General features: G+C 73.1%; 90 protein-coding genes and 1 pseudogene (1 of these 91 running past the window's edge). 42 read left to right on the top strand and 49 right to left on the bottom strand.

All coding sequences use genetic code 11. From position 1 onward, the window contains the following. The 4 genes from gcvT to ABTZ91_RS08225 all read left to right on the top strand — a co-directional run. Positions 1-410, top strand: the final stretch of a protein-coding gene (gene gcvT / locus ABTZ91_RS08240) for a glycine cleavage system aminomethyltransferase GcvT (RefSeq protein ID WP_352076314.1). It extends 715 nt beyond the left edge of the window; the window shows 410 of its 1,125 coding nt (coding positions 716-1,125); its start codon lies beyond the left edge, outside the window; it ends in the stop codon at positions 408-410. A 119-nt stretch (positions 411-529) separates the two neighbouring features. Then, positions 530-907: a glycine cleavage system protein GcvH gene (gcvH, locus tag ABTZ91_RS08235; protein WP_352076313.1), complete on the top strand. Its 378-nt coding sequence runs from the start codon at positions 530-532 to the stop codon at positions 905-907. Positions 908-931: 24 nt separating this feature from the next. Next, a complete protein-coding gene (gene glyA, locus ABTZ91_RS08230; RefSeq protein WP_345485492.1) occupies positions 932-2,191 on the top strand; it encodes a serine hydroxymethyltransferase in 1,260 nt (419 codons plus the stop codon). 152 nt (positions 2,192-2,343) lie between these two features. Beyond that, positions 2,344-3,714: an L-serine ammonia-lyase gene (locus ABTZ91_RS08225; protein ID WP_352076312.1), complete on the top strand. Its 1,371-nt coding sequence runs from the start codon at positions 2,344-2,346 to the stop codon at positions 3,712-3,714. Between the two features lie 81 nt (positions 3,715-3,795). Here ABTZ91_RS08225 and ABTZ91_RS08220 read toward each other — a convergent pair whose 3' ends face one another. After that, the gene (locus ABTZ91_RS08220) at positions 3,796-4,707 is read right to left on the bottom strand and encodes a CopD family protein (protein ID WP_352076311.1); all 912 of its coding nucleotides are present in this window, start codon (positions 4,705-4,707) and stop codon (positions 3,796-3,798) included. Between the two features lie 85 nt (positions 4,708-4,792). After that, positions 4,793-5,008, bottom strand: a complete 216-nt coding sequence (locus tag ABTZ91_RS08215; RefSeq protein ID WP_352076310.1) for an EF-hand domain-containing protein — start codon at positions 5,006-5,008, stop codon at positions 4,793-4,795. Positions 5,009-5,082: 74 nt separating this feature from the next. On the opposite strand from ABTZ91_RS08215, the gene ABTZ91_RS08210 reads away from it, so the two are divergent. Beyond that, a complete protein-coding gene (locus tag ABTZ91_RS08210; RefSeq protein ID WP_352076309.1) occupies positions 5,083-5,730 on the top strand; it encodes a GNAT family N-acetyltransferase in 648 nt (215 codons plus the stop codon). A gap of 55 nt (positions 5,731-5,785) precedes the next feature. Here the strand turns inward: ABTZ91_RS08210 and ABTZ91_RS08205 are convergent, their stop codons facing one another. The 6 genes from ABTZ91_RS08205 to ABTZ91_RS08180 all read right to left on the bottom strand — a co-directional run bounded on the left by ABTZ91_RS08205 (position 5,786) and on the right by ABTZ91_RS08180 (position 12,240). Continuing rightward, complete coding sequence (locus ABTZ91_RS08205; protein WP_352076308.1) at positions 5,786-6,976, bottom strand: hypothetical protein; 1,191 nt, start codon at positions 6,974-6,976, stop codon at positions 5,786-5,788. Continuing rightward, positions 6,976-7,731, bottom strand: coding sequence for a polysaccharide deacetylase family protein (locus ABTZ91_RS08200; RefSeq protein ID WP_407077917.1), 756 nt, complete (start codon positions 7,729-7,731; stop codon positions 6,976-6,978). Before ABTZ91_RS08200 ends, ABTZ91_RS08205 begins: the two co-directional genes overlap by 1 nt. Before the next feature lie 398 nt (positions 7,732-8,129). Next, complete coding sequence (locus ABTZ91_RS08195; protein ID WP_352076306.1) at positions 8,130-8,633, bottom strand: ATP-binding protein; 504 nt, start codon at positions 8,631-8,633, stop codon at positions 8,130-8,132. Positions 8,634-8,767: 134 nt separating this feature from the next. Then, complete coding sequence (locus tag ABTZ91_RS08190; protein ID WP_352076305.1) at positions 8,768-9,535, bottom strand: enoyl-CoA hydratase-related protein; 768 nt, start codon at positions 9,533-9,535, stop codon at positions 8,768-8,770. 82 nt (positions 9,536-9,617) lie between these two features. Continuing rightward, positions 9,618-10,853, bottom strand: coding sequence for an Ig-like domain-containing protein (locus ABTZ91_RS08185; RefSeq protein WP_352076304.1), 1,236 nt, complete (start codon positions 10,851-10,853; stop codon positions 9,618-9,620). A 163-nt stretch (positions 10,854-11,016) separates the two neighbouring features. Next, complete coding sequence (locus ABTZ91_RS08180; protein WP_352076303.1) at positions 11,017-12,240, bottom strand: Ig-like domain-containing protein; 1,224 nt, start codon at positions 12,238-12,240, stop codon at positions 11,017-11,019. A 162-nt stretch (positions 12,241-12,402) separates the two neighbouring features. On the opposite strand from ABTZ91_RS08180, the gene glgX reads away from it, so the two are divergent. Beyond that, the gene (glgX, locus tag ABTZ91_RS08175; RefSeq protein ID WP_352076302.1) at positions 12,403-14,619 is read left to right on the top strand and encodes a glycogen debranching protein GlgX; all 2,217 of its coding nucleotides are present in this window, start codon (positions 12,403-12,405) and stop codon (positions 14,617-14,619) included. Between the two features lie 7 nt (positions 14,620-14,626). On the opposite strand, the gene ABTZ91_RS08170 is transcribed toward glgX, so the two are convergent. The 6 genes from ABTZ91_RS08170 to ABTZ91_RS08145 all read right to left on the bottom strand — a co-directional run bounded on the left by ABTZ91_RS08170 (position 14,627) and on the right by ABTZ91_RS08145 (position 23,568). Further along, on the bottom strand, positions 14,627-15,883 hold the full coding sequence (locus ABTZ91_RS08170) for a hypothetical protein (RefSeq protein WP_352076301.1): 1,257 nt from the start codon (positions 15,881-15,883) through the stop codon (positions 14,627-14,629). 81 nt (positions 15,884-15,964) lie between these two features. Further along, positions 15,965-16,648, bottom strand: coding sequence for a response regulator transcription factor (locus ABTZ91_RS08165; protein WP_352076300.1), 684 nt, complete (start codon positions 16,646-16,648; stop codon positions 15,965-15,967). Continuing rightward, on the bottom strand, positions 16,641-18,041 hold the full coding sequence (locus ABTZ91_RS08160; RefSeq protein WP_352076299.1) for a sensor histidine kinase: 1,401 nt from the start codon (positions 18,039-18,041) through the stop codon (positions 16,641-16,643). The genes ABTZ91_RS08165 and ABTZ91_RS08160 overlap by 8 nt, the downstream gene beginning before the upstream one ends. Before the next feature lie 12 nt (positions 18,042-18,053). Then, entirely contained in the window at positions 18,054-18,827 is a 774-nt protein-coding gene (locus ABTZ91_RS08155; protein WP_352076298.1) for an ABC transporter permease, read from the bottom strand. Next, positions 18,824-19,726 carry an ABC transporter ATP-binding protein gene (locus ABTZ91_RS08150; protein WP_352076297.1) on the bottom strand — a complete coding sequence of 301 codons (903 nt, stop codon included), beginning with the start codon at positions 19,724-19,726 and terminating at the stop codon, positions 18,824-18,826. The genes ABTZ91_RS08155 and ABTZ91_RS08150 overlap by 4 nt, the downstream gene beginning before the upstream one ends. 272 nt (positions 19,727-19,998) lie before the next feature. Further along, positions 19,999-23,568, bottom strand: a complete 3,570-nt coding sequence (locus tag ABTZ91_RS08145; protein WP_352076296.1) for a BTAD domain-containing putative transcriptional regulator — start codon at positions 23,566-23,568, stop codon at positions 19,999-20,001. Positions 23,569-23,826: 258 nt separating this feature from the next. Between ABTZ91_RS08145 and ABTZ91_RS08140 the strand changes: the two genes are divergently transcribed. Both ABTZ91_RS08140 and ABTZ91_RS08135 read left to right on the top strand, forming a co-directional pair. Then, positions 23,827-25,380 carry an MFS transporter gene (locus ABTZ91_RS08140; protein ID WP_352076295.1) on the top strand — a complete coding sequence of 518 codons (1,554 nt, stop codon included), beginning with the start codon at positions 23,827-23,829 and terminating at the stop codon, positions 25,378-25,380. A gap of 190 nt (positions 25,381-25,570) precedes the next feature. Further along, positions 25,571-26,917 (top strand): annotated as a pseudogene (locus ABTZ91_RS08135) (MFS transporter); the annotation flags it as partial. 691 nt (positions 26,918-27,608) lie between these two features. Here ABTZ91_RS08135 and gdhA read toward each other — a convergent pair. Continuing rightward, positions 27,609-28,949, bottom strand: a complete 1,341-nt coding sequence (gene gdhA / locus ABTZ91_RS08130; protein WP_352076398.1) for an NADP-specific glutamate dehydrogenase — start codon at positions 28,947-28,949, stop codon at positions 27,609-27,611. Between the two features lie 321 nt (positions 28,950-29,270). Here gdhA and ABTZ91_RS08125 point away from each other — a divergent pair, with 321 nt between their 5' ends. From ABTZ91_RS08125 to ABTZ91_RS08115, 3 genes are all read left to right on the top strand, one after another. Continuing rightward, positions 29,271-31,145: an ABC transporter ATP-binding protein gene (locus tag ABTZ91_RS08125; protein WP_352076294.1), complete on the top strand. Its 1,875-nt coding sequence runs from the start codon at positions 29,271-29,273 to the stop codon at positions 31,143-31,145. A 47-nt stretch (positions 31,146-31,192) separates the two neighbouring features. Further along, positions 31,193-33,172 (top strand): ABC transporter ATP-binding protein, encoded by a 1,980-nt coding sequence (locus tag ABTZ91_RS08120; protein WP_352076293.1) that lies wholly within the window; start codon positions 31,193-31,195, stop codon positions 33,170-33,172. A 183-nt stretch (positions 33,173-33,355) separates the two neighbouring features. Continuing rightward, a complete protein-coding gene (locus ABTZ91_RS08115) occupies positions 33,356-36,364 on the top strand; it encodes a carbohydrate binding domain-containing protein (RefSeq protein WP_352076292.1) in 3,009 nt (1,002 codons plus the stop codon). Between the two features lie 59 nt (positions 36,365-36,423). Here ABTZ91_RS08115 and ABTZ91_RS08110 read toward each other — a convergent pair whose 3' ends face one another. Beyond that, a complete protein-coding gene (locus ABTZ91_RS08110; protein WP_352076291.1) occupies positions 36,424-37,911 on the bottom strand; it encodes an MFS transporter in 1,488 nt (495 codons plus the stop codon). A 127-nt stretch (positions 37,912-38,038) separates the two neighbouring features. On the opposite strand from ABTZ91_RS08110, the gene ABTZ91_RS08105 reads away from it, so the two are divergent. From ABTZ91_RS08105 to ABTZ91_RS08090, 4 genes are all read left to right on the top strand, one after another. Next, entirely contained in the window at positions 38,039-38,938 is a 900-nt protein-coding gene (locus ABTZ91_RS08105) for a TetR/AcrR family transcriptional regulator C-terminal domain-containing protein (protein ID WP_352076290.1), read from the top strand. 216 nt (positions 38,939-39,154) lie between these two features. Next, the gene (locus ABTZ91_RS08100; protein ID WP_352076289.1) at positions 39,155-41,188 is read left to right on the top strand and encodes a M4 family metallopeptidase; all 2,034 of its coding nucleotides are present in this window, start codon (positions 39,155-39,157) and stop codon (positions 41,186-41,188) included. A gap of 82 nt (positions 41,189-41,270) precedes the next feature. Further along, complete coding sequence (locus ABTZ91_RS08095) at positions 41,271-41,927, top strand: response regulator transcription factor (RefSeq protein ID WP_352076288.1); 657 nt, start codon at positions 41,271-41,273, stop codon at positions 41,925-41,927. Then, positions 41,920-43,479 (top strand): histidine kinase, encoded by a 1,560-nt coding sequence (locus ABTZ91_RS08090; RefSeq protein WP_352076287.1) that lies wholly within the window; start codon positions 41,920-41,922, stop codon positions 43,477-43,479. Before ABTZ91_RS08095 ends, ABTZ91_RS08090 begins: the two co-directional genes overlap by 8 nt. 256 nt (positions 43,480-43,735) lie before the next feature. Here ABTZ91_RS08090 and glgP read toward each other — a convergent pair whose 3' ends face one another. The 6 genes from glgP to ABTZ91_RS08060 all read right to left on the bottom strand — a co-directional run bounded on the left by glgP (position 43,736) and on the right by ABTZ91_RS08060 (position 53,412). Then, on the bottom strand, positions 43,736-46,291 hold the full coding sequence (gene glgP / locus ABTZ91_RS08085; protein ID WP_352076286.1) for an alpha-glucan family phosphorylase: 2,556 nt from the start codon (positions 46,289-46,291) through the stop codon (positions 43,736-43,738). Positions 46,292-46,368: 77 nt separating this feature from the next. Continuing rightward, the gene (locus ABTZ91_RS08080; protein WP_352076285.1) at positions 46,369-47,715 is read right to left on the bottom strand and encodes an FAD-dependent monooxygenase; all 1,347 of its coding nucleotides are present in this window, start codon (positions 47,713-47,715) and stop codon (positions 46,369-46,371) included. Between the two features lie 125 nt (positions 47,716-47,840). Then, on the bottom strand, positions 47,841-48,941 hold the full coding sequence (locus ABTZ91_RS08075) for a monodechloroaminopyrrolnitrin synthase PrnB family protein (protein WP_352076284.1): 1,101 nt from the start codon (positions 48,939-48,941) through the stop codon (positions 47,841-47,843). 63 nt (positions 48,942-49,004) lie between these two features. Then, positions 49,005-50,810, bottom strand: a complete 1,806-nt coding sequence (locus ABTZ91_RS08070) for an MFS transporter (protein WP_352076283.1) — start codon at positions 50,808-50,810, stop codon at positions 49,005-49,007. A 14-nt stretch (positions 50,811-50,824) separates the two neighbouring features. Further along, positions 50,825-52,237, bottom strand: a complete 1,413-nt coding sequence (locus ABTZ91_RS08065) for a 4-hydroxyphenylacetate 3-hydroxylase N-terminal domain-containing protein (protein ID WP_352076282.1) — start codon at positions 52,235-52,237, stop codon at positions 50,825-50,827. 161 nt (positions 52,238-52,398) lie between these two features. Then, positions 52,399-53,412 carry an AraC family transcriptional regulator gene (locus tag ABTZ91_RS08060; protein ID WP_352076281.1) on the bottom strand — a complete coding sequence of 338 codons (1,014 nt, stop codon included), beginning with the start codon at positions 53,410-53,412 and terminating at the stop codon, positions 52,399-52,401. A 118-nt stretch (positions 53,413-53,530) separates the two neighbouring features. Between ABTZ91_RS08060 and ABTZ91_RS08055 the strand changes: the two genes are divergently transcribed. The 5 genes from ABTZ91_RS08055 (at position 53,531) to glgB (ending at position 62,689) form a co-directional block, all read left to right on the top strand. After that, positions 53,531-54,460, top strand: a complete 930-nt coding sequence (locus ABTZ91_RS08055) for an NmrA family NAD(P)-binding protein (RefSeq protein ID WP_352076280.1) — start codon at positions 53,531-53,533, stop codon at positions 54,458-54,460. A gap of 345 nt (positions 54,461-54,805) precedes the next feature. Then, entirely contained in the window at positions 54,806-56,800 is a 1,995-nt protein-coding gene (locus ABTZ91_RS08050) for an alpha-1,4-glucan--maltose-1-phosphate maltosyltransferase (protein ID WP_352076279.1), read from the top strand. Next, entirely contained in the window at positions 56,797-58,491 is a 1,695-nt protein-coding gene (treS, locus tag ABTZ91_RS08045; RefSeq protein WP_352076278.1) for a maltose alpha-D-glucosyltransferase, read from the top strand. Before ABTZ91_RS08050 ends, treS begins: the two co-directional genes overlap by 4 nt. A gap of 244 nt (positions 58,492-58,735) precedes the next feature. After that, the gene (locus ABTZ91_RS08040) at positions 58,736-60,085 is read left to right on the top strand and encodes a maltokinase N-terminal cap-like domain-containing protein (protein ID WP_352076277.1); all 1,350 of its coding nucleotides are present in this window, start codon (positions 58,736-58,738) and stop codon (positions 60,083-60,085) included. A 315-nt stretch (positions 60,086-60,400) separates the two neighbouring features. Beyond that, positions 60,401-62,689: a 1,4-alpha-glucan branching enzyme gene (gene glgB, locus ABTZ91_RS08035; protein WP_352076276.1), complete on the top strand. Its 2,289-nt coding sequence runs from the start codon at positions 60,401-60,403 to the stop codon at positions 62,687-62,689. Between the two features lie 57 nt (positions 62,690-62,746). Here the strand turns inward: glgB and ABTZ91_RS08030 are convergent, their stop codons facing one another. After that, a complete protein-coding gene (locus tag ABTZ91_RS08030) occupies positions 62,747-64,981 on the bottom strand; it encodes a UvrD-helicase domain-containing protein (protein ID WP_352076275.1) in 2,235 nt (744 codons plus the stop codon). Positions 64,982-65,154: 173 nt separating this feature from the next. On the opposite strand from ABTZ91_RS08030, the gene ABTZ91_RS08025 reads away from it, so the two are divergent. From ABTZ91_RS08025 to thrS, 3 genes are all read left to right on the top strand, one after another. Then, positions 65,155-65,670 (top strand): DUF6817 domain-containing protein, encoded by a 516-nt coding sequence (locus tag ABTZ91_RS08025; RefSeq protein WP_352076274.1) that lies wholly within the window; start codon positions 65,155-65,157, stop codon positions 65,668-65,670. A gap of 120 nt (positions 65,671-65,790) precedes the next feature. After that, positions 65,791-66,975: a UDP-N-acetylglucosamine--N-acetylmuramyl-(pentapeptide) pyrophosphoryl-undecaprenol N-acetylglucosamine transferase gene (locus ABTZ91_RS08020; protein ID WP_352076273.1), complete on the top strand. Its 1,185-nt coding sequence runs from the start codon at positions 65,791-65,793 to the stop codon at positions 66,973-66,975. Positions 66,976-67,316: 341 nt separating this feature from the next. Further along, positions 67,317-68,549, top strand: coding sequence for a threonine--tRNA ligase (thrS, locus tag ABTZ91_RS08015; protein ID WP_352076272.1), 1,233 nt, complete (start codon positions 67,317-67,319; stop codon positions 68,547-68,549). A gap of 56 nt (positions 68,550-68,605) precedes the next feature. On the opposite strand, the gene ABTZ91_RS08010 is transcribed toward thrS, so the two are convergent. From ABTZ91_RS08010 to ABTZ91_RS08000, 3 genes are all read right to left on the bottom strand, one after another. After that, the gene (locus ABTZ91_RS08010; RefSeq protein ID WP_352076271.1) at positions 68,606-69,325 is read right to left on the bottom strand and encodes a GDSL-type esterase/lipase family protein; all 720 of its coding nucleotides are present in this window, start codon (positions 69,323-69,325) and stop codon (positions 68,606-68,608) included. Beyond that, a complete protein-coding gene (locus ABTZ91_RS08005) occupies positions 69,322-69,792 on the bottom strand; it encodes a cupin domain-containing protein (protein ID WP_352076270.1) in 471 nt (156 codons plus the stop codon). Before ABTZ91_RS08005 ends, ABTZ91_RS08010 begins: the two co-directional genes overlap by 4 nt. 82 nt (positions 69,793-69,874) lie before the next feature. Continuing rightward, the gene (locus ABTZ91_RS08000; protein ID WP_352076269.1) at positions 69,875-70,711 is read right to left on the bottom strand and encodes a helix-turn-helix domain-containing protein; all 837 of its coding nucleotides are present in this window, start codon (positions 70,709-70,711) and stop codon (positions 69,875-69,877) included. Between the two features lie 188 nt (positions 70,712-70,899). On the opposite strand from ABTZ91_RS08000, the gene ABTZ91_RS07995 reads away from it, so the two are divergent. Further along, positions 70,900-71,805, top strand: a complete 906-nt coding sequence (locus ABTZ91_RS07995; protein WP_352076268.1) for a squalene/phytoene synthase family protein — start codon at positions 70,900-70,902, stop codon at positions 71,803-71,805. 28 nt (positions 71,806-71,833) lie between these two features. On the opposite strand, the gene trxA is transcribed toward ABTZ91_RS07995, so the two are convergent. From trxA to ABTZ91_RS07975, 4 genes are all read right to left on the bottom strand, one after another. Next, positions 71,834-72,181 carry a thioredoxin gene (trxA, locus tag ABTZ91_RS07990; protein WP_352076267.1) on the bottom strand — a complete coding sequence of 116 codons (348 nt, stop codon included), beginning with the start codon at positions 72,179-72,181 and terminating at the stop codon, positions 71,834-71,836. Then, positions 72,178-72,630, bottom strand: coding sequence for a MerR family transcriptional regulator (locus ABTZ91_RS07985; protein ID WP_352076266.1), 453 nt, complete (start codon positions 72,628-72,630; stop codon positions 72,178-72,180). The genes trxA and ABTZ91_RS07985 overlap by 4 nt, the downstream gene beginning before the upstream one ends. Before the next feature lie 49 nt (positions 72,631-72,679). Then, entirely contained in the window at positions 72,680-73,585 is a 906-nt protein-coding gene (locus ABTZ91_RS07980) for a nitroreductase/quinone reductase family protein (RefSeq protein WP_352076265.1), read from the bottom strand. Positions 73,586-73,685: 100 nt separating this feature from the next. Continuing rightward, positions 73,686-74,207, bottom strand: a complete 522-nt coding sequence (locus tag ABTZ91_RS07975; RefSeq protein WP_352076264.1) for an Lrp/AsnC family transcriptional regulator — start codon at positions 74,205-74,207, stop codon at positions 73,686-73,688. 44 nt (positions 74,208-74,251) lie between these two features. On the opposite strand from ABTZ91_RS07975, the gene ABTZ91_RS07970 reads away from it, so the two are divergent. Both ABTZ91_RS07970 and ABTZ91_RS07965 read left to right on the top strand, forming a co-directional pair. Continuing rightward, positions 74,252-75,223, top strand: coding sequence for an NAD-dependent epimerase/dehydratase family protein (locus tag ABTZ91_RS07970; RefSeq protein WP_352076263.1), 972 nt, complete (start codon positions 74,252-74,254; stop codon positions 75,221-75,223). After that, on the top strand, positions 75,223-76,101 hold the full coding sequence (locus ABTZ91_RS07965; protein ID WP_352076262.1) for an aldo/keto reductase: 879 nt from the start codon (positions 75,223-75,225) through the stop codon (positions 76,099-76,101). Before ABTZ91_RS07970 ends, ABTZ91_RS07965 begins: the two co-directional genes overlap by 1 nt. A gap of 219 nt (positions 76,102-76,320) precedes the next feature. Here ABTZ91_RS07965 and ABTZ91_RS07960 read toward each other — a convergent pair whose 3' ends face one another. After that, positions 76,321-77,700, bottom strand: a complete 1,380-nt coding sequence (locus ABTZ91_RS07960) for a cation:dicarboxylate symporter family transporter (protein ID WP_352076261.1) — start codon at positions 77,698-77,700, stop codon at positions 76,321-76,323. 260 nt (positions 77,701-77,960) lie between these two features. Here ABTZ91_RS07960 and ABTZ91_RS07955 point away from each other — a divergent pair, with 260 nt between their 5' ends. Genes ABTZ91_RS07955 through ABTZ91_RS07940 form a run of 4 tightly spaced genes read left to right on the top strand, consistent with a single transcriptional unit; the run spans position 77,961 to position 82,053 of the window. Then, on the top strand, positions 77,961-79,808 hold the full coding sequence (locus ABTZ91_RS07955) for a sensor histidine kinase (protein WP_352076260.1): 1,848 nt from the start codon (positions 77,961-77,963) through the stop codon (positions 79,806-79,808). Further along, positions 79,805-80,515, top strand: a complete 711-nt coding sequence (locus ABTZ91_RS07950; protein WP_352076259.1) for a response regulator — start codon at positions 79,805-79,807, stop codon at positions 80,513-80,515. The genes ABTZ91_RS07955 and ABTZ91_RS07950 overlap by 4 nt, the downstream gene beginning before the upstream one ends. Positions 80,516-80,568: 53 nt before the next feature. Then, entirely contained in the window at positions 80,569-81,270 is a 702-nt protein-coding gene (locus tag ABTZ91_RS07945) for a helix-turn-helix transcriptional regulator (protein ID WP_352076258.1), read from the top strand. Between the two features lie 39 nt (positions 81,271-81,309). Beyond that, a complete protein-coding gene (locus tag ABTZ91_RS07940; RefSeq protein WP_352076257.1) occupies positions 81,310-82,053 on the top strand; it encodes a tyrosine-protein phosphatase in 744 nt (247 codons plus the stop codon). A gap of 18 nt (positions 82,054-82,071) precedes the next feature. Here ABTZ91_RS07940 and ABTZ91_RS07935 read toward each other — a convergent pair whose 3' ends face one another. Next, positions 82,072-83,253, bottom strand: coding sequence for a helix-turn-helix domain-containing protein (locus tag ABTZ91_RS07935; protein ID WP_352076256.1), 1,182 nt, complete (start codon positions 83,251-83,253; stop codon positions 82,072-82,074). A gap of 151 nt (positions 83,254-83,404) precedes the next feature. Beyond that, positions 83,405-84,430, bottom strand: a complete 1,026-nt coding sequence (locus ABTZ91_RS07930; RefSeq protein ID WP_352076255.1) for a 6-phosphofructokinase — start codon at positions 84,428-84,430, stop codon at positions 83,405-83,407. 291 nt (positions 84,431-84,721) lie between these two features. Between ABTZ91_RS07930 and pta the strand changes: the two genes are divergently transcribed. The 3 genes from pta to pyk all read left to right on the top strand — a co-directional run bounded on the left by pta (position 84,722) and on the right by pyk (position 89,596). Then, positions 84,722-86,851 (top strand): phosphate acetyltransferase, encoded by a 2,130-nt coding sequence (gene pta / locus ABTZ91_RS07925; RefSeq protein ID WP_352076254.1) that lies wholly within the window; start codon positions 84,722-84,724, stop codon positions 86,849-86,851. Then, positions 86,848-88,083 carry an acetate kinase gene (locus ABTZ91_RS07920; RefSeq protein ID WP_352076253.1) on the top strand — a complete coding sequence of 412 codons (1,236 nt, stop codon included), beginning with the start codon at positions 86,848-86,850 and terminating at the stop codon, positions 88,081-88,083. The genes pta and ABTZ91_RS07920 overlap by 4 nt, the downstream gene beginning before the upstream one ends. An 82-nt stretch (positions 88,084-88,165) precedes the next feature. Further along, positions 88,166-89,596, top strand: a complete 1,431-nt coding sequence (pyk, locus tag ABTZ91_RS07915) for a pyruvate kinase (protein WP_352076252.1) — start codon at positions 88,166-88,168, stop codon at positions 89,594-89,596. Positions 89,597-89,689: 93 nt separating this feature from the next. Here pyk and ABTZ91_RS07910 read toward each other — a convergent pair whose 3' ends face one another. The 4 genes from ABTZ91_RS07910 to ABTZ91_RS07895 form a co-directional block, all read right to left on the bottom strand. After that, the gene (locus ABTZ91_RS07910; RefSeq protein WP_352076251.1) at positions 89,690-90,946 is read right to left on the bottom strand and encodes a hypothetical protein; all 1,257 of its coding nucleotides are present in this window, start codon (positions 90,944-90,946) and stop codon (positions 89,690-89,692) included. Then, positions 90,936-91,541, bottom strand: coding sequence for a DUF6114 domain-containing protein (locus ABTZ91_RS07905; RefSeq protein ID WP_352076250.1), 606 nt, complete (start codon positions 91,539-91,541; stop codon positions 90,936-90,938). The genes ABTZ91_RS07910 and ABTZ91_RS07905 overlap by 11 nt, the downstream gene beginning before the upstream one ends. Positions 91,542-91,666: 125 nt before the next feature. Beyond that, positions 91,667-92,317, bottom strand: coding sequence for a DUF6230 family protein (locus ABTZ91_RS07900; RefSeq protein WP_352076249.1), 651 nt, complete (start codon positions 92,315-92,317; stop codon positions 91,667-91,669). A 589-nt stretch (positions 92,318-92,906) separates the two neighbouring features. Beyond that, positions 92,907-93,872 carry a tetratricopeptide repeat protein gene (locus tag ABTZ91_RS07895; RefSeq protein ID WP_352076248.1) on the bottom strand — a complete coding sequence of 322 codons (966 nt, stop codon included), beginning with the start codon at positions 93,870-93,872 and terminating at the stop codon, positions 92,907-92,909. A 262-nt stretch (positions 93,873-94,134) separates the two neighbouring features. Between ABTZ91_RS07895 and ABTZ91_RS07890 the strand changes: the two genes are divergently transcribed. Continuing rightward, on the top strand, positions 94,135-94,761 hold the full coding sequence (locus ABTZ91_RS07890) for a TetR/AcrR family transcriptional regulator (RefSeq protein WP_352076247.1): 627 nt from the start codon (positions 94,135-94,137) through the stop codon (positions 94,759-94,761). A gap of 136 nt (positions 94,762-94,897) precedes the next feature. Here ABTZ91_RS07890 and ABTZ91_RS07885 read toward each other — a convergent pair whose 3' ends face one another. The 3 genes from ABTZ91_RS07885 to ABTZ91_RS07875 all read right to left on the bottom strand — a co-directional run bounded on the left by ABTZ91_RS07885 (position 94,898) and on the right by ABTZ91_RS07875 (position 97,590). Beyond that, entirely contained in the window at positions 94,898-96,598 is a 1,701-nt protein-coding gene (locus ABTZ91_RS07885) for a methylmalonyl-CoA mutase family protein (RefSeq protein ID WP_352076246.1), read from the bottom strand. 84 nt (positions 96,599-96,682) lie between these two features. Continuing rightward, a complete protein-coding gene (locus ABTZ91_RS07880; RefSeq protein WP_352076245.1) occupies positions 96,683-97,015 on the bottom strand; it encodes a DUF3817 domain-containing protein in 333 nt (110 codons plus the stop codon). A 65-nt stretch (positions 97,016-97,080) separates the two neighbouring features. Further along, on the bottom strand, positions 97,081-97,590 hold the full coding sequence (locus ABTZ91_RS07875; RefSeq protein ID WP_352076244.1) for a MarR family transcriptional regulator: 510 nt from the start codon (positions 97,588-97,590) through the stop codon (positions 97,081-97,083). A gap of 225 nt (positions 97,591-97,815) precedes the next feature. On the opposite strand from ABTZ91_RS07875, the gene ABTZ91_RS07870 reads away from it, so the two are divergent. Then, positions 97,816-98,826: a glycoside hydrolase family 6 protein gene (locus ABTZ91_RS07870; RefSeq protein WP_352076243.1), complete on the top strand. Its 1,011-nt coding sequence runs from the start codon at positions 97,816-97,818 to the stop codon at positions 98,824-98,826. Between the two features lie 86 nt (positions 98,827-98,912). Here the strand turns inward: ABTZ91_RS07870 and ABTZ91_RS07865 are convergent, their stop codons facing one another. The 5 genes from ABTZ91_RS07865 to ABTZ91_RS07845 form a co-directional block, all read right to left on the bottom strand. Continuing rightward, on the bottom strand, positions 98,913-100,874 hold the full coding sequence (locus tag ABTZ91_RS07865) for a kelch motif-containing protein (protein WP_352076242.1): 1,962 nt from the start codon (positions 100,872-100,874) through the stop codon (positions 98,913-98,915). Between the two features lie 3 nt (positions 100,875-100,877). Then, positions 100,878-102,725: a glycosyltransferase family 2 protein gene (locus ABTZ91_RS07860; protein ID WP_407077916.1), complete on the bottom strand. Its 1,848-nt coding sequence runs from the start codon at positions 102,723-102,725 to the stop codon at positions 100,878-100,880. 90 nt (positions 102,726-102,815) lie between these two features. Next, on the bottom strand, positions 102,816-103,454 hold the full coding sequence (locus ABTZ91_RS07855) for a TetR/AcrR family transcriptional regulator (protein WP_352076240.1): 639 nt from the start codon (positions 103,452-103,454) through the stop codon (positions 102,816-102,818). After that, the gene (locus tag ABTZ91_RS07850) at positions 103,451-104,146 is read right to left on the bottom strand and encodes a DUF4166 domain-containing protein (RefSeq protein ID WP_352076239.1); all 696 of its coding nucleotides are present in this window, start codon (positions 104,144-104,146) and stop codon (positions 103,451-103,453) included. Before ABTZ91_RS07850 ends, ABTZ91_RS07855 begins: the two co-directional genes overlap by 4 nt. Then, positions 104,143-104,871: a hypothetical protein gene (locus ABTZ91_RS07845; protein WP_352076238.1), complete on the bottom strand. Its 729-nt coding sequence runs from the start codon at positions 104,869-104,871 to the stop codon at positions 104,143-104,145. The genes ABTZ91_RS07850 and ABTZ91_RS07845 overlap by 4 nt, the downstream gene beginning before the upstream one ends. A gap of 123 nt (positions 104,872-104,994) precedes the next feature. Between ABTZ91_RS07845 and ABTZ91_RS07840 the strand changes: the two genes are divergently transcribed. Further along, positions 104,995-105,435, top strand: coding sequence for a GNAT family N-acetyltransferase (locus ABTZ91_RS07840; RefSeq protein WP_352076237.1), 441 nt, complete (start codon positions 104,995-104,997; stop codon positions 105,433-105,435). Between the two features lie 133 nt (positions 105,436-105,568). On the opposite strand, the gene ABTZ91_RS07835 is transcribed toward ABTZ91_RS07840, so the two are convergent. Continuing rightward, on the bottom strand, positions 105,569-105,862 hold the full coding sequence (locus ABTZ91_RS07835; protein ID WP_352076236.1) for an MTH1187 family thiamine-binding protein: 294 nt from the start codon (positions 105,860-105,862) through the stop codon (positions 105,569-105,571). Beyond that, complete coding sequence (locus ABTZ91_RS07830) at positions 105,859-106,203, bottom strand: DUF3817 domain-containing protein (RefSeq protein ID WP_352076235.1); 345 nt, start codon at positions 106,201-106,203, stop codon at positions 105,859-105,861. The genes ABTZ91_RS07835 and ABTZ91_RS07830 overlap by 4 nt, the downstream gene beginning before the upstream one ends. A 107-nt stretch (positions 106,204-106,310) precedes the next feature. On the opposite strand from ABTZ91_RS07830, the gene ABTZ91_RS07825 reads away from it, so the two are divergent. The 4 genes from ABTZ91_RS07825 to ABTZ91_RS07810 all read left to right on the top strand — a co-directional run bounded on the left by ABTZ91_RS07825 (position 106,311) and on the right by ABTZ91_RS07810 (position 109,036). Further along, the gene (locus tag ABTZ91_RS07825) at positions 106,311-106,949 is read left to right on the top strand and encodes an AIM24 family protein (protein WP_352076234.1); all 639 of its coding nucleotides are present in this window, start codon (positions 106,311-106,313) and stop codon (positions 106,947-106,949) included. Positions 106,950-107,037: 88 nt separating this feature from the next. Then, the gene (locus ABTZ91_RS07820; protein WP_352076233.1) at positions 107,038-107,688 is read left to right on the top strand and encodes an AIM24 family protein; all 651 of its coding nucleotides are present in this window, start codon (positions 107,038-107,040) and stop codon (positions 107,686-107,688) included. Beyond that, complete coding sequence (locus ABTZ91_RS07815) at positions 107,685-108,479, top strand: AIM24 family protein (protein ID WP_352076232.1); 795 nt, start codon at positions 107,685-107,687, stop codon at positions 108,477-108,479. The genes ABTZ91_RS07820 and ABTZ91_RS07815 overlap by 4 nt, the downstream gene beginning before the upstream one ends. Positions 108,480-108,559: 80 nt before the next feature. After that, positions 108,560-109,036 carry a MarR family winged helix-turn-helix transcriptional regulator gene (locus tag ABTZ91_RS07810; protein WP_215073814.1) on the top strand — a complete coding sequence of 159 codons (477 nt, stop codon included), beginning with the start codon at positions 108,560-108,562 and terminating at the stop codon, positions 109,034-109,036. A gap of 84 nt (positions 109,037-109,120) precedes the next feature. Here the strand turns inward: ABTZ91_RS07810 and meaB are convergent, their stop codons facing one another. Together meaB and ABTZ91_RS07800 are read right to left on the bottom strand one after the other, a co-directional pair. Beyond that, positions 109,121-110,077, bottom strand: coding sequence for a methylmalonyl Co-A mutase-associated GTPase MeaB (gene meaB, locus ABTZ91_RS07805; RefSeq protein WP_352076231.1), 957 nt, complete (start codon positions 110,075-110,077; stop codon positions 109,121-109,123). A gap of 32 nt (positions 110,078-110,109) precedes the next feature. Next, entirely contained in the window at positions 110,110-111,312 is a 1,203-nt protein-coding gene (locus ABTZ91_RS07800; RefSeq protein ID WP_352076230.1) for an acetyl-CoA C-acetyltransferase, read from the bottom strand. A gap of 137 nt (positions 111,313-111,449) precedes the next feature. Here ABTZ91_RS07800 and mce point away from each other — a divergent pair, with 137 nt between their 5' ends. Next, on the top strand, positions 111,450-111,902 hold the full coding sequence (gene mce, locus ABTZ91_RS07795; protein ID WP_352076229.1) for a methylmalonyl-CoA epimerase: 453 nt from the start codon (positions 111,450-111,452) through the stop codon (positions 111,900-111,902). A 212-nt stretch (positions 111,903-112,114) separates the two neighbouring features. Continuing rightward, positions 112,115-115,343: polarized growth protein Scy (scy, locus tag ABTZ91_RS07790; RefSeq protein WP_352076397.1), on the top strand; the 3,229-nt coding region annotated here is incomplete at its 3' end.

Below are 115,343 nucleotides of genomic sequence, written 5' to 3'. Positions count from 1 at the left end.
GCATGCCGCTGTACGGCCACGAGCTGACCACCGCGCTCACCCCCTTCGACGCGGGCCTCGGCCGGGTCGTGAAGTTCGAGAAGACCACCAACGAGGGCCGCTTCGTCGGCCGCGAGGCGCTTGAGAAGGCCGCCGAGCGCGCCGAGACCGCCCCGCCGCGCAAGCTGGTCGGTCTGGTCGCCGAGGGCCGCCGGGTCCCGCGGGCCGGCATGTCGGTGGTGGCGAACGGCGAGGTGATCGGCGAGATCACCTCCGGCGCGCCGTCCCCGACCCTGGGCAAGCCGATCGCCATGGCCTATGTGGACGCCGCCCACGCCACGCCCGGCACCGAGGGCGTCGGGGTCGACATCCGGGGCACCCACGAGCCGTACGAGGTCGTGGCACTGCCGTTCTACAAGCGTCAGAAGTGACAGACGACTGACAGGGATGTGCCAGAAGTGACGTATCCCTCAGCGATTCGTCTCATGGTGCATCTCACCTCGCAAGACCCGCGTTCATCAGCACTCCCCCGATCCAGGAGAATCAGGTCATGAGCAACCCCCAGCAGCTGCGCTACAGCAAGGAGCACGAGTGGCTGTCGGCCGTGGAGGACGGCGTCGCCACGATCGGCATCACGGAGCACGCGGCCAACGCGCTCGGTGACGTCGTCTACGTGCAGCTTCCCGCGGTCGGCGACAAGGTCACCGCGGGCGAGTCCTGTGGCGAGCTGGAGTCCACGAAGTCCGTCAGCGACCTGTACGCCCCGGTGACCGGCGAGGTCGTCGAGGCCAACCAGGACGTCGTCGACGACCCGTCGCTGGTGAACTCCGCCCCGTTCGAGGGCGGCTGGCTGTTCAAGGTGCGCATCGAGGCCGAGCCGGAGGACCTGCTCTCCGCCGACGAGTACACCGCCTTCACCGCCGGCTAACCGAGACCCCCCAGGGATCGAAACATGTCGCTTCTGAACACCCCTCTCCATGAGCTCGACCCGGACGTCGCCGCCGCCGTCGACGCCGAGCTCCGCCGCCAGCAGTCCACCCTCGAGATGATCGCCTCGGAGAACTTCGCTCCGGTCGCGGTCATGGAGGCCCAGGGCTCCGTCCTCACCAACAAGTACGCCGAGGGCTACCCGGGCCGCCGCTACTACGGCGGCTGCGAGCACGTCGACGTGGCCGAGCAGATCGCGATCGACCGGATCAAGGACCTGTTCGGCGCCGAGTACGCCAACGTGCAGCCCCACTCCGGCGCCTCCGCCAACCAGGCCGCCCTCTTCGCGATCGCCCAGCCCGGCGACACGATCCTCGGCCTGGACCTGGCGCACGGCGGCCACCTCACCCACGGCATGCGCCTGAACTTCTCCGGCAAGCAGTTCAACGTGGTCGCCTACCACGTGGACGAGGCCGGCCTGGTCGACATGGCCGAGGTCGAGCGCCTCGCCAAGGAGCACCGCCCCAAGGTGATCATCGCGGGCTGGTCCGCCTACCCGCGCCAGCTGGACTTCGCCGAGTTCCGCCGGATCGCCGACGAGGTCGAGGCGTACCTGTGGGTCGACATGGCCCACTTCGCCGGCCTGGTCGCCGCCGGTCTGCACCCGAACCCGGTCGAGTACGCGGACGTGGTGACCTCCACCACGCACAAGACGCTCGGCGGCCCGCGCGGCGGCATCATCCTGGCGAAGAAGGAGTTCGCGAAGAAGCTGAACTCCTCGGTCTTCCCCGGCTTCCAGGGCGGCCCGCTGGAGCACGTGATCGCGGCCAAGGCCGTCTCCTTCAAGGTCGCGGCCTCGGAGGAGTTCAAGGAGCGCCAGCAGCGCACCCTGGACGGCGCCCGGATCATCGCCGAGCGCCTGGTCCAGGACGACGTCCGCGAGCACGGCGTCTCCGTGCTGTCCGGCGGCACCGACGTGCACCTGCTCCTGGTCGACCTGCGCGACAGCGAGCTGGACGGCCAGCAGGCCGAGGACCGTCTCCACGAGGTCGGCATCACGGTCAACCGGAACGCCGTTCCGAACGACCCGCGCCCGCCGATGGTCACCTCCGGCCTGCGCATCGGCACGCCGGCCCTCGCCACCCGCGGCTTCCAGGCCGAGGACTTCCGCGAGGTCGCCGACATCATCGCCGAGACCCTCAAGCCCGGCTTCGACGCCGAGGCGCTGAAGGCCCGGGTGACCGCTCTGGCGGAGAAGCACCCGCTGTACCCCGGCCTGAAGTAATTTCGTACCCTTTTGTTGGTATGAAGCTCCGGGGCACCACGCACACTGGACAGTGAGCGCGGTGCCCCACCCCTTTACCGCCCCGCCCGCTCTTCCTGCTCGTTCTGCACCACCCCGGCAGACAACGGCGTCGCCCCCACAAGGAGTCCCCCGTGGCCATCTCGGTCTTCGACCTGTTCTCGATCGGCATCGGTCCGTCGAGCTCCCACACGGTGGGCCCGATGCGTGCCGCACGCATGTTCGCCCGCCGCCTGAAGAACGAGGGCCTGCTGGCCCACACCGCCGCCATACGGGCCGAGCTGTACGGCTCGCTCGGCGCCACGGGCCACGGCCACGGCACCCCGAAGGCGGTCCTGCTCGGCCTGGAGGGCCACTCGCCGCGCACGGTGAACGTGGAGACCGCCGACGACGAGTTCGAGCGGATCAAGGAGAGCGGCCGGATCAACCTGCTCGGCGCGCACGAGATCCCGTTCTCGTTCGACGACGACCTGATCCTGCACCGCCGCAAGGCGCTGCCGTACCACGCCAACGGCATGACGGTCTTCGCGTACGACGCCGAGGGCGCGCTGGTCCTGGAGAAGACCTACTACTCGGTCGGCGGCGGCTTCGTCGTGGACGAAGACGCGGTCGCCGGCGAGAACCCGATCATCCCGGACGACACCGTCCTCACGTACCCCTTCCGCACCGGTGACGAGCTGCTCCGCCTCACCAAGGAGACCGGCCTGTCGATCTCCTCGCTGATGCTGGAGAACGAGAAGGCCTGGCGCACCGAGACGGAGATCCGCGAGGGCCTGCTGGAGATCTGGCGGGTCATGCAGGCCTGCGTCTCGCGCGGCATGTCCCGCGAGGGCATCCTGCCCGGCGGCCTGAAGGTCCGCCGCCGCGCCGCGACCTCGGCCCGCAAGCTGCGCTCCGAGGGCGACCCGCTGGCGCACGCCATGGAGTGGATCACCCTCTACGCGATGGCCGTGAACGAGGAGAACGCGGCGGGCGGCCGGGTGGTCACCGCCCCGACGAACGGCGCGGCCGGCATCATCCCCGCCGTCCTGCACTACTACATGAACTTCGTCCCGGGTGCCGACGAGGACGGCGTGGTCCGCTTCCTCCTCGCGGCCGGCGCCATCGGCATGCTCTTCAAGGAGAACGCCTCCATCTCCGGCGCCGAGGTGGGCTGCCAGGGCGAGGTCGGCTCCGCCTGCTCCATGGCGGCGGGCGCCCTCGCCGAGGTCCTGGGCGGCTCCCCCGAGCAGGTGGAGAACGCGGCCGAGATCGGCATGGAGCACAACCTGGGCCTGACCTGTGACCCGGTCGGCGGCCTGGTCCAGATCCCGTGCATCGAGCGCAACGGCATGGCCGCGGTCAAGGCCGTCACGGCGGCGAAGATGGCGATGCGCGGCGACGGCAACCACCTGGTCTCCCTGGACAAGGTCATCAAGACCATGAAGGAGACCGGCGCGGACATGAGCGTGAAGTACAAGGAGACCGCCCGCGGCGGTCTCGCGGTGAACATCATCGAGTGCTGAGGCGGTAGGCGGCGCCGCGCGTCAGGGCAGGGCCTCAAGGCGGCGCCCCTCAGGGCAGGGCCTCAAGGCGGCTGCCGCCCCTCAGGGCAGCAGCCAGTGCGGGTCCGGTACGACGGTGAGCAGCGCCGAGAGGACCATGACGGCCGCGAGGACGCCCAGCTCGACGCGGGCCGGGGGGCGGGCGTCGCCGCCGGTCAGCATGCGGCGCCGGGCGGTCAGGGCGAGGAGCGCGGCCAGGCCGAAGAGGGCGAGCTTCACCAGCAGCACCCTGCCGTAGGCGGTGGTGAGGATCCCGTCGAGCGGGAGGCGGCGCAGGGTGGAGCAGGTGCCGGTGACGGCGAGGGCCGCGAAGACCCAGGCGGCCATCTTCGCGTACCGCATCAGCACGTCCCGGCCGCCGCCGCGCAGCCACATGGTGCGCAGCACGTGCAGCAGGGTGCCGAACCAGAGGGACGCGGCCGTCAGGTGGACGACGGTGAGGCCGACGCCGATCGCCGGGCTGTAGGACTCGGGGTGGGCGCGCAGGGCCTCCGCGCCGATCGCGACGGCGAGCGGCCCGAGCGCGAGGGCCGGCCGGCGGCCGGCGGCGCACAGGGCGGCCAGGGCGAGGGCGTTGGCGGTGACGAGCAGCAGCCGGCCTTCGCGGAGCCCGTACACGGTGGTCAGCTTCAGTCCGCTGATGGCGGCGAGGAGGATCAGGAGGCCGGCGGAGGCGGCGCAGCCGACGACGGCCGCGGGGAGGGACCAGCGGCGGGGCAGCGGCCCTTCGCCGGCGATCCGGACGCCCGCGATCTCGCCGATGTGGACGGCGAGGGCGGTGACGACGAGGAGCCGCAGCAGGGTGATGGTGCCGGCGGCGGGGATCTCCAGTTCGCCGGTGCCCGTCTGGGCGAGCGAGGCGCCGAGGAGGACGACGGTGAGGACGGTGGCTGCGGCGATAACGGCTGCCGTCAGGCGGCGGGTCGGGGTGCCGAAGGGCCCTGGGAGCGTCACCTCATGATCGTCACCGGGGGCCGGACGGGCGGCAACTCAACGGCGTGCGCATGGTCGTACGCCGCCGCCCGCCCGGCTCTGCCGGTCAGGCCTTGTCGAGGTGCGCCCAGAACTCGTCCCAGGACAGGACGCCGTCACCGTTGGCGTCGCGCTGCTTGATGAGCGCCTCGGCGACGGTCTCGGTCACGTTGAAGTCGCCCAGCTGGGCCATGACGCTCTTGTACTCGGCGGCCGTGATGAAGCCGTCCCCGTCCACGTCGAACTTGTCGAATGCCGTACGTGCCGACTCGATGTCCGCCACTGTTTCCGCCCCTTCTCGGTGCTTCGATGTCGGGGGCAAGATTAGCGGGCGCGGTCATACCGGATGATGGGGGTATGAGCAGCGAGGCCATGGGAGTGGCGGACATCCTGGCGGCGGCGGCCCGTGGGGTGTTCCCTCCGCCGGACGGGTCGACGACGATCGTGCGGCAGCCGAACGCCCGGGACGCGGGGGTGCTGTCGTTCACGGCGCACTCGGTGGTGTTCCTGGACGAGGATCCCCGGTGGATACGGGCGGAGCTGGCCGGGGCGTCGACGGACCCGCTCGTGGCGAGCATGACCCCGACGTTCCTGACGGCGCTGACGGCCCGCACGGGCCGGTATGTGAACACGATCGACCTGCTGACCGTCGCGGACGCGCTGCCCGGCGCCCCGGGGATCGAGCTGCGCGAGATCGAGGACCCGGAGCACCCGCGGGTGGCGCGGGCGCTGAAGTACCGGGACGAGGTGCGGGTGTGGGCCGCGGAGGGCGGGCTGCTGATCCTGGGCCGGGGCGTGGCGGGCCGCATGGAGGCCGCGATCGAGGTGGACGAGGGGGTACGCCACCGGGGCCTGGGCCGCGCGCTGGCGACGGCGGCCCGCCATCTGACCCCGGACCCGGTGGTGTGGGCCCAGCAGTCCCCCGGCAACGCCCGCAGCGTCCGCGTCTTCCAGGCGGCGGGCTACCGCCCGGTCGGCGCGGAGGCGCTGCTGGTGGCGCGCTAGGTACCTCGGGACCGCGTGGGCGAGTGAGCGCCCGGCTGGAACCGAGCCACAAAAACTAGCGGAACACTCCGGTGTGGCCGAGGGAGTAGCGGCCCGGCTGCGGGTAGACCGCCAGGCCGTGGGGGCCGCCGCCGACGGGGATGCGGGCCAGTTGCCTGCCGGTCGTGGTGTCGATCGCGTAGACCTCGGAGTCGTAACGGCCGGAGAGCCACAGCACCTTGCCGTCGGCGGAGACGCCGCCCATGTCGGGGGATCCGCCGTCCGGGAGCCACCACTTCTTGGTGAGCTTGTTCTGCTTGAAGTCGAAGACGGAGATGGATCCCTCGCCGCGGTTGGGGACGTACATCTCGCGTGAGTCGCGGGAGACGTAGAGGCCGTGGCAGCCCTTGCCGGTGGGCAGCAGGGTCGGGGTGGTGAACTTGTCGCCGTCGAGGACCCACATGCCGTGGGCCATCATGTCGGCGACGTAGAAGGTCTTTCCGTCGGGGGAGATCTTCACGTCCTGCGGCATGGCGCCGGCCATGGGCAGTTTCTGCTGGCCGATGACCTCCATCTTCTCGGTGTCGACCTTGAGGAGTTCGCCGGAGAACTCGCAGGAGACGATGAAGTAGCGCCCGTCGGCGGAGAAGTCGGCGTGGTTGACGCCGTAGCAGGAGACGGGGACGGTCTTCCTGCGTTCCATGGTGTGCGGGTCGCGGAAGACGAGTTCGCGGTCGAGCGAGGCCATGACGACGGCGTACTTGCCGTTCGGGGTGAAGTAGAGGTTGTACGGGTCGTGGACCTCGACGGGCTTGCCGGCGGCGCCGGTGGCGGGGTCGATCGGGGTGAGGGTGTGGCCGCGGTTGTTGTTGACCCAGAGGGTCTTCAGGTCCCAGGAGGGGACGACGTGCTGCGGCTGGATGCCGACGGGGATGGTCTCGATCACCTTGTAGGTGGCGGGGTCGATGACGGAGACGGTGTTGGAGTTGGTGTTGGGGACGTAGACCCGGGAGGGGAAGTCCTTGACGACCGGGGACAGTCTGTTCGGCCGGTCGGCGGCGTAGACGTCGTTCGGGTCGAGCGGCGGCGGCATACCGGGCAGCCCGGCGGGGACGGCGGATTTCGGTACGGCGGGGAGCCCGGCGGCCTTCTTGGTGCCGCCGCCGGTCTCGGCGGGGCGGGGGCCGCCGCAGCCGGCGAGGGCGAGGAGCAGGGCGGTGGCGGTGGCGGCGAGGGCGCGCCGGGTGCGCGGGGCGAGGGTCGGCATCAGGTCAGCAGCTCCGTGGTGGTCACCGCGGAGAGGCCGCGGCGGTCGAGGTCGGCGAGGAGGAGGGGCAGCGCGGCGACCGTGTCGGGGTAGCCGAAGTGGAGGCTCACCACCGATCCGTTGCGGATCTCCCGGGTGACGTTGGCGACGACGGCCGCGGGGCCGGGTGAGGTGAAGTCGAGGGAGTCGACGTCGTACGAGAGGACGTGGGGGTATCCGGCGCGCTGGGCGGCGCGGCGGACGGCCTCGCCGGCGTGCCGGGCGCGGGAGGGCCGGAACCAGGTGCCGATGGAGCCGGTGAGGCGGCGCAGCCGCCGGGCGCAGGCCTCGATCTCCGCGTGGGCCTCGGCCTCGGTCATGGCGGTGATGTCGAGGTGGCGCTGGGTGTGGTTGCCGAGGTCGTGGCCGCCGTCGAGGACGCGCCGGGCCATGCCGGGGTGGCGGTCGAGCCAGTCGCCGACGGCGAGGACGGTGAGGCGGGCGCCGGCCCGTTCGGCGTGGTCGAGGAGGGCGCGGGCGGTGGCGGGGTCGCCCTGGCCGTGGAAGGTGAGGGCGACCCGGGGCCGGTCGCGGGGGCCGGTGGTGATCTCGGCGGGGCGGCCGGGGTAGCGGCGGGGTGCCGGGGCGGCGAGGGGCGCGGGCGCGGGGCGCTGCGGCCTCGGGGCGGGGCGGTCCGTGCCGCAGGCGGTGGCGAGGGGCCCCGCGAGGGCGGCGGCCGCGCCGGCCCGGAGGGCGGCGCGGCGGTCGGTCGGCATCACGGGCACCATTTAAAGGGCGGTTCGACCGGAAGATGACGATTGAGCCGTTTCAGGACGTTTACGGGTCGCGCTCGGCCGTCCATCATGCGGACAGGGCGAAGAAACACCCGATGAACGCCATACTTATTCATCGTTTACAAGGTGGGTGCTCTAGGTCACCAACGATTCACCGGTAAACTGTCCGCGTATGTCCAGGTCTGACCCGGTAGGGACTTTTGGCACCGAGGCCACCCGTCTGCCATAGTCGGGGACACGGCCCCCATTGACCCGGGTTCAGGTCGTCAGAGCGGCCGTGGATACCACCCCCCTGATCCACGGCGCACCACACGGAAGCCCCCAGGCGCCTCATCACGGCGGACGGGGGCTTTCGTGCGTCCGGGGCCGGCGCTCCTGGCTCAGCGGTCGCTGACCCGCATCTCGAACCAGGTGGTCTTGCCGCGCGGGGCCAGGTCGACGCCCCAGCGGTCGGAGAGCTTGTCGACCAGGAAGAGGCCCCGGCCGCTGGTGTCGAGCTCGTGCACCGGCATCAGGCAGGGCAGGCCCCGGGAGGGGTCGCGCACCTCGACGCGGATCCAGCCGCGGCGGCGGAGCATGCGCAGGGCGAAGACGCGGGCGCCGGTGTGCCGGACGGCGTTGCCGACGAGCTCGGAGACCAGCAGGACCGCGTGCTCGGAGATCTGCGGCGAGAGCTGCCACTGGCGCAGCACGACCCACTGGGTGAGCCGGCGGGCGACCGCGGCCGACTCCGGGCGGGACGGCAGCCGGACGTCCTCCTCGGCCGGGTTCCCGTACAAGTGCAGTGCTTCCGCGGCCTGTTCGTCCTCGGCGGCCGGTACCCACCGTGCGGCGGTCGCCCCGCCGTGCTGCCGCGGTTGATCCATACCCTCCAGGCCCGCCATGCCTCCCATCATGGCCGCACGGAGCCGGGCGCGGGGCCGTTCCGGGGGATTCGACCCCCCGGAACGGGCAATTCCACGGGAATGCCTCCGGCACATGCCGGTGTCAGCGGACGCATGTCCGAAGTGCGGGGAGATCAGACGAACTTGGCCTTGCCCGGGCCCTCCTCGACGAAGCTGCGCATCCCGCGCTCCCGGTCCTCGGTGGCGAACAGGCCCGCGAACCAGGTGCGCTCGATGGCGAGCCCGGTGTCGATGTCCGTCTCCAGGCCCTGGTCGATCGCCTCCTTCGCCGCGCGCAGCGCGATCGCCGGGCCCTGGGCCAGCTTCGCGGCCCAGGCGTGCGCCTGCTCGTACACCTCGGCGGCCGGGACGACCCGGTCCACCAGGCCGAGCCGGAGCGCCTCGTCCGCCTTCACCATGCGGCCGGTGAAGATGAGGTCCTTGGCGGTGGAGGAGCCGACCAGACGGGACAGGCGCTGGGTGCCGCCGGCGCCCGGGATGAGGCCGAGCAGGATCTCGGGCTGGCCGAGCTTGGCGTCGTCCGCGGCGATCCGGTAGTCGGCGCACAGCGCCAGCTCGCAGCCGCCGCCCAGGGCGTAGCCGGTGACGGCCGCGACGACCGGCTTGGGGATGCGGGCGACCGCGGTGAAGGAGTCCTGCAGGGCGCGGGACCGCCTGACCATGGCGGCGTGGTCCATGACCTGCATCTCCTTGATGTCCGCGCCGGCCGCGAACACCTTCTCCCCGCCGTACAGGATCACGGCCCGCACGTCGTCGCGGTGCGTCGCCTCCTCGGCCAGCTCGCGCAGCCGGTCCTGGGTGGCGATGTCCAGGGCGTTCATCGGGGGACGGTCGAGGCGGATCGTGCCGACGCCTTCGGCGACTTCGAGGTTCACAGTCATGGAGGGAAGGTTAGTGGGCGTTAACGACAACGGACCCGGTGCTGTTGCTCACAGCACCGGGTCCGGTCACCAGTGGGACGGACTACTTGATCCATTCCTCCCAGGACATGTTCCAGCCGTTGAGTCCGTTGTCCGGCTGGATCTGCTTGTCCTTGGAGTTCTTCACGATGATGACGTCGCCGATGAGCGAGCGGTCGTAGAACCAGGCCGCCGGCGTGGAGCTGTCGCCCGCGCCCCGCGTGTCGCGCAGACCGACGCAGCCGTGGCTGACGTTGGCCGAGCCGAACGTCGAGGCGGAGGCCCAGTAGTTGCCGTGCACGAAGGTGCCCGAGGTGGACAGGCGCATCGCGTGCGGCACGTCCTTGATGTCGTACTCGCCGCCGAAGCCGACGGTGGCCCCGTTCATGCGGGTCACCTTGTACTTCTCGCTGATGACCATCTGACCGTTGTACGTGGTCGTGGACGGCGCGCCCGCGGTGATCGGCAGGGTCTTGATGATCTTGCCGTCACGCTCGACCTTCATGGTCTTGGCGCTCGCGTCGACCGTGGAGACCTGGCGGCGGCCGATCGTGAAGGAGAAGGTCTTCTTCTGCTTGCCGTAGACGCCCGGACGGCCCTCGACCCCGTCCAGGTTGAGCTTGACGGTCACCTTGGTGCCCGCGGCCCAGTACTCCTTGGGACGGAAGTCCAGCCGGTCGTTGCCGAACCAGTGGCCCTCGACCTGCACGGCCGGCTCCGCCGTCACCGTGATGGCCTTCTCGACGGCCTCCGGGTTGGTGATGCCGCGGGTGAAGTTGATGGAGACCGGCATGCCGACGCCGACGGTCTGGCCGTTCTCCGGCGTGTAGTGGCCGATGAAGGTGTTCTTCGGGGTGAGGGTGGAGAAGGTGGTGTCCTTCGCCGACTCACGGCCCTCGGCGTCCTTGGCGATCGCGTGCACCTTGTACTGGGTGCTCGCGGCCAGGTGACCCAGCGGCTCCCAGGTGCTGCCGTCGGCGGAGATCTTTCCCTCCACCGTGTTGCCCTCGGTGTCGGAGACCGTCACCGTGGTCAGCTTGCCCTGCTGGGCCGTCACCTTCAGCGCGCCGCTGGTGGCGACCGAGTCGGCGCCGTCCTTCGGAGCGATCGTCACGACCGCCTGCGAGGCGGCGATCTCCTGCTTGCCGCCGCCGCCCGCGCCCTGGCCCCCCTTGTCGCCGCCCCCGGCGCCGCCGCCGCAGGCGGTCAGGGCGAGGAGCAGTGCTCCCGTCGCCAGCGCCCCCAGGCGGGTGCGGCGCCGCCGTCCGGCGTTGTCCCCGGATATCGGCTGCCCGTTCACTATGGTCTTCTCCCCTCGCACGACCCGGCACTGCCTGGGCCCCACCCCCGTGCGCATCCTCCCGCGCACACGGCGTTAGATAATCACACCGCCGGACACGAAAGTTCCACGCGAATGTCACCGTTCAGTCCCAGTTCGTGCGAGGTGCCCCCCGGGACCCGGCTCAGCGCAGCGCCGAGCCCGCCGTCCAGTCGGCCCAGTCCATGTTCCAGCCGCCGAGACCGTTGTCCGGAGCGACCTGCCGGTCCGCCGAGTTGACGACCTCCACCACGTCGCCGATGAGGGTCCGGTCGAAGAACCAGCCCGCCGGGGTGTCCGCACCGCCGCCCTTCACGTCGCGCAGACCCACGCAGCCGTGGCTGACGTTGGCCGAGCCGAACGTGGAGGGCGCCGCCCAGTAGTTGCCGTGCAGGAAGGTCCCCGACTCGGTCAGCCGCATCGCGTGCGGCACGTCCTTGATGTCGTACTCGCCGCCGAAGCCGACCGTCCGCCCGTCCATCCGCGTCACGTCGTACAGCTCCGTGACCACCATCTTCCCGTTGTACGTGGTGGTCTTCGGCGCCCCGGCCGTGATCGGCAGGGTGGTCAGCAGCTCGCCGTCCCTGCGGATCTCCATGGTGTGCTTCTCGGCGTCGACCAGCGAGACCTGCGAGCGGCCCACCGTGAAGCCGACCGTCTTGCGCTGGATCCCGTACACGCCGGGCGCGCCCTCGACGTCACGCAGGGCCAGGTCGACGGTGACCTTCGTGCCCGGTCGCCAGTACGCGGCGGGGCGGAAGTCGAGGCGCTCCTTGCCGAACCAGTGGCCGGCCACCTCCACCGGCGGGTCCGAGGTGACCCGGATGGCCCGCTCGACCGCCGCCCGGTTCTCGATCGGCCGGTTGAAGGAGAAGGAGACGATCATCCCAGTGCCGACCGTGGAACGGTTCTCCGGCTTGAAGTAGCCGATGAAACGGTGCTCGGGCACGACCGTGGTGAAGGTGGTGTGCCGGGCCGAGCGGCGGCCGTGCCCGTCGAGGGCGACCGCGTCCACGCTGTACTTCGCGGCGAGCGCGAGCCGGGTGCCGGCCCTCGGCCGCCAGCGCAGCCCGTCCGGGGAGATCTCCCCCGCCACCCGGGTCCGCTGCGCGTCCTCCACCTGGACCACCGTCACCCGCTCGAGCCGCCCGCTGTCGACCCGCACCTCCAGCGGCCCGTCGGCGGACACCCCGCGGCTGCCGTCCTCGGGGCTGATCCGGATGACGTCGCCGGGTGCCCGCGCCTTGCCGGGCAGGGTGAGGTCGATCCCGGGCGGCCCGTCACCGGTGCACGCCGCGAGACCCGAAAGGCCCGCCATCACCGCGGCCACCACCAGCAAAGCCCTCGCCCGCTTCAGTACAAGAGTCACGCTCAGCCCAACGACGGCCACCCTCCAGGGGAAACGTCCCCGCCTGGCATGTTGGGAGCACGGCCGTGCGGGCAGAACAGGGTGGAGGACCACGTGCGGGGAGCCGCGGCCGGGACGCCGCACCCTTCTTCCGTACGGAAGAGAGCCGCGGGAGGCCACAACGTGTCGAGCGCAGCCGAGCAGAAGGCCGTACGGGAGGACGCCCCGGCGCCGAAGGGACCGGGCCCGGTGGTGTGGCCAGGGGCGCCGACACCGCTCGGCGCCCGGTGCCGGGTCGGGCCGGACGGCGTCGCGGGCACCAACTTCGCGCTGTGGGCGGGCGGGGCGGAGGCCGTCGAACTGTGCCTGTTCGACGCGGCGGGCTCCGAGACCCGCCTGGCGCTGACCGAACTGACCCACGAGATCTGGCACGGCTTCGTGCCCGGCGTCGGCCCGGGGCAGCGCTACGGCTACCGCGTGCACGGCCGCTGGGACCCCTGGACCGGCGCCCGCTGGAACCCGGCGAAGCTGCTCCTGGACCCGTACGCGCGGGCCGTCGACGGCGACTACGCCCGCCACGGACTGCCGCCCGAGGTCTACGGGCACGTCCGCGACTGGCCGCAGCAGCACGTCGCCGACACCGTCCGCGACCAGCGGGACTCCGCCCCGTACGTCCCCAAGGGAGTCGTCGTCCAGGACGACGACGACTGGTCCGACGACCGCAGGCCCAAGACGCCGTGGCCCGACTCGGTCATCTACGAACTGCACGTCAAGGGCTTCACCGCGCTCCACCCGGGCGTCCCCGAGCACCTGCGCGGCACCTACGCGGGCCTCGCCCACCCGGCCGCCATCGACCATCTCGTACGGCTCGGGGTGACCGCGGTCGAACTGCTGCCCGTGCACCAGTTCGCCCACGAGGACCACCTGCTGCGACGGGGCCTGACCAACTACTGGGGCTACAACTCCATCGGCTACTTCGCCCCGCACGCCGGATACTCCTCCTCCGGCACCACCGGAGGGCAGGTCGGCGAGTTCAAGCGGATGGTGCGGGCCCTGCACGCGGCCGGCATCGAGGTCATCCTCGACGTCGTCTACAACCACACCGCGGAGGCCGGCGAGCTCGGCCCCACCCTGTCGCTCAAGGGCATCGACAACCGCGGCTACTACCGGCTCCAGTCCGACGCCCGCCGGTACGCCGACTACACCGGCTGCGGCAACACCCTGCACGTGGTGCAGCCGCAGGTGCTGCGGCTCATCACCGACTCCCTGCGCTACTGGGTGACCGAGATGGGCGTGGACGGCTTCCGCTTCGACCTGGCCGCGGCGCTCGCCCGCTCCTTCCACGACGTCGACATGCTCTCGCCGTTCCTCGCCGTCATCGCCCAGGACCCGGTGCTGCGCCGGGTCAAGCTGATCGCCGAGCCGTGGGACGTGGGCAACGGCGGCTACCAGGTGGGCGCCTTCCCGCCGCTGTGGACCGAGTGGAACGACCGCTACCGGGACGCCGTACGGGACTTCTGGCGCGGGGCGCTGCCCGACGTGCGCGAGATGGGCTACCGGCTGTCCGGCTCCAGCGACCTGTACGCGTGGGGCGGGCGGCGCCCGTACGCCTCCGTCAACTTCGTCACCGCCCACGACGGCTTCACCCTGCGCGACCTGGTCAGCTACGAGCACAAGCACAACGAGGACAACGGCGAGGGCAACCGGGACGGCACCGACGACAACCGGTCCTGGAACTGCGGCGCCGAGGGCGAGACCGACGACCCCGAGGTGCGGGGGCTGCGCCTGCGCCAGCTGCGCAACCTGCTCACCACGCTGCTGCTGTCGACCGGGGTGCCGATGCTGGTCGCCGGCGACGAGATGGGCCGCACCCAGGGCGGCAACAACAACGCCTACTGCCAGGACAACGAGATCAGCTGGCTGGACTGGACGCTGCCCGAGGACCCGGGCCGCGCCCAGCTCCTCGCGCTCACCCGCCGGCTGCTCGCCCTGCGCCACCGGCACCCCGTGCTGCGCCGCCGCGCCTTCTTCTCGGGCCGGCCGCAGCGCGCGGACGGGCTGCGGGACCTGGCCTGGTTCACGGCGCAGGGCACCGAGATGACCGAGGGCGACTGGTACGCGCCGGCCGCGACCCTGGGCCTGTACCTCTCGGGCCGCGACATCCCGGGCCGCGACGCCCGTGGCGACCAGGTCACCGACGACAGCTTCCTCGCGGTGCTGCACGCCGACCACCGCCCGGTCGACTACGTCCTGCCGGGCCCGCCGTGGGCGGAGTCGTACGAACTGGTCCTCGACACCTCCCGGGAGGACCAGTCCCGCGCCCCGGGGACGGTGCACCGGGGCGGGGAGACGCTGAGGGTGGCGGGGAGGTCGGTGGTGCTGCTGCGGGTGCGCGGGTGAGGGCCGGTCAGCGGCGGGAGGTGTACACGTAGCAGGCGTACGTGCCCTCGATGTCGACGTCCGGACCGGTGTAGGAGGAGCTGGAGCTCGCGGTGCCGTAGGTGTAGAACGTGTCGGCCGGACGGGCGCCCCGCACCCAGGCGCGCGGGGCCGCCGCGTACTTCGCCTCGCACCGGGCCTGCGCCTTCTTCTTGCCCACACCGGTCGGGTTGCCCTGGATGGTCTCCTTCACCTGGACCTGGCCGAAGACCCGCAGCTCCGCCGCCTTGCCGTCGCAGGGGGTGACCCGGACGAGCTCCAGGCTGCCGCCGAGGCCGGTGTCCGTGGAGCCGCAGTCGCCCGGCTCTGTCTTCGTGAGCGGGGTGAGGGCCTTCGCGGCGTCCTGGGCCTGCTTCGCGCCGGCGGGCGGTGCCGGGACGGCCGCCCTGCCGTGGTCGGACAGGCGGTACTCCGCCTTCAGCGAGGTCACGCCGATGAGGAGGCCGTCCCCGTGGAGGGTGCCGAGCACCGGGCCGAAGTCGGCGGTGGCGGCGGTCAGCCGTCCCTCCCCGTCGAGCACCACCGTCAGGGGCACCCGCGCGGTGCCCTTGTCGTCCGTCAGGGACGACCCGATCTGCGGCGGCAGCGCGGCCTCCGCGATCTGCGGCGGCAGGTCCACCCGGTAGGTACGGCTGCCGTCGGCGCCCTTGACCGGCTGCCGCGTCGGGTCGGCGAGCCGGACGACCTCGGCCAGCGTGCCGCCGTACGGGGCGGTCTCGCCCGCCCGGTGGAGGACGCCGTCGAAGAGGTCGACGGCCTCCATGGGCGCGGAGGAGGAGTAGCGCAGCCAGTCGCCCTGCCGGGTCCGGTAGGTGACGTCGTTGCCCGCGACGAGGTAGACCTCGGCGGAGGCGTCGGGCCGTCCGCCCAGTTCGGCGGTGGCGTCCGCGGGGAAGCGGCGCGGGACCTCCAGGACGCGTTCGGCGTGGGCGGTGTCCTGGGCGTAGTCCTGGGTGCCGGTCGTGCGGTCGACCGCGGTGCCGTGGGCGGAGCCGTAGCTGAGCGTCCAGGTGAAGGACGACGAACCGGCCGCCGTGGTGGCCCTGCTCGCCGCGGACAGCTGGTCGTCGAGCCGCACCTCGTAGACGGGCGTCGCCACCGGCTTCGGCGCCTTCGCCTCCCCGCCGTCGTCCCGGCCGCCGCCGGACTGGCAGGCCGCGAGGCCCGTGAGCAGCAGCGGCAGCAGGGCCGCCGTGGCGCGGCGGCGCCGCTTGTGGTCGTGCATGGTCCCCACCCTTGTCTCTCCGCACCAGGTGCCGATGGGCGGCGATCCTACGGGGCGGGCACGGCGGGGGCTCGCGGCAGGTCAGGTGGTGCGGCCGAGGATGCCCCGCTCGTAGGCGACGGCGACGGCGGCCGCCCGGTCCTTGGCGCCCAGCTTGGCGTAGATGTGGGTGAGATGGGTCTTGACGGTGGCCTCGCTGATGAAGAGCTCGGCGGCGATGGCGCGGTTGGAGGTGCCCTTGGCGACGAGTTCGATGACCTCGCGCTCGCGTGCGGAGAGGGACTCGTCGGCGGGTGCCGCCGGGGTGCGGACCCGGGTGAGGAGCCGGCCGGCGACGGCCGGGGAGAGGACGGTGCGGCCCTCGGCGGCGGCGCGGACGGCGGCGAAGAGCTCCTCGCGGGGCGCGTCCTTGAGGAGGTAGCCGGTGGCGCCCGCCTCGATGGCGGGGAGGGTGTCGGTGTCCGTGTCGTACGTGGTGAGGACGAGGACCCGGGCGCGGGCGCCGTCGCGGGTGAGCGCGGCGATGGCGTCGACGCCGCCGCCCCCGGGCATCCGCAGGTCCATCAGGACGACGTCCGGGTCGAGGGCGCGGACGAGGGCGACGCCCTGGACGCCGTCGGCGGCCTCGCCGAGGACACGGAAGCCGGGGTCGGCCTCGAACATGCCGCGCAGGCCGTCGCGGACGACGGGATGGTCGTCGACGATCACCAGGGTGACGGTCGGGGCGGTCGGCGAGGTGGGGGTGCTCGGGGCGGGCTCAGTCATGGCGGGCCAACGGTACGCGAGCGCTGATCGCGGTGCCATGCCCCGGCTCGCTCTCCAAGGCGAGGGCGCCGGCGAGGCGTTCGGCGCGGGCGCGCATGCCGGCGAGGCCGAAACCGCCGTCGCGGCCGCGGGCGGGCACGGCGGCGGGGTCGAAGCCGCGGCCGTCGTCCCGTACGTCGAGGGTGATCTCGTCGCCCATGTAGGAGAGGGTGACGCCGGCGCGGGTGGCACCGGAGTGGCGTTCGGCGTTGGCGAGGGCCTCCTGGGCGATCCGCAGCAGGCTGGCGGCGATCTCGTCGTGGAGCGGGAGCTCGGTGCCGGTGACGGTGAACCGGGCGGCGATGCCGGTGCGTTCGGACCAGGCGGCGACGGTCTTCGCCAGCGCCTCGGGCAGGGCGTCGTGCTCCAGGGCGACCGGGCTGAGGTTCTGCACGGAGCGGCGGGCCTCGCCGAGGCTCTGCCGGGCGAGGGCGGCGGCACGGCGCAGGTGCGTGTCGGCGACGGCCGGGTCGGAGGTGGCGGTGACCGCCTGGAGCTGGGCGATGACGCCGGTCAGGCCCTGGGCGATGGTGTCGTGGATCTCGGCGGCGAGCCTGCGCCGTTCGTCGGCGACGCCCGCCTCTCGGGCCTGGACGAGGAGCTGCGCCTGGAGGGCGGCGTTCTCGGCGAGGGCCTGCTCCAGGCGGGCGTTGGCGCGGGCCAGGGCGGTGGTCTTCTCGGCCTCCTTCGTGCCGAGGTGGGAGAGTCCGACGGCGAGACCGGCGTTGAGGACGAACAGGGCGGCGAAGGCGACCCACTGGAGGGTGGAGCGGGGCGGCAGTCCGCCGGCCTGGGATCCGGCCAGGGTGAGGGCGACGGCGAGGAGTCCGGCGCGGGCGAGGACGGGCCGGGGCGGCAGCAGGTGGACGGCGTCGAAGTAGCCGACGCAGGCGAAGACCGCGAAGAAGGGGTTGACCCAGGTGAGGGCGAACGCGAGGGCGGTACGGAGGAGGAAGTAGGCGACGGAGGCGGGCCCGGGGGCACCGGGGATGAGGACCACCGGCTCGGAGGCGCCGGCCGGGTCGGCGCCGTCGACGGACGGGGACGGGTACGGGGACGGGGACGGGGACGGCTGCGGGGACGGGGACGGCTGCGGGGACGGGAACGGCTGCGTCAGGCTCCGGAGGGCACGGTTCTGGTGGACGGTCCACCAGAGCTGGAGGGCCAGGACGGCGGCGCCCAGGACACCGGCCGCGGCCTTGCGGGGACCGTCCATCACCTCGTCCGCCGAGACCACGGCGAGGACGGCGGCGACGGCGAGGAGCCCGTACGGCCCCCAGCGGAAGATCTGCCGCCAGCGTTCCTCGACCGTCGTCGTGCGCGCGGTCACCGCCGCCACCCCCGTGTCCTTCACTTCCCGTCCCCCTCACTCCCAGCGGAACCAGCGAACGGCCACCCCGGTGAGCAGGACCGCCCACAGGGCCGTCACCCCGAGGGCGGACGCGTCGGGCCAGGCTCCGCCCGCGGCCGCGTCGAGGGCCCGGGAGGCGGCGCCGTACGGGCTGAACTCGACGATGCGGCGCAGCGTATCGGGCATGACCTGCACCGGGACCCACACGCCCGCCGTGAACATGGCCGGGAAGTAGACGGCGGTACCGACCGCGGTGGCGACCTTCTGGGTGCGGGAGACCGCGCAGACCGCCGCGCCGAGCGCGAGACCGCCGGCGGTGGCGAGGAGCAGGGCGAGCAGATAGGCCGGTACGTTGCCGGGCAGGGCGACGCCGTAGGCGAGCCGGCCGGTGACGACGACCAGCAGGGCGGACAGCAGCGCGCCGGCCCCGTGCAGGGTGAGCTGCGCGCCGAGGAGCGCGCCGGGGCGGACCGGGGTGGTGGACAGCCGGCGCAGGATGCCGCGTTCGCGGTACCCGGCCAGGACCGGCGGCATGGCCTGGATGCCGGCCGTGATCAGGGCCAGGAGGACGGAGACGGGGACGTAGAGGTCGATCACCCGGCGTCCGCCGAGATCGGCGGACGGCTCGCGGAAGGAGGGCACCAGCCCGAGGATCACCAGGAGCAGGGCGGGAAAGACCAGCACCCAGAACAGGGTTCCGGGTTCCCGCAGCATGAGGCGGGTCTCGGTGCGCAGCAGGGCGCGGAGGGCGGTGCCGGGGACGGCGGTGGAGGTGGGGGCGGTGGTCACTGGTCGGCTCCGGTCAGGTCGAGGTAGGCGTCGTCGAGGGTGGCGTCGGTGACGCGCAGGCCGTGGGCGGTGACGGCCCTGCGGGCGAGGAGCCGGACGAAGGCGCCGACGGTGGCCTCGGTGCCGGTGAGGACGGTGCGGCCGTCGCTGGTGTGCACTCCGGCGGCGCCGGGCAGGTCGAGCAGGTCGGCGCGGTCGAGGGGGGTGCCGGCGTCGAAGGAGACGAGGGTGGCGGCGCTGCTGCGGCCGATGAGCCCGGCCGGGGTGTCGAGCGCGGTGACCCGGCCCCGGTCGATGACCGCGAGGCGGTCGCAGAGCCGCTGGGCCTCCTCCATGAAGTGGGTGACGAGGAGGACGGTCACCCCGCCGTCCCGGATCGACTCGACGAGGGCCCAGGTGTCGCGGCGGGCGCGCGGGTCGAGGCCGGTGGTGAGCTCGTCGAGGACGACGGCGCGCGGGTCGCCGACGAGGGCGAGGGCGATCGACAGCCGCTGCTTGCGGCCGCCGGAGAGCTTGGCGTAACGGGTGTCCAACTGGTCGTCCAGCCCCAGGCGTTCGGCCAGGGCGCGCCAGTCGGCGGGGCGTTCGTGGAAGGAGGCGTACAGTTCGAGCGCCTCGCGGACGGTGAGCTTGGCCTGGAGCCGGCTCTGCTGGAGCTGGACGCCGAGGAGGCGGGTGACCTCGGTGTGCCGGGCGACGGGGTCGAGTCCGGCGACCCGTACGGTGCCGGCGTCGGGGACGCGGAGCCCGGCGACGCTCTCGACGGTGGTGGTCTTTCCGGCGCCGTTGGGGCCGAGGATGCCGAAGATCTCACCCTCCTCGACCGTGAAGGTGACGCCGTCGACGGCCTTGCGCTCGCCGTAGGCCTTGTGCAGGTCCTGAACCTCGATCATGGGCATGGCTCAAGGCTCGCCGGGGGCGGGCGGCGGCGGTATCGGCCATCGCGCTCGAAGCCGGATCATCCGATCGGTTGACGGGGCCTACGACTGTGTGAGGGCCGGGGACGGGCGCGGCGGCCGGCCTTCGGCGCCGTGGCCGACGGGCGCGGGCGGCTGACCTTCGGCGCCATGGCCAACGGGCGCGGGCAGCCGGCCTCGGGACGGGCGTGGGGGTCTTCGGCCGGCCGGGCCGCCCCGCCCCCCGTGAGCGGCGCGCTCGCGGGGGTCAGGGGTCACAGGCCCTGGAGGAGGGCCGGGTCGTGGGGGTCGAGGGCGCGGCCGGTGGTGAGTTCCTTGGTGTAGAGCTCCTCGCCGAGGGCTTCCCGTACGGCGGCGGAGATGCGGTCGACGTCACCGCTCTCCGTACGGGGCAGGGGGCGGCCGACGGACGCGCGGGCGGCGGTGGCGGCGCCGAGGAGGCGGGCGGCGTGGGCGTGCCGGCCCGTCAGGGCGCACGTGCCGGCCAGGCCCTCCAGGGCGAGGGCGAGGGCGCGGGGGTCGCCGGTCTCGCGGGCGGCGGCGTAGCCGGCGAGGTGGTGGGCGCGGGCGGTGGCGGCGTCGCCGCGCTGTTCGGCGACGAAGCCGAGCTCGGCCATGACGAGGGCGGTGCCGAGGTCTCCGTAGACGGAGCGGAGCCAGTCGAGCCACTTGGTGAGGTGGGCCTCGGCGTCGTCCAGGCGGCCCTCGCGGCGGGCGACGAGGGCGAGGCCGGTCTCGGCGAACTGCTCGCCGCGCTTGTGGGCCTGTTCGGCGGCGAGGCGCAGCCCGTGCTCGTGGAAGCGGCGGGCCTCGGCGTGGTCGCCGGTGAGCAGGGCGATGCGGCCGAGCCCGGACCACTTGTAGGAGGCGTCGGTCCACAGGCCGAGCTCCTCGGCCATGCGCAGCCCGTCGCGGTGCATGCGGGTGGCCTCGGCGTAGTCCTCGTGGATCTCGGCGAGCTGGGCGAGCAGGTCGCCCGCCCTCAACTGTCCCCACCGGTCGCCGATGTCGCGGAAGAGGGCGAGGCCGGCGCCGGCGTCGCGGGAGGCGGCGGCGAAGTCGCCCCGGATGAGGGCGTGTCCGGCGCGGACGGTGAGGGCGGCCGCGCGGCCCCACGGGTCGCCGAGTTCCTCGAAGGCGGCGAGCGCGGTGGTGGCCCGCTCGTGGTTGGAGGCGAGGTCGCCGGAGCCGTACAGGGTGAAGGAGAGCAGCCACAGGGCGTGGGCCCGGCCGCAGGGGTCGGTGATGCGGTCGACGAGGGGGAGGGCGGCGGCGGCCCGGGCGGGGCCCTCGGCGTCGCCGGAGTGGAGGGCGAGGGCCGCGCGGCGGACGGTGGCGTCGGCGTGGTGGGCGCGGCAGACGGCGGAGTCGTCGGCGGGCACGGACAGGGCCTGGTCGAAGGAGCGCAGGGCCTCGCCGAGCCGGCCGCGCAGGAACCAGTACCAGGACTGGGCGATGACCAGGCGCAGGGCGTCGTCGGCGGCGCCGGTGCGGACGCAGGTCTCCAGGGCGGCGCGGAGGTTGCCGGCCTCGGTGTCGAGGCGTTCGAGCCAGACGCGCTGGTCGCGGCCACGCAGGTGCGGGGCGGCGGTCTCGGCGAGCGCCAGGTGGTGGCGGGCGTGCCGGCGGCGTACCTCGGTGGTCTCGCCGGCGTCGTCGAGGCGTTCGAGGCCGTAGGCGGCGACGGATTCGAGGAGCCGGTAGCGGACGCCCGCCGGGGTGTCGGCGGCGACGACGAGGGACCGGTCGACCAGGCGGGCGAGGAGGTCGAGGACCTCGGTGGCGGGGAGGGCGCCGTCGGCGCAGACCGCTTCGGCGGCGTCCAGGGTGCAGCCGTCGGCGTGGACGGCGAGGCGGCGCAGGACGGTCTGCTCGCCGGCGGTGAGGAGTTCCCAGCTCCAGTCGATGACCGCGCGGAGGGTGCGCTGGCGGGCCGGGGCGTCGCGGCGGCCGGCGGCGAGGACGCGGAAGCGGTCGTCGAGGCGGGCGGCGAGTGCGCGGGCGCCGAGGGTGCGGACCCGGGTGGCGGCCAGTTCGAGGGCGAGCGGGATGCCGTCGAGGCGGCGGCAGACGGCGGCGACGGCCTCGGCGTTGTCGGCGGTGAGGGCGAAGCCGGGGTCGGCGGCCCGGGCGCGGGCGACGAACAGCCGGACGGCCTCGGCCCGGCCGAGGTGGTCGGGCCCGGTGGCGGCGGCGTCGGGCAGGGCGAGGGGGCCGACGGGGCGGAGGATCTCGCCGGCGATGCCGAGGGGTTCCTGGCTGGTGGCGAGGACCCGCAGGTGGGGGGCGCGGGCGAGAAGGGTGCCGGTGAGTTCGGCGACGGCGTCCACCACGTGCTCGCAGTTGTCCAGGAGCAGCAGGGCGCGTTTGGCGTGGAGGGCGGTGGCGAGCCGTTCGGCCGGGGTGTCGGGGCGGTCGTCGGCGCCGTCCGGGGTGGTGTCGTCGCGCATGCCGAGGGCGGCGGCGACGACGTGGGCGGTGGCGGACACGTCGCCGGAGGTGTCGGGGCGGGCGGCCGGGCCGGTGAGTTCGACGAGCCACGCGCCGTCGGGGAAGGCGTCGGCGGCCTGGGCGGCCGCTTCGAGGGCGAGGCGGGTCTTGCCGACGCCGCCGGGTCCCGTGAGGGTGACGAGCCGGCCGTGGGGGCCGGTGGTGTCGGTGAGGAGGGTCCGCAGGGCCGTCAGATCGTCGGCACGGCCGACGAGTTCGGTGAGCGGGACGGGCAGGTTGCCGCGCCGACGCGGGGCATCGGTTTCGGGGGCGACGGCCGGCGGCGGGGTGGCGGTGCCGGTAGCGACGGTCGCGGGCGGGGTGGCGGTGCCGGTAGCGACGGACGCGGCAGGAGTGGCGGCCCCGGTAGCGACGGACGCGGCAGGGGTGGCCGGGGCGTCGATGCCGGCCCCGGGCAGGGGGACGGCCCCGGTAGCGACGGACGCGGCAGGGGTGGCCGGGGCGTCGATGCCGGCCCCGGGCGGGGTGGCGGCCCCGGCGGTGACCGCCGCGGGCGGGGTGACGGCCCCCGACGCGGTGACCGGCCCGGACAGGGGGACGGCCCCCGGCGGGGTGGCGGGGGCGGCGAGGGACGGGTCCTGTCGGAGGATCGCCTGGTGGAGGGCGGTGAGTTCGGCGCCCGGGTCGAGGCCGAGCTCGTCGCGCAGGCGGGCGCGGAGGCGGGCGTAACCGTCGAGGGCGTCGTTCTGGCGGCCGGCGCGGTAGAGGGCGCGCAGGTGGAGGGCGTGGAGGCGTTCGCGCAGCGGGTGGGCGGCGACCAGGCCGGCGAGTTCGTCGGCGAGCAGGTGGTGTTCGCCGAGGGCCAGGCGGGCGGCGGCCTGCTCCTCCAGGGCGGAGACGCGCTGTTCCTCGAGGTGCTGGGCGGCAGGGCGGGCGAAGGGCTCGTTCTCGAACTCGGTGTAGGCGGGACCGCGCCACAGGGCGAGGGCGTCGGTGAGCAGCGCGACCTTGGCGTGGAGGTCCGGGGTGGCGCGGGCCCGGCCCGTCAGGAAGGCGAAGCGGCCGGCGTCGACGGCGTCGGGGGCGACGTCCAGGAGATAGCCGGGCGCGCGGGAGACGACGAGGGCCCGTCCGCCGGGCTCCGCCTGCTCCAGGGTGCGGCGCAGGTGCCAGACCTTGGTCTGGAGGGCCGCCGCGGGCTTGCCGGGAAGGTCCTCGCCCCACAGGTCGTCGAGGAGCCGGTCCGTGGAGACGGGCCGGCCGACGTGTATGAGGAGGTCGGCGAGAAGGGCGCGGACCTTGGGTTCCCCCAGGCGGACCGGTGTGCCGTCCGTGGTCCGCACCTCGAGAAGACCCAGTACCCCGAAGCGCATGGCCGCACAGTAGCCCAGCCGCGGGACGGCGGGGGGCGGTGGACGGGCGGGGCCGTGAGAGCCCGTGAGCGCGCGGGACGGCGTCCGTGAGCCGGCCGTGAGGGTGCCGAGAGAGGCGGGGGCCAGTGTGTTCCCGAAGCCGCCGCGAGGAAACGGACGGCGGCACGGCACGCAGTGACTCCTGGACGCCCGCGGCCCCCGAGGGGAGTCACGGACCGCCGGAGATCCGGACATCACGCACGAGGAATCGAGGAACCCATGTCGCGCGCATCCCGTAACAACCGACCGAGCCGGACCAAGGACGTCGGGTCGCAGGATCCGGCGGCCCGCACCGGCCGGGCTCCCGACCCAGCCCCGGACCCGGCCCCCGACCCGCGCCGCTGGCCGGCGCTCACCCTGCTGGTCGCCGCGTTCTTCATGGTGATCGTCGACTCGCAGATCGTCATGCTCGCGCTGCCCGCCATCGAGTCGGAGCTCGGCTTCGCGGCCGGCGGCGTCCAGTGGGTGATGAGCGCCTACCTGCTGAGCTTCGGCGGTTTGTTGATGTTCGGCGGGCGCACCGCCGACCTGCTCGGCGGGCGCAGGATGTTCCTCTTCGGCACGGCCCTCTTCGGCATCGCCTCGGTGCTGTGCGGTCTGGCGTGGACGGACGAGGTCCTCATCACCGCCCGTGTCGTCCAGGGTGTGGCGGCCGCCGTCATGACGCCGACCGCCATGGCCGTCCTCATGCACACCTTCGCCGAGGGCCCGGAGCGCAACAAGGCGCTGGGCATCTGGACCGGCATCGGCGCCTTCGGCGCCACCGCCGCCCTCCTCATCGGTGGCCCGATCACCGACGGCCTGGGCTGGGAGTGGATCTTCTACATCAACGTCCCGGTCGTCGCCGCGGTCCTGGTCTTCGGCCCGCGTCTGCTGAAGGAGACCCCGGTCCGTCCGGGCCGCCGCCGCTTCGACCCGGCCGGTGCCCTCACCGTCACGGCCGCCGTCGCGCTCCTGGTGTACGCGGTCTCCGAGGCCCCGGTCGTCGGCTGGGGAAGCGGTCAGACCATCTGGATGCTGATCGCTTCCGCGGTCCTCCTGGTCGTCTTCACCCTCATCGAGAGCACGTCGCAGGCCCCGCTGGTCCCGCTGCGGATCTTCCGCTCCCCCACGGTCGTCGGCGGCAACATCCTGATGATCATCGTCGCCATGGCGGTCTACGGCGGTGCGCTCATCACCTCGCTCTACGCCCAGCAGGTGCTCGGCTACAGCGCCGTCAAGTTCGGTCTGAGCACCGCGATCTACGCTCTGATGTCGATCATCGGCGCGAACGTCAGCGCCCGGCTCGTCGCCAAGGTCGGCTACAAGCCGATCGCGGTCGTCGGCATGACCCTGCTCTCCGCCGGGCTGCTCCTGCTCACGCAGATCGACCCGAACGGCGGCTACTGGAGCGACCTGTTCTTCGGCCTGGTCGTCTTCGGCTCCGGTATCGGCTCCACCAACGTGGCCGCGTCGATCGCCTCGCTGACGGGCGCGAAGCCGGAGGAGTCCGGTCTGGTCTCCGGCATCAACAACGCGGTCTTCCAGATCGGTGCCGCGCTCGGCATCGCCATCGCCTCCTCGGTGGCCTTCGCCCACACCACCGGTACGGACGCCGCCGGCCTCAACGACGGCTTCCGGGCCGGGTTCCTCGCCACGGCCGTCTTCGCTCTGGTCGGCCTGGTCACCGCGCTGCTCCTGCTGCTGAGCCGCAAGCCGGCCCAGCCGCCGGTCGCCGCCGGTGACGGCGCCTCCACCGAGGCGCCCAAGGCGCACGTGCCGGCCGGTCACTGAGCCCCGCGGGCTCGGCCCCGTACCGCCGCGCACCACCGGTCCGCGTCCGTCACGCACCACCGGTCCGCGTCCGTCACGTACCACCGGTCCGCGTCCGTCACGCACCACCCACAGGGGTGGCCCGAGCTCCGTCCGGGCTGCCCCTGCGCCGTTCCCCGGCCCGCCCGCTCTCCCCCGTCAGGAGGACCACATGCCGTCGGTCGTACGTCTCCCCGCCCGTCCCGGCCCGGCCGGGAACCGCGCCGCGACCGGCCGCCGGGACAGCGCCGGGAACGGCGCCCGCGCCGGCGGACGGACCCGCTGGTGGGCCCTGCTCGTGGTGCTCGCCGCGGTGTTCATGACGACGCTCGACTTCTTCATCGTGAACGCGGTGGCGCCGGCGACCCGGCGCGACCTGGACGCGGGGCGGACCGCCCTGCAGGCGGTGCTCGTCGGGTACGGCCTCGCGTACGCCATCGGCCTCGTCACCGCGGGACGGGTGGGCGACCTGTACGGGCCGCGGCGGGTGTTCGTGGTGGGACTCGCGCTGTTCACGGGCGCCTCGGCGGCGTGCGGGCTGGCGACCGGGCCGGGGTTCCTCGTGGCGGCGCGGATCGCGCAGGGCCTGGCCGCCGCGCTGATGGCGCCTCAGGTCCTCGCGCTGATCGGCCGCATGTTCCCCGGGGCCGACCGGGCGCGGGCCTTCGCCTGGTACGGGGCGACCGTGGGCGTCGCCGGCACCGGCGGGCAGACCGTGGGCGGGCTGGTGCTGGCGGCGGACCCGGGCGGGCTCGGGTGGCGGGCCTGTTTCCTCGTCAACGTGCCGCTCGGGCTGCTGGCGCTGGCGCTGGTGCGGTTGCTGCCGGCGGACGGGCCGGGTTCCGGTACGCCGGGCGGCCGCGGCGCGTTACGGCGGGGGCTCGACCCGCTCGGGACGGTGCTGTCCGCGACCGGGCTCGTGGCGCTGGTGCTGCCGCTGGTCGTCGGCCGCGAGTCCGGGTGGCCGGCCTGGACGTGGGTGAGCCTCGGCCTGTCCCTGCCGCTCCTCGCCGGGTTCGCCGCGCACCAGCGGCGCCGGATCACGGCGGGGCGCAGCCCCTTGCTGGACCCGGTGGTCTTCCGGGACCCCGGCTTCACCCGGGGCGTGGTCTGCGTGGCCCTGCTGTTCGGAGGGTCGGCGGGACTGACGTTCGTGCTGTCCGTCTTCCTCCAGGAGGGCCGGGGCGTGTCCCCGGTGACGGCGGGCGTGGTCGGTGTCGCGCTCAACGCCTCCTTCTTCGCGGCGTCCACGCAGACGGGCCGGCTCACCGGCCGGCTCGGCAACCGGATCGCCGTCCTCGGCGGGACGGTCCTCGCGGCGGGCTTCGCGCTGATCGGCTGGTCCGCCGCCGCCGTCGGCGCCACGGGGCTGCCCGTGGGGCTGGTCGCCGGTCTCGCCGTGACGGGCGCCGGCATGGGGCTCCTCATGGCCCCGCTGACGGCGGCCGCGCTGGCGGGCGTGCGGGCGCGCCTGACCGGCATGGCCGCCGGTGTCCTCGGCACCGCGCAGGAGACGGCGGGCGTCCTCGGCATCGCCCTGACGGGGCTCGTCTTCTTCCACCGCCTCTCCCCCGACGGCGCCGGAGCCCCGGGCGCGGGCGCGCCGGCCTGGCTGGACGCCTTCCGCGCGGTGATGACCGTCCTGGCCGTCGCGGCCCTCGCGATAGCCGCGATCACCGCTGCCGCGACCCGCCGCCGCACGGTTCCGGGCGCCACGCGGACCGGCCCTGTGGGCCCGCCGACGGCGCCCACGGCCCCGGGTGACGGCCCGGCAGCGATGAGCGCGCCGACCCCGGCCGCGGCCCCGGATGACGGTCCGACGGCGATGAGCGCGCCGACCCCGGCCGCGGCCCCGGGTGACGGTCCGACAGCGATGAGCACGCCGCACCGCGGACCGGCCGCCCCGCCCGGCGACGGTACGAGCCCGGCAAGCGCACCCCGCCTCCTCGTACCGGCGACCCCGCCCGGCGACGGTACGAACCCGGCAAGCGCACCCGGCCTTGTACCGGCCGCCCCACCCGGCGGCGGAACGGATCGGGAGCCGCCGGCCCGTCCCGTACCGGCCGCTGCGGACGCGAAACCCGCCGCCGGTAGCCACGCGCAGCCGCCGCGTGCGCCCGTACCGGCCCCGGCGGCAGGCGGCGGAGCGGAATCGGAGGCACCGCCCCGCCCCGTACCGGCCGTCGCGGTGTCGTCGTCGCCGGGGTCGGTCAGACGACGCCCTGGGCGAGCATCGCGTCGGCGACGCGTTCGAATCCGGCGATATTGGCGCCCACGACGTAGTCTCCGGGGGCCCCGTAGCGCTCCGCGGTCGCGCGGACGGTCTCGTGGATGTCGCGCATGATGCCCGCGAGGCGGGTCTCGACCTGCTCGAAGGTCCAGGACTCGCGGGCCGCGTTCTGCCGCATCTCCAGGGCGCTGGTCGCCACTCCGCCCGCGTTGGCGGCCTTGCCCGGGCCGAAGAGGACGCCGGCCTCGCGCAGGACGCGGACGGCCTCGGGGGTGGTGGGCATGTTGGCGCCCTCGGAGACCGCCTTGACGCCGTTGCGGACCAGGGTCCGGGCGGCGTCGGCGTCCAGCTCGTTCTGGGTGGCCGAGGGGAGGGCGACGTCGGCGGGGACGTCCCAGACGCTGCCGCCCGCCACGTACCGGGCCGAGGCCCCCCGGCGCTCCGCGTAGTCGCTGACGCGGCCGCGCTCGTGCTCCTTGACCTGCTTGAGCAGCGCGAGGTCGATGCCCTTCTCGTCGACGACGTAGCCGCCGGAGTCGGAGGCGGTGAGCACGTGCGCGCCGAGCGCCTGCGCCTTCTCGATCGAGTAGAGGGCGACGTTGCCGGAGCCGGAGACGGTGACCTGGCGGCCCTCCAGGTCCTCGCCCCGGGTCCGCAGCATCTCCAGGGCGAAGAGGACGTTGCCGTATCCGGTGGCCTCGGCGCGGACCAGGGAGCCGCCCCAGCCGATGCCCTTGCCGGTGAGGACGCCGGCCTCCCAGCGGTTGGTGATGCGCCGGTACTGGCCGAAGAGGTAGCCGATCTCGCGGCCGCCGACGCCGATGTCTCCGGCGGGGACGTCGGTGTGCTCGCCGAGGTGGCGGTACAGCTCGGTCATGAAGGACTGGCAGAAGCGCATGACCTCGGCGTCGGAGCGGCCGTGCGGGTCGAAGTCGCTGCCGCCCTTGCCGCCGCCGATGCCCAGGCCGGTGAGCGCGTTCTTGAAGATCTGCTCGAAGCCGAGGAACTTCACGGTGCCGAGGCCGACCGTCGGGTGGAAGCGCAGGCCGCCCTTGTAGGGGCCGAGCGCGCTGTTGAACTCGACGCGGAAGCCCCGGTTGACCTGGACGCGGCCGGCGTCGTCCTGCCACGGCACGCGGAAGATCAGCTGCCGCTCGGGCTCCACGAGCCGCTCCAGGACCCGGGCCTCGAGGAGTTCGGGGCGCGCGGTGAGCACCGGTTCCAGGGACTCCAGGACCTCGCCGAGTGCCTGGTGGAACTCGGGTTCGCCCGGGTTGCGCCGCAGGACCTCCGCGTGGAGGGGGCGGAGCAGGGCCGGCATGTCCCGGTGAACGGGCTGGGTGGAGAGCGCGGTCATCTGGTTCTTCCTGTTCGGTGGGACGGTGCGGGTCCCCGGGCGGTGCGATGTGCCTCGTACCCCGTGCACCCCCGGAGAGGGACGTGGTACGGACGGTACAAGGGCCGTGTGCGCGGCACGGAAAGCGGGTGAGGTCCCAGCACCTCACGCGGGCACCCGCCCGCCCCCGCCCCCGGCTCACCCACTCCCCCGTGTCTCCCGAGTCCCCCGGCTCCCCCAGGGCGGTCTCCCGTGGCCGGAAAACCACATGAGCGATGTCAGGGGTGAACCCTAGGCTCGAACCTGATGCCCTCAGAACCCGCCGCCCCCGCCCCTGTCCCCGTCCCCGTCCCCGTCCCCGCCGAGGCTCCCCGGGCCCGCCGCTCGGCCGTGCGCACGCTGCTGCGCCTGTGGCCCTACGTCCGGCCCGTGCGCGTACGCCTGTTCACGGCCGCGTTCGTCGCGATCGTCGCCTCCTGCCTGTCACTCGTCATCCCCCTCGTCCTGAAGTGGCTGGTCGACGGCCCGGTCACGGACGGCGACACCACCGGGGTGTGGCTCGGCGCGCTGTACCTGCTGCTGCTCGGCATCGCCGAGGCGGCCCTCTTCGGCTTCCGGCGGTGGCTGGTGGCCCGGCCGCTCGCCGGTGTCGAGGCGCGCATGCGGGCGGCCCTCTACGCACGGCTGCAGCGGCTGCCGATCGCCTTCCACGACCGGTGGGCATCGGGCCAGCTCCTGTCGCGCGGCACCACCGACCTGATGCTGGTCCGGATGTTCCTGGCCTTCCCGTTGACCTTCCTGCTGGTCAACGGCGTGACGATCCTGGCCGGTTACGCGGTGCTGCTCGCCCAGGACTGGACGCTCGGGCTCGTCCTGCTGCTGCCCGTGGTGCCGATGGTCGTGCTCTGCTCGGTCTTCGAGCGGCGGTACGCGGTGGTGGCGCGGCGCGCGCAGGACCAGGTGGGCGATCTGACGACGGTGGTCGAGGAGAGCGTGCTCGGCATCCGGATCGTCAAGGGCTTCGGCCGCCACCGCAGCCAGGCCGAGGCCTTCCGGACCCTGGCCGAGCTGCTGCGCACCACGGAGCTGGGCAAGGCCCGGCTGCTCGCGGGGATCTGGGCGCTCATCACGCTGCTGCCGGAACTGGCGGTGGGCGCGGCCCTGGTGGTCGGCACGGTGCAGGTGGCGGACGGGCAGCTCTCGGCGGGCACCCTGGTGGCGTTCCTGTCGACGGCGCTGGCGCTGCGCTGGCCGGTGGAGTCGATCGGCTTCCTGCTGGCGATGAGCCAGGAGGCGGCGACGGCGACGGAGCGGTACTTCGAGGTGATGGACGCGGCGGAGGAGTCGGAGACGGGGACGCGGACGGCGTCCGGGCGGGCCGGGCGTGCCGCGGCCGGCTCCGGCGGCGACGGCGACGGCGCCCTCGACGGGGTGCGGTTCGAGAACGTCACCTTCCGCTACCCGGACGCGCCGGAGGACGCCCCGCCGGTCCTGGACGGGATCGATCTGCACATCCGGCCCGGCGAGACGCTGGCGCTCGTCGGCGCGACCGGTTCCGGCAAGACGACCCTCACCGCCCTCGTACCACGGCTGCACGAGCCGACCGGCGGGCGGATCCTGCTCGACGGCGAGGACATCACCCTGATGCCGAGGGACCGGCTGCGGTCGCTGGTGTCGGTGGCGTTCGAGGAACCGACCCTGTTCTCGGCGAGCGTCGGCGAGAACGTCCTGATGGGGGCCGGGCCGGACGCCGCCGGGCCGGAGCTGCGGCGCGCGCTGGCCGTCGCCCAGGCCGACGACTTCGTGGACCGGCTCCCCGAGGGCGCCGCGACCGAGGTCGGCGAGCAGGGCCTGAGCCTCTCGGGCGGTCAGCGGCAGCGGCTCGCCCTGGCCCGGGCGGTCGTCGGCCGGCCCCGCTTCCTGGTCCTGGACGACCCGCTGTCGGCCCTCGACGTCCACACCGAGGCCCGCGTCGAGGCGGCGCTGCGCGAGGTGCTGCGCGACACCACCGCCCTGGTGGTCGCGCACCGCCCCTCCACGGTGCTGCTCGCCGACCGGGTCGCCCTGCTGTCGGCCGGCCGTGTCACCGCCGTCGGCACCCACCACGAACTGCTGCGCACCAGCGCCGAGTACGCCTGGCTGATGTCGGGCGAGCGGCACGAGGAGGCGACGACCCGATGACGGACGCGCACACGGAAACGGGAAGGGAAACGGGGACGGGGACCGGGATGGGTACGGGGAAGGGCCCCGGGTCCCTCCGCGAGCCAGGCCCCCGGCCCGAACCCGGCCCCAGCCCGCAGCCCGACCCCGGGCCCGGCCCGCAGCCGAGCCCGCCACCCGGCCCGCAGCCGAGCCCGCCCGCCCCCGAGCCAGGCCCCGCCTCCGACGGCGACCGCCCCGGCCCCGCCTCCGCCGGTGACCCCTTCGACCAGGACGACCTGCCCGTCGCGCCCGGCGCCACCGGGCGGCTGCTGCGGTCGCTGCTCGCGGCGCACCGGGCGCGCGTGGTGGTGGCCGCGCTGGTGCTGCTGGTGCAGCAGGCCGCGCTCCAGGCGGGGCCGTTGCTCGTGGCGTACGCGATCGACCGCGCCGTGCCGGCGTTCCGGGACGGGGACCGGGGGCCGGTGGTCGCCGTGGCGCTCGGGTACCTGGCGTGCGCGGTGGCCGGCGGGCTGCTGCAGTACGCGTTCGTCCGGATCGCCGCCCGGGTCAACCAGGACGTGCTGCTCGACCTGCGCGGGCGGATCTTCCGGCACGCGCAGGCCCTCAGTGTCGACTTCCACGAGCGCTACACCTCGGGCCGGCTGATCTCCCGCTCCACCACCGACGTGGAGTCGCTGCGCGAGCTGCTGTCCGAGGGGCTCCAGGAACTCGTCGGCGTCGTCCTGTCCTTCGTGACGATCTCGGCGATGCTGCTCTGGCTGGACCTGGGCATCGGCGCGGTCGCCGTGGCCTCCTTCGGACCGCTGTACCTCCTCGTACGGCTCTACCGGCGCCGCTCCGCCCTGGTCTTCGCGGCGCGCTCCACCGCCATCGCCTCGGTGATCGTGAAGTTCGCGGAGACGATGAACGGCATCCGGCCGGTCCGGGCGTTCCGCCGGGAGCGGGCCAACGACGCCGAGTTCGCCGCCCTGAACCACCGGCACGAACGCAGCAACGGGGACGCGCTCCTGGAGATGGCCCGCTATGTCGTCGGTTCGCGGCTCGTCGCGAACACGGCGGTGGCCGGCATGTGCCTGTGGGGTGCGTGGCGGGTCGCGGAGGGGACGCTGGAGCTGGGTGTGCTGGCGGCGGCCGTGCTGTACGTGCGGCGGCTCTACGACCCGATCGACCGGCTCGGGATGTTCCTCAACTCGTACGAGTCGGCGGCGGCCTCGCTGGCCAAGATCGCGGGCCTGCTGGCCCAGGAGCCGGGCGTCCCGGAGGCGGCGGCGCCGCGCGAGCTGCCCCCGCCGCGCACGGGCAGGCCGGGCCGGGAGGTCGTCTTCGAGGGGGTGCGGTTCGCGTACCGGACCGGTGGTGAGGTGCTGCCGCGCTTCGACCTGACGATCCCGGCCGGTCAGACGGTCGCCGTGGTGGGCGCGACGGGTGCGGGCAAGTCGACGCTGGCGAAGCTGCTCGCCCGCTTCTACGACCCGACAGAGGGCCGGGTGCTGCTCGACGGGGTCGACCTGCGTGATCTGTCGACGCCCGAACTGCGGCGGGGTGTGGTGATGGTGACGCAGGAGGCGTTCCTGTTCTCGGGGACGGTCGCGGACAACATCGCGATCGGCCGCCCGGACGCGACCCACGCGGAGATCGAGCAGGCCGCGAAGGCGATCGGCGCGCACGATTTCATCGCGGGCCTCCCGGACGGCTACGACACGGACGTCCGCAAGCGGGGCGGCCGGATCTCGGCGGGGCAGCGGCAGTTGGTCGCCTTCGCGCGGGCGCTGCTGGCGGATCCGGCGGTGCTGATCCTGGACGAGGCGACGAGTTCGCTGGACGTACCGGGCGAGCGGGCGGTGCAGCGGGCGATGGACACGGTGCTGGCGGGCCGTACGGCGGTGGTGATCGCGCACCGGCTGTCCACGGTGGAGGTCGCCGACCGGGTGCTGGTGATGGAGGCGGGCCGGGTGGTCGAGGACGGTTCGCCGGCCGAACTGGTGGGCGGTGAGGGCCGGTACGCGGGTCTGCACCGGGCCTGGCGGGACAGTCTGGTGGGCTGACCCGGACCAGCCTCGACGGACGTCCGTATGCCGGTCCTTCCGGGTCGGCATACGGACGTTTTCGTGCGCCCGCGCGCGATCTCTTTACGCCTCAACCATCCAGGGGTACGGTCCAGCCGTCGCAAGCACTTGCAGCAACTTACCGCCGATTCTTGCTTGTCGAGCTCCTCAAGGGAGTCCCCCATGGAACGAGGCCCCACCCGACGGCTGCCGCGGCTCCTGGCCGTCGCCGCCGTCGCCGCCGTCACCGGCACGCTGCTGAGCCCGCTGGGACCGGCCGCCGCGTCGGCCGGAACGACGACCGGAACGACGGCCGGAACGACATCCGGCACGACGGCCGGCAACACCGCGACCGTCTTCTACTCCACGAAGACCAGGAACTGGTCCTCGTACCACCTCCACTACGCCCCCGACGGCGGCTCCTGGACCACCGTCCCCGGCACCGCCATGGAGCCCGCCTGCGCCGACTGGGTCAAGAAGACCGTCGACCTGGGCCCGGCGAGCGGCCTGCGGGCCACCTTCAACGACGGCAACGGCACCTGGGACAACAACGGCGGCGCGAACTACGCCCTCGGCACCGGGAACATCACCGTCAAGGACGGCGTCGTCGCCCACTCCGACCCCTGCGCCGGCTCCGGCACGCCCTCCCCCGCCCCGAACTCCGCCACCGTCTACTACTCGACCGAGGCGCTCGGCTGGTCGACGGCGAACCTGCACTACGCGCCCGCCGGCGGCTCCTGGACCACCGTGCCCGGCATCGGCATGCGGGCCGCGTGCGCCGGCTGGTGGAAGCAGACCGTCGCCCTCGGCGCGGCCACCTCCCTGAAGGCCGCCTTCAACAACGGCAACGGCACCTGGGACAACAACAACGGCGCCGACTACACCCTGCCCGCGGGCACCAGCACGGTGAAGAACCGGAAGGTCACCCCGAACGCCCAGGACCCCTGCGCCGCCGCCCCGCCCGACACCACGGCCCCCACCGCCCCGGCCGGGCTCACCGCGAAGGCCGACGGCGTCTCCGTCGTCCTTGGCTGGCAGCCGTCCACCGACGACTCGGGCGTCACCGGCTACCAGGTGACCCGCACCGGCGGCAGCGGCGGCACCATCGTCACCAGCGTCGGCTCGACCGTCCTGACCGACACCGGCCTGGCCGAGCGCACCACGTACCGCTACACCGTGCGGGCCGTCGACGCGGCCGGGAACGTCTCCGCCGCCTCCGCCCCCGCCGAGGCCACCACCGGCGCGAAACCGGCCGGGCCGGCGCCCGGGAAGCCGCTGGGCACCGACCCGCGCAAGGACCCGATCTACTTCGTCCTCACCGCCCGCTTCCACGACGGCGACCCCGCCAACAACCGGGGCGGCAGCCAGCACGTGAAGTCCGGCAACGCGGCGCACGGCGACCCCATGTTCCGGGGCGACTTCAAGGGTCTGGTCGAGCGGCTCGACTACATCAAGGCGCTCGGCTTCTCGGCTGTGTGGATCACCCCGGTGGTCCTCAACCGCTCGGACTACGACTACCACGGCTACCACGGCTGGGACTTCTACCGGGTCGACCCGCGTCTGGAGTCGGCGGGCGCCTCGTACCAGGACCTCATCGACGCCGCCCACGCCAAGGGCATGAAGATCTACCAGGACGTGGTCTACAACCACTCCTCCCGCTGGGGCGCCAAGGGCCTTTTCACGCCGACGGTCTACGGCGTGCGCGACTCCCAGTGGAGCTGGTACTACGACGAGCGGCAGACCGGCTTCGAGTACGACGGCCTGACCGTCGACGCCAGGAGCGGCAAGTCGTACTACAACGGCGACCTGTGGTCCACCGCCGAGCCGGCCGGCAACACCTGCCTGAACTGGGGCAGGCCCACCGGCGGCAAGAGCCCCGAGGGCTACACGATCTACAACTGCCAGTGGCCGTCGCCGACCTCCGGCATGTTCCCGAAGGCGCTCTACCACCCGTGCTGGATCGGCAACTGGGAGGGCGAGGACTCCCGTTCCTGCTGGCTGCACGAGGACCTCGCGGACTTCGACACCGAGAGCGCGACGGTGCAGAACCATCTGATCGGGGCGTACAACAAGTACATCGACATGGGCGTGGACGGCTTCCGCGTGGACACCGCCGTCCACATCCCGCGCACGACCTGGAACCGGCGCTTCCTGCCCGCCATCCAGGAGCGGGTGGCGCAGCGCCACGGCGCCGGCGCGGCCCGGAACTTCTTCGTCTTCGGCGAGGTCGCCGCCTTCGTCAACGACAAGTGGAACCGCGGCTCGGTCAACCACTCGGCGCAGTTCTACACGTGGAAGGAGCGCAAGGAATACGACGCCGACGACGCGAAGGCGAGCCTGGAGATGTACGCGTACGAGCAGCAGCTCGGCCCGTCCGGCCAGCCCACCAGCGACAACGCCTTTCTGCGGGGCAACGCCTACCACGCGCCCGACCATGCGCGGTTCTCCGGCATGCACATCATCGACATGCGCATGCACATGAACTTCGGCGACGCGCACAACGCCTTCTGGAACGGCAAGGACTCCGACGACAGCGTCAACGACGCCACGTACAACGTGGTCTACGTCGACAGCCACGACTACGGTCCGAACAAGAGCGCCGAGCGGTACGCGGGCGGCACCGACGCGTGGGCCGAGAACATGTCGCTGATGTGGACCTTCCGCGGGATCCCGACCCTCTCTTACGGCTCGGAGATCGAGTTCCAGGCCGGGAAGAAGATCGACTGCGGGCCGAGCTGTCCGCTGGCGACGACCGGCCGCGCCTACTTCGGTGACCACCTGGCCGGCCAGGTCACCGCCGCCGGTTTCTCGAAGGTGGCCTCCGCGAGCGGGGCGGTGGCGGCGACCCTGGAGAGGCCCCTGGTGAAGCACCTCCAGCGGCTGAACGAGATCCGCCGCGCGGTCCCGGCCCTGCAGTCGGGCCAGTACTCGACGGAGGGCGTCAGCGGAGGCATGGCCTTCAAGCGCCGCTACACCGACGGCGGAACCGACAGCTTCGCCCTGGTCACGGTCAGCGGCTCGGCCACGTACAGCGGCATCCCGAACGGCACGTACGTGGACGCGGTCACCGGTGACGTCAGGACGGTCACGAACGGCAGCCTCACCGTCGCCGCGCCCGGCAAGGGCAACCTGCGGGTCTACGTGCTCGGCGGCCCCGGGAAGATCGGCGCCGACGGCCCGTACCTGAAGTGATCCTCCGGCGGTCGGGCGGTCCCGGAGGACACCGCCTTCCGGGGCCGCCCGGCCCCCGCTCACGTACGGCGGCGCAGCAGGCCGTACGCGAGTCCGGCGGCGAGCAGGCAGAGCAGGGCCGCGCCGGTCGCGGCGGCGGCGATCGCGTCGGCGAAGGCCGCGCGGGCCGCGGCCAGGACCGGCGCCGGTGCCGTCAGGGCGCCGCCCAGGGTCTCGCGGGCGGCGGCCGGGGCACCCTCGGGCATGGCGGAGGTGTAGACGGCGGCACCGACGGAGCCGAGGAGCGCCATGCCGAGGGCGCCGCCCAGCTCCTGGCCGGACTCCAGGACGGCGGCCGCCGCACCGGCCCGCTCCGGCGGGGCGGCGCCGAGGGCGAGTTCGTTGCCGAGGGTCATGACGGTGACCAGACCGGCCGCGTAGAGGGCGCAGGCGGCCAGCACGACCCACAGCGGCGTGCCGAGGCCGACGGAGGTCAGCCACGCGAAGCCGGCCGCGGCGACGAGGAAGCCGCCCGTCACCACGTACGCCCGGTCGGTCCTACGGGCGAGCGCGGCGCCCGCCGGGGCGGCGGCCAGGACGCCCACGGTGGGAACCACGCTCCACAGGGCGGCCTCGAAGGGGCTCTGGCCGAGGACGGACTGGAGGTACTGGGTGAGGAAGACCGCGAAGCCGACGGTCGCCGCCATGGCGAGCAGGTTGACCAGGACGGACCCGCCGTAGGCCGGGCGGCGCAGCAGCTCCAGGTCGACCATGGGGTGGGCGAGCCGCCGCTGGCGGCGGAGGAAGACCGCGCCGAGGCAGAGGCCCGCGACGACGGCGAGCGCGGGCTCGGCCGCGAGGCCGTCCGCGGCGAACTCCTTGACGCCGTACACGGTCGGCAGCACCGCGCCGAGCGAGAGCAGCGCGCTCGGCCGGTCGAAGCGGCCGGCACGGTCCTTCGGCGCCCGGGAGTCCGGCAGCAGGACGGGTCCGAGGAGCAGCAGCAGCGCCATGGCGGGCAGGTTGACGACGAACACCGAGCCCCACCAGAAGTGTTCGAGCAGGGCGCCGCTGAGGACCGGGCCGAGGGAGACCCCTCCGGCCATGACGGCGGTCCAGGCGGTGACGGCCTTAGCGCGCTGGGTCTCGTCCCGGAAGAGGGTGCGGATCATGGCGAGGGTGGAGGGCATGAGGCAGGCTCCGCCGGCGCCGAGGAGGGCGCGGGCGGCGATGAGGGTGCCGGGACTGTCGGCGAGTGCGGCGGCCAGCGAGGCGGCGCCGAAGAGGGCCGCGCCGGCGAGCAGGACCCGGCGGCGGCCGACCCGGTCGCCGAGGGCGCCCAGGGGGATGAGGAGTCCGGCGAGCACGAAGCCGTACATGTCGAGGATCCACAGCTGGGCGGTGGCGCCCGGGCGGAGCTCGGCGGCGATGGCCGGGATGGCGAAGTAGAGGACGGAGACGTCCATGGAGACGAGGAGCAGGGGCAGCATCAGGACGGCGAGCGCGGTCCATTCGCGGCGTCCGGCGCGGTCGGCGCCGCCGGTGCGCGGGGGCGTGGTGAGCGTCATGCGGGGAGGGAAGCAGCGGGGTGCGTACGCCGCCAGCCGCGTGCTAGTGCACCGGGTCGGGCCGAGCGGAAAAGGCCGTGTCGCGGCGATGTACGGCGTGTCGGCCGCACTAGTACACTGCCCGGCCGTGACCACGCAGCCGCCCTACCTCGCGATCGCCGCCGAGATCGGCCGCCGGATCCGCTCGGGCGAGCTCTCCCCCGGCGACCGGGTGCCCTCCACGCGGGCCATCACCCGGGAGTGGGGCGTGGCGATGGCCACGGCCACCAAGGCGCTCGCGGCGCTGCGCCAGGAGGGTCTGGTGCGCGCGGAGCCGGGCGTCGGCACGGTGGTGGTGGCGACGCCGGGGGACGGGGCGGCGGCCGGGCTCTCCCGGGACCGGATCGTGCGGGCCGCGCTCGAACTCGCGGACGCGGAGGGCCTGGAGGCGCTCACCATGCGCCGGCTCGGGACCGCCCTGTCGGTCTCGACGATGGCGCTGTACCGCCATGTGCCGGGCAAGGGCGAGCTGGTGCGGCTGATGACGGACGCGGTCTGCGGCGAGGTTCCGATGGGGCCGGTTCCGGCCGACTGGCGGGCGGGGCTCGAGCACGCGGCGCGGTGGCTGCGCGGGGTGTACGCGCGGCACCGGTGGATGGCGCCCGCGATGGCGTCGTTCACCCGGCCGGTGGCCGCGCCCAACGCGATGGCGTACACGGAGTGGGTCCTCACCGCCCTCCAGGGCACCGGGCTGACGGCGGCGCAGAAGATCTACACCCATCTGACGCTCTTCGCCTATGTCCAAGGGGTGGGACTGGCCGACGACCTGGAGGAGCGGGCCCGGCAGGATTCGGGGATCTCGGACGGCGAGTGGATGGAACGGAACGAGCCACGGTTCGACGCGATCCAGTCGGCCGGTTCGTACCCTCTGCTCACCTCTCTCACCGAGGCGGAGGGGTTCGATCTGAGCCTGGAGACGCTCTTCGAATTCGGCCTGCGCAGAACCCTGGACGGCATCGCGGCCTTGATCGGCGAAACGTCCGCTTAACGAACACCCTCCTTCGGACAGCGGACGATTTCCGGCCAAGTTGTTGACGCGGTCCTGACAGCCGGGGTCCACAACTGCCAGTCTCTCCCCGGCTCTTCGCATCGATGTTCACCGCATCACTCGCACGTGTTCATCCGTTTGTGCTCCACAGCTCTGCTTGCTCCGCCCGGACGGCCCACCCAGCCCTCCGGTACCCCCCTCGCAAAAGGAGTCTGCGTGAGATCCACGCCCAGCCGTCGCGCCACCGCGACCGGCGCCCTGATCGCCGCCGCCGCCATGGTCGCCGTGACCGTCCAGACCGGCACCGCCACGGCCGACGGCGCCTCGACCGTCGCCCCCAAGGCCCAGGCCGCCGCCCAGGCGAACCCCGGCAAGCTGCCGGCCGACCTCTCCCCGGCCCAGCGCACCGCGCTGATCCGCGCCGCCCAGGCGGACACCGCCGCCACGGCGAAGCGGCTCGGCCTCGGCGCCCAGGAGAAGCTGGTCGTCCGCGACGTCGTCCAGGACCGCGACGGCACGACCCACACGCGCTACGAGCGCACCTTCGCGGGCCTGCCCGTCCTCGGCGGTGACCTGATCGTCGCCGAGACCAGGGCCGGAGCCACCACCTCCGTCACCAAGGCCACCCGCGCCGACATCACCCGGGTGGACACCACCGCGGCGACCATCGCCCCGGCCGCCGCCGAGAAGCAGGCCGTCGGCCTCGCGAAGGCGGAGGGCTCCAAGGAGACCAAGGCCGAGCGCGCCCCGCGCAAGGTCGTGTGGGCCGCCCAGGGCACCCCCGTCCTCGCCTACGAGACGGTCGTCGCCGGCATCCAGCACGACGGCACCCCGAGCGAGCTGCACGTCGTCACCGACGCGAAGACCGGCGCGAAGCTGTACGAGTGGGAGGGTGTCCACAACGGCACCGGCAACACCCAGTACGCCGGCACCGTCACCCTCGGGACCAGCGGCACCGGGCCCTACACGCTGACCGACGCCGCCCGCGGCAACCACAAGACGTACAACCTCAACCGCGGCACGTCCGGCACCGGCACCCTCTTCTCCGGCTCCGACGACGTCTGGGGCGACGGCACCCCGCAGAACCTGGAGACCGCGGGCGCCGACGCGCACTACGGCGCCGCGCTCACCTGGGACTACTACAAGAACGTGCACGGCCGCAACGGCATCCGCGGCGACGGCGTCGCCCCGTACTCCCGGGTGCACTACGGCAACGCGTACGTCAACGCCTTCTGGTCCGACTCCTGCTTCTGCATGACGTACGGCGACGGCGCGAACAACACCAAGCCGCTCACCTCCATCGACGTCGCCGCGCACGAGATGACCCACGGCCTCACCTCCAACACCGCGGGCCTCGTCTACAGCGGCGAGTCCGGCGGCCTCAACGAGGCGACCTCCGACATCTTCGCGGCGGCCGTCGAGTTCTACGCCAACAACGCCAAGGACCCCGGCGACTACCTGGTCGGCGAGAAGATCGACATCCGCGGCAACGGCACCCCGCTGCGCTACATGGACAAGCCCAGCAAGGACGGCTCGTCCAAGGACGCCTGGTACTCCGGCATCGGCTCGATCGACGTCCACTACTCCTCGGGCCCGGCCAACCACTGGTACTACCTGCTCTCCGAGGGCAGCGGCGTCAAGACCGTCAACGGCGTCACCTACGACTCGCCGACCTCCGACGGCCTGCCCGTCACCGGCATAGGCCGGGACAAGGCCTCGCTGATCTGGTTCAAGGCGCTCACCACCAAGTTCAGCTCCAACACCAACTACGCCGGCGCCCGCACGGGCACCGTCGCCGTGGCGACCGAGCTGTACGGCGCGGGCAGCGCCGAGGTGAAGGCGGTCGAGCACGCCTGGGCCGCCGTCAACGTCGGCTCCCGCCCCGGCGGCGACCCGGGCACCGGCAAGGTCTTCACCAACGACGCCGACGTGTCCATCCCGGACAACGGCGCCGCGGTGACCTCCTCCGTGACCGTCTCCGGCGTCACCGGCAACGCGCCGAGCAACCTCGCCGTCGGCGTGGACATCGTCCACACCTACAAGGGTGACCTCGTCGTCGACCTGATCGCCCCCGACGGCTCGGTCTACAACCTGCACAACCGCTCCGGCGGCAGCGCCGACAACATCTCCCAGACCTACACGGTCAACGCCTCCACCGAGGTCGCCAACGGCACCTGGAAGCTCCGCGTCCAGGACAAGGCCTCGATCGACACCGGCTACATCAACAGCTTCAAGCTGACCTTCCCGTAGGTCGGCGTCGGACCGGCGGTCCCCGGGGTGCGCTCACCCCGGGGGCCGCCGTCGTCATGCCGGGCCGCCGTAGGCTGGCCGGATGATCAGGGTCCTCCTTGCCGACGACGAGACGATGATCAGGGCCGGGGTGCGGGCGATCCTCGCGACCGACCCGGGGATCGAGGTGGTCGCCGAGGCGGGCGACGGGCACGAGGCGGTCGAGCTCGCCCTCCTCCACCGGCCCGACGTAGTCCTCCTCGACATCCGCATGCCCCGGCTCGACGGGCTCGGGGCCGCCGAGGAGCTGCGGCGGGCGGTGCCCGGGGCGGCGGTGGTGGTGCTCACCACCTTCTCCGAGGACGCCTACATCGAGCGGGCCCTCGGCAGCGGGGTCAGCGGGTTCCTGCTGAAGTCCGGCGACCCGCGCGAACTGGTCGCCGGGGTACGGGCGGTGGCCGAGGGCGCCGCGTTCCTCTCCCCCGCCGTCGCCCGCCGGGTCATCGACACCCTCGGCGGCGCCCGCTTCGCCCGCGCCGCCGACGCGCGCGCCCGGCTCGCCCCGCTGACCGGGCGGGAGCGGGAGGTGGTGGCACTGGTCGGCGCGGGCCTGTCCAACCAGGAGATCGCCGAGCGCCTGTACGTGGTCGAGGCCACCGTCAAGGCCCATGTGAGCGCGGTCCTGGGACGGATCGGGCTGCGCAACCGGGTGCAGCTGGCGGTCCTCGCCTACGAGGCGGGGCTGGTCCCCGATGCGTGAGCGGGCCCGGCGGCGGGTCCTCGACGTCCTGCTGTGGCTGCTGCTGAGCACCCCCGTGCTGCTCACCTCCGATCCGGACGACGGCGGCTCGTGGACCCGGGTGGCCCTCGGCGTGGTCCTCGCGGCGGTGTGCGTGGCGCTCGCCCGGCGGTGGCCGGTGGCGCCGCTCGCCGTCACGGTCGCGGTCTCGCTGTCCTTCGGACCGGAGCCGTTCGCGCCCTCGTACGTCGTCGCCCTGATCGCCTTCGGGTATCTCGCGGGGCGCCGCGCGGAACGGGCCCAGCCGGCCCTGTGGCTGTTCGGGGCGGTGCCGGTGGCCGGGCTCGTCGTGGTCCTCTGGACCGGCAGGGCCCTGGTCCACTGGTTCGCGCTGCTCCTGGCCCTCGCGCTGGCCGCCATCGCCCCCTGGCTGATCGGGCGGTACGCGCGGCAGTACGACCGGCTGGTGCGCAGCGGCTGGGAGCTGGCCGACCGGATGGAACGCGAGCAGGCGGCGGTCGCCGACCGGGAGCGGCTGCGCGAACGGTCCCGGATCGCGGGCGACATGCACGACTCCCTCGGCCACGAACTGGCCCTCCTCGCCCTGCGCGCGGGCGCCCTGGAACTGGACCCGGCACTCGGACCGGCCCAGCGGGAGGCGGCGGGCGAGCTGCGCCGGGCGGCGGGGGACGCCACCGCCCGGTTGCGGGACATCATCGGGGTGCTCCGCGAGGACGGCGAGGAGCCGCCGGTGGCCCCGCCGGACGAGACGGTCGCCGGCCTGGTCGCCCGCGCCCGGGCCTCCGGCCTGTCGGTCACGCTCACCGAGTCCGGGGCCGGGGGCAGGGGCGAGTCCGAGGCCGAGGGCGGGGCCGGGGGCGACTCGGCAGGGCCCCCGGCGGAGATGGCGGCCCGCGCGCTGCACCGCGTGGTGCAGGAGGGCCTGACGAACGCGGCCCGGCACGCGCCCGGCGCGCCCGTGAGCGTCGTCGTCGAGCAGGACGCACGCTCGCTGCGGGTGCGGGTGGTCAACGGCCCCGGAGCCGCGCCCTCCAGGGCCGCCTCGGGAGGCACCGGTCTGGTCGGGCTCGACGAGCGGGTGCGGCTCGCCGGCGGCTCACTGGCGCACGGGGCCACCGGCGACGGCGGGTTCGCGCTGACGGCCGAACTGCCGCTGCGGCCGCCCGCGCCGAGGCCCGCCGCACCCCGGTCGGCGCGGGAGCTGGACCTGGCGCGCCGGCAGGTGCGGCGGGGCCTCGCGCGGGCGATCTGGATCCCGCTCGCGCTGCTCGGCGGGCTCGGGCTGCTGATGGCGGGCGTCGCCCTGTACACCCAGCACCAGTCGTATCTGGAGCCGGAGGACTACGCCCGTATCGAGGTGGGCCGGAGCCGCGCCGAGGTCGCCCCGCTGCTGCCGGACCGCCCGCTCGACGGACGGCCGCACCGCGTGCCGGCGGAGCCGCCCGGCACGGACGAGTGCGTGTACTACCGCTCGACGATGCTGGCTGCGATCCCGGTGTACCGGCTCTGCTACACCGACGGGCGACTGACCGGCAAGGCGCTGCTGCCATGAGGGCCCGGGTGCGGTGAGGACCCGGGTGCGGTGAGGACCCGGGTGTGGTGAGGACCCGGGTGCGGTGAGGACCCGGGTGCGGTGAGGAGGACCCGGCGGCCGCGAAGGCCGGCCGCCGCGAGGCCCGGTCACCGTGAGCGCCCGCGGCCGGGCCCTGACAGCGGCGGCCCCCGAGGGCTTCCGGGGTTTCGGCGCAGCCGAGGCCCCGGAAGCCCTCACCCACGTCCCCCGGCCCCCCGGGCCCGCCCGCACCGCCTCACCGCATCAGCAGTCCCGCCCCCTCCCCCGTCGTCTCCGTCGGCAGTGCCACGAGACCCAGCTCCGCCGGGTGCACCAGGGACGGGTGGGCGGGCAGCACCCGGACCGTGCAGCCGAAGGGGCCGGTGCGGTCCAGCGAGAGGGCGCCCGCGTAGGGGATGCGGCCTTCCAGGTCCGGGCCGCCCGCCGGCTTCAGGACGCTGGTCCGCGCGTCGAGGAGCCGGTCGTCGGCGTCCACCCGGCCCGTCACGGCCTGCACCTCGACGTCCTCGGGGCCGAGGTCGCCGAGCGCCACCCGGACCCGGACGGCCGGGGTCGCCCCCAGCTCCGCGTCCGCCTCCTCCAGGTCGTCACCGACCTCCACGTGGTCGACGGACACCTTCGGCCAGGCCGCGCGCACCCGGGCCTTCCAGGCGGCAAGCTCCCGGGCCGTGTCCGGGCCGAGCGCCCGCTGGTCGGCGGCCGCGGGGGCGTACAGCCGCTCCACGTACTCCCGGACCATGCGGTCGGCGAGGACCTTCGGGCCGAGGTCGGTGAGGGTGCGCCGGACCATCGCCGTCCAGCCGGCCGGCACCCCGTCGGGGCCCCGGTCGTAGAAGCGGGGCGCGACCCGGTTCTCGATCAGTTCGTACAGCGCGGCGGCCTCCAGGTCGTCCCTGCGGTCCTCGTCGAGGGCCGCGGCCCCGTCGGCGGTCGGGATGGCCCAGCCGAAGTCGGGCTCGAACCACTCGTCCCACCAGCCGTCCAGGACGGACAGGTTGAGGCAGCCGTTCAGGGCGGCCTTCATCCCGCTGGTCCCGCAGGCCTCCAGGGGCCGCAGCGGATTGTTCAGCCACACGTCACAGCCGGGGTAGAGCCCGCGGGCCATGCCCATCCCGTAGTCGGGCAGGAAGACGATCCGGTGGCGCACCCGCGGGTCGTCGGCGAACCGGACCAGCTCCCGCACCAGCTTCTTCCCGCCGTCGTCCCGGGGGTGCGCCTTGCCCGCGACGACCAGCTGGACGGGCCGCTCGGGGTGCAGCAGCAGCGCCCGCAGCCGGTCCTTGTCGCGCAGCATCAGCGTCAGCCGCTTGTACGAGGGGACCCGGCGGGCGAAGCCGATGGTGAGCACGTCGGGGTCGAGGACGGTGTCGGTCCAGCCGAGTTCGGCGGCCGCGGCACCCCGCTGCCGCCAGGACTCCCGCACCCTGCGCCGTACGTCCGTCACGAGCCGTCCCCGCAGGGTGCGGCGCAGCTCCCACAGTTCCCGGTCGCCGGCGTCCGGGCCGAGCCGGGCGACCTCGGGGGCCGTCCAGGTCGGGGCGTGGACGCCGTTGGTGATCGAGGTGAGCGGCAGCTCCTCGGGGTCGAAGCCCGGCCACAGACCGGCGAACATGGCGCGGCTGACCGCGCCATGGAGGGTGGACACGCCGTTGGCGCGCCGGGCGAGCCTGAGGCCCATGGCGGCCATGTTGAAGACGCCGGGCTCGCCGCCGAGCGCGGTCTCGTCGCCGAGGGCGAGGATCCGGCCGGTGTCGACGCCGGGCAGCGCGCCGTCCTCGCCGAGGTGGCGGGCGACCAGGGCGCGGTCGAAGCGGTCGATGCCGGCGGGCACGGGGGTGTGGGTGGTGAACACGGTGCCGGCCCGCACGAGCTCCAGGGCCGTGTCGAAGTCGAGGCCCTGGCACCCGAGTTCGCGGATGCGTTCGAGGCCGAGGAAGCCGGCGTGGCCCTCGTTGGTGTGGAAGACCTCGGGCGCCGGCGTGCCGGTGAGCCGGGTGTACGTGCGCACGGCGCGCACGCCGCCGATGCCGAGCAGCATCTCCTGGAGGAGCCGGTGCTCGCTGCCACCGCCGTAGAGCCGGTCGGTGACCTCGCGTTCGCCGGGGGCGTTCTCCTCGACGTCGGAGTCGAGCATGAGCAGCGGCACCCGGCCGACCTGCGCGGTCCAGATGTGGGCGTGCAGGCTGCGCCCGCCGGGCAGGGCGAGGGTGACCCGGGCGGGGCTGCCGTCGGGCTCGCGGAGCAGGGCGACGGGGAGCTCTCCCGGGTCGAGCACCGGATAGTGCTCCTGCTGCCAGCCGTCGCGGGAGAGGGACTGGCGGAAGTAGCCGTGGCGGTAGAGCAGACCGACGCCGACGAGCGGGACGCCGAGGTCGCTGGCGGCCTTGAGGTGGTCGCCGGCGAGGATGCCGAGGCCGCCGGAGTACTGCGGCAGGGCGGCGGTGACGCCGAACTCGGGCGAGAAGTAGGCGATGGCGGCGGGCGGCTCGCCGGGCTGCCGCTGGTACCAGCGGGGTTCGGTCAGATAGCGGTCGAGGTCCTCGGCCGCCTCCCGCAGCCTGGCCAGGAAGTCCTGGTCGGCGGCGAGCGCGGCGAGCCGCCCGGCGCCGATGGAGCCGAGCGCGCGGACGGGGTCGCCGTCGGCGGCGCGCAGCACCTCGGGATCGACGGTCTCGAAGAGTTCACGGGTGGGTTCGTGCCAGGACCAGCGCAGGTTGCGCGCCAGGTCGGCGAGGGGTCGAAGGGTGTCGGGGAGGACGGGACGCACGGTGAATCGACGGATAGCCTTCACGTGTTCCACCTTCGCAGGCCGTGACGGACCGGAGCGGAAGCACCACGCTGTGCCGCCGCCGCTGTCGTCCCGGGAGCCTAGGCGACGGGCGCGGGGCCCGCCACGGCGCGTACGGGGCGGCAGGGCGCCCCGTAGGGGGAGCCCCGGTTCACGGTGGCCGGGTCGAAGGCGCCGGTGGCGGCGTAGCGGGCGGCGATGGCGGCCAGTTCCTCGGCGGGGATGACCTCGTGGACGTCGGTGAAGCCGTGGGGCGCACGCCGGTGCGCGAGGTCGATGACGACCTCGGGGCCCTGCCGCCGGCCCGCCTCCTGGAGGGCCGTGGTGACGGGGCGTCGGTGGGCCTCGTACGCGGTGAGGGCCTCGACCGGGTCGTCGTGTACGGCCAGGGCGTGGGCGAGGGCCCGGGCCTCGATGACGGCCTGGCTGGCGCCGTTGGAGCCGACGGGGTACATGGCGTGGGCGGCGTCGCCGACGAGGGTGGTGCGGCCGTGGCTCCAGCGGTCGAGGGGGTCGCGGTCGACCATCGGGTAGGTGTGGGCGGTGTCGGCGGCCCGGAGCACGTCGGTGACGCGCAGGCCGTCGAACTCCCAGCCCTCGTAGAGGTGGAGGAAGTCGTCGACGTCGGCGCTCCGGTTCCAGTCGCCGAGGGTCCGCGCGTCGGGCGTGTCGTCGGCGGGGCGGGCCAGTGCCCAGTTGACGAGGACGTGTCCGCCGGTGGGGCGGCTCATCGGGTAGACGACGGCCTTGTGCCGGTCGTCGCCGGCGATGAGCATGAAGCGGGCCGCGGCCTCGGCGGGCATCCGGGACACCCCGCGCAGGATCACCATGCCGTTCCACGGGGGCCGGCCCTCGCCCGGGTCGAGGGCGGCGCGGACGGCGGAGCGTATGCCGTCGGCGCCGACGAGCACGTCGGGTTCGAGCGAGGCCCGGCCGCCGCGGCCGACGCCGTCGCGGTGGGCGAGCCGCAGCCGGGGCCGTCCGTCCGGCCGGACGTCCACGCCGGTGACCCGTACGCCGGTGAGGACGGCGGCGGGGCCGAGGCGTTCGCGCACGGCGTCGGCGAGGACCCGTTGGAGGTGGGCGCGGTGCAGGGAGAGCTGCGGCCAGCGGTATCCGGCGCCGAGGCCGCGCGGTTCGCGGGAGATGAGGGCGCCGGAGCGGTGGTAGTAGCGCAGTTCGCGGGTGCGCAGGGCGGCGCCGGACTCGAGGGCGGGGAGCAGGCCGAGCGCGTCGAGTTCGCGGACGGCGCCGGGCATGAGGTTGAGTCCGGCGCCGACCGGCCGGTGGTGGCGGGCGGCCTCGACGACGGTGATCCGTCCGAAGCCGGCGCCGTGCAGGGCGAGCGCGGTGGTGAGCCCGGCGATGCCGCCGCCGGCGATCACGATGTGCGGAGTGTGGGGGGTGGGGGGACGGTGGGGGGCCATGGGGTCTCCGGTCGGTCGGGGCTTCCGGTCGGTCGTGGTCTCCGGTCGGTCGGGGCTTTGGGTCGGTCGGGGCTCCCGGACGGTCGTGGTCTCCGGTCGGTCGGGGCTTCCGGACGGTCGGGGGCTCAGGCGACGGCGCGGCGCACCAGCGTCTCGTTGTCGCGGGTGAGGTCGAGGATCGTGCGGAGCAGGCTGACGGGGGCGCCGCCGCTGCCCTCGTCGTAGCGGCGCAGTTCCTCGGCGTACGCCTTGCGGGCGAGGGTCACGTGCCGGGCGCGGAAGGACTTCAGCAGGCGCAGGACGCGGGCGAGGGAGCGGGCGGAGGCGGCGAGCTCCGGGGGGAGGCGCCGGCCGCTCTCCCAGCTGACGGCGGCGGACAGCTTGCTGACGGCGGACACGCCGCCGCGGTGCCGGGCGTGGAAGGCCCGCCAGGACGGCAGGGCGTAGGGCAGCGAGTCGTCGAGGAAGGCGTCGTAGGCGGGGTCCGAGCGGTCGCACTGCCAGAGGGTGAGGTCGATCAGCCAGAGCGGTATCTGGGCGGCGGCGGGGCCGAGGTAGCTGCGCCCGTCGACGTCGATCTCCTCGAAGTAGGGGCGCAGGGTGCGGGCGAAGTACTCGGGCGTGACATGGGCGACGGTGAGGTCGATGGCGTCGACGATCGACTGGACGTGCTGGGCGGTGCGGTCGAGGGCGAGGGCGAAGCCGGGGTCGTACGGTTCGAGGCGGGCGACGCGGGCGCAGGTGTCGAGGGCGGCGACGAGGCCGGGGAACACCATCCGGACGGCTTCCTGGAGGTGGGCCTCCATGGGGTGGCCGGTGTAGGTGCGGCGGCGGGGCCCGGCCGGGTTCCAGGCCGTGTAGTGGTGGACGGTGTCGCGGGGCACCATGTCGGTGCGGCGGCCGATGAGTTCGAGGACGGGCAGGACCTCGGGGACGGCGGCGACGGGCTGTACGCCGTGACGTTTCAGCGAGCCGAGGAGGATGCCGAGGTCCCGCATGGCGGCGAGGGCGTCGACGACGCTCCACTCGGCGGCGCGGTCGAGGTCGGGGACGAGGGCGCGCAGGGCGACGGTGAGCGCCGGGGTGTCCGCGTCGGCGTTCATCGCGGGCAGGGCGGCGAGCACGGCGTCCGCGCCGAGCGGGTCGGCGGCGCGGATGTCGGCCATCCGGTAGCGCGGGTCGCTTCGTTCGTCGAGTCCGGGCACGACGAGGTCGTACAGCGTCACGGGAAGTCCCCTCGGGAGAGTGGGTGAGGTGTCGGCGAGGCGCCGGACCGCTCGGGGCAGCGGTCAGCGCGGGTCGCCCACCCGGTCCCGGCGCGGTGGCGCCGTCGCGGGGGCGGGCGGACGCGGCCGTGCGGCCAGGAACGCGGCGACGGCTGCGAAGGCCGCGCCCACGAGGAGCGCGGCGCGGAAGCCGCCGGTCTCGGCGGCGGGGGTGGGGGTGCCGGGGGTACCGGTGACGGCGGTGGCGACGGCGACGAGGACGGCGAGTCCGAGCACCGAGCCGAACTGCTGTGCGGTGTTGACGAGTCCGGAGGCGAGGCCGGTCTCCTCGGGGGCGGCGCCGGCGGTCGCGGCGACGTTGGTGGTGACCATGACGAGCGGCAGGGCGACGCCGAGGACGAGGCTGGGCGCGAGGACGGTGGAGGCGAAGCTTCCGTCGGGGGTGAGCGCGAGTCCGAGCCAGAGCGTGCCGGCGGCGAGCAGGACGAAACCGGCGGTCATGGTACGGGTGAGGCCGATCCGGGAGATCAGCCGGCCGGTCTGCGGCGCTGTGGCCACGACGACCAGCGACAGCGGCAGCAGCCCGAGCCCGCCGCCGAGCGGGCTGTGTCCGAGCACGCGCTGCAGGTAGAGGCTGACCAGGAAGAACATCGGGAACAGCGCGGTCTGCGCCAGCGCGGCCAGCAGATTGGCCCGCCGCGGCGCGGCCCTGCGCCACACCGCGGGCGGCACGAGCGGCGCCTCGGCCCGCCGTTCGACGACCAGGAAGACCGCGAGCGATCCGATGCCGCCGCCCGCGGTGGCGAGCGTCAGCGGGTGCAGCCATCCGTGCTCGCCGCCGCCGACGAGGGCGTACGCGAGCAGCCCGAGCCCGGCGGTGACGGAGAGGGCGCCTGCGACGTCGAAGCGCCGCGCACCGGAGCCGCCGACCGGGGGCCGCGGGATCCCCGGGTGCGACGCTCCCCCGCCCGGGGCCGCGCCCGGTCCGGCCCCGCGTCCGGCCGCAGGCCCCGCAGAAGCCGGACGCCCGACCGCCCCGGGCCCGGCGGACCCGTCGGTGGCCCGAGCACTCACCGAAGCCGGACTCGCGCCGGACCCGGTAGGCCCGTCGGTGGCCCGAGCACCCACGGAAGCGGGACCCGCGCCGGAGTCGGCCCCCGCGGCGGCCGGCCCGTCGGCGACGCGAGCCCTCGCGGGAGCGGGACCCGCGCCCTGCCCGGCCCCCGCGGCGTCGGGGCCCTCGCCGGCCGCGGGCCGGGTCGTGGCCGGGCGCGTGCCCGGTCCGCGCGGGGTGCCCTGCCCGGTGGTCCCGGCGGCGCCCGGCAACACCCGTACCGCCAGTGCCGCCAGGAGCGCCGCCGCGAGGACGTTCAGCCAGAAGGTGGAGCGCCAGCCCAGGAGGCCGGTGAGGGTGCCGCCGAGGGTGGTGCCGAGGACGCCGCCGAGGCCGCCCGTCGCGGCGAAGACGCCGAGGGCGCGGTGGCGGGCGGGCCCGTCGGGGAAGAGGACGAGCAGCAGCGCGAAGGCGGCGGCCGCGGCGAGGGCGGCGCCGGTGCCCTGGGCGGCGCGGGCGGTGACCAGCGCGGCCGGGGTCGGGGCGAGCCCGCCGGCCGTGGAGGCGGCGGCGAGGAGACCGAGGCCGGCGAGGAGGAGCCGCCGGTGGCCGAGCAGGTCGGCGGCGCGCCCGCCGAGCAGCAGCAGCCCGCCGAAGGTGATCAGGTAGGCGTTGGCGACCCAGGACAGGCCCGCGGATCCGGAGCCCAGTTCGGCGCCGACCGAGGGCAGGGCGACGTTGACGATCGCGGTGTCCATGATGAGCAGCAGCTGGACGGCCGCGAGCACCGGGAGCGCCCCGCGGGCCGGGCTCACCGGCGTCACCGCCGTCACCGGCTCGTCCCGAGGTCGTAGTCGTCGAGGCAGGCGCGGGCGAGCGCCTCGCAGTCGTCGGCGGCGCCCGCGCCGGTCTGCATGGCGAGGTAGACGTGCGGGGCGCCCTGGTAGAAGCGCTCGTACTGCTCGTGGCGGCCGGCGAACTCGGAGCCGAGGGCGTCCCAGGCGAGTTTGAGCAGCTTGATCCGGTCCTCGGCCGGGTCGCCGGAGGTGCGGACGTACTGCCGCAGGAGCGGCCCGAGTTCGGGGTGGAGCAGGTCGCGGCCGCTGGCGGGGAGCTGAAGGAGCGCGCCGCCGGCGAGGAGCTTGATGTCCTGGACGGCCCGGGGGTAGAGCTCGCCGGCCATGATCCGCTGGGCGAAGGAGATCTCCTGCCCGGTCCGTACGCCGCCGCGGCCGCCGTCGACCTCCTCCCAGGACGCCTCGGCGGCCAGGACGAAGGCCTTGGCCTGGGCGACCATGCCGAGGAGCCGGCCGAGGGCCTGGGTGACGGCGGGCAGCTTCTCGGTGCCGTTCGAGCGGGTGATGAGGATCGCGAGGCCGGTGAGGAACTCCAGCTTGGTCCAGAAGCGGGTCGCCGACTGGTGCGTGAAGTTGAGGTAGGCGGGGGTCCGCCACCACATGGCGGCGGTGGTGGCCGGGTCGCGGTAGGTGAGCACCCGCTCCCAGGGCACGAAGACGTCCCGGCAGACGAGGAGCGCGTCGTTCTCGTCGTAGCGCGCGGACAGCGGCTGGTCGAAGACGGAGCGGGCGCGCTGCTCGTAGGAGGTGCGGGAGATCAGGGTGAGGCCGGGGGTGTCGAGCGGCAGGGAGAAGGCGACGGCGTGCTCGGTGGCGTCGGCGGGGAGGGGTTCGATGGTGCCGACGAGGACCTCGTCGGCGAAGACGGCTCCGGTGCCGACGGTCTTGGCGCCGCGGACGACGATGCCGCCGTCGCGTTCCGCGACGACCCGGAGGGCCTCCTCGGCGGGGTCGGTCAGGGTGAAGGCGCAGTGCAGGTCGCCTTCGGCGAGCCTGCGGTGGAAGGCGAGGGCGTGGTCGGCGCCGTCGAAGTCCTCGCCGGTGAAGGCGGCGGGCAGGGCGGCGAATCCGGCCGCGCCGGAGGCCATGTGGTCGGGGGTGCGGCCGAGGAAGCCGTAACTGGCCTCGGCCGTCACCTTGTACGCGCGACGGCGGGCGACCAGGTCCTCGTACGAGCGGGGCACGGCGTACGCCCGGTGCACCCCGCCCTTGACGAGGACGGGGCGCAGCGCGGGGTCGGCGGTGAGGTCGTGGAGGCGGGCGAAGGAGGCCGCCGCGGAGCGGAAGGCGGGATGGGTGGTGACGTCCTTGACGCGTTCTCCGTCGAGCCAGATCTCGCGCCCGTCGCGTAACGCCTCCAGATACTCCTGCCCGGACCTCGTCACCGGTTCGTCGCCTCTCCTCGGGGTGCCACGGGGGTGCCGCGGGAGCGGTGCTCGCAGGGACGCCGCGGCCGTGCCGCATCGAAGCCTCCACGGGCCGGGGGCCGCGGGGCAATGAACGTCCGTCCAGGGCTTGTTAAGAACCGGCCAGGAGACCTCGGCGGTCACGCCGCGTCGGCGACCCCCGCCCGGTACTCCCCCGGTGTCATCCCGAACCACTTGCGGAAGGCGAGGTGGAAGCCGACCGCGCTCTGGTAGCCGACGCGTTCCGGGACGGAGGACTGGGGCAGCGTGGTCTCGGTGAGGAGGCGGGCGGCCTCCTGCATGCGGCGGCCGGTGAGGTGGCGGGCCGGGGACTCGCCGACGAGGGCGCGGAAGGCTGCGGTGAACGCGGAGCGGGACATGCCGACCTCGCGGGCCAGGGAGTCGATGGTCCAGGGTTCGGCGAAGCGGGTGGCGATCGCCACCAGGGCGCGGCTGATGCCGGGGTGGCGCAGGACGGGCAGGGAGTCGGGGTTGTCGGCGAGTTCGCGCAGCAGCGGGCGCAGGGCGAGGACGAGGGCCATCTCGAAGGCGCGCAGGGTGATGAGCCGGTCGCCGGGGCCGACGGGGCGGTCGGTGGCGGCGAGCAGCCGCAGGGTGTCGCGGAGCAGCGGTTCGCGGTCGACCTGGGTGCCGTCGAGGACGAGGGCCCAGGGCAGTGAGCGGTAGAGGCCGGTGGCGGCGCTGGCGTCGTAGTGGAGTCCGGCGCACAGCAGGCGGCTCTCGGCGCCGGTGCCGTCGATGCGGATCTCCCCGGAGGTTCCGGGCCGGCGTTCGGGCAGGACGGCCTTGAGCGGCAGGCCCTGGCGTTCGGGACGGTCGGAGAGCCGGTGGGCGGCTCCGGTGGGGAAGACGATGAGGTCGCCGGCGCCGAGCCGGATGGGGCTCTGGTCGGCGGCGGTGATCCAGCAGCCGCCTTCGACGATGTAGTGCAGGACGGCGCAGCCCTCCTCGGCGTCGCCCTCGATGGCCCAGGGGGCGCTGACGTGCCAGCGGCTGTCGAAGACGCCGGTGAGGCGCAGGGGGGTGAGGAGTTCGCTCAGGAGGTCGTCGCGATCGGCCTCGTTCCGGTCGGTGGGACGTTCGGTGGCGCGGCCGGTACGACGGTGAGTGCCCTGGGTTGCCACGGTGGCCATGGACGATCCCTCAACTTCCGCCCCTGTTTGTTAATTGAACCGACGAAGCCGCCGCCACGAGCCTGGAGTGCGGCCGGAACGGCAGCGGTCACAGCCTATCGAAGGGCCTCATCGACACATGTCCAGTCAGAATCCGATGCGGGTGGCGGTCGTGGGGGCGACCGGTTTCCAGGGGGGTGCCGTGGCCCGGCTGCTCGCCGAGCGCGGCCACGCGGTCCGCACCCTGACGCGCCGCCCGGAGGGCGACCGTCCGCCGTTGCGGGGGACGGAGTTCGTGGCGGGTGATCCGGCGGTCGTGCGGGACGTGCGGCGGCTGTTCGAGGGGGTGACCCACGCGTTCGTGACGATGCCGCTGGTGTACGAGGAGGAGCGGATCGGCCTGTACGCGTCGAACATCGCGCGGGCGGCGCGCGAGGCGGGCGTGGAGCGGGTGGTGTTCAACGCCAACACGCGCGTGCCGCAGGCGGTGACCTCGGTGCCGGCGTTCGAGACGCGGCGGCTGGCGGAGCGGCTGCTGCGGGAGAGCGGGGTGCCGCTGGTGGTCGTACGGCCCCCGGTGTACCTGGACAACCTGTTCTCGCCGTGGAACGGTCCGGCCCTGGTCGACGAGGGCGTGCTCGCCTATCCGCTGCCGGCGTCGGCGCCGACCGCGTGGCTCTCGCACCGGGACCTGGCCGAGGCGGCGTACGCGGCGCTGACCCGGGCGGGTCTGGAGGGCCGCGTCCTGGACATCGGCGGGGCGGTGTCGCTGACGGGCGAGGATCTGGCGGCGGCGTTCGGGCGGGGCCTGGGGCGCACGGTGCGGTACGTGCCGCTGCGGCCCGAACTGTTCGAACGGGGGGTGGCGCAGCTCCTGGGCCCGGAGACGGCGGCGGGGGTGGCGGGCATCTACCACTACATGGCGGCCGGTGGCGATCCGCTGCTGATGGCGGGGGACGACGGGGTGTCGGCGGAGGTGCTGGGGGTGTCGCCGGCTCCGGTGGAGGAGTGGGTGACCCGTCAGCCCTGGCAGGTGTGGTCGAACGAGACGGAGGGCCGGCCCGCCTGAGCCACGGCCACGTTAGGCCGAATGGAGGACCTCCCGGAACCGGAGCCACGGACCGGTCCCGGGGGGAACCGGCCCCGTCCCACAAGGACGGGGCCGGTTTCTTGTCCGGGACGTGTTCTTGTGGCGGCGGCTACGCCCTAGTAGTTAACAAAGCGCCGGATTGCCCACCCGAATTCCGGGGGAAGGCTCCTTTCCGTACCCCTCCGGACTGTCTTCAGACCCGCCATCCGAGTGAACGCGCACAGGAGCGGCGATGCCCGCAACCCGCTGGCCGTCGACGGAGCTAGAAAGAGCGCACACCACCCGCACCCTCGTGAACCGTCAGGTGATGCCGTGAATCCGCTCATGGGACGTATTCCCGTTATGGACGTCCGCCCGCTGGTCGACTGTGGCCGCCGTCCCGCGAAGGCGGTGGTGGGCGAGACCTTCGAGGTCACGGCCACCGTCTTCCGGGAGGGGCACGACGCGGTCGCCGCCAATGTCGTGCTGCGCGGCCCGTCGGGCCGGCCCGGCCCCTGGATCCCCATGCGGGAGCTGGCCCCGGGGACCGACCGGTGGGGGGCCGAGGTGACCCCCGACGCCGAGGGGCTGTGGACCTATCAGGTCGAGGCGTGGAGCGATCCGCTGACGACCTGGCGTCATGTGGCGCAGATCAAGATTCCGGCGGGGATCGACTCCGAGCTGGTCCTCGCCGAGGGCGCCGAGCTGCACGAGCGGGCCGCCAAGGGCGTGCCGAAGAAGGGCGGCGGCCGGGAGGCGGTGCTCGCCGTGGCGGACACGCTGCGCGACGAGTCCCGGCCGGCCGCGGTCCGGCTCGCGGCGGCCCTCGCGCCCCGGGTCCTCGCCGCCCTCGATCGTCATCCGCTGCGCGAACTGGTCAGCGCCTCTCCCAAGTTGCCGCTGCGGGTGGAGCGGGAGCGGGCCCTTTTCGGTTCCTGGTACGAGTTCTTCCCGCGTTCCGAGGGCGTACGGAAGGTGCGGGGGCGGACGGTTCCGGGCAATTTCCGCACGGCGGCCGAGCGGCTGCCGGCGATCGCCGCGATGGGTTTCGACGTGGTGTACCTGCCGCCGATCCACCCGATCGGCGTCACCCACCGCAAGGGCCCGAACAACTCGCTGTCGGCGAGCCCGGAGGACGTGGGCGTGCCGTGGGCGATCGGCTCGCCGGAGGGCGGCCACGACGCCGTCCACCCGGACCTGGGCACGATCGAGGACTTCGACGCCTTCGTGGCCCGGGCGCGCGAGCTGCGCCTTGAGATCGCCCTGGACTTCGCGCTGCAGTGCTCGCCGGACCACCCGTGGGTGGAGAAGCACCCGGAGTGGTTCGCCCGCCGCCCGGACGGCTCGATCGCGTACGCCGAGAACCCGCCGAAGAAGTACCAGGACATCTATCCGATCGCCTTCGACAAGGCCGCCGACAACATGGACGGCATCGTCGCGGAGACGGTGCGGGTGCTGCGGCACTGGATGAACCACGGGGTGCGGATCTTCCGGGTGGACAACCCGCACACCAAGCCGGTGGTCTTCTGGGAGCGGGTGATCGGGGAGATCAACCGCGCCGACCCGGACGTGATCTTCCTGGCGGAGGCGTTCACCCGGCCCGCGATGATGCACACCCTGGGGGCCATCGGCTTCCAGCAGTCGTACACGTACTTCACCTGGCGCAACACCAAGCAGGAGATCACGGAGTATCTGACGGAGCTCTCCGGGGAGACGGCCGCGTACATGCGTCCGAACCTCTTCGTGAACACCCCGGACATCCTGCACGCCTACCTCCAGCACGGCGGCCGGCCCGCCTTCGAGGTACGGGCGGTGCTCGCCGCGACCCTCTCCCCCACCTGGGGCGTGTACGCCGGGTACGAGCTGTGCGAGAACACCCCGCTGCGGGACGGCAGCGAGGAGTACCTCGACTCGGAGAAGTACCAACTGCGGCCGCGCGACTGGGAGTCGGCCGAGCGCTCCGGGGCGTCGATCGCGCCGCTGATCACCACGCTGAACCGGATCAGGCGCCGTCACCCGGCCCTGCGCCGGCTGCGGAACCTGACCTTCCACCAGACCGACAACGACGCCGTCATCGCGTACAGCAAGCGTTCGGGGCCGAACACCGTTCTGGTGGTCGCCAACCTCGACCCCCACCACACCCAGGAGGCCAAGGTCTCGTTGAACATGCCGGAACTCGGCCTCGCCTGGCACGAGACCGTGCCGGTGCGCGACGAGCTCACCGGCGAGACCTATCACTGGGGCAGGGCCAACTACGTGCGTCTACAGCCGGGTGTCACGCCCGCGCACGTACTCGTCCTGCGACCGTCCCCGCAGACCGGAGGGTCACCCACATCATGACTGTCAACGAGCCCGTCCCCGACACCTTCGAGGACACCCCCGCCAAGGACCGCGATCCCGAGTGGTTCAAGCGGGCGGTCTTCTACGAGGTCCTGGTCCGTTCCTTCCAGGACAGCAACGGCGACGGAGTCGGCGACCTGAAGGGCATCACGTCCCGCCTGGACTACCTCCAGTGGCTGGGCGTGGACTGCCTGTGGCTGCCGCCGTTCTTCAACTCACCGCTGCGGGACGGCGGCTACGACGTCGCCGACTACACCTCGGTGCTGCCCGAGTTCGGCGACCTGGCCGACTTCGTGGAGTTCGTGGACGCGGCCCACGCCCGCGGGATGCGCGTGATCATCGACTTCGTCATGAACCACACCAGTGACGCCCACCCGTGGTTCCAGCAGTCGCGCGCCGATCCGGACGGCCCGTACGGGGACTACTACGTCTGGGCGGACGACGACAAGCAGTTCGCGGACGCCCGGATCATCTTCGTCGACACCGAGACCTCCAACTGGACCTTCGACCCGGTCCGCAAGCAGTACTACTGGCACCGCTTCTTCTCCCACCAGCCGGACCTCAACTACGAGAACCCGGCGGTCCAGGAGGAGATCCTGTCCGCGCTGCGCTTCTGGCTGGACCTGGGCATCGACGGCTTCCGGCTCGACGCGGTGCCGTACCTGTACCAGCAGGAGGGCACCAACTGCGAGAACCTGCCCGCGACCCACGCCTTCCTCAAGCGGGTCCGCAAGGAGATCGACGCCCACTACCCGGACACGGTGCTGCTCGCCGAGGCCAACCAGTGGCCGGAGGACGTGGTCGACTACTTCGGCGACTTCCGCTCGGGCGGCGACGAGTGCCACATGGCCTTCCACTTCCCGGTGATGCCGCGGATCTTCATGGCCGTGCGGCGCGAGTCCCGCTACCCGGTCTCCGAGATCCTGGCGAAGACCCCGGAGATCCCCTCCGGCTGCCAGTGGGGCATCTTCCTGCGCAACCACGACGAGCTCACCCTCGAGATGGTCACGGACGAAGAGCGCGACTACATGTACGCCGAGTACGCCAAGGACCCGCGGATGCGGGCCAACATCGGCATCCGGCGGCGGCTCGCGCCGCTCCTCGACAACGACCGCAAGCAGATGGAGCTGTTCACCGCCCTGCTGTTCTCCCTGCCGGGCTCGCCGGTGCTGTACTACGGCGACGAGATCGGCATGGGCGACAACATCTGGCTGGGCGACCGGGACGGGGTGCGCACCCCGATGCAGTGGACCCCGGACCGCAACGCGGGCTTCTCGTCCTGTGATCCGGGGCGGCTGTACCTGCCGGCCATCATGGACCCGGTGCACGGCTACCAGGTGACGAACGTGGAGGCGGGGATGGCCTCACCGTCCTCGCTGCTGCACTGGACGAAGCGGATGATCGAGATCCGGAAGCAGAACCGGGCCTTCGGGCTCGGCACGTACACCGAACTGCCCTCGTCCAACCCGGCCGTGCTCGCCTTCCTCCGCGAGGATGCCGACGACCTGGTGCTGTGCGTGAACAACTTCTCCCGGTTCGCCCAGCCGACCGAGCTGGACCTGCGCCGTTTCGACGGGGCGAAGCCGGTGGAGCTGATCGGCGGGGTGGAGTTCCCGCCGATCGGACAGTGGCCGTATCTGCTGACGCTCGCCGGGCACGGCTTCTACTGGTTCCGCCTCAAGCAGTCCTGAAGTACCGTCGATTCAGTTCTGTCCCGTGTGGGGCGGTTTCCCCCGCCCCACCCTGGGCACTGTGTGACACAACGCTCACTCCCTGTACTTCAGGTCCATACGGGCCTTCTTGCCGGGCCCATACGGATCTTCCCCCTCGACACGTCCCGCACAGCCGGACAGCCGAAGCCGCCATCCGGGACACTCTGCGCATTTGAACACTTACGAACACCCCTTGCGCACCCCGGGGAAAGGACGCGATGCCATGCCGGAGACCGCATCCACCACCCGGGCCCCGGATGCCCTCCTACCGTCGCTCACACCCCTGCTGCACACCTGGCTGCCCCGGCAGCGCTGGTTCGCGGGCAAGGGCCGCCGGGTCACCGGGTTCACCCTGGACGCGGCCACCGAGCTGCTGCCGCTGGACGGCACCGGACCCGGTCTGCTCCATCTGCTCGTACGAGTGGAGCAACCCGGCCGGCCGGCCGGGACGCCCGCCGACTGCTACCAGGTACTCCTGGGCGTGCGCGGCCAGTTGCCGCCGCGCCTCGCCCCCGCCCTGATCGGCCGGATCCGCCAGGGCCCGCTCGCCGGACGGGCGGTCTACGAGGCCCTGCGCGACCCGCGGCTCGCCGGGCTGCTCTACGAACGGCTGCGCAGCCCCGGCCGGATCGGGCCGCTGCGCTTCCACGCCACGGCCCCGCTGCCGCCCGCGCTCGCGCCCCGGGTCCTGGACGCCGAGCAGTCCAACTCGTCCCTCGTCTATGGAGATTCGTTCATCCTCAAAATCTTCCGGCGGGTCAGTCCGGGCGCCAACCCGGACCTGGAGCTGCCGCTGGCCCTCTCCCGGGCCGGCTGCGCCCGGGTCCCGGCGCCGGTCGCCTGGTTCGAGACGGGCTCGGCGACGCTCGGGGTGCTGCAGCCCTATCTGCGGGGCTCCCGGGACGGCTGGCGCCTCGCCCTCGACGCGCTCGCCGAGGGGCGCGAGTTCACCCGGGAGGCGCACGCACTGGGCCGCGCCACCGCGGAGGTCCACCTGGCGCTCGCCACCGCCCTGCCCACCGAGCGGCTGCCGCGCGACCGGGCCGAGCACCTGGCGGCGGCGATGGACGCCCGGCTGCACAGCGCCGCCCAGGCCGTCCCCGCGCTGCTGCCGTACGTACCGGGGCTGCGGGCCGTGTTCGCGGCGGCCGGCGACTCGCTCGGCTCGGGCCGGCTCCAGCGCATCCACGGCGACCTGCACCTCGGGCAGACGCTGCGGGGTTCCGACGGGGCGTGGGCGGTGATCGACTTCGAGGGCGAGCCGGCCAAGCCGCTGGACGAGCGGCGCAGCGCGCAGCCGCCGGTCCGCGACATCGCCGGCATGCTCCGCTCCTTCGACTACGCGGCCCGCACGCACCGCCCCTGGAACGCGGAGTGGGCGGCCCGCTGCCGCGCCGCCTACTGCACCGGCTACGCGGAGGCGTCCGGCACGGACCCCCGCGACCATCCGGCGCTGCTCCGCGCCTACGAGACGGACAAGGCCGTCTACGAGGTCGTCTACGAGGCCCGCCACCGCCCGGACTGGCTCCCGGTCCCGATGGCGGCGATCGAACGCCTGGCGGGGGCGGAGTGACCCACGCCGTCGCCCGTCCCCGGTGCGGCCCCGGTTTCCGGGCTCGCACCGCCGGTGGGTGCAAGGGCCGGTGGGTGCGGGTGCCGGCGGCGCGAGGGCCCGCCACCCGTTCGGCGCAGTGGGCCCGTACCCGGAGGGTGTCCCGCCTGCGGGGGAAGGGACGGGGCCCGTTCGGCCGAGTGTCCCGAGCGGATCGCGCCGCGTTGCGCTTGCGTGGGAAGCGCGACTCCCGCTCCACCCTCCCCGCTCCACTCCCCCGCTCGACCCCCTGGTTCCCCGTTCCCCTTTCCCCTTCCCTTTTCAGGAGGCATCCCGGTGACCGCCCGATCCGCAGGCAAGACAGCCCGCAAGCCGAAGACGCCCGCGCCCCGGGCCGAGGCCAAGCCGGACGGCCAGGACGGGGCCGCCGTACGGAAGGCGCCACCGCTCGACGCGGGGGACAGGGCGCGGCTGCTCGCCGGTGAGCATCACGACCCGCACGCGCTGCTCGGCGCCCACCCGGTGCGGGGCGGGATCGCGGTGCGGGTGCTGCGCCCGTGGGCCCGGGAGGTCACCGTCCTGGCCAAGGGGAAGCGGTACGCGCTGCACGACGAGGGCGACGGCCTGTTCACGGGCGTGCTCCCGCTCCTGCGCAAGGTCCCGGAGTACGAGCTCCGGGTCCGCTACGACGGCGACGAGCTCGCGGTCGTCGACCCGTACCGCTTCCTGCCCGCCCTCGGCGAGCTGGATCTGCACCTGATCGGCGAGGGCCGCCACGAGGAGCTGTGGACGGCGCTCGGGGCCCGCGTCATGACCCACCAGGGCGTGACCGGCACCCGCTTCACGGTGTGGGCGCCGAACGCCCGCGGCGTGCGGGTCACGGGCGACTGGACGTACTGGGACGGCACCGCCCTGCCGATGCGCTCGCTCGGTTCGACGGGCGTGTGGGAGCTGTTCGTGCCGGGCATCGGCGAGGGCGCGGTCTACAAGTTCGACATCGCCCGCCCGGACGGCTCGCACACCCTGCGCGCCGACCCGATGGCCCGCCGCACCGAGTGCCCGCCGAACACCGCGTCGGTCGTGACCGCCGACCACCACGTGTGGCAGGACGACGAGTGGATGGCCCGGCGCGGGGCGCGGCCCCACCACGAGGCGCCGCTGTCCGTCTACGAGGTCCACCTGCCGTCCTGGCGGCCGGGGCTCACCTACCGGCAGCTCGCCGAGCAGCTGCCCGCGTACGTCGCCGATCTCGGTTTCACGCACGTGGAGTTCATGGCGGTCGCGGAGCACCCCTTCCACGGTTCCTGGGGCTACCAGGTCACCGGCTTCTACGCGCCGACGGCCCGCCTCGGCACCCCGGACGACTTCCGCTTCCTCGTCGACGCGCTGCACCGGGCCGGCATCGGCGTCCTGATGGACTGGGTGCCGGCGCACTTCCCGCGCGACGACTGGGCCCTCGCCGAGTTCGACGGGCGCCCGCTGTACGAGCACGAGGACCCGCGCCGTTCGGCCCACCCGGACTGGGGCACCCTGGAGTTCGACTACGGCCGCAAGGAGGTGCGGAACTTCCTCGTCGCCAACGCGGTGTACTGGTGCGAGCAGTTCCACCTCGACGGCCTGCGGGTGGACGCGGTCGCCTCCATGCTCTACCTGGACTACTCGCGCGAGCACGGCGAGTGGCTGCCGAACGAGTTCGGCGGCCGGGAGAACCTGGACGCGGTGGCCTTCCTGCAGGAGATGAACGCCACGGTGTACAAGCGCTGCCCCGGCGTGATCACCTTCGCCGAGGAGTCCACCGCCTGGGACGGCGTGACCCGGCCGACCGACCAGGTGGGTCCGGGCGGCTTCGGCGGCCTCGGCTTCGGCATGAAGTGGAACATGGGCTGGATGCACGACTCCCTCGGCTACATGGAGAAGGACCCGGTCCACCGCAAGTACCACCACCACGAGATGACCTTCTCGATGGTGTACGCGTACAGCGAGAACTACATCCTGCCGATCTCCCACGACGAGGTCGTGCACGGCAAGCGGGCCCTGGTGTCGAAGATGCCGGGCGACTGGTGGCAGCGGCGCGCCAACCACCGCGCGTACCTGGGCTTCATGTGGGCCCACCCGGGCAAGCAGCTGCTCTTCATGGGGCAGGAGTTCGCGCAGGGCGCGGAGTGGTCGGCGGAGCACGGTCCCGAGTGGTGGCTGATGGACGAGACCTACCACTCGGCCGGTGACCACCGGGGCGTACGGGACCTGGTGCGGGACCTGAACACGGTGTACACGGCGACGCCGGCGCTGTGGGAGCGGGACACCTCGCCCGAGGGCTTCCAGTGGATCGCGGGCGACGCGGCCGAGGACAACGTCTTCGTCTTCCTCCGCTTCGACGCGGCCGGCTCCCCGCTCCTCGTCGTGTGCAACTTCTCGCCGGTCGTGCGGACGGACTACCGGATCGGCGTGCCGGACAGCTTCGCCGCGTGGTCGGAGGTGCTGAACACGGACGCGGCCCGCTACGGCGGCAGCGACGTGGTGGGCACCGACCCGGTGAAGACCGAGTCGGTGCCGTGGCACGGCCGTCCGGCGAGCGTACGGATGACGCTGCCGCCGCTGGCGACGGTCTGGCTCCGGCCCGCCTGAGCAGGACCACGTGACCGGGGCCGTCCGGCCAGGCCCGTCTGACCACGTTCCACCTGGTCAGGCGGGCCTGATCACGCCCAGGCGCTGGGTGGCCCGGGTCAGTGCCACGTACAGGTCGTTGATCCCGTGCGGGGCGCCGGCCCGGATGCCGTCGGGGTCGACGACGAGGACGGTGTCGAACTCCAGGCCCTTGGCCTGGCGCGGGTCGAGCAGCACCACCGGGTTCGTCAGGTCGAGCTCGGCCCCGTAGGAGGCGTCGGGCAGTGCCGCGCGCAGCTCCGGGTGCAGGGCCTCGGGCGCGATGACGGCGAGCCGGCCCTCGGGCCGCACCTCGGCCGCCACCGCGTCGGCGGTCTCCTTGACCGGGTCCTCGACGGTGCGGTCCCAGGGCTCGACGCCCGTGGACCGCACCGAGCTCGGCGGCTCGAAGTCGGGGTCGGCCTCGCGGCGTACCTCGGCGGCGACCGCCATGATCTCCGCGGGCGTGCGGTAGTTGACGCCGAGGCGTACGAGCTCCCAGCGGTCCTGCACGTAGGGCGCGAGGATCTTCTCCCAGGCGCCGACGCCGGCCGGGTCGCCGGTCTGCGCGGGGTCGCCGACCAGGGTCATGGAGCGGGTGGGGCTGCGGCGCATGAGCAGGCGCCACAGCATCGCGGACAGCTCCTGCGCCTCGTCGACGATGATGTGCCCGAACGCCCAGGTGCGGTCGGCGGCGGCGCGTTCGGCGGCGCTGCGGTGGTCGGCCTCCTCGTGCCGTTCGGCGAAGCGCTCGGCGTCGATGATGTCGTGCGCGGACAGCACCTCGGAGGCGTCCTTGTCGAGCTCCTCCTTGTCCTCGAACTCGTAGGTGCGCGAGGCGTAGGAGACGTCGAGGACGCCCTGCGCGTACTGGATCCGCTTCTGCCGCTCGGCCTCCTCGGCGGCGCGGGCGGCGGCGTCGTCCTCGCCGAGGAGTTCGGCGGCCTCGTCGAGGAGCGGGACGTCGGCGGGGGTCCAGGGCCCGCCGTCCCGGCGGATGGCGGCGGCGTCCGCCTCGTCGAGGTGGGTGGGTTCGGCGAGGTAGTCGGCGAGGAAGTCCTGCGGGGTGAGGGGCGGCCAGAGGGTGTCGAGGGCGGCGTGCACCTCGGGGTTGGCGGCGACGCCCTTGGCGAGCAGGGCGCGGTCGTCGGGTCCGAGGAAGTTGGGGCCGCCGTAGGGGTCGGCGCCGATGCGGTCGGCGAGCTGTTCGGCGAGCGCGTCGAGGATCGCGAAGACGAAGTAGGGGCGGGCCAGGTTGTGCGGCAGGAAGGTCTCGCGGGCCCGGTGGCGGGCCTCGAGGGCCATGTCCCAGTCGATCACCAGGTCGCCGTCGTCGTGCGGGACGATCAGCGGCGCGCCGCGCTCGGGCACCTGCTGGCGGTCCCGTACGGCGTTCGCGAGCGCCTCGGCCATGGCGGCGGAGCCCTTGACGGCGGCGGCGCGGGGGGTGTCGGTGCCGGTGGCGCGGACGCCGGGGAAGAGCTCGCCGGGGGTGGCGAGGAGGACGCCGGTCTCGCCGAGGGAGGGCAGCACGTTGCCGATGTAGCCGAGGAAGGCGGGGTTGGGGCCGACGATCAGGACGGCCCGCTTGGCGAGCTGCTCGCGGTGGGCGTAGAGGAGGTAGGCGGCGCGGTGCAGGGCGACGGCGGTCTTGCCGGTGCCGGGTCCGCCCTCGACGACGAGGACCCCGCCGTGCGGGGAGCGGATGATGGCGTCCTGCTCGGCCTGGATGGTCTGCACGATGTCGTGCATGCGGCCGGTGCGGGCGGCGTCGAGGGCGGCGAGCAGCACCTCGTCGGCGTCGCGGTTCTCGTGCCCGGTGCGGGTGGTGTCGGCGAGGTCGAGGACCTCGTCGTGGAGGGAGACGACCTCGCGGCCCTGGGTGGTGATGTGGCGCCTGCGCCGCAGGCCCATCGGCTCGTAGCCGGTGGCGAGGTAGAAGGGGCGGGCGACCTCGGCGCGCCAGTCGACGACGAGCGGGGTGCGGTGGGCGTCGTCCTCGCGGATGCCGAGGCGGCCGATGTGGTGGTCGCGGCCGTCCTGGAAGACGAGCCGGCCGAAGCAGAGTCCGCTCTCGCCAGCGTTGAGGGCGGCGAGCAGCCCGGACTGCTCGGCGACGAGCACGTCCCGCTCCAGGCGCGCCTGCGCGCTGCCCGCGCCGGGCGTGGCGAGCGCGGCCGCGACGCCGGCCTCGGCCTGGTCCCTGAGGGCGTCGAGTCGGGCGTAGAGCTCGGTGATGAATTTCTGCTCGTTCCGAAATTCTTCGGTTGACAATTCGACTCCCGCCGCGATACAGTGCGTTTATTGAATACGTGAGCACGGTTCACCTTGCGCACGCAGAGCCAACCAATATAGTCGCCGAATTACCCCGCCTGTCAATTCTAGGCCGGGGTATTTTTGTGCGCCATGACGAGGCATTCGGCAGCCCATGAGCTGCTTCGCGCCCGGTGCGCGGACACGATCGCCCACCCGGGCGGCACCCTCCTGACCCATCTGAGCGGGTCGAGGCCCGGCTCGCCGGCTGGGGCGCCCGGGAAGACCTGCGCCTGGCGGGCCTGTGCCACGCCTTCTACGGCAAGCACGGCTTCGCCGCGAGCCTGCTGCCCCGGGAGCGCCGCGCGGACCTGGCGGCGGCGATCGGCCCGGCCGCGGAAGAACTGGTGTACTTCTACGCGAGCTGCGACCGGGATTTCACGCACCCGGGGCTTGCGCGTGACGACGGGCTGTTCCGCGACCGGTTCACGGGCGAGGAGTTCGTCCCGACGTCCCGGCAGCGCGCGGATTTCGCGGAGCTGACGGCGGCGAACGAGCTGGACGTGCTGGCGATGAACGCACCATTCCGGCAGCGGTACCGCGCCCCGCTGCTGCGGCTGCTCAACGGCTGGGGGCCCCTGCTGAGCGAGCCGGCCCTCGCGTCCGCCCGCGGGCTGCTGTCGATGACGGTCGACGAGCGCCGCGCCTGAGGGTGCCCCGAGAAGGGTGATGCCGGAAACGTGTAACAGCGCGATCAGGATGACCGCGACTTCTCCAGGGGGTGTGGGAGGCTGCCCTGTCGTGGTCGACAGTCAGGTGGGAGTCCTTCCGTGATCAGCGAACGCCGCCCCTCGCCCGGTTCCGATCGGGCCTTCCGCCTTCTCGTGACGGGAGGGGGTACAGGTGGCCACACCTACCCGGCCCTGACGGCCGTCCGGACCATGCGTGAGCGCCTGTCTTCCGAAGGCCGGACGCTGGAGGTTCTCTGGATCGGCACGGCCGAGGGCCTCGAGGCACGAGTCGCGCCGTCGGAGGGGATCGCCTTCGCAACGGTCGCCACGGGGAAGGTCCGTCGATCGGGCAACCCGCTCAAGATGCTGTCCGCGGCGAACGTGAAGGACATGGCGAAGGTCCCACTGGGTATCGCCCAGGCCCGGAAGCTGGTGGCGGAGTTCCGACCGGACGTGGTGCTTGCGACCGGCGGCTACGTCGCTGTTCCGGCAGGGCTTGCGGCGCGGATGTGCCGTCGCCCGCTCGTGCTGCACGAGCAGACTGTGCGCCTCGGACTGGCGAACCGACAGCTGGCGAGTTCGGCCACCCGGATCGCGGTGTCGTCGGAGTCGTCGCTGCCGCTCCTGCCCGAGGCCGTACGCGGCGTCGCGGTGGTCACCGGCAACCCGGTGCGCCCCGAGGTGCTGACCGGTCAGGCGGACAAGGCGGTCGAGACCCTGGGGTTGACGGGCTTCGACCGCCGGCTGCCGACCGTGTACGTCACGGGTGGCGCGCAGGGCGCTCAGCAGATCAACGGCGTGGTCGGTGACGCTCTTGAGTGGCTGCTGGAACGCGCCAACGTGATCCATCAGTGCGGGCCCGACAACGTCGGGGGGCTGCGTCAGCGCGCGGACGGGCTGGCGGAGGCGCTCCGCGCCCGATACCACCTGACGGGCTTCGTCGGCGCAGAGCTGCCGGACGTCCTGGCGCTCGCTGACGTCGTCGTCTCCCGCAGCGGCGCCGGGACGCTCGCGGAGTTGACCGCGCTCGGCAAGCCGGCGGTGTTCGTTCCGCTGGCTACGTCGGCCGGGAACGAGCAGGCGCACAACGCTCGGCACTTGGAGGAGTCGGGCGCCGCCGTCGCTCTGGTCGGTGACGTGACCGCGGACCGGCTCAAGCATGCCGTTGGCCCGCTGCTCGTCGATCCCGCGCGGCGGGAGGCGATGGGGCAGCGGGCCAGGGAGCACGGGCGGCCGGACGCGGCGGACAGGCTTGTCGACGTGCTGTTGTCCGCCGCGGGCTGACCCTGCCTATGACCTTCGCGGGTCGATGTGGAGGGCGGTGCCGGCCTCGATCAGCACGGCGCACTCGTTGAACGCCTGAGGTTATCCGTGGCTGCCGCAGGGTCCTCGGAAACCTCCGCCCGCCCGGCGGGTGCGGCTGGCCCCGCGCCGACAAATGCCGGGCGGAGGGCCGGGGCCGTTGCTAGCGTCGGAGGCATGAAGCGCGCTGCCGTCCGCACGACGACGCCGGAGAGTGTCCCGGCGCGCTGACAGCTGTTCTTGTCCGAAGCCCCGGGGCGAACGCCCCGGGGCTTCGTCGTGTCGGCTCCGGGGTCCGCCCCCGACCCACACGAGGAGTGACCATGAGCGAGTCAGGCAACGTCGTCGACCACCGCAGGCTCGGCCGGGAGCTGGACCTGTTCGACACCGATCCGCTGGTCGGGGCCGGGCTGCCGTACTGGCTGCCCGACGGGGCCGCCGTACGGGCCGCCCTGGAGGAGTACGTACGGGAGGCGGAGCGGCGGGCCGGGTACCGGCATGTGTACTCGCCGGTGCTCGGAAAACGCGAGCTGTACGAGATCTCCAGGCACTGGTCGCACTACAGCGACGACATGTTCCCGCCCATGGAGGTCGGCGGGGAGCAGTTCGTGCTGCGGCCCAGCCTCTGCCCGCACCACGCCCTGATCTTCCGCTCCCGGCCCCGCAGCTACCGCGACCTTCCGCTCCGGATGGCCGAGTTGGGCGGCATGTACCGCTCCGAGCTGTCCGGGGTGCTCGGCGGCCTCACCCGCGTGCGGGCCATCCAGCTGAACGACGCCCATGTCTTCTGCACCCTCGACCAGGTCGCCGCCGAGGCCGCCGGGGCCCTGGAGCTGATCCGGCGGGCGTACGCGGCGATGGGCATCGAACCGGCCCGGTACCGGCTGTCGCTGCCCGGGCCCGGCGGCAAGTACGTGGCCGCGCCCGAGAAGTGGGAACGGTCGGTCGCCCTGCTGCGCGAGGTCCTGGACGCCTCCGGTCTCCCGTACGAGGAGGGGGAGGGCGAGGCCGCGTTCTACGGGCCCAAGATCGACGTGCAGGTCGCCGACCCGGCCGGCCGCGAGTCCACCCTCTCCACCGTCCAGGTCGACTTCCACCAGCCCGAGCGGTTCGACCTGCACTACACCGGCCCGGACGGCGACCGGCACCGGCCGGTGATGGTCCACCGCTCGGTCGTCGGCAGCGTGGAACGCGCCGTCGCCCACCTCGTCGAGCACCACGCCGGCGCCTTCCCCGTCTGGCTGGCCCCGGTCCAGCTCGCCGTCCTGCCCGTCTCGGACGAGTCCCGCCCGGCCGCCGCCCGCCTCGCCGACCGGTGCGTCGAGCGTGGCCTGCGTGCCGAGGTCGTCGGCCCCGAGCACGGCACCCTGGGCGCCCGGATCCGCGCGTCCCGGCTCGTCCCGTACCAGGCGGTCATCGGCCCGAAGGAGGCCGCTGCCGACCAGGTCTCGGTCCGGCTCCGTGACGGCCGACGGCTCGCCCCGCTGCCGGCCGCGGAACTCCTCGCCCAGGTGGGGGCGGTGGTGGCGGCGCGCTCGACCGAGCTGTGGGACTGAGCCCTTGCTTCGGATCAGGGCGGACGAGGGAGCGGCTGGCCGGGCGCCGGCACCGGCTACGCGCTCCGGGCCGGCAGACCGGCGTCGATGACCTCAGCTATAAGGGTGGCGCCGCGGCTGTTCTGGTGGATGTGATCGGTCGTGAGCACGAGACCTCGCCGCCGCGAGATCGTGTCGAGGCTGCGGCGCAGCACCGCGTGCTGGAGGAGGACGCCGATGGTCGACGCGGGCGTCGCCTCCCGGTAGGGAATCGGCGGCGGGTCCGCTCGGCGCAGTTCCTCGATCTGGCGTTCGTGGAGAGGAAGGTAGGCCACCTCGTGGGCGGCGGCGACCTCGGCGATCATCCGGCTGTACGCCTGCGATGCCTGGGCCGCCGCTGCGTCGAGTTGCTGGCCGAGTACCGGTATCGACAGCAGACCGATCGTCGCGTCGGTCTCCGCTCGTAGCCGTGCGACGACGGCTTCCAGGCAGTGCTGGAACCAGTCGGCCGACGGGCGAACGGGGAGCTGTTTGCGCTTCATGACCTGCTCGACGGGGTAGCCGGCAAGGCTCGCTCGGGCGTCGTTGGTCCCGATCAGCACGGTGATCACATCGGATGGGTTCGCGACGACGGCGTCGAGGCGCTGCAACAGGTTGTAGGCGAAGTCGCCGTTGACGCCGAAACGGGCAAGCCGCACGTCACCGGAAGGGTGGCGTCGTCCGAGCAGATCCAGGTAGTCGACGCTGAACTGCGCGCGGGTGAGGCTGTCGCCGAGGCACGCGATGCGTGTCGTCACGGCGCTTCCTCCGGCCTTGGCGTGCCGACGTGTTCGATCGGGCGGGTGTCGGTCCGGGGGCGGTGGTCGGTGCCGAGGGTCGCGGTGATGGCCAGGATGGACGTCGGCCCCTCCATGTCGACCACGTGCCATACCCCGGCCGGGTTGATGGTGGCCTCGCCGGGCCCGAGCTGAACGCGCTCGGGCACCCCGTCCACATCCCGGGTGACCGTCACGGACCCGCTGAGGCAGACGACCAGTTCGTCGCCTGCGGGGTGGCGCTCCCCGTGGTCGCCGGGCCCTTCGCCGTCGAAGATCATTACCATCCGGCCCTCGGCGCCGTCTGCCGCGACCGCGGCACTGTAGGCCCGGAGTACCTCCGGGTCCCAGGTGAAGCCCTCGACGGGTTTCGCCGTCGATCCCAGTCCGAGGTGCACGGGGGTGGTCCGCAGGTCCATGGCAGTGCGTTCGTGGTGGAGGAGTCTCATGCCGACGATCGTCCACGACGGCGATCGGATGGTCTTGAAGAAAAGGGAAGAGGAGCCGACGCGCAGGACTGACGGCCTGTGGCTACCCGGATTCGAGGAGGACTTCGCCACGACGCCAGGCCGTCGGCGACCGGCCCGTGAACTCGCGCCAGTCCCGCACCAGATGGGCCTGGTCGGCGTAGCCGGAGACGGTGGCCACATCGCCCCACGGGAGCGGGTCCCGCGCCGCCGCCAGTTCGTGCGCGTGCTCGAAGCGCAAGACTCGGGCGAAGGTCTTCGGCGACAGGCCCATCTCGCCGCGAAACCGCTCGGTGAGGTACCGACGGCTCCAGCCGAGCTCCGCGGCGACCACACCGACCTGGACGCAACCCCGCGCGGCGACGAGGCGGCGCCATGCCTCGGCCACCTCGGGGCGCACCCGGCGCACCTGGTCGCCGCCGGCGCCACGGCCGACAGCTCGCAGGAGCACTTCGTCCAGCACGGTGAACCGCGCCGCCCATGTCGTCGCCGATCGGAGCCGGTCGACGAGCTCGACGGCAAGCGCTCCGAGAAGCTCGTCGAGGGGGACCAGTCGGTGGGCGAGCTCGGCGGCGGGCATGCCGTAGATGGCCCGGGCCCCGAGCGGTGTCAGCGATACCTGAACACCTTGCTGGCGTCCGTCGTGGTGAATCGCGACGGACCGGCACATCAGACCGCCGGCCACACTGCCGAATCGGGTGACCGGTGACCCGTCGTCGACGCCCGCCCCCACCTCCAAAGGATCTGACAGGCTGATCACCGCAGTGAGCGCGCGGCTCGGCGGGCCGCAGTGCACCCCCGTCGGGAGCCCGCGGAGGTCGAAGCCGACATACGAGTCGACGTACTGCCGCAGGACGGGCGCCGGACGTGCACCGATCCCGGTGGCCGCGTGGTCCTCCATTTCGTCAGTGTACGAGCGGCCCTGCCCGGGAGACTGCGAGCGCGGCGCGGTCGTAGCCTCCCGGGCAGCGCCCGTTTGAGGTGGTGCTCGAAGTAGCCGCGGCCGGCTTCGGCCTGCCGGGAGCTCATCTGGGTCTCCGGGTCGTCGTAGGCTCACAGGCCACGACGACGGCAGCACGGGAGACCGGAATGTGGAAGCGGGCCCTCGACCGGGCGGGCATCGGCGAGCCGCGGCTGCGGCGGGACTACACGGAGCAGCGGCGGGCGGTACGGCGGTTCGCGCCGGCCGAGTACGCGGCCGCGCGGCTGCTGCTGCCCGGCGCGCTGCTGCCGCACGTGGTCGCCGCCGTCGCCTTCATGCACGAGACCGACGACCGGATCGACCGCGGTCCGGCCGACGAACGGGCGGCCGCGCTCGAGGAATGGGACGGGCTCGTCCGGATTGCTTTCGCCGAGGGCGACTCGGCGCTGCCGGTGCTGCGCTGCCTGGTGCGCAGCGCCGAGCGCCACCCGGACCTGCGCACGCACGTGACGGAGTTCCTGCGGGGCTGCGCGTACGAGGTGGCGTGGCGGACGATCGCGGACGACGAGGAGCTGGAGCGGTACGTACGCGCGTACTCGCTGCCCGCGCTGATGCTGACCGCCGGTCTACTCGCCCCCGCGGAGCCGCCCGCGCGGGCGGCGTTCACCGCACGCTGCCATGTGCTCATCCGTGCCATGCAGCGCTTCGACTTCCTGGAGGACCTGGCCGAGGACGTGCGGGCGGGCCGGCCGGGCGTCCCGGCCGACGCGGTGCTGCGCCACGGCGCGGACCTCACCCGGCCCGGCCCGGAGCTCGGCCGGCTCGTGGCGGAGCAGGCGGACCGGGCCGCGGCGGACCTGGTGGCGGCGGCGCCGCTGGCGGGTCTGGTCGATCCGGCGTACCGCCCGTTCGTGCGGGCCCTGACCGGTGTGCAGCGGCTCCGGCTCGACGCGGTGCGCCGGGCGGGACCCGCGCTGGCGGTGCGGCCGTCGGGGCCGTCGGCGCTGCGGGCGGGCGTCCTGCTCCTCGGGGCGTCGGCGGCACGGGCCCGGCGCGCGCCGAGACCCGTGTGACCCGCCTGCTCCTCCACCGGTCCGGCGGTCACGCCCCGGCCGGCTCCAGGACGTCCGAAAGCTCCTCCAGGAGGCGGCGCTTGGGGCGGGCGCCGACCATCGACCGGACGGGTTCGCCGGCGCGGAACACCATCAGCGTCGGCATCGACAGGACGCCGTAGCGGGTGACCGTCTCCGGGTTGGTGTCCGCGTCGATCTGTACGACCTTCAGCCGGCCGGCCTCCTCCCGGGCGATCGCGCTCAGGACCGGGGCCAGCTGGCGGCAGGGGCCGCACCAGTCCGCGGTGAACTCCAGGAGGACCGGCAGCGCGGAGCCGAGCACCTCCGCCTCGAAGTCGGCGTCCGTGACCTCGGCCACGCCTTCCGCTCGGATCATCGTCCTCGTCCTCCTGTCGTCATGGGTCCGGGCGCGTCCTCGCGTCCGGTGGGGTGCTCGTGGCCCAGCTCGCATCGCGGCTCCGGGCCGCCCGGCAGCTCCGCCTCGGCCCGCAGCAGTTGCGCGCCGACCTGGGCGCGCACGGTCCGGAGCTGTTCGATGAGCCCGTCGAGCTCGGCGAGCTTGCGCCGGTAGACGGCGATCGACGCGGGGCACGCGTCGCCCGCCGGGTGGCCGGCGCGCAGGCACTCCACGAACGGCCGGGTCTCCTCCAGCTCGAACCCGAAGTCCTGCAGGGTCCGGATCTGCTGGAGGAGCCGCAGGTCGTCCTCGTCGTAGGTGCGGTAGCCGTTCTCCGTGCGCCGTGCGGTCAGCAGGCCCCGGGACTCGTAGTAGCGCAGAGTCCGCGTGGTCGTGCCCGCCCGCTCGGCCAGCTCGCCGATTCTCATGTCCTCGAACGTAAGCCCTGACGCCGACGTCAAGGCAAGCGCGGAGCTCTCAGGCCGGGTCCCGCAGCAGTGGGAGCACCTGCTCCTCCTCGTACGCGAAGTGTTCCTCCAGCTCGCCGGCGAGCCGGTCGAACTCGCCGCGCAGGGCTTCCGGATCCGCCTCGTCGAGACGGGCGAGCAGGGCCTGGAGCTCGTCGAGGACGCGGGCGACGGTGGCGTGCTCGGCCGCGAGGCGGTCGAAGGCGGCGGCCTTCTCGGGATGTTCCCGGGCCAGGTACGGGAAGAGTCCGGCGTCCTCGCCGCCGTGGTGGACGGCGAGGGCGGAGCAGAACGTGAGGCAGTGCCGGCGCAGCTGAACGGTGAGGCCGGGGGCCTCGGCGGGCCGGGCGTCGAGGCCCTTCCGCAGGATTCTCAGCTCGTCGCGCAGCCAGTCGTGGATCGCGACCAGCTCGTCGGCGAGGGCGTCGAGCCGGGTCGGCGGGGTGTAGTCGGAGACCGGGTTCCGGTAGAGAGCGACGACGGGGAGGACCCGGTCGGTGGCCTTCTGGTAGTCGGCGTAGCCGGGCTCGACCGACACGACCTTGGCGAAGAGCTCGTCGCGCTCGGCTCCGGTGGCGGCGACGGCGGTGGCCTGCCAGGTGGCGATGCCGCCGTCGGCCTCGGCGTCCGGGATCTCCACGGTGACCTGCGGGTTCGCCAGGATGTTGCGGTACCAGTCGGGGTGCCGGTCGGATCCGCCCGCGGAGCCGACCACGAGCAGCCGCTCGCCGTCCGGGCCCTCGTGGCCGTCCGGGCCGTCGTCGCGGACGAAGCCGAGAGGGGTGGTGTGCGGGTTTCCGGACCGGGCGCCGGTGGTGGTGAGAAGGAGGAGCACCCATCCTTCGAAGGGGCCGCCGAGCCGGCCGCCGTGGGTGCGGAACTCGTCGATGATCTCGGTGTTGAAGTGGAGAGGCAAAGCCGTCCCTACAGTCCTCTTGCCTCCATGCCTCCGCTTTCCAGCGCGGACCGGCACGCGACGCGAGTCCGACCATCTCAACCGCGTGCCACGGGAGTTGTCAAGGCGCGGGCGGCAGCAGCGGTTTCCGCTCGACCGGCGAGGACAGCACGATGGAGGTGGTGGTCCGGCCGAGGGCGGAGGTCTGTTCCAGGATCTCCTCCAGATGGACGGTGTCGGTCACGGCGACCTTGAGGATCCAGCAGTCCTCGCCGACGACGTGGTGGACCTCGCGGATCTCCGGGCGGGCGGTGAGTTCCAGGGTGCGGGGGTGCTTGAGGGTGTAGCCGCCGTGCGGGTTGACGCGGATGAAGGCCTGGATTCCGTAGCCGAGCCGGGCGGGGGCGACCTGCGCGCCGTATCCGGTGATCGCGCCACAGGCCTCCAGGCGGCGGACCCGCTCGGTGACGGCGGCGGGGCTGAGGCGGACGCGGCGGCCGAGCTCGCTGAGTTTGATGCGGCCGTCGCTCTGGAGCAGGTCCAGGATCTGCCGGTCGATGGGGTCGAAGGCGCCCGCCGTCGTTTCGACGGTGGCGGGGCGCGGCGGCCGTGGTTCCTTCGGTGAGACGACCTGGACTCCCATGATTCCCCCTTCAGTTGGCGTGCGCACAACGTAACACTTGAGCCATGGACGTTTTGATCACCGGCGGCAACCGCTATTTCGGAAAGCGCCTGATAACGCGACTGCTGGACGCCGGACATCGGGTGACCGTGCTCAACCGCGGCTCCTCACCCGACCCGGACGGTGTCATTCCGCTGCGCGCGGACCGGAATGACGAGGCCGCGCTGGAAAAGGCGCTCGCCGGGCGGACTTTCGACGTCGTGGTCGACCAGGTCTGTTACACCCCGCGGCAGGCGGACATCGCCCTGCGGGTCTTCGCCGGACGCACCCGGCGTTATGTGATGACCTCGACGGTGGAGGTGTACGCGTACGAGGACTCCGCCCTACCCGTCGCCGAGGACGCGCTCGACCTGGCCGCGCTGCCCGTGGACCTCGGGCTGCCGTGGGAGGACCCCGCGTTCCTGGAGGAGCACTACGGGGAGGGGAAGCGGCAGGCGGAGGCGGTGTTCGCGGCGGCCGGCGCCCGGTTCCCGTGGGCGTCGGTGCGGGTGGCCCACGTCCTGGGCGGCGCCGACGACTTCACCGGGCGGGTCGCGCACTACGCGAGCCGGATCCGGGCGGGCGAGCCGGTCGCGGTGCCGGTCGTGAACCGGCCGGCGACCTATGTGTACGTGGAGGAGATCGCCGCGTTCCTCGCCTGGGCGGCGGTCGGGGCGGATTTCACCGGGCCGGTGAACGCGCATTCCCACGGACCGCTGACGACGGCGGACATCTGCGGGGAGATCGAACGCCTTGTGGGCGGCGGTCCGACCCTTTACCAGGAGGTGGAGGTGGGCGAGGTGTCGCCGTTCTCCTTCGCCCGCGCGTACGCCATGGACAATTCCCGGGCGGAGGGCCTCGGATTCCGTTTCTCGCATTCCTCGGAATGGCTGCGTACGGCGCTCGCGGAAACGCTGGCCGGGACCGGGACGGCCGCCGAAAAGCTCACGGAAACGCTCACGGAAGCGCGGGCGGGCGACGCGGAGGTGGCGCTCTGATGCGGTATCGCCTGCTCGGCGGCACGCCCGTCAGCGCGATCGGGCTCGGCGCGATGCCGCTGTCGATCGAGGGCCGGCCCGACGAGGCCCGCGCCCTCGCCACCGTTCACGCCGCCCTGGACGCGGGCGTCACGCTCCTCGACACGGCGGACTCGTACCACCCGCCGAGCGGGGAGCCGGGCGAGAACGAGCGGCTTCTCGCCCGCGCCCTCGCCGCCTACGGCGGTGACCGCGACACGGTGCTCGTCGCCACCAAGGGCGGGCGCGGCCGGAGCGCCGACGGCGGCTGGACGGTCGACGGCCGCCCGGAGCACCTGCGGCGGGCGGCCGAGGCGTCGGCACGGCGGCTCGGGCTGCCGGCGATCGGCCTCTACCAGCTCCACAAGCCGGACCCGGCCGTTCCGTACGCCGAATCCCTCGGCGCTATACGGGAGTTGCTGGACGCGGGCACGATCCGGCTGGCCGGCGTCTCCAACGTGGACCGCGAGCAGATCCTGCTGGCCCGCGAGATCCTGGGCGAGCGGCTGGTCTCCGTACAGAACCGCTACTCGCCGGCCGTCCGTGACGGCGAGGCGGAGCTGCGCCTGTGCGCGGAGCTCGGCCTCGCCTTTCTGCCGTGGAGCCCGCTCGGCGGCATCTCCCGCAGCTCCCTGGACGGCGCCTCCGCCCAGGAGGCGGATCCCCGCTTCGGCGCCTTCCACCGGGTGGCCCGCGCCCGCGGGGTGAGCCCCCAGCGGGTGGCCCTGGCCTGGCTCCTCGCCCGTCCGGGCTCGGTCGTCCCGATCCCGGGCGCGAGCCGCCCGGAGACGGCCCGCGACTCGGCCGCGGCCACCGAACTGGTGCTGACCAAGGCCGAGCTGGCTGAGCTCGGCGAGTGAGCCGAAGGGGCGCGACGCTGTCGAAAGGGAGCGCGCGCGGAGCCTCCCGAGGAACGAGGGAGGCGAGCACGGGCGACCGTCGACAGCGGCCGAAGCGCCCCGGAGGAGAACCGAGCCGCAGAAGGGGGGGAGGGAACGCCCCCGGCGTCGCTGTGCGCGCTCGGGGGCGTTCCGCGGCCGGGGCCCGGATCCGGCTCAAGGCCCGGGGCCCGGGGCTCGTCAGACGCCGGCGCGGGCCTTCTCGTCGCCCTCGCCGGCGCGCAGGTCCGCGCGCCGGTCGGGGACGGCGCAGTCGTCGGCGGGGGCGCCGTGGCCGTCGTCGACCAGGGTGGTCTCGTCGAAGGGGACGCGGCCGGCCAGGACCTCGGTCACCCGTGCCTTGTCGATCTCCTTGGTCCAGGTGCCGACGAGGACGGTGGCGACGGCGTTGCCCGCGAAGTTGGTGAGGGCGCGGGCCTCGCTCATGAAGCGGTCGATGCCGACGATCAGGCCGACGCCGTCGACGAGTTCGGGGCGGTGCGACTGGAGGCCGCCGGCGAGGGTGGCGAGACCGGCGCCGGTGACGCCCGCCGCGCCCTTGGAGGCGATGATCATGAAGACGAGGAGGGAGATCTGCTCGCCGAGCGACAGCGGGTCGCCCATGGCCTCGGCGACGAAGAGCGAGGCCATCGTCAGATAGATCGCGGTGCCGTCCAGGTTGAAGGAGTAGCCGGTCGGGACGGTGATGCCGACCACCGGCTTGCTGACGCCCAGGTGCTCCATCTTCGCGATCAGGCGCGGCAGCGCCGACTCCGAGGAGGAGGTGGACAGGATCAGCAGGAACTCGCGGCCCAGGTACTTCAGCAGGGTGAGGATGTTGACGCCCGCGACCAGGCGCAGCAGCGCGCCGAGGACCACGAAGACGAACAGCGCGCAGGTGACGTAGAAGCCGATCATGATGACGGCGAGGGACTTGAGGGCGTCCAGGCCGGTCGCGCCGACCACGGCGGCGATCGCGCCGAACGCGCCCACCGGGGCCGCCCACATGATCATGGCGAGGATGCGGAAGACCAGCCGCTGGATGTGCCCGATGCCGCGCAGCACCGGCTCGCCGGCCGAGCCCATCGCCTGGAGCGCGAAGCCCGCGAGGAGCGCGACCAGCAGGGTCTGGAGGACCTCGCCCTCGGTGAAGGCGGAGACGAGGGTCGTGGGGATGATGCCGAGGAGGAAGTCGGCCGTGCCCTCGCTCGCGCCTTCGGCCTGCTTGGCCCCGGCCTCGGCGAGGTCCTTGGTGAGGTGGAGGCTCGAACCGGGCTCCAGGAGGTTGCCGACGAGGAGGCCGATGGCGAGGGCGACGGTCGACATCACCAGGAAGTAGCCGAGGGCCAGGCCGCCGACCGCGCCGACCTTGGCGGCCTTGCGGACCGAGCCGACGCCGAGCACGATCGTGCAGAAGATGATCGGCGAGATCATCATCTTGATCAGGTTGACGAAGCCGGTGCCGAGCGGCTTGAGCTCGACGGCCACTCCGGGCGCCAGGAAGCCCACGGCGATGCCGAGCAGGACGGCGCCGATCACGGCCAGGTACAGATAATGGGTGCGGTCCCGTCGTGCGGCCACGGGGTCCTCCTCGTATTCAGGGGTGTCCACGTCCCGGTGGATCCCCGCGACTATCCACCAGCCTGTGACCGGGGTCACCCTTGCGTACGTTTCGTTCGCGACCGAACCGTTCGTCTCGTTCCAGGACCGATGCGGGAGACACTCGGAAACGATGCGGCGTACGGCTCGGGATCGGCTCGTATCGGCTCGGGAGGCCGCTCGGGAAACGATTCGGCTACGCGGTTCGAGCTTCCGTCGCCGTGACCGGCACACTTGCTCGCATGCGTCTCCACCTGCCCCGGCCCCGCAGTCTCGCGGCTCAGCTCTTCGCGATGCAGGTCGTGCTGGTGGCCGCCGTCGTCGCGGGGTGCGCGGTCTTCGCGTACGTGACGGACCGCGCCCAGGCCGAGGAGACCGCGCGCCGCCAGTCGACGGCGACCGCCACGGCCGTCGCCGAGTCGCCCGCCGTGGTGGCGGCGGCCCGCTCGGCGAACCCGACGGCCGCGCTCCAGCCGTACACGGAGGCGCTGCGGCGGCGCTCGGGCGTCACCTTCGTGGTGATCATGGCTCCGGACGGGACGCGCTGGACGCACCCCGAGCCGGAGCAGATCGGCCGTACCTACCTCGGGCACATCGACCCGGCCGTGCGCGGTGAGACCTTCTCCGAGATCCACATGGGGGTGCTGGGCCCCTCGGTCCGTACGGTCGCGCCGGTCGTCGACCCGCAGGACCACGACCGGGTGATCGCCCTGGTCAGCGCCGGCATCACCATCGAGAAGATCAGCGAGCAGGTGAGCGAGCAGGTCGCGGCCCTGCTCGGCATGGCCGGCGCGGCGCTCGCGCTCGGCGGCGCCGGCACGTATGTGATCAACGCCCGGCTGCGCCGGCACACCAAGGGCATGAACGCGACGGAGCTGAGCCGGATGCACGACTACCACGAGGCCGCGCTGCACGCGGTGCACGAGGGACTGGTGATGCTGGACGGGCGGCGGCGGATCGCGTTGATCAACGACGGGGCGCGGGAACTGCTGGGCCTGGCCGGCGCGGACGGCGACGACGTGGTCGGCCGTCCGGCGGCTGACCTGGGGCTGCCGGCCTCGCTGACGGGCGCGCTGCTCGCCTCGGAGCCGCGCGTGGACGAACTGCACCTGACCGACGAGCGGGTCCTCGTCGTCAACACCCGTCCGGTGGTGGGCGGCGAGCGCCGCGGCACCGTGGTGACCCTGCGGGACCGCACCGAGCTCCAGGCGCTCTCCGGCGAGCTGGACTCCGAGCGCGGCTTCACGGAGGCCCTGCGCTCCCAGGCGCACGAGGCGGCGAACCGGCTCCACACGGTGGTCTCGCTGATCGAACTGGGCCGCGTCGACGAGGCCGTCGGCTTCGCCACCGCCGAACTGGAACTGGCCCAGGCCCTCACCGACCGCGTGGTGACCGCCGTCGGCGAACCCGTCCTCGCCGCCCTCCTCCTCGGCAAGGCGGCGCAGGCGAACGAGCGGGGCGTGGAACTGGTCCTGACCGAGGACAGCCGCATCGACGACGGTGTCCTGCCGGTGTCCCTGCCCTCCCGCGACCTGGTGACGATCCTCGGCAACCTTGTCGACAACGCGGTGGAGGCGGCCGGCGGCACCGGCGGCAAGGGCGCCCGGGTCACCGTGACCGCGCTCGCGGAGGGCGGCGAGCTGCTGCTCCAGGTCGGCGACAGCGGACCCGGTGTGCGGGCCGAGGACCGGGAGGCGGTCCTGGACCGGGGCTGGTCGACCCGGGGGCCCGGGCGGGGGCTCGGGCTCGCCCTGGTCCGGCAGGCGGTCACCCGGGCGTCCGGCACGCTGACCCTGGAGCGGTCCCGGCTCGGCGGCGCGGAGTTCACCGTCCGGCTGCCGCTCGGCGCCGCGCGGGCGGACGCCCCGCAGGCCCCCGCCGGGGACGAGACCACCCGGCGGGCCACCGCCACGGACGAGACCACCCGGCAGGCCACCGCCACGGACGTGACCGCCCCACAGACCACCTCCACAGACGCAGCCGCCACCCAGCCCCCCGCCGCGGACGCAGCCGCCTCGCGGGCTCCCGTCACGGACGACGACGGCGACGGCACCACCCCTCAGGCCCCCGTCGCGGAGGTGGGGGCATGAGCGAGGCCGGCCGGGACATCCGGGTGCTCGTGGTCGAGGACGATCCCGTCGCCGCCGACGCGCACGCCCTGTACGCGGGGCGGGTGGACGGCTTCGTGGTGGTGGGCGTGGCGCATTCGCGGGCCGCGGCGGTGCGGGTGCTGGAACGGACGCCGGTGGACCTCATCCTGCTCGACCTCTATCTTCCGGACGGCCACGGGCTGCAGCTGCTGCGGTCCCTGCGCGCCGCCGGGCACGCGGCCGACGTGATCGCGGTGACCTCGGCGCGCGACCTGGCGATCGTGCGGGAGGGCGTGTCCCTCGGCGTCGTGCAGTACGTCCTGAAGCCGTTCACCTTCGCCACCCTGAGGGACCGGCTCGCCCGGTACGCGGAGTTCCGGGCGACGGCCGGCGAGGCCTCGGGCCAGGACGAGGTGGACCGGGCCCTCGCCACCCTGCGCGCCCCGCAGCCCGCCGCGCTGCCGAAGGGGCTGAGCGGGCCCACCCTGGAGGCGGTGACCCGCTCGCTGCGGGCGGCGGCCGACGGCCTCACCGCGGCGGAGGCGGGCGCGGCCGTCGGGATCTCGCGGATCACGGCCCGCCGCTATCTGGAGCACCTGGTGACCGCCGGCCGGGCGGCCCGCGCGCCGCAGTACGGGCAGATAGGGCGCCCCGAGCTCCAGTACCGGTGGCTCAGCGCGGCCGAGGGCCCGACCCGCGGTTACTGATCAGTTCCCATCTTCCTACGACCTTCCGGGTTTGGGGGAACGCACCGTATCCAATGGTCACACTCCGCATCTACGGTGGCGGCGTGCACCAACCCTCTCCCCCCTTCCACGCGCTCGCCGCCCGCCGTCTGCGCGAGGGGCTCGGCATGGGCCCCGAACACGTCGCCTACGGCCTGCGGGTCCAGTACGGCCTGTACGTCAATCCCGAGACCGTCGTCGCCTGGGAACGCGGCCGGCTCACCCCCACCGCGCAGGAGCTGACCGCGCTGGCCGGCGTGCTGTGGTGTTCCCCCGCCGAGCTCATCGCCGCCGCCACCACCCTGCGGGAACACCGGATGGCCCGGGGCCTCGCCCCGGAGGACCTGGCGCGCCGGGTGGGCCTGGACCCCGGCGCGTACCTGCGCATGGAGGAGTCGGGGCGCTGGCGCGGCAACGAGCGCCAGACCGCCGCCCTCGCGGAGCTCCTCGGCCTCGGCCCGCGCGCGCTGCTCGCCGCGACCGGCGGCGACCAGCAGCTCGCCGGCCTGCTGCGCGACGCGGCGACGACCCGCTGGCAGGCGTATGTGAAACCGGTGGCGAAGCTGCTGCCGCTGCCGAAGCGGACCGTGGAGGACGCCCTCCAGCGCCTGCACGCCGACTACCACTCCACGATGGCCGCCACCAGCAGCTGGGGCGCCTCGGGTGGCACCGGTGACACGGGCCGTGCCTACCTGGACGAGATCACGGACCACTTCTGGGCCGCCGTCGGCCCGTAGTGATCACCGCGTCGCCCGCCGACCCCTAGATTGGGGCCGGTGAGACGACACATACCTTTCGAACGGCTCCACAACTTCCGTGACCTGGGCGGCTATCGGACCGCCGACGGCGGGAGCGTGCGGTGGGCGACCCTCTACCGTTCCGACTCCCTCGCCAAGCTCGCGGGCCCCGACGCGCGCGCCGATCTGGAGCGCTTCCGGGAGCTGGGCGTGGCCACCGTGATCGACCTGCGCTATCCGTGGGAGATCGCCGCCAAGGGCCGCCACCCCGAGACCGAGCCGCAGACCTGGCACAACCTGAGCATCGAGCACCGGCCGTACGACCAGGCCGAGATCGACCCGGCCCTGGACCCCTGGCGCTATCTCGCGGACCGCTTCGCCGAGGTCGCGCTCGACGGCCACGCCGAGATCCGCGCGGCCCTGGAGATCATCGCCGCGGCCGAAGGACCGCTGGTCTTCCACTGCGCCTCCGGCAAGGACCGCACGGGCCTGCTCGCCGCCCTCGTCCTCGGCCTGCTCGACGTGCCGGACGAGGACGTCCTCGCCGACTTCGCCCTCACCGAGCTCGCCACGGAGCGGCTCGTCGCCGACTGGAAGGCCGCCCACCCCGGCCGCGAGCTGCGCTGGCCCGGTTACGGCCGGGCACCCGCCGAGGTCATGCGGCTGGTCCTCGCCGACCTGCGGGCGGAGTACGGCTCGGTGTACGGGTACGTCACCGGGCACGTGGGCCTGGAGCCGACGGCCGTGGACGCGCTGCGGGCCCGGCTCGTGGAGCGGGTCTGACCCTCCGGCCGGCGGCGCCTACCGGCGGTCGAAGCCGAAGAGCTGGCCCCGGGCGTCCGGCCTGCACGGCGCCTGGGCCAGCCGGGCCCACTCGGCCGCGAGGTCGCCGACGACGGTGACGCAGCTGCCCGGGGTCGCGGAGCCGGCCGGGACGATGCGGTAGCCGGTGACCGGGGTGCCGTGCGGCTCCAGGGTGAAGCGTTCGACGCGGGTGGGGTCACCGCACTCGGAGTCCTCGAAGGCGGCGTCGGGTATCCGGCCGCCGGAGGGGATCCCGGAGCAGCCGGGGCCGTAGTCGGGGTGCTGTGAGACGATCCGCCACTGGTCGCCGCCGAGTCGTTTCAGCTCGTACGCGGGGACGTCGGCGCCCGCGCAGGGACGCTGGTGGATCTGACCGCTCCGGCCGCCCCGCCGCTCGTTCAGGCACAGGCCCGAGCCGATCACCCGGATGTGGACGGGGCCCTCGGCGGGTGCGGTGAGCACGGGCGGGGTGCGGTGGGCCGGGGTGTCCTCGCGGAGGAAGGCGACGACGCTGAGGGTGGCGAGGACGAGGCCGGCCACGGCGACGACGGCGACCAGGGTGCGACGCAGGCGGAAGCGGGTCGCGTCGGAGCCGGGCCCTGCGCTGTCCACGGGCGGCTCCGCCCCCGCGACCCCCGGCCACACCGGCGGTGCCTCCGCCGCGCGGTCGGGCGAGTCCGCCACCGGCTCGGCCGCCGCTGGTCGAGCCACCCCGGGGTCGGCGGTCCCTGCCCGGGGCGCCCCGGACCCCGCCGCCCCCGGCTCGTCCGTCGCGGGCCCGGCCGTCACCGGGCCCGCCACCCCGATCCGGTCCGCCCCGGGGCCGGCGGTCACGGTTCCGGCCGCCCCAGGCCCCGCCGCCCCCGCACCGCCCGCCCCCGGCTCGTACACCCCCCGCGTCGCCAGCTCCTTCCGTACCGCCTCCCACTCCTCCGCCTCGCCCGGTCCGACCCCGCACGCGCGGACGAACGCGGCGAGGAGCTCCTCGCGCGGGAGGGTCGTGCGGGCCAGCATGTTGGCGACGGTCGAGCGGGGCAGCACGTCGCCCCGCGCGTCGGCGCGGGCGGCGAGTTCGCGGTAGGTGAGGCCGGACCGGTTCTTCAGGGCCTGGAGGCACGCGAGGAAGTCGGCCGGGTTTCGTGCCTCCCGCGGATCAGGAGCCGTATCCCCCGTGGTCATGCGCGCCGCTCCCCTCGATCCGTACGGCCGGACGGGTTGGGACATGTCCGGGACAGGCCCAAGCCTTGTTGATCGCGGCGCCGGGCTCAAGCATGGATCCGGCCCCGATCTTCCACGGGGGGACGATCGGGGCCGGTTTCCCAAGGATGCGTCAGAAGACGGACTCGGCCTCGCGCATCCGCTCCGTGGGGACGGTCTTGAGCTGGGTGACGGCCTCGGCCAGCGGGACCATCCGGATGTCGGTGCCGCGCAGCGCGGTCATGTTGCCGAACTCGCCGCGGTGCACGGCCTCCACCGCGTGCCAGCCGAAGCGGGTGGCGAGCACCCTGTCGTACGCGGTCGGCGTGCCGCCGCGCTGGACGTGGCCGAGGATGACGGGCCGGGCCTCCTTGCCGAGGCGCTTCTCCAGCTCGTGGGCGAGGGCGGTGCCGATGCCCTGGAAGCGTTCGTGGCCGAACTGGTCGATGGCGCCCTTGCCGTAGTCCATGGTGCCGTCGGCGGGGTGGGCGCCCTCGGCGACGCAGATGACGGCGAACTTCTTGCCGCGGGCGAAGCGCTCCTCGACCATCTTGACCAGGTCGGCCGGGTCGAAGGGGCGCTCGGGCAGGCAGATGCCGTGGGCGCCGCCGGCCATGCCGGACTCCAGGGCGATCCAGCCGGCGTGCCGGCCCATCACCTCGACGACCATGACGCGCTGGTGGGACTCGGCGGTGGTCTTGAGCCGGTCCATGGCCTCGGTGGCGACGCCGACGGCGGTGTCGAAGCCGAAGGTGCGGTCGGTGGAGGAGATGTCGTTGTCGATGGTCTTGGGGACGCCGACGACGGGCACGCCCACCTCGGACAGCATCCGGGCGGCGGTGAGGGTGCCCTCGCCGCCGATCGGGACGAGCGCGTCGAAGCCGCTCTTCTCGATCAGTTCCTTGGCGTTGTCGCAGGCGGCGCGGAAGCGGTCGCGCTCCAGGCGGGAGGAGCCGAGGATGGTGCCGCCGCGGGCGAGGATGCCGCTGACGGCGTTGAGGTCGAGGGGGCGGTAGCGTCCGTCGAGCAGGCCCGCGTAGCCGTCCTCGAAGCCGATGACCTCGTCGCCGTAGTGGGTCACGGCCCGGTGCACGATCGACCGGATCACCGCGTTCAGGCCGGGACAGTCGCCGCCCGCTGTCAGAACTCCGATGCGCATCGTGCCGTGTCTCCTGCTCGGTAGTGGTACGTGTGAGCCGCGTCGATTCTCACACGGTCTTCCGGTGCGGGCGCGCTCCCCGCCGCCCCGCGCGTCCGGCGTCCCGGGGCCCGGCGGGGCCCTGGGGCCGGGGATCCGGGCCCTTCGTCCAGCGGGCGTCGTATCGATCTGCGGGGGTATTGTCAAGAGGGCATTGCCACTCTATCGGGGTTTTTTGAACACACTCGATTGACGCCCGAGGCGGCACCTGCTGACACCTGAACGACTTCGAAGGACACAGGAGACCACGGCGTGACGCGCAGCGTGTACGTGACCGGGATCGACCGCGGAGACGGCCGCCAGGTCGTCGAGCTGGGAGTCATGGAGCTCCTGACCCGCCAGGTGGACCGGGTGGGGGTGTTCCGCCCGCTGGTGCACGACGGCCCCGATCGCCTGTTCGACCTGCTGCGGAGCCGTTACCGGCTCACCCAGGACGCCTCCACCGTGTACGGCATGGACTACCACGAGGCCTCCTCGCTCCAGGCCGAGCGAGGCACCGACGAGCTGGTGTCCCGGCTGGTGGACCGCTTCCACGCGGTGGCCCGCGACTACGAGGTCGTCCTCGTCCTCGGCACCGACTTCGCCGCCACCCAGCTGCCCGACGAGCTCGCGCTCAACGCCCGGCTCGCCAACGAGTTCGGCGCCTCGGTGATCCCGGTGGTCGGCGGCAAGGGCCAGCCCGCCGAGTCCGTACGGGCCGAGGCCCGCAACGCCTTCCGCGCCTACGACGGCCTCGGCTGCGACGTGCTCGCGATGGTGGTCAACCGGGTCGCGGCCGAGGACCGGGCTCCGATCGCCGAGCGCCTTTCGGCCCGGCTGCCCGTGCCCTGCTACGTGCTGCCCGACGATCCGAGCCTCGCGGCGCCGACCGTCGCCCAGATCACCCACGCGCTCGGCGCGACCGTCGTCCTCGGCGACGACGCCGGTCTGGCCCGGGACGCCCTCGATTTCGTCTTCGGCGGCGCGATGCTGCCGAACTTCCTCAACGCGCTGACCCCGGGCTGTCTGGTGGTCACCCCCGGGGACCGGGCCGACCTGGTCGTCGGCGCGCTCGCCGCGCACTCGGCCGGCACCCCGCCGATCGCCGGCGTGCTGCTGACGCTCAACGAGCGGCCCAGCGACGAGATCCTCACGCTGGCCGCCCGTCTCGCGCCGGGCACGCCGGTGATCTCCGTCCCCGGCAACAGCTTCCCCACCGCCGCCGAGCTCTTCGCCCTCGAAGGCAAGCTGAACGCGGCCACCCCGCGCAAGGCGGAGACCGCCCTCGGCCTGTTCGAGCGGCACGTCGACACCGCCGACCTGCTCCGGCGGCTCTCCGTCGCCCGCAGCGGCCGGGTCACCCCGATGATGTTCGAGCACGAGCTGCTCGAACAGGCCCGCGCCGACCGCCGCCGGGTGGTCCTGCCGGAGGGTACCGAGGAGCGGGTGCTGCGCGCCGCCGACGTGCTGATCCGCCGGGACGTCTGCGACCTGACCCTGCTCGGCGACGTCGAGGCCATCCGCAAGAAGGCCGCCGACCTGAGCGTGGACCTGCGCGACACCCAGCTGATCGACCCGCAGACCTCGCAGCTGCGGGACGCGTTCGCCGAGAAGTACGCGGCACTGCGCACCCACAAGGGCGTCACCGTGGAGCTGGCGTACGACGTGGTGTCGGACGTGAACTACTTCGGCACCCTGATGGTGCAGGAGGGCCTGGCCGACGGCATGGTCTCCGGCTCGGTGCACTCCACGGCGGCGACCATCCGGCCCGCCTTCGAGATCATCAAGACCAAGCCGGACGCGCGGATCGTCTCCTCGGTCTTCTTCATGTGCCTGGCCGACAAGGTGCTGGTGTACGGCGACTGCGCGGTCAACCCGGACCCGAACGCCGAGCAGCTCGCCGACATCGCCGTCCAGTCGGCGGCGACCGCCGCCCGCTTCGGCGTCGAGCCGAGGATCGCGATGCTCTCGTACTCCACCGGCACCTCCGGCTCCGGCGCGGACGTCGACAAGGTGCGCGAGGCGACCAAGCTGGTCCGCGAGAGCCGGCCGGAGCTGAAGATCGAGGGTCCGATCCAGTACGACGCGGCCGTCGAGCCCTCCGTCGCGGCGACCAAGCTGCCCGGCTCGGAGGTCGCGGGCCAGGCGAGCGTGCTGATCTTCCCGGACCTCAACACCGGCAACAACACCTACAAGGCCGTGCAGCGCTCGGCCGGCGCGGTCGCCGTCGGCCCGGTGCTGCAGGGTCTGCGCAAGCCCGTGAACGACCTCTCGCGCGGCGCGCTCGTCAGCGACATCGTCAACACCGTCGCCATCACGGCGATCCAGTCCCAGAACCCCGACCGGTCCCACGCCCCCGACCGGTCCCAGAACCCCGCCCAGGGCCAGGAGCTCCCCGCATGACCGCCCCCACCCCCTCCCCCACCCGTGTCCTCGTCCTCAACTCCGGCTCCTCGTCGGTGAAGTACCAGCTGCTCGACATGGCGGACGGCAGCCGGCTCGCGGTCGGCCTGGTCGAGCGGATCGGCGAGGAGGGTTCCCGCCTGGTCCACACCCCGCTGCGCGGGGACGGCGCCAGGCGCGAGCGCAGCGGCGCCGTCGCCGACCACGCGGCGGCCCTGAAGGCGGTCGCCGAGGAGCTGGCGGCCGACGGGCTCGGCCTCGACTCCCCCGAGCTGGCGGCGATCGGCCACCGGGTGGTGCACGGCGGGCTGAGGTTCACCGCGCCGACCGTCATCGACGAGGAGGTGCTCGCCGAGATCGAACGCCTCGTGCCGGTGGCGCCGCTGCACAACCCGGCGAACATCGTCGGCATCCGTACGGCGATGACGCTGCGCCCCGACCTGCCGCAGGTGGCGGTCTTCGACACCGCCTTCCACACCACGATGCCGGAGGCGGCGGCACGCTACGCGATCGACGTGGACACGGCCGACGCGTACCGGATCCGCCGCTACGGCTTCCACGGCACCTCCCACGCGTACGTGTCCCGGGAGACGGCGCGGCTGCTCGGGAAGGCCCCGGAGGAGGTGAACGTGATCGTGCTGCACCTCGGCAACGGGGCCTCCGCGTCGGCGGTGGCGGGCGGCCGGTGCGTGGACACCTCGATGGGGCTGACCCCGCTGGAAGGCCTGGTCATGGGCACCCGCTCGGGCGACGTCGACCCGGCGGTGACCTTCCACCTCATGCGGGTGGCGGGGATGACGGCCGACGAGATCGACACCCTGCTCAACAAGCGGTCCGGTCTGGTGGGGCTGTGCGGCGACAACGACATGCGGGAGATCCGGCGCCGGATCGACGAGGGCGACCAGCGGGCCGCGCTGGCCTTCGACGTCTACATCCACCGGCTGAAGAAGTACATCGGGGCGTACTACGCGGTGCTCGGCCGGGTGGACGCGGTGGTGTTCACGGCGGGGGTGGGTGAGAACGCGGCCCCGGTGCGGGAAGCTGCGGTCGCGGGCCTGGAGGAGCTGGGCCTGGCGGTGGACGCCGATCTGAACGCCGTGCGGTCCGACGAGGCCCGGATCATCTCGCCGGAGTACGCGCGGGTGGCGGTGGCCGTCGTCCCGACCGACGAGGAGCTGGAGATCGCCCGGCAGACCTTCGCTCTGGTGCACGATCCGGCACAGGAGAAGTGAACGCCTGAGCGGGGTCCCGCCCATTTGTACTTTCCGCCAGACGGAATATTCCGCAGTGAAACAAACCGATAGGATCCGCCTCATGCGCCGTTCCAAAATCGTCTGCACGCTGGGCCCCGCCGTCGACTCGTATGAGCAGCTGAAGGCTCTCATCGAGGCCGGCATGAACGTGGCCCGATTCAACATGAGCCACGGGACCCAGGCAGAGCACCAGGAGCGGTACGACCGTCTCCGCAGGGCGGTGGCGGACACCGGCCGCGCCGTGGGCGTGCTCGCCGATCTCCAGGGCCCCAAGATCCGTCTGGAGACCTTCGCGGAGGGCCCGGTCGAGCTGGTGCGCGGTGACGAGTTCACCATCACCACCGAGGACGTCCCCGGCGACAAGTCCATCTGCGGCACCACGTACAAGGGCCTGCCCGGCGACGTCTCCAAGGGCGACCAGGTCCTCATCAACGACGGCAACGTCGAGCTGCGCGTCGTCGAGGTCGAGGGCCCGCGGGTCAAGACGATCGTCGTCGAGGGCGGTGTCATCTCCGACCACAAGGGCATCAACCTGCCCGGCGCGGCGGTCAACGTCCCGGCCCTGTCCGAGAAGGACGTGGAGGACCTCCGTTTCGCGCTGCGCATGGGCTGCGACATGGTCGCGCTCTCCTTCGTCCGCAACGCCGACGACGTCAAGGACGTCCACAAGGTGATGGACGAGGAGGGCCGCCGGGTCCCGGTCATCGCCAAGGTGGAGAAGCCGCAGGCGGTCGACAACATGGAGGACGTCGTCGCGGCCTTCGACGCGGTCATGGTGGCCCGTGGCGACCTCGCCGTGGAGTACCCGCTGGAGAAGGTCCCGATGGTGCAGAAGCGCCTCGTGGAGATGTGCCGGCGCAACGCCAAGCCGGTCATCGTCGCCACCCAGATGATGGAGTCGATGATCACCAACTCCCGGCCCACCCGCGCCGAGGCGAGCGACGTCGCCAACGCGATCCTGGACGGCGCGGACGCGGTCATGCTGTCGGCGGAGTCCAGCGTCGGCGCCTACCCGATCGAGACCGTCAAGACGATGTCGAAGATCGTCGCCGCGGCCGAGGAGGAGCTGCTCTCCAAGGGCCTGCAGCCGCTGGTCCCCGGCAAGAAGCCGCGGACGCAGGGCGGTTCCGTCGCCCGCGCGGCCTGCGAGATCGCCGACTTCCTGAACGGCAAGGCGCTCATCGCCTTCACCCAGTCCGGCGACACGGCCCGCCGGCTCTCGCGCTACCGCGCGCAGCAGCCGATCCTCGCCTTCACGACGGACGAGTCGACCCGCAACCAGCTCACCCTGAGCTGGGGCGTGGAGTCCTTCCTCGTCCCGTTCGTGGAGACCACCGACGCCATGGTCGACCTGGTCGACGCCGAGCTGCTGAAGCTCCAGCGCTACAACGCCGGCGACATCATGGTGATCACGGCCGGCTCGCCCCCCGGCGTGCCGGGCACCACCAACATGGTCCGGGTGCACCACCTCGGCGGCGCCCAGCGCGACTGAGCGCCCCGCCCCGCGACACGACGGCGAAGCCCCCGTCCCTCCTCGGAGGGGCGGGGGCTTTTCGCGCGTGCGGCTCCCGGAGTGGTACGCCGGTCAGTTCGGCTCGACGGTGTTGCGCAGGCCCGGGACCTTGAGCGTGCCGCCGAACTGGCCGGCCTGCTTCACCGTGGCGTCGGAGAAGAAGGCGAAGGGCACGTTCAGCGGCGGCGGGGTCTCGGGGCTGAAGGTGACCGGGATGAGGCCGAAGAGGTTGCCCTTCAGCTGCTCCGTGTACATGGTCACCGTGCCGCCGCGCATGGTCGAGGTCGAGCCCTTGTCGGAGCGGACGTGTCCGGTCAGGCCGTCGGAGTGGACGGTCAGCTGGTGCAGGTCCTTGATGTCGATCTCGTCCGCGGTGAACTTCAGGACCTTCTTGATCTTCCCGCTGGCGGTCTTCACCTCGACGATGCCCTTGTAGTCCAGGCCGCGCAGGGTGAGCATCGTGGTCCGCAGGGTCCACGCCTCGTCCGGCAGGAGCGGCATGCCGGTCTCCAGCTCGGCCGCGGCGAGCGCCTCGGGGTCCGGCTCGGGACACGGGAAGCGCGGCTTGGCGCCCTCGGGGATGTCCTCGTCCTTCTTGGCGTCGAGGCCCTTGGCGGAGTCGGGCAGCTCCTCGGTCGTGGCACCGGCCTTGTCCGCGGCGTCCTTGATGGCCGCCTTGGTGCGCTCGGCGGCCTTGTCGACCGGGGCGGTGCTCTTCGTCGCCGTCGGCTTGGGGGCGGCGGGCGCGCCGGACTGGGTGGCGGTGGGCGCGCCGGGCCGGGTGGCGGTGGGCGTGGGCGCCGGGGCCGTCGTCTTGTCCGGTCCGTCGAAGAGGTCCTTGAGGGCGTCGCCGATGCCCAGCGGGTCGAGCGGGTTGACCGACGGGGTGGCCGTCGGGGTCGGCGAGGGGGCCGTGCCGGGCGCCTTGGGCGCCTGGGATCCCTGGGGCGCCTGGGGCGCGGCCGTGGCGCCGGTCGTCGCGGTCGGCTTCGGCTCGGTGGTGGCCGAGGTCTCCGGGGCCGGCGTGCCGGTGGCGGTCGCGCTCGCCGTCGGCTCGGGAGTCTGCGTCCGCGCCGGCTTCTTCGTCTCCTCGGCCGTCGGTTCGTCCGAGCGGGTCACGCACGGGCCGGGGGCGAAGGGGATGTCCTTGTTGTCGTCGGCGAGGGCGAGCCGGGGTGCCAGGCCCATGCCCACGATCACCGCGGTGGGCATGGCCGCGAGGGCCATCGCCTTGCCGGCCGGGACGTGGAGCTTGTTCAGGAGGGACTTGCGGGGGGCCGCGTGGCGCCCTCTCGCCGTCCCGGCCGACTGTGTTTCGTCACCCCGCACTGTTCCTCCCGCCGTTGACGTGGATCGTCGTCTCGGCCACCGGCGCCTCGGAACCCTGCTGCGGGATCACCGGCTGCGTCGTGCCGTCGTGCATGTGCGCGTGCTCGTGCCCGGCCGGGGCGGTCTCGGTCCCGTCCGCGGCCTGCCCGGTGCTCTGCCCGGCGTGCGCCGCGGTGCCCGGCTCGGTCCCGGTGTCCTCCGCGGCCGGTTCGGCCGGTGCCCACGAGGCGGACATGCCGCCGCCGACGAGGGCGAAGAGGAAGCCGACGACCAGGCCGCCGAAGTTCGACACGGGGATGGAGATGAGCCCGAGCACGATCGCCGCGACGCCCGCGAAGACCCGGACGACGGGCTGGAACCACATCGTCAGTCCGAGCGTGATGAGCAGGACACCGATGATCAGCGCACCGGCGCCGGCCGTCGTCGCCATGGCGAGCGTGACGTTGCCGAGCCGCATGTCCCCGTACGGGAGGTAGGCGATCGGAATGCCACCGATGATGGTGAACAGGCCCGCCCAGAAGGGCCGGGTCTGCCGCCAGACACGGAACCGGTTCTCCTGGGGGACTCCGCTGGAAGCAGTGGACTCGGCGCTCATGGAAACAGCTCCCTGAAAGCGGTGTTGCTGAGAAAGAAGATGAAGAAGGGCACTCGCCGGAGCGGGTGGGGGCCGCGCACGACGGCACCCCACCCTGGGGCTTCAGTCCTGGACGGACCTCGGCCTCAGAAGCACTCGACCTTGTCGCCCTTGCCCCGGTGGAGGGACAGGTTGAGGTCGGGCAGCTTGAAGGTGCCGGCGGTGGTCGCCCACGCCTTCTGCTCGACGTTCGAGAGCTTCGCGACCTCGGCCCGCTGGCCGAAGCCGTACGGGTTGGCCTTGGTGTTGGGCTGGATGCCGGGCTTGCCCGGCGCCTTGGCCAGGTTGCCGGCGGCGACGCCGATGTCGATGTTGGTGAACTCGGCGTCGGTCTTCAGCGAGGAGACATCCAGGTAGATGTTCTTCGCGTAGACCTTGTCCTTGCCCGTGCCGGCCGTCAGCTGCAGCGTCACGTCACCGACGAACGGAACGTGCGGCGTCACGACGGACTGGCACATGTTGCTGATCCAGGCCTCGGAGAAGCCGGACACCGCGACCGGGGCGGCGAAGTCCTTGCCCTCCAGGTCCTTGCCGACGTTGACGCTGCCGTACTGGACGAAGTCGTTACCGACGAGGCTGTCGGTCTTCACCTTGAATTCCTGGCCGGAGATGCTGAAGGACGCGGCGAGCGCGCCCTGGGCCAGGCCGACACCGATCGCGGCCGTCGCGGCCACGCTCGGCACCATGACGACGGCGAACCGCTTCCATCTGGTCCCGCCACGAACCTGGGACTTCATGAGAATCCTCCTTCTCGGACGTACATCTCCGGATGGGCCCAGGGGCCCGTCCTGGGATGGGAGAAGTGCTACGTCCTCGGGAAGGAGAGCGCCGAAGGCTCAGGCGGCACGATGCGCGTCCGAATCACCGGCGATCACCCCCGAGCGACAACCACTGGCCACGCCGTGTGCGCAACCGGATTGGACAGGCCCTGCCCGTCGGAGCAGGAACCCCCCTGTCCACGACCGGCGGCACTGCCGCCGGCCCGCTCGGTGGGGACCCGCCGCCGCACCGCCGGCGGGCTGCCGGGCTGGTGCGGTGTCGGACCGAGCGTCGCCGATCGTGGTCCATTCCCGGCGCCCGCACAAGGGGGTTCGTTACTCGCTAGTAACGGCCTGATAACCCCGGCACGACGGGCTGCCGCCGGTTGACGACACAGGGTGCCGCCACCTGATGCGACAAAGGATGATGAGGTCGGAGAAATCCGGACGGAAATCCAGGTTCGACTTACTGCAAGTAACAGCGGCCGCGATTACCAAGTTTTGGTAAAGCGCGGCCGCCGAATGTCGCTGTGTCGCCAAATCGTCCCCGTACGGGCGGGGCGATCGGTCAGTACAGGGCCCTCGCCAGGGCCTGCCGGGCGGTCGTCACCCGCGGGTCCTCGGGGCCGATGACCTCGAACAGCTCCAGGAGCCGCAGCCGCGCCGCGTCCCGGTCCTCGCCCGCCGTACGGCGCACGGTGTCCACGAGCCGCCCGAAGGCGTCCTGCACGTGACCGCCCACCAGGTCCAGGTCGGCGGCGGCGATCTGCGCGGTGACGTCGGCCGGGTCGTCGGCGGCCTTCTTGCGCACCTCGGCCGGGTCCACGGACTGCACCCGCTGGAGCAGCTCGGCCTGGGCGAGCCCGAGCTTCGCCTCCGGGTGCCCGGGGTCGTCCGCGAGCACGTTCTTGTACGCCTGGACGGCACCGGCGAGGTCGCCCGCGTCGAGCGCGGACATGGCCGCCTCCAGGAGCGCGTCGTACGGACCGGCCGGCACGGAGGCCGCGGCGTGCGGATCGGCGTCGGCGTCCACCGGGATGCCGGTGAGACCGAAGCGCTCCTCGGCGACCTGGACCAGCTGGTCGAGGGTCTGGCGGACCTGGGCCTCGGGAGCGGCACCCTGGAAGAGCGGCAGCGCCTGGCCGGCGACCACCGCGAAAACGGCCGGAATTCCCTGGATGCCGAACTGCTGCATCAGCATCTGGTTGGCGTCGACGTCGACCTTGGCGAGCAGGAAGCGGCCGTTGTACTCGACGGCGAGCCGCTCCAGAAGGGGGCCGAGCTGCTTGCAGGGCTGACACCACTCGGCCCAGAAGTCGATGACGACCGGAACCTCGGCGGAACGCTGGAGCACATCGCGCTCGAAGCCCGCCTCGTCGACGTCGATCACCAGGGCGGAGGGGGCCACGGCCGCCGTCCCGCCCTGCCGGGCCGCCTGGGCGCGCGCCTGCTCCGCCTTCGCCTTGGCCTCGCCGGCCGCCTTCACCGCGGCGAGGTCGACGACGCCGCTCATGGACATGTTTCGGGGCTGCATGGCTACATCCTCCCCCTTCCGCGCGCGTAACCGGTAAGCGATGGCCGAACCGTGCCGCCCGCGGGCGGGACGACACGCTCTGCTGTTCGTACGCGCCGGGTCCCCACCCGGCGCACGTGGTTGTCGCGAGGGCCCGTCGCGGGCTTTCGCTACGAGCCGTAGCGTAATCCTCCCGCAGCGGTCTCGGGGAGACCCGTGCCGTGAACTGCCTCACACGACCGGCCCCTGGCGCAATACCTACCGGCGGGTATGGTCGACCTCCATGTGCAGCCGCCCCCGCTCCCGCACCCGACCCGGACGCCCCCGTTCCGCCGAGGCCGACACGGCCATCCTGGAGGCGACCCGGGCGGCCCTGGTGGAGCTGGGCTGGTCGAGGCTGACCATGGGCGACGTGGCGACCCGGGCCGGCGTCGCCAAGACCACCCTCTACCGGCGCTGGAACAACAAGAACGAGCTCGTCGTCGACGCCGTCGCCGTCCTCTTCGATCAACTCCGGCTGCCCGACCTGGGTTCCCTCGAAGCCGACATCGAGGACGTCGTCCTGCAGTTCGCGGCCCTCCTGGAACGCCCCGAGACCAAGACCGCCCTGATGGCGGTCGTCGCCGAGTCCACCCGCGACGAGCCGCTGCGCGCCCGCATCCGCGCCTCGATCGTGGACCGCCAGAAGCGTCTGGTCCTGGAAGGTCGCCAGCGCGCCCAGGAGCGCGGCGAACTCCCCCACGAGCGCGACCCGGCGACCGTCGAGGCCGTCGACGACCTGATCTTCGACGTGGTCGCGGGCGCGGTGGTGCACCGGGCGCTGGTGAGCGCCGAGCCGGTGGACCACGCGTGGGCGCGGCGGCTCACGGCCCTGATGCTCGGCGGCCTGACGGCGGCGGCGGAGCTGTAGGGACGGGAGCGGAGCTGGAGACACGGGGGGCGGAGCCTGAGACACGGAGGCGCCCCCGGGACGACCCGGAAGGTCGTGCGGGGGCGCCGGAGCGTGAGCCGTACGGGCCGGCGAGAGGCCCCGGCCGCAGGCGGTCCTAGAAGCCCGGGGGCTCCGTGTAGACGCCCCACTCGTCGCGGAGCACGCCGCAGATCTCGCCGAGCGTGGCCTCCGCCCGTACGGCGTCCAGCATCGGGCCGATCATGTTGGAGCCGTCCCGGGCCGCCGCCAGCATGGCGTCCAGGCAGGACTTCACCTGCGCCTCGTCCCGGCGGCCCTTGCGCTCGCCGAGCACCCGGACCTGCTCCCGCTCGACCTCGTGGCTGACCCGCAGGATCTCCAGGTCGCCGGTGACCGAGCCGTGGTGCACGTTGACGCCGACGACCCGCTTGTCGCCCTTCTCCAGGGCCTGCTGGTAGCGGAAGGCGGACTCGGCGATCTCGCCGGTGAACCAGCCGTCCTCGATGCCGCGCAGGATGCCGGAGGTGATCGGACCGATCGGGTGCCGGCCGTCCGGGTGGGCGCGCAGTCCGCGCTCCTTGATCTGGTCGAAGATCTTCTCGGCGTCGGCCTCGATCCGGTCGGTGAGCTGCTCGACGTACCAGGAGCCGCCCAGCGGGTCGGCCACGTTGGCGACGCCGGTCTCCTCCATGAGGACCTGCTGGGTGCGCAGGGCGATCTCGGCGGCCTGCTCGCTGGGGAGCGCGAGGGTCTCGTCGAGGGCGTTGGTGTGCAGCGAGTTGGTGCCGCCGAGGACGGCCGCGAGGGCCTCGACCGCGGTGCGTACGACGTTGTTGTACGGCTGCTGGGCGGTGAGCGAGACACCGGCGGTCTGGGTGTGGAAGCGGAGCCACTGCGCCTTGTCGGTCCGGGCGCCGTAGACCTCCTTCATCCAGCGGGCCCAGATCCGGCGGGCCGCGCGGAACTTGGCGATCTCCTCGAAGAAGTCGACGTGGGCGTCGAAGAAGAAGGACAGGCCGGGCGCGAAGACGTCCACGTCGAGACCGCGGGACAGGCCGAGCTCCACGTAGCCGAAGCCGTCGGCGAGGGTGTACGCGAGCTCCTGCGCGGCCGTCGCGCCGGCCTCGCGGATGTGGTAGCCGGAGACCGAGAGCGGCTTGTACGCGGGGATCTTCGCCGCGCAGTGCTCCATCAGGTCACCGATCAGGCGCAGGTGCGGCTCCGGCTGGAAGAGCCACTCCTTCTGCGCGATGTACTCCTTGAAGATGTCGGTCTGCAGCGTGCCGTTGAGCACGGCCGGGTCGACGCCCTGGCGCTCGGCGGCGACCAGGTACATGCAGAAGACCGGGACGGCGGGGCCGGAGATCGTCATCGAGGTGGTGACGTCGCCGAGCGGGATGTCCTTGAAGAGGACCTCCATGTCGGCGGCGGAGTCGATGGCGACGCCGCAGTGGCCCACCTCGCCGAGCGAGCGGGGGTCGTCGGAGTCGCGGCCCATCAGGGTCGGCATGTCGAAGGCGACCGAGAGCCCGCCGCCGCCGGCGGCGAGGATCATCTTGTAGCGCTCGTTGGTCTGCTCGGCGTTGCCGAAGCCGGCGAACTGGCGGATGGTCCAGGTCCGGCCGCGGTAGCCGGTCGGGTGCAGGCCGCGGGTGAAGGGATACTCACCGGGCCAGCCGATCCGCTCGAACCCCTCGTAGGTGTCCCCGGGCCGGGGCCCGTAGACCGGGTCGACCGGGTCCCCGGAGAGCGTGGTGAAGTCGGCGTCGCGCTTGCGGGCCTTGTCGTAACGGGCCTGCCAGCGACGGCGGCCTTCCTCGATGGCGTCAGCGTCCATACCTTCGAATTTACTAGGACGTCCTAGTAAATGTCGATGGCAAACCCCCGCACATCTGTGCGGGGGTGGTCCCGGCGGGCCGGGTCAGGCCTTGGCGGGAGCCGGCTGCGCGCCGCTGACCAGCGGAAGCGTCTCGCGGGTGACCTTGCGCTCCACGAAGAAGGCGACGAAGGGAATCGTGCCGCTCAGCAGGATCCACAGGAGCTTGCCGAAGGGCCACTTCGCCTTGGAGCCCAGGTCGAAGGCGAAGATCAGGTAGATGATGTAGAGGACGCCGTGGGTCTGGGAGACCGCGAAGGTCAGGTCCTCGCCGGTGTCGAAGCCGTACTTGGCGACCATGCACGCGCAGAGGATCAGGAGCATGACGGCGGTCACGTACGCCATGACGCGGTAGCGGGTCAGCACGCTGGATTTCATGCCGTCGAGCGTAACGGCACGTTCCGGGAGATCTTCCGGCGGGGCCCTGCCCGCTTCCGGGCCGCTCAGCCCTCCTCGAAGTCGCCCGCCGCCACCCGCAGCGGCCGCAGCATCGCGAAGATCTCCGCGCACTCCTCCGCGTCGTACGCGCCCAGGCCGAAGTCCATCGCCATCAGGTCCCGGGTGGCCGCCTCGACGACCTCGCGGCCCTTCTCGGTGATCGAGGCCAGCGTCCCGCGGCCGTCGTTGGGGTTGGGCCGCTTGTCGACCAGGCCGGACCGCACCAGGCGGTCGACCGTGTTGGTCACCGAGGTGGGGTGGACCATCAGACGCTCGCCGATCTTGGACATGGGCAGCTCGCCGGCCTTGGAGAAGGTCAGCAGCACCAGCGCCTCGTAACGGGCGAAGGTCAGCCCGTACGGCTTGACCACGGCGTCGACCTCGGCCAGCAGGATCTGGTGCGCGCGCATGATCGAGGTGATCGCGGCCATCGAGGGGACCGGCCCCCAGCGCTTCTGCCAGAGTTCGTCGGCGCGGGCGATGGGGTCGAACGGGAGACTGAGCGGCTTCGGCACGCGTCGACCTTACCCACTGGTCATATGGCGGTCAGCCGCGTCTCGCCTTTCGGTCGCCCGCACGTCGAGGGCGAGCGGGAGCGCGCCCCGCGCCGGCGCCGCGGGGGAGCGCACCGGCGGTGTCGGAACCCGGCACCGACTGACCGTTATGCCAGGATGACCCGGGTCTGTCGCGTATCGTCCGCGCGACCTGCCCTGCCGTCCGTAGCCGACCCTGGGGGCCGGATGTCCCGTCGTTCCCTTGCCACCGTCGCGCTCGCCGCCGCGCTGCTGCTCACCGGGTGCGGCGGTAAGGACGCGCCCGGGCCCTCCGCCTCGCCGACCGCGGGGCGCGGCGAGGCGGCGTCGCCGACCGGCGGTTCGCCGTTCTGGGTGGACCCGGACAGCGACGCGGCCCGGCAGGTGAAGGAGTACGAGAAGCAGGGCCGTACGGAGGACGCCCGGATCATGCGGCGGATCGCGGACCGGCCGCTGGCCGTGTGGCCGGCCGGTGACGATCCCGGGCCGGACGTGACCCGGGCGGTGAAGGGCGCCGCGCCCGAGGGGCGGACGGTGGTCCTGGTCGCGTACAACATCCCGCACCGCGACTGCGGCATGTACTCGGCGGGCGGGGCGCGCGACGCCGGGGCCTACCGGGACTGGGTGGACGCCTTCGCCTCCGCCGTCGGGGACGCGCCCGCGATCGTGATCCTGGAGCCGGACGCGGTGCCGCACATCGTGGACGGCTGCACCCCGGCCGGGTACCACGACGAACGCCTTCAGCTGCTGGCCGGGGCGGTCGAGCGGTTCAAGGAGCAGCCGCGCACCCGGGTCTATCTGGACGCCGGCAACCCGGCCTGGATCGACACCCCGGCCAAGCTGGTGGAGCCGCTGCGCCGGGCGGGCGTCGCGAAGGCGGACGGCTTCGCCCTGAACGTGGCCAACTTCCAGACCGACGCCGTGGTGCGCGGCTTCGGCGCGGGCCTGTCCCGGCTGCTCGGCGGCGCCCACTTCACGGTGGACACCAGCCGCAACGGCGCGGGTCCGCTGCCGGGCGACCGGGCGGACGCCTGGTGCAATCCGCCGGGCCGGGCGCTCGGCGTGCCGCCGACCGACCAGACCGGGGACGGGCTGATCGACGCGTTCCTGTGGATCAAGCGGCCCGGCGAGTCGGACGGCACCTGCCGCGGCGGCCCGGCGGCCGGCACCTGGTGGCCGGACTACGCGCTGGGCCTGGCCCGCCGGGCCAAGAACTAGCCGGCCCCCGGGGCCGAGAACGAGCGCCGGCCCGCCGGGCCGAGAACCGACCGGCCCCCGGGCGAGGACAGCCCGGTGCGACGGAGCTACTCCACCTGGATCCACTTCGCCTCGGACGGGACCCCGTCCCGGTCGGTCACGAAGAGCATGTACCAGCCGGGCGGCACCAGGGTCCGGTCGTCGGGGGCCTGGACGGTGACGCTCAGGCCGTCCGCTCCCTTCGTCAGGGCGAGCTCCACGGAGCGCTGTTCGACGTCCGTGGTGTGGGTGACGGCGCTCGGCCGCATCAGCCGGGCCTTGGTGATCCGGGCGGCGTCCTTGGTCCGGAAGGTGGCGCGGCCGTTCTGGTCGAGCTCCTCGGGGCCCTCGCCGAGGACCGGCCGGGTGGCGCCGCCCCGGTGCAGGGCGGGCGGGGTGAAGACCTCGATGCGCTGTTCGAAGGTGCCGAGCCGGGTGTTGTCGGCGTCGTCGAAGAGCGGGTCGGAGCCGAAGGTGGCGACCCGTCCGTCGGGCAGCAGCAGCGCGGCGGAGTGGTAGTTGCGGCCGACGGTGGGGTCGGCGGCGCGGGCGAAGGCGTTGGCCTTCGGGTCGTAGAACTGGGCCTTGAGGATGTCGCTGCCGCCGCGGCCGCGGTAGTCGCGGGAGCCGCCGCTGGTGAAGACGGTGTCGTCGGGCATCAGCACGCTGTTGAGGTAGCGGGTGCCCTGGGGCAGCGCGGGTCCGTCGCTGAAGACGGGGCTGTCCTTGGACAGGTCGATGATCGAGGTGCGGGCGGTGGAGGCGGGCGACTCGCCGACCCCGCCGCCGCCGAGGACCATCACCTTCTGGTTCTGGACGGGCGGCAGGACGAGGGAGGCGGAGGTCTCCAGCTGGTCGGGGTCGGTGAGGCCGCGGAGCTTGGTGAAGGTGTTCGTCTTCAGGTCCCACAGGCCCGGTTCGCGGCCCTTGTCGGCGGGCCCGTAGCCGGCGTTGGAGCCGGTGTAGAGGAGTTTGCCGCCCTTGGTGAGGAAGAGCGCGGGGTAGGTGGGGAAGTAGCGGAAGGGGCCCTTGGACCACTTCTTGGTGACGGGGTCGTAGATCTCGTTGTCGCCGGGGACGACGTCGCCGACGTCGTTGAGCCCGGAGACGGCGAGCACCTTGCCGTCCTGGAGGGTGACGAGGGTGGGGTACCAGCGGGCGTCCTTCATGGGCGAGACGGGGATGTAGCGCTCGGCCTTCGGGTCGAACTCGTAGGCGGCCCTGATGCCCTGGAAGTCCTGCTTCTCGGTGGTGATCTTCTGGGCGAGGCCGTAGACGTTGTCGGCGTCGTCGCCCTTGAGGCCGAGGATCTCGTACTGCGCGGCCTCGGTGGTCAGCGCCTGCGGGCCCTCCTCGCGCGCCTCGACGAAGACCCGGGCCTCGGCGGCGGTGACCTTGGTCTTCCAGGGCTTCATCTGGCCGCTCTTGAAGTACGAGATCTCGAACTCGCGCTTGGCCTTGGGGACGGTGACGTCGGAGGTGGAGACGTACTCGACGCCGGAGGGGGAGCGGAAGACGGTGCCCTTCTTGAGGGTGACGGCCTTGTCGGGGCTCTCGTTCTTGACCCGCATGCCGCCGCCGGCCCGCTTGACCTCGCCGTCGAGGACCTCGTAGCGGGCGGTGCCGCCGGCGACGAGCAGCCGGCCGTCGGCGAGCTGGGTGTGGCCGGAGCAGAAGAAGTCCTCGGGGGTGGGGATCGTCTTGAAGGTGTTCTTCACCGGGTCCCACAGGACGGTGTCGAAGGTGCCGGCGTCGAACTTCTTCTGGTCGTTGCCGGAGCCGGCGATGAGCAGCACCTTGCCGGTGTGCAGCAGGGCGGCGTGGATGGCGTTGACGCGGTACCGCTCGGGGACGTCGACCACGGCCCAGGAGCCGTACCTCTTCTTGTAGCCGGGCTGGGCGATCTTGTACGCGTGGTACTTCTCGGTGGCGAAGGAGACGGCGGCGGGGGCGTTGAGGGCCGCGAGGACGAGGACGGCGCCGCTGCCGAACAGGGTCTTCTTGAACTGCCGGGACGGCCGGTAGGCCATGGCTCAGTTCCCTCCGGTCGTCGTGGGCGCGGCGGCGGGGCCGGCCGTGGGAGCGGTGGCGGGCTTCGCGGGGGTGGTGACGAGGGTGACGCCCTGGGCGGCGTCGGCCCGGCCGCGGGCCCTGGCGCGGGCCCTGACCTGGGCGCGGAGGCGGTCGCGCAGGCGCAGGCGGCGCTGGTCGCGCAGGCTCGTGAAGGTCCAGACGGCGAGCGGGGCGAGGGCGATGGCGAGGGCGAGGGCCGCCCAGGTGCGCATGGCGGCGTGGGTGTGGCCGAAGTACACGGAGGCGATGAGCGAGGCGACGAGGACCGCGGCCCAGGAGAGGTGGATGCGGAAGGTGAGGAGGCGGTCGGGGCTGGTCTGGCCGCCCTTGGGGGTGACGACGAACCGGCCCCGGGTGCGCAGGACCGCCGAGGCGAGGGACTTGAGGTAGATCGGCGCGCAGAGCGCGGACATCGCCATGCCGGCGAGACCGCCGGAGCCCTCGGGTTCGTGGGGCGAGACGTTGTGGCGCCGGTTCCACAGGTAGAGGCAGATCTGGAGGGCGACGGCGTCGCTGTAGATCATCAGCCAGACCGAGGAGGAGACCTGGGTGCCGGAGGCGCCGAGCCACAGGAAGAGGACGCAGGAGAGGATGCCGAGGAACCAGTTGACGGCCGTCATCGGGTAGTAGACGAGCATCAGCGTGTAGTTGAGGAGACGGCCGGGAGGCATCCGGAGGGGAGCTTTCCAGTACTGCTTGAGCAGCGTCTCGTAGGTGCCGCGGGACCAGCGCAGCTGCTGGGTGAAGAAGTCGGTCCAGGAGGCCGGCCCCTCCCCCACGGCGAGGACGTCGGGGGTGTAGACGGAGCGCCAGTGGCGGCCGGTCCTCGGGTTGCGGCTGCGGTGCAGTTCGAAGCCGGTGGCCATGTCCTCGGTGACGGAGTCGTACAGGCCGCCGACCCGCATCAGCGCGGCGACGCGTACGACGTTGTTGGTGCCGACGAACATCGGGGCGCGGTAGCGGTTGCCGGCGCGCTGGATGAGGGCGTGGAAGAGGAACTGCTGGGACTCGGCGGCCTTGGTGACGGCGGAGCTGTAGTTGCCGTAGACCTGGGGTCCGACGACGAAGGCGACGTCGGGGTCGCGGAAGTAGCCGAGCATCCGCTCCAGGAAGTTCGGCAGCGGCACGTGGTCGGTGTCGACGGACGCGAAGAAGTCGTAGTCGCCGCCGTGCATGGCGAGCCAGGCGTTGTAGTTGCCGTGCTTGGTGCGGGCCTTGTGGACGCCCTTGGCGCGGTTCCACTCGGGGACGCCGGCGCGGGTGAAGTGGCGGACGCCGAGTTCCGCGCAGAGGGCCTTGGCGGTGGCGTTGTCGCCCTCGTCGAGCAGCCACACGTCGAGGGGGCCGTCGTGGCGCAGCCGTACGGCGCCTTCGAGGGTGGCCCGGACCATGGTGAGCGGTTCCTTGCCGGGCACGTAGGTGGTGAGGAAGGCGACCCGGGTGCCGGGCTCGGGGCGGACGGGTACGGGGTCGCGGGCGACGAGGGTGGCGTGGGCGATCGAGGTGACGTTGACCAGCATGAAGAAGCAGATGAGCCCGATCGACACGAGCATCACGGTGTCGAAGTGGATCAGCCACTGTTCGCCGCCTTCGCGGACGGTCCAGTGACTCGGCCAGACGAGGTAGACCAGGAGCAGGGCCGACAGGACGGGGGCGAGGCCCATGAGGAGGATCGCGCGTATTCGGTGCGGCTCCTTCGACAGCAGGCTCCGGTAGCGCACCGTGTAGGGGCCTGCCTCCGGGTCCGGTTCCGTGAGGGGACCGGCGAGTCGGCTGTAGGTGTCGTAGTCGTAGCCTCCCGGCCGCACGGTGCCTCCAGCTGTCGTCGAACAGGTCGATAGCCCCACAAAAGGGGACATTCAACGAAGTGGCGACCGGACGCGTCCGAGTGAGGGTTTTTACGAGGAATCGCTCTGACGGCGCAACGCGAAGCGCACCGCCCTGCGGGTGACCGGCCCGAGCTCGTCGAGCGCCGCGAGGAGCCCGCCCAGGTGTTCGAGCGCGTCCAGGGCGGCACCCGCGCCCGCCGGGTCCACCCCCTCGTACAGCTCCATCCCGACGAAGGAGGCGGCGACGGCGCGCGCGAGCCCGGCCGGGTCGACGAGCCCGTCGAGCGGGCCGCCGGCCAGCACCCGCCGCAGTACCCGCTCGACCTCCTCGATCCACAGGTCGAGCCCGGCGGCCGTGGCCGGGCCCAGCCGCGGATGGGTCTGCGCACCGGCGAGCAGCTGCCCGAGAACGGCCACGTGTCCGGCCGCCCGCTCCTCCTCGTGCATCACCCGCCCGAACGCGAGGAGTTCCGACAGGCTGGAGACCGCCCGCAGCCGCTCGCGGTGCCGGGCCACCCGCTGCTCGGCGCCGTACCGGCAGGCGGCCGACAGCAGCTCGTCGACCGACCCGAAGTGATAGAAGACCAGCGCCTGGTTGACACCCGCGGCGGCGGCCACGGAACGGGCCGAGGTCTTGGCGATGCCCTGCTCGACGAGGGTGCGCAGCGCGCCCTCAAGCAGCCTGGTCCGGGTGTCCTCGGCGCTCACGCCCGCACCTCCTCGCGGACGGGACGCAGCCCCTGCCGCACGCCGCGTTCGCGGACGGGGGCGTACGAGGCGGTGAAGGACCCCTCGTAGCCGAACAGCGGGCCCACGTACCGGTTGACGACCCGCACCCGGACGCGGAAACGGCCGGTGCGCTCGTCGAAGGACTCCCGCACCTCCGCCTCCCCGCCGATCAGTTCGGGCACGCGCAGGTCCAACGGGCCTTCACGGAAGCGGTGTTCGCCGGAGCGGATGAGCAGCGAGCCGTCCGGTTCGGCGGTCATCCGCAGTTCGCTGGCGAGGTGCTGGTGAGTGCCGAGGTAGTCGAGCACACAGCCGCGCGCGGGGCTGAGCACCATGGTGGCGTCGAAGCGGCGCGGGCCGCCGGGCAGCGCGAAGGTCCGCACGAAGGTGACGGTCTCCCGCCCGTACGAGTCGAGGTACGGGGTGTTCTCGATGACGAAGGGCACGTCGCGGCCCGTGCGCGGCAGCAGGATGTTGCGCGTGCCGCCGAGCGCGAGGAACGGCTTCAACAGGGGGCGGGTGAGCCCCTTGCCGTGCCAGATCCGGTCCATGACGCCCCGCCCGACGCACAGTTCGCCGCTCGCGAGCCCGACCGAGAAGCGCCGCCGCAGCTCCGGGTGCAGCCGCTCGAAGGCGGCGTCGCCCATGGCGGCACGGAAGATCGAGGTCATGGCCTCTCCAGGGTGGCGAGGAGCCGCGGCGCACGGCTCCGGTCGGGCGGGGTGCGCAGACAGCGGCGGGCGGCGGGCGTCCGCGGCGACGGCGGTACGAGGAGGGCGGCGGCGCAGCCGGCCGCGAGCGCCAGGGGGTGGCCGACGCAGAAGGCGACCAGGAGGGCGCGGGCGGCGAGTTCGAGGAGCCAGTGGGCACGGGCCCGCTCCGGGGTGAGGCCGTGCTCGCACCACAGCCGCAGCCGGTCGAAGGACCAGGCGGTCGCCCACCCCATCAGGGGGCGGAAGACCAGCCGGTCGGCGACCAGGCCGAAGCGGCCCCAGCGCGGCCGGTAGTCGTAGCCGGTGAGGAACCGGATCCCGCGCCCGGCCTCGTCCCCGTCCTCGACGTCCTCGCCGTCCTGCGGGAGATAGCGCCAGTAGCCGCTGCCCTCGGCGAGCGGCGACAGCGGATGCGGCGAGGCGAACCGCAGGGCGGACACCCGGTCGCCGCCGGCCCGGTGGCGCTCCCCCGCGGAGACACCGGTGCCGGCGACGGCCGGAAAGGGCGGCACGCGCACGGCGTACCGGAACCGCCGGGGCCCGTCCTCGGCACCCGGCTCCGCCGGCAGGTACGTGATCTCGGTGAACCGCAGATCCCACCGCTGGTGCTCGGCCGGATCCTGGGTCCGCTCCCAGAGCGTGTCCAGGTCGGTGCGGACGCGCGTCTCGACGTAGAGCCCCATGACCGTGCCCTTCCCCCCGTTTTGAGCGACCGCTCAAAACGGCGTCCGTGAGGACAGTATCCGGGTTTGAGCACATGCTCAAGATCGAACGCGGATTCGTGCGGGCGTGCCAGACTGCGCGGCATGACGAAGGATCACACCCGCCCGAAGCTGAGCGTCGGCGACCGCGACACGGCACTCGACGAGCGGCTGTCGAAGGGCCTCGACGAGATCAACTTCCCGGCGACGGGCACCACGGCCGCCGACCAGGGCGCGCTGACGGTGAAGGTCGTCGACGACGCGGGCGAGCTGGTCGGCGGTCTTTCCGCGTGGACCTGGGGCGGGCTGCTCGGCATCGAGATGCTCTGGGTGCGCGAGGACAGCCGGGGCGACGGCTGGGGCGGCGAGCTGCTGCTGGCCGCGGAGGAGGAGGCCCGCCGCCGTGGCTGCGACCGCGCCTGCGTGTCGTCGTTCACGTTCCAGGCGCCGGCGTTCTACCAGCGCCACGGCTACGTCGAGACGGGCCGGACCCTGGGCATCCCCGGCGGGGCCGAGGACGTCCACATGTACAAGGAGCTGGCCTGACGGGCCGGAGCGGCCCGACGGGCCTGGGCCGCGTGGGCCGCCTGAGCGGCCTGCGCCGCCTGGGCGGCCTGGGCGGCCGGGCCTGGGCGGAGTGAACGTTCCTCCGGCCCGGTCGGGCCGGAGGAGAAAGGCGTCAGGCGCCCAGGTGCCGTTCCACCGTCTCGACCTTGGAGGTCAGACCGTCGGTGACGCCGGGGCGGATGTCGGCCTTGAGGACGAGGGAGACCCGCGGCGCCCGCGCCTCCACGGCGGCGACCGCGCGCTTGACGACGTCCATGACCTCGTCCCACTCGCCCTCGACGGACGTGAACATCGCGTCCGTGCGGTTCGGCAGCCCCGACTCGCGCACGACCCGGACCGCGTCGGCGACGTACTCGCCGACCTCCTCGCCCACGCCGAGCGGGGTCACCGAGAACGCGACGATCATGCGTTCACCGTGCCCTCGCGGCGGGCGCGGGAGGCGATCACCGCGGCCTCGGCCTCGGCCTTCAGCTTGCGCTCCGCGAAGAAGCCGCCGAAGGGCAGGACGGACAGGACGAAGTAGAGGGCCGCCGTCTTGAAGGACCACTTGGTGCGGTTCCAGGCGTCCAGCCAGAAGAGCACGTAGAGGATGAAGAGGATGCCGTGGATCGCGCCCATCACCGGCACCGCGTTGAAGTCCGTGGTCCGCTTCAGCACCGAGCAGACGAGCAGCAGCAGGAACGACACGGCTTCCGGCGCGGAGACGAGCCGGAGCCGGTGCAGGGAGGAGGCGGTCTTGATGTCCACGACAGGGGTCACCTTCGTTCGATCTTGTGAACGGATGCACAAGGGCCGTCCCATTGTGCACGGCCCCTTTGCTGTCTCTTTATCCGGGGGGCAAGTACCGTCCCTTCGTGGCAACGTTCCGACTCCAGGGCAGCAAAGTGCTCGCCGTGACCATGACCGGCGACGCCGTCAAGGCGAAAAACGGCTCCATGGTCGCCTACGACGGCCAGATGGCCTTCAAGAAGATGTCCGGCGGCGGTGAGGGCCTGCGCGGCATGGTGACGCGCCGGCTCACCGGGGAGCAGATGGAGGTGATGGAGGTCCGCGGGCAGGGCACCTGCTGGTTCGCCGACCGCGCCTCCGAGATCAACCTCGTCCAGCTGCACGGCGACAAGCTCTACGTCGAGGCGAGCAATCTGCTCTGCACCGACGCGGGCCTGCGCACCGGCACCACCTTCACGGGCCTGCGCGGCGGCGCCACCGGGAACGGTCTGTTCACCACGACCGTCGAGGGCACCGGCCAGGCCGCGATCATGTCCGACGGCCCGGCGGTCGTGCTCCGGGTGACCCCGCAGTACCCGCTCTCCGTCGACCCCGGCGCGTACATCGCCCACCAGGGCAACCTCCAGCAGCACTTCCAGTCCGGTGTGACCTTCCGCACGTTCATGGGCGAGGGCGGCGGCGAGGCGTTCCAGATCCGCTTCGAAGGTGACGGACTCGTCTACGTCCAGCCGAGCGAGCGGAACACGATCGGGGGTGACGTGTGAGCGTCGCACGCGCGGCCGCCGGGCCGCAGACGACGACGATGCCCGCACCTCCGCGCCGCGCGGGCGGAGAAGCGAACGAGGAGTGCTGATGCCGTTCCGTGAGATCAACTCCAAGATGGTCGAGGCCACGGTCGTCCCGGGGCAGCGCGTGTTCAGCCAGCGTGGCGCCATGCTCGCCTACCGCGGCGACGTCACTTTCACGCCGAACATCACCGGCGGCCAGGGCGGCCTGATGTCGATGATCGGCCGTCGGGTCGCCGGCGAGGCGACGCCGCTGATGACGGTCGAGGGCAACGGCACCGTGATGTTCGGGCACGGCGGGCACCACATCCAGGTGATCGCCCTGACCGGCGACACCCTCTACGTGGAGGCCGACCGCCTCCTCGCCTTCGACGGCACCCTGGAGCAGGGCACCATGTTCATGGGCTCGCAGGGCGGCGTGATGGGCATGGTGCGCGGCCAGGTGACCGGCCAGGGCCTCTTCACGACCACGCTCAAGGGCCATGGCGCCGTGGCCGTGATGGCGCACGGCGGGGTCATCGAGCTGCCGATCACCCCCGGCCGTCCGGTCCACGTGGATCCCCAGGCGTACGTCGCCCACCACGGCGACGTGCGCAACAAGCTCTCCACCGCGCTCGGCTGGCGCGACATGGTGGGCCGCGGCTCGGGCGAGGCGTTCCAGCTGGAGCTGAGCGGCAGCGGTGTGGTGTACGTCCAGGCCTCGGAGGAGAAGCTGTGAGCGCCCCGGTGATTCATGACCCGATGACGCTGCCGAGCGACGACAACGTCAATCCGTACACCTTCTGCGTGGAGCTCAAGGGCGGCCCGTGGTTCCTGCAGAAGGGCAAGATGATCGCCTACTACGGGCGGATCGAGTTCAACGGCATCGGCCACGGCCGGCTGGACCGGCTGGTGCGCACCTCCTTCCACTCGCCGCTGCACGCGAGCGACTGGGTGGTGGCGGAGGGCAGCGGCAAGATGCTGCTCGCCGACCGGGCCTTCGACGTGAACTCGTTCGATCTGGACGAGGGCAACCTGACGATCCGTTCCGGCAATCTGCTGGCCTATCAGCCGTCGCTGGCGCTGAAGCAGTCGATCGTGCCGGGCTTCGTGACGCTGATCGGCACGGGCAAGTTCGTCGCCGCGTCCAACGGCCCGGTGGTCTTCATGGAGCCCCCGTTGCGGGTGGACCCGCAGGCGCTGGTCGGCTGGGCCGACTGTCCTTCCCCCTGCCACCACTACGACCACGGCTATCTGACGGGCGTGATGGGCGGCGTACGGGCGCTGACGGGCATCGGGGGCACCTCGGGCGAGGAGCACCAGTTCGAGTTCGTGGGGGCGGGCACGGTGCTGCTCCAGTCGACGGAGCTGCTGATGCCGGACCGGGCCATCGGGGAGCCGGGGGGCGGGCCGGGCGTTCCGGGTGGTCACGGCGGGCCGGGAGCGCATGGTTCCGGCCAGGGTGGGCCGGGTTCCGTACCGCGTCTTCCCGGTCAGCTCGGGGACCTGCAGCGGCGCTTCGGGCTGTGAGCGGTAGTCTGCGGAGAGTGACGCGTCGAACACACTCCCAGTATTCGTCAAGTATTCAACTTCTTAGGTAGAATCCATATATGGAGACCGAGACGGCCACCCCCTGGCTCACCGATGCCGAGCAGTGCGCCTGGCGCACCTATCTGGACGTCAACAGGATGCTGATGTACCAGCTGGAGAAGGACCTCCAGCCCTTCGGCCTGACGATCAACGACTACGAGATCCTGGTGAACCTCTCGGAGTCCGCGGAGCGGCGTCTGCGGATGAGCGACCTGGCGTCGGCCACCCTCCAGTCCAAGAGCCGGCTCTCCCACCAGATCACCAGGATGGAGAACGCCGGCCTGGTCCGGCGCGAGAACTGCGAGTCCGACCGGCGCGGGCTGTACGCGGTGCTGACCGACCAGGGCATGGAGACCATGCACAAGGTCGCCCCGCACCACGTCGAGTCGGTCCGCAAGCACTTCATCGACCAGCTCAGCCCGGAGGCCCTCGGCGACCTCCACGAGTCGCTGAAGCCCATCTCCGAGCAGCTGCGGGGGCGCCGCGGCAAGCCGTGACCCGAACGACCTGACACATTCGACGCGGACAGCGAGAAGGGCCTCCCCCGTCCCCGGGGGAGGCCCTTCTCGGGTTCGTACCGCTCAGTTGCCCGTCAGGCTCGCCACCAGTTCGTCGGACGCCGCGTACGGGTCCAGCTCGCCCGACGTGATGCGCTCCGCGAGGGCGTCGAGGCGGCGGTCGCCGCGCAGGTCGCCGATGCGCTCGCGCAGGGCCGTGATCGTGATCGTCTCCACCTCGCGGGCCGCGCGGGAGCGGCGGCGCTCGGCGAGGACGCCGTGCTCCTCCATCCACGCGCGGTGCTTCTCCAGGGCCTCCACGACCTCGTCCACGCCCTCGCCGCGCGCCGCGACCGTCTTCACGATCGGCGGCCGCCAGTCGCCCGGGGCGCGGGCCTCGCCGAGGCCCAGCATGTGGTTGAGCTCCCGGGCGGTGGCGTCGGCCCCGTCCCGGTCGGCCTTGTTGACCACGTACACGTCGCCGATCTCCAGGATGCCCGCCTTCGCGGCCTGGATGCCGTCGCCCATGCCGGGCGCGAGCAGCACCACCGAGGTGTCGGCCTGGGAGGCGATCTCCACCTCGGACTGGCCCACGCCGACGGTCTCCACCAGGATCACCTCGCAGCCGGCCGCGTCCAGGACGCGGATGGCCTGCGGGGCGGCCCAGGCGAGGCCGCCGAGGTGGCCGCGGGTCGCCATGGAGCGGATGTAGACGCCCGGGTCGGAGGCGTGCTCCGACATCCGCACCCGGTCGCCGAGGAGCGCGCCGCCGCTGAACGGCGAGGACGGGTCGACGGCGAGCACGCCGACCCGCTTGCCGGCCCTGCGGTACGCGGAGACCAGCGCCGAGGTCGACGTGGACTTGCCCACGCCGGGCGAGCCGGTCAGGCCCACGACGTAGGCGCCGCCCGTGAGCGGGGCGAGCGCCGCCATCACCTCGCGCAGCTGCGGGGACGCCCCCTCCACGAGTGAGATCAACCGGGCCACGGCACGGGGCCGGCCCTCCCGTGCCTGGGCGACCAGAGCGGGGACGTCCACCATCAGTCGAGCTCCTTGCGCTGTACGTGGGTGACTTACTTGCCCGGGACCTTGAGGATCAGCGCGTCGCCCTGGCCGCCGCCACCGCACAGGGCCGCCGCGCCCACGCCGCCGCCGCGGCGCTTGAGCTCCAGGGCGAGGTGCAGCACCACGCGGGCGCCGGACATGCCGATGGGGTGGCCGAGCGCGATGGCGCCGCCGTTGACGTTCACCTTTTCGGGGGTGACGCCGAGGTCCTTCATTGACTGGTGGGCGACCGCGGCGAAGGCCTCGTTGATCTCGATCAGGTCGAGGTCCTCGACCTGGAGGCCCTCCTTCTTCAGGGCGTGGCGGATCGCGTTGGACGGCTGCGACTGGAGGGAGTTGTCGGGGCCGGCCACGTTGCCGTGGGCGCCGATCTCGGCGATCCACTCCAGGCCGAGCTCCTGGGCCTTGGCCTTGCTCATCACGACCACGGCGGCGGCGCCGTCGGAGATCTGCGAGGAGGTGCCGGCGGTGATCGTGCCGTCCTTGGCGAAGGCGGGGCGGAGCTTGGCGAGGGACTCGGCGGTGGTCTCGGCGCGGATGCCCTCGTCCTGGGAGAAGACCACCGGCTCGCCCTTGCGCTGCGGGATCTCGACCGGGGTGATCTCGGCCTCGAAGATGCCGTTCTTCTGGGCGGCGGCGGCGCGCTGGTGCGACAGGGCGGCGATCTCGTCCTGCACCTCGCGCGGGATGCCCAGGCGGGTGTTGTGCTTCTCGGTGGACTCGCCCATGGCGATGCCCTCGAAGGAGTCGGTGAGGCCGTCGTACGCCATGGCGTCGAGCATCTCGATGGCGCCGTACTTGTAGCCCTCGCGGGACTTCGGGAGCAGGTGCGGGGCGTTGGTCATGGACTCCTGGCCGCCGGCGACGACCACGTCGAACTCGCCCGCGCGGATCAGCTGGTCGGCGAGCGCGATGGCGTCGAGGCCGGAGAGGCAGACCTTGTTGACGGTGAGGGCGGGGACGCTCATCGGGATGCCGGCCTTGACGGCGGCCTGGCGGGCGGGGATCTGCCCGGCCCCCGCCTGGAGCACCTGGCCCATGATCACGTACTGCACCTGGTCGCCGCCGATGCCGGCGCGGTCCAGGGCGGCCTTGATGGCGAAACCGCCGAGGTCGGCGCCGGAGAAGGACTTGAGCGAGCCCAGCAGGCGACCCATGGGCGTGCGGGCGCCCGCGACGATCACTGAGGTGGTACCGGTCGTTCCAGACATGAGGCACGGCCCCTTGGGATGAGGAGTGAACGAGGGTTTACCGCCAATGTACTGAGCGGTGCCTCACCGGGTCACCGGCCTGCCGGTGTGATCGCGCGCACGTTGCGTAACCACCCGGTGGGCGCTGCACTGGAGGCATGCTGACGCGAATCGACCACATCGGGATCGCCTGCCGGAACCTCGACGAGACCGTCGAGTTCTACCGGGCCACGTACGGCTTCGAGGTCTTCCACGAGGAGGTCAACGAGGAGCAGGGCGTCCGGGAGGCCATGCTCAAGATCAACGAGACCTCCGACGGCGGCGCCTCCTACCTCCAGCTCCTGGAGCCCACCCGCGAGGACTCGGCGGTGGGCAAGTGGCTGGCGAAGAACGGCGAGGGGGTGCACCACATCGCCTTCGGGACCGCGGACGTCGACGGTGACGCCGAGGCCATCCGCGGCAAGGGCGTCCGGGTGCTCTACGACGAGCCGCGGATCGGCTCCATGGGCTCGCGCATCACCTTCCTCCACCCCAAGGACTGCCACGGCGTCCTGACGGAACTGGTCACCTCGGCGAAGCCGTCGGCTGACCACTCCTCAGCGGAGCACTGACCTCCGGATTCCCGGCCCGGTAGAGTGGGCCACTCCGGGCCGGGGCCGGTCGGAGCCGTGCGCGCACGGCGCCGAAGTCGGGATGTCGGGGTCGTCCGATCTGCCACGATTCCCCGGGGGGCCGTTCTGTCCGGTGAACGGTGCTCGTTGGAGTTGCGAGCAGGGTTGGGGTCTCCCCTGCTCGGAGAGCTCGGGGAAGGATGGACCGCGCAGTGCGGGGCTACGAACGCCAGGAGAGCCACCGAGCTGAAGACGACCATCTTTCGCGGTTCGAAGCCGAGATGGACCGGCTGAAGAAGGAGCGAGAGAAGGCCGTCCAGCACGCCGAGGACCTCGGGTACCAGGTCGAGGTGTTGCGCGCCAAGCTCCACGAGGCGCGGCGCACCATCGCGACCCGTCCCGCCTACGACAGCGCGGACATCGGCTACCAGGCCGAGCAGATGCTGCGCAACGCGCAGATGCAGGCCGAGCAGCTGCGCCAGGACGCCGAGCGGGAGCTGCGGGAGGCCCGTGCCCAGACGCAGCGGATCCTCCAGGAGCACGCCGAGCAGCAGGCCCGTCTCCAGGCGGAGCTGCACAACGAGGCCGTCCAGCGCCGTCAGCAGCTCGACCAGGAGCTGAACGAGCGCCGTCAGACCGTCGAGTCGCACGTCAACGAGAACGTGGCGTGGGCCGAGCAGCTGCGGGCCCGCACCGAGTCCCAGGCCCGCCGGCTGCTGGAGGAGTCCCGCGCCGAGGCCGAGCAGTCGCTCGCCGCCGCCCGCGCCGAGGCCGCCCGGATCGCCGACGAGACCCGCCGCCGGGTGGGTTCCGAGGCGGAGGCGGCCCGTGCCGAGGCCGAAGCGATTCTGCTGCGGGCCCGCAAGGACGCCGAGCGGCTTCTGAACGCCGCCTCCAGCCAGGCGCAGGAGGCCACCAGCCACGCCGAGCAGCTGCGTACCTCCACCACCGCCGAGACGGAGCAGGCCCGCCGCCAGGCCGCCGAGCTGTCCCGCGCCGCCGAGCTGCGGGTCCAGGAGGCCGAGGAGCGGCTGCGCGAGGCCCGCGCGGAGGCCGAGCGCACCCTCGCCGAGGCCAAGGAGACGGCGGCCAGGCAGCTCGCCACCGCCGAGTCCGTCAACGAGCAGCGCACCCGTACCGCCAAGACGGAGATCGCCCGGCTCGTCGGCGAGGCCACCAAGGAGGCCGAGGCCCTCAAGGAGCAGGCCGAGGAGAAGCTGCGCGAGGCGACCGCCGAGGCCGAGAAGATGGTCGCCGAGGCGGCCGAGAGGGCCCGTACGGTCGCCGCGGAGGACTCCGCCGCCGCCCTCGCCAAGGCCGCGCGCACCGCCGAGGAGGTCCTGAACAAGGCCTCCCAGGACGCCCAGGAGACCACCCGCAAGGCCGCCGAGGAGGCGGAGCGGATCCGCCGCGAGGCCGAGGCGGAGGCCGACCGGCTGCGTTCGCGGGCCGAGGAGCAGGCCGACGAGCTGCTCGGTTCGGCGAAGGACGACACCAAGGAGTACCGCGCCAAGACGGTCGAGCTGCAGGAGGAGGCGCGCCGGCTGCGCGGCGAGGCCGAGCAGCTGCGTGCCGAGGCCGTCGCCGAGGGCGAGCGGATCCGGGGCGAGGCCCGGCGCGAGGCCGTCCAGCAGATCGAGGAGGCGGCGAAGACCGCCGAGGAGCTGCTCACCAAGGCCCGCAAGGACGCCGACGAGCTGCGTACGAGCGCGGGCGCCGAGAGCGAGCGGGTGCGCGGCGAGGCCATGGAGCGGGCGCAGACGCTGCGCGCCCAGGCCGAGGAGACCCTGGAGCGGACCCGCGCCGAGGCGGAGCGGATGCGCGCCGAGGCCGAGGAGCAGGCCGAGTCGGTCAAGGAGGCCGCCGAGGCCGCCGCGGCCCGGCTGCGCGAGGAGGCCGAGCGGGCCGCCGCGGCCCGGCAGGCGGAGGCCGCCGAGGAGCTGGCCCGGCTGCACGCCGAGGCCGAGACGAAGCTGTCGACGGCCGGTCAGGAGCTTCAGGACGCGCGCGCCGAGGGCGAGCGGATCCGCCGGGAGGCCGCCGAGGAGACCGAGCGGCTGCGCACGGAGGCCGCCGAGCGGATCCGTACGCTCCAGGAGCGGGCCGAGCAGGAGGCCGAGCGGCTGCGTACCGAGGCGGCGACGGACGCGTCCACCGCCCGCTCCGAGGCGGAGGCCGCGGCCACCGCGCTGCGCGAGGAGGCCGAGGCCGAGGCCGAGCGGCTGCGCTCAGAGGCGCAGGAGACCGCCGACCGGGTACGGGCCGAGGCCGCGGCCGCCGCCGAGCGGGTGGCCGCCGAGGCCGCGGAGGCGCTGGCCGCCGCGCAGGAGGAGGCCAACCGGCGCCGCCGGGAGGCCGAGGAGACGCTGGACTCGGCCCGTTCCGAGGCCGGCCGGGAGCGTGAGCTCGCCCGCGAACAGAGCGAGGAGCTGCTGGCCTCCGCCCGCAAGCGGGTCGAGGAGGCGCAGGCCGAGGCGCACCGTCTGGTCGAGGAGGCGGACGCCCGCGCCACGGAGATGGTGTCGGCGGCCGAGCAGACCGCGCAGGAGGTCCGGGACTCGGTCGCGGGCCTGCGGGAGGCGGCCGAGGAGGAGATCGCCGGGCTGCGCAGCGCGGCCGAGCACGCGGCCGAGCGCACCCGCACCGAGGCGCAGGAGGAGGCGGACCGGGTCCGCGCCGACGCGTACGAGGAGCGGGAGCGGGCCACCGATGACGCGAACCGGATCCGCGAGCGGGCCCAGGAGGAGTCGGAGGCGGCGAAGGCGCTGGCCGAGCGGACCGTCACGGACGCGCTGGCCGAGGCGGAGAAGCTGCGCTCGGACACCGCCGAGTACGCGCAGCGGGTACGGACCGAGGCGACGGACGCCCTGGCGTCGGCCGAGCAGGACGCGGCCCGCACCCGTGCGGACGCCCGCGAGGACGCCAACCGGATCCGTTCGGAGGCGGCCGCGCAGGCGGAGACGGTGGTCGGCGAGGCCCGCGCGGAGGCGGAGCGGATCGGCGAGGAGGCGGCGCGCACCCTCGACGAGGCCCGGGAGGCCGCGGACAAGCGCCGCGCCGACGCCGCCCAGCAGGCCGACACCCTCATCGGCGAGGCCACGGCCGAAGCCGAACGGATCACCGCCGAAGCCGAACGGCTCCTCACCGAGGCCGAGCAGGTCAAGGCCGACGGCGAAGCCGAGGCCGAAGCCCTGCGCGCCGCCGCCCGCGCCGACGGCGAACAGGTCCTCGACGAGGCCCGCAAGGCCGCCGACAAGCGCCGCGCCGACGCCGCCCAGCAGGCCGACACCCTCATCGGCGAGGCCACGGCCGAAGCCGAACGGATCACCGCCGAAGCCGAACGCCTCCTCACCGAGGCCGAGCAGGTCAAGGCCGACGGCGAAGCCGAGGCCGAAGCCCTGCGCGCCGCCGCCCGCGCCGACGGCGAACAGGTCCTCGACG

The sequence above is a fragment of the Streptomyces sp. NPDC126499 genome (genome assembly GCF_040302485.1).
GTDB lineage: Bacteria > Actinomycetota > Actinomycetes > Streptomycetales > Streptomycetaceae > Streptomyces.
Note: the sequence above shows the minus strand (reverse complement) of the source record. Positions and strands in the feature narration are given on the sequence as shown.

What these genes read in the sequence shown, in the direction of transcription:
- ABTZ91_RS07945 (WP_352076258.1), top strand. Translation starts at nt 80,569, where the DNA reads ATGGTCACACTCCGCATCTACGGTGGCGGCGTGCACCAACCCTCTCCC.
- ABTZ91_RS08060 (WP_352076281.1), bottom strand. Translation starts at nt 53,412, where the DNA reads ATGGCCACCGTGGCAACCCAGGGCACTCACCGTCGTACCGGCCGCGCC.
- ABTZ91_RS07810 (WP_215073814.1), top strand. Translation starts at nt 108,560, where the DNA reads ATGGAGACCGAGACGGCCACCCCCTGGCTCACCGATGCCGAGCAGTGC.
- ABTZ91_RS07835 (WP_352076236.1), bottom strand. Translation starts at nt 105,862, where the DNA reads ATGATCGTCGCGTTCTCGGTGACCCCGCTCGGCGTGGGCGAGGAGGTC.
- ABTZ91_RS07950 (WP_352076259.1), top strand. Translation starts at nt 79,805, where the DNA reads ATGAGCGAGGCCGGCCGGGACATCCGGGTGCTCGTGGTCGAGGACGAT.
- ABTZ91_RS08050 (WP_352076279.1), top strand. Translation starts at nt 54,806, where the DNA reads ATGGGACGTATTCCCGTTATGGACGTCCGCCCGCTGGTCGACTGTGGC.
- meaB (WP_352076231.1), bottom strand. Translation starts at nt 110,077, where the DNA reads ATGGTGGACGTCCCCGCTCTGGTCGCCCAGGCACGGGAGGGCCGGCCC.
- ABTZ91_RS08000 (WP_352076269.1), bottom strand. Translation starts at nt 70,711, where the DNA reads ATGGAGGACCACGCGGCCACCGGGATCGGTGCACGTCCGGCGCCCGTC.
- ABTZ91_RS07895 (WP_352076248.1), bottom strand. Translation starts at nt 93,872, where the DNA reads ATGCAGCCCCGAAACATGTCCATGAGCGGCGTCGTCGACCTCGCCGCG.
- pyk (WP_352076252.1), top strand. Translation starts at nt 88,166, where the DNA reads ATGCGCCGTTCCAAAATCGTCTGCACGCTGGGCCCCGCCGTCGACTCG.
- ABTZ91_RS07890 (WP_352076247.1), top strand. Translation starts at nt 94,135, where the DNA reads ATGTGCAGCCGCCCCCGCTCCCGCACCCGACCCGGACGCCCCCGTTCC.
- ABTZ91_RS08210 (WP_352076309.1), top strand. Translation starts at nt 5,083, where the DNA reads ATGAGCAGCGAGGCCATGGGAGTGGCGGACATCCTGGCGGCGGCGGCC.
- ABTZ91_RS07850 (WP_352076239.1), bottom strand. Translation starts at nt 104,146, where the DNA reads ATGACCTCGATCTTCCGTGCCGCCATGGGCGACGCCGCCTTCGAGCGG.
- ABTZ91_RS07920 (WP_352076253.1), top strand. Translation starts at nt 86,848, where the DNA reads ATGACCGCCCCCACCCCCTCCCCCACCCGTGTCCTCGTCCTCAACTCC.
- ABTZ91_RS08170 (WP_352076301.1), bottom strand. Translation starts at nt 15,883, where the DNA reads ATGCACGACCACAAGCGGCGCCGCCGCGCCACGGCGGCCCTGCTGCCG.
- ABTZ91_RS08005 (WP_352076270.1), bottom strand. Translation starts at nt 69,792, where the DNA reads ATGAGACTCCTCCACCACGAACGCACTGCCATGGACCTGCGGACCACC.
- ABTZ91_RS08200 (WP_407077917.1), bottom strand. Translation starts at nt 7,731, where the DNA reads ATGCCGACCGACCGCCGCGCCGCCCTCCGGGCCGGCGCGGCCGCCGCC.
- ABTZ91_RS08040 (WP_352076277.1), top strand. Translation starts at nt 58,736, where the DNA reads ATGCCGGAGACCGCATCCACCACCCGGGCCCCGGATGCCCTCCTACCG.
- ABTZ91_RS07965 (WP_352076262.1), top strand. Translation starts at nt 75,223, where the DNA reads ATGCGGTATCGCCTGCTCGGCGGCACGCCCGTCAGCGCGATCGGGCTC.
- ABTZ91_RS08115 (WP_352076292.1), top strand. Translation starts at nt 33,356, where the DNA reads ATGGAACGAGGCCCCACCCGACGGCTGCCGCGGCTCCTGGCCGTCGCC.
- gcvH (WP_352076313.1), top strand. Translation starts at nt 530, where the DNA reads ATGAGCAACCCCCAGCAGCTGCGCTACAGCAAGGAGCACGAGTGGCTG.
- ABTZ91_RS07985 (WP_352076266.1), bottom strand. Translation starts at nt 72,630, where the DNA reads ATGAGAATCGGCGAGCTGGCCGAGCGGGCGGGCACGACCACGCGGACT.
- ABTZ91_RS07865 (WP_352076242.1), bottom strand. Translation starts at nt 100,874, where the DNA reads ATGGCCTACCGGCCGTCCCGGCAGTTCAAGAAGACCCTGTTCGGCAGC.
- treS (WP_352076278.1), top strand. Translation starts at nt 56,797, where the DNA reads ATGACTGTCAACGAGCCCGTCCCCGACACCTTCGAGGACACCCCCGCC.
- ABTZ91_RS07975 (WP_352076264.1), bottom strand. Translation starts at nt 74,207, where the DNA reads ATGGGAGTCCAGGTCGTCTCACCGAAGGAACCACGGCCGCCGCGCCCC.
- ABTZ91_RS08205 (WP_352076308.1), bottom strand. Translation starts at nt 6,976, where the DNA reads ATGCCGACCCTCGCCCCGCGCACCCGGCGCGCCCTCGCCGCCACCGCC.
- ABTZ91_RS08120 (WP_352076293.1), top strand. Translation starts at nt 31,193, where the DNA reads ATGGGTACGGGGAAGGGCCCCGGGTCCCTCCGCGAGCCAGGCCCCCGG.
- ABTZ91_RS07995 (WP_352076268.1), top strand. Translation starts at nt 70,900, where the DNA reads ATGTGGAAGCGGGCCCTCGACCGGGCGGGCATCGGCGAGCCGCGGCTG.
- ABTZ91_RS08140 (WP_352076295.1), top strand. Translation starts at nt 23,827, where the DNA reads ATGTCGCGCGCATCCCGTAACAACCGACCGAGCCGGACCAAGGACGTC.
- ABTZ91_RS07870 (WP_352076243.1), top strand. Translation starts at nt 97,816, where the DNA reads ATGTCCCGTCGTTCCCTTGCCACCGTCGCGCTCGCCGCCGCGCTGCTG.
- ABTZ91_RS07885 (WP_352076246.1), bottom strand. Translation starts at nt 96,598, where the DNA reads ATGGACGCTGACGCCATCGAGGAAGGCCGCCGTCGCTGGCAGGCCCGT.
- ABTZ91_RS07900 (WP_352076249.1), bottom strand. Translation starts at nt 92,317, where the DNA reads ATGAAGTCCCAGGTTCGTGGCGGGACCAGATGGAAGCGGTTCGCCGTC.
- ABTZ91_RS07845 (WP_352076238.1), bottom strand. Translation starts at nt 104,871, where the DNA reads ATGGGGCTCTACGTCGAGACGCGCGTCCGCACCGACCTGGACACGCTC.
- ABTZ91_RS08090 (WP_352076287.1), top strand. Translation starts at nt 41,920, where the DNA reads ATGCGTGAGCGGGCCCGGCGGCGGGTCCTCGACGTCCTGCTGTGGCTG.
- trxA (WP_352076267.1), bottom strand. Translation starts at nt 72,181, where the DNA reads ATGATCCGAGCGGAAGGCGTGGCCGAGGTCACGGACGCCGACTTCGAG.
- ABTZ91_RS08195 (WP_352076306.1), bottom strand. Translation starts at nt 8,633, where the DNA reads ATGGCGGGCCTGGAGGGTATGGATCAACCGCGGCAGCACGGCGGGGCG.
- ABTZ91_RS08165 (WP_352076300.1), bottom strand. Translation starts at nt 16,648, where the DNA reads ATGACTGAGCCCGCCCCGAGCACCCCCACCTCGCCGACCGCCCCGACC.
- ABTZ91_RS08190 (WP_352076305.1), bottom strand. Translation starts at nt 9,535, where the DNA reads ATGACTGTGAACCTCGAAGTCGCCGAAGGCGTCGGCACGATCCGCCTC.
- ABTZ91_RS08080 (WP_352076285.1), bottom strand. Translation starts at nt 47,715, where the DNA reads ATGGCCCCCCACCGTCCCCCCACCCCCCACACTCCGCACATCGTGATC.
- ABTZ91_RS07935 (WP_352076256.1), bottom strand. Translation starts at nt 83,253, where the DNA reads ATGACCACGGGGGATACGGCTCCTGATCCGCGGGAGGCACGAAACCCG.
- ABTZ91_RS07970 (WP_352076263.1), top strand. Translation starts at nt 74,252, where the DNA reads ATGGACGTTTTGATCACCGGCGGCAACCGCTATTTCGGAAAGCGCCTG.
- ABTZ91_RS08095 (WP_352076288.1), top strand. Translation starts at nt 41,271, where the DNA reads ATGATCAGGGTCCTCCTTGCCGACGACGAGACGATGATCAGGGCCGGG.
- ABTZ91_RS07930 (WP_352076255.1), bottom strand. Translation starts at nt 84,430, where the DNA reads ATGCGCATCGGAGTTCTGACAGCGGGCGGCGACTGTCCCGGCCTGAAC.
- ABTZ91_RS08145 (WP_352076296.1), bottom strand. Translation starts at nt 23,568, where the DNA reads ATGCGCTTCGGGGTACTGGGTCTTCTCGAGGTGCGGACCACGGACGGC.
- ABTZ91_RS07905 (WP_352076250.1), bottom strand. Translation starts at nt 91,541, where the DNA reads ATGAGCGCCGAGTCCACTGCTTCCAGCGGAGTCCCCCAGGAGAACCGG.
- glyA (WP_345485492.1), top strand. Translation starts at nt 932, where the DNA reads ATGTCGCTTCTGAACACCCCTCTCCATGAGCTCGACCCGGACGTCGCC.
- ABTZ91_RS07955 (WP_352076260.1), top strand. Translation starts at nt 77,961, where the DNA reads ATGCGTCTCCACCTGCCCCGGCCCCGCAGTCTCGCGGCTCAGCTCTTC.
- gdhA (WP_352076398.1), bottom strand. Translation starts at nt 28,949, where the DNA reads ATGCCGGCCCTGCTCCGCCCCCTCCACGCGGAGGTCCTGCGGCGCAAC.
- thrS (WP_352076272.1), top strand. Translation starts at nt 67,317, where the DNA reads ATGAGCGAGTCAGGCAACGTCGTCGACCACCGCAGGCTCGGCCGGGAG.
- ABTZ91_RS08055 (WP_352076280.1), top strand. Translation starts at nt 53,531, where the DNA reads ATGTCCAGTCAGAATCCGATGCGGGTGGCGGTCGTGGGGGCGACCGGT.
- ABTZ91_RS08110 (WP_352076291.1), bottom strand. Translation starts at nt 37,911, where the DNA reads ATGACGCTCACCACGCCCCCGCGCACCGGCGGCGCCGACCGCGCCGGA.
- ABTZ91_RS07880 (WP_352076245.1), bottom strand. Translation starts at nt 97,015, where the DNA reads ATGAAATCCAGCGTGCTGACCCGCTACCGCGTCATGGCGTACGTGACC.
- ABTZ91_RS08150 (WP_352076297.1), bottom strand. Translation starts at nt 19,726, where the DNA reads ATGCCCATGATCGAGGTTCAGGACCTGCACAAGGCCTACGGCGAGCGC.
- ABTZ91_RS07800 (WP_352076230.1), bottom strand. Translation starts at nt 111,312, where the DNA reads ATGTCTGGAACGACCGGTACCACCTCAGTGATCGTCGCGGGCGCCCGC.
- ABTZ91_RS08125 (WP_352076294.1), top strand. Translation starts at nt 29,271, where the DNA reads ATGCCCTCAGAACCCGCCGCCCCCGCCCCTGTCCCCGTCCCCGTCCCC.
- ABTZ91_RS07820 (WP_352076233.1), top strand. Translation starts at nt 107,038, where the DNA reads ATGCCGTTCCGTGAGATCAACTCCAAGATGGTCGAGGCCACGGTCGTC.
- ABTZ91_RS07840 (WP_352076237.1), top strand. Translation starts at nt 104,995, where the DNA reads ATGACGAAGGATCACACCCGCCCGAAGCTGAGCGTCGGCGACCGCGAC.
- mce (WP_352076229.1), top strand. Translation starts at nt 111,450, where the DNA reads ATGCTGACGCGAATCGACCACATCGGGATCGCCTGCCGGAACCTCGAC.